Genomic DNA, 114,303 nt, shown 5'->3' on the forward strand with positions numbered 1-114,303 from the left:
AGGCCGACTGGATTGCGATTGCCGGCCCGCGCAGATTGAACTTGTAGGCGATCCTTGTCGCCAGCACGTCCGTCAGCGAGCCGACGATCTGCTGAAAGCAGCCGATCTGATAATTGGAGGTGAACTCCTCGGCTTTTGCCCGTTCGCCCAGGACATTGTTGATGAGATAAGTCGGCATCGACGCGCCGGCAAAAACGCCGATCAGACCTGGATAACGATGGGGATCGTACCCGGCCCGCTCCAGCGCTTCCCAGCAGACTTCCAGGAAGACCCGGTGCTGCGGGTCGGTAACTGCCGCCTCGCGCGGGAACATGCCGAAGAACTCGGCGTCGAACATGTCGATGTCAGGAAGCTGCGGCCGGGCCGGGACATAGTTCGCCGCAGCGCGTTCCTCGTCGGTAAAAGCGTCCTCGATTTCGTCCGGTCTCAGTTTCGAAAATGCATGCCGCCCCTCGCACACCAGCTCCCAGAGAGCCTCGACCGACGGGGCGCCCGGAAAACGACCGGACATGCCGATGATCGCAATGCCAGTCACGTCCTGGTCATTGCGATCGGAACCGCGCGCGTCGTCCGCACCATTGAAAACCGTCATGAGGCGCTCCTGCGGAAGTGGGACATGTTCTTTTTCTGGCGCGCCGCACGTTCGGCCGCCGTCATCGTGCGGGCACTGGCCGACGACTTTCCGTCAAGAAAACCAGCCAGTTCGCGAACGGTCGTATGCTTGAACAGCGCGACCACATCGATCGGTCGGGCGAGCTTTACCTCCAGCGCCGCATGCACCCGCATCAGCTGCAGCGAAGTCCCGCCGAAATCGAAGAAGTTGCGATCGAGCTCCACGGCCGGAAGACCGAGGACGCTGCACCAGAGTTCTTGCAAGACCGCCTCGGTTCGGCTGGCGACCGGTGCGTTTTCGGTGGGCAATGCATCCACCGGCATCGGCAACCTGGCACGGTCGACCTTGCCCGACTGGTGCAGCGGCAAATGATCGAGCACGATCACTGCACTCGGGATCATGTAGGCGGGAAGACTGTTGCGCAGCCTTTCCATCACACCGCGGATCAGGTCTGCATCGTCTGTCCGCGTGCCCTCGCGCGGGCACAGGTAGCCGACGATCCGCTTGTGGGACTGGTCCAGATGCTGGCAGATGACGACACCGTCGGCGAGCCGTGGATCACGCCGCAAGGCGGCTTCGATCTCGTCGAGCTCGATGCGTTTGCCGTTCAACTTAATCTGCCGGTCCCGCCGGCCGCGGAAGAGCAGGATGCCGTCGTTGCCGAGCACGGATAGATCGCCCGTCAGATAGCCGCGCACGTCGCCCTCATCGGTGCGGATCGTCACGAACCGCTCCGCCGTCAGTTCGGGACGCCGGTAGTAACCGATGGCGACCCCCTCGCCGGTCAGAACAAGCTCCCCCTCCATGCCGCGCCCGACCGGGCGATGGTCTTCATCGACAATCAATATTCCGGTGTGACTGACGGCACGGCCGATCGGCACATCCTTGCCGTCGAAGCCGGCGGGAATGTCGAAGGCGGTGGCGATAACGGTGATTTCCGTCGGGCCGTAGCCGTTGGTCAGGCGGCACTCCGGATGCGCCTTCTGAAACCGTTTGACATGTTCGGCCGAAGCGACTTCGCCGCCGAACATCAGGTGTCGCAGCGTCGGCAGTTCGCCGCAGGAGAAATCGGCGAGCAGATTGAACAGACCCGTGGTGATCAGGGAGACGGTGACGCCGTTGTCGCGGATGACGTCCCGCAGCCGGCCGATCGAGAAATTTCCGTCCGGCAAACCGGCAATGGTGCCGCCATTCGTCAACGTGCCCCAGACCTCGAAGGTGGCGATGTCGAACGCGATGGTGGCCGCGTGCAGCACGACATCGCCGCTGCCGAGCTCGACATAGTTCTGATCGAGCGCGAGCCGCGTGATGCCGCGATGCGGAATGGCGACGCCCTTCGGTCGGCCGGTCGAACCCGACGTGTACATGACGTAGGCCATGTCGCCACCGACGACAGCCACGGGTTCGAATGGCTTCGCCTGAGCGCGCGAGAGGTCGGCAACGAGGGCATGGAGGTCAGCGATCGTGCCTTTGACGCTCGGAACCTGAAGCATCGTGACAAGCGTGCAGGTATCGACAAAGACCACCTTCGGCTCGCAGTCGCCGATGACGTAGTCGAGATGGTCGACGGGAAAGGTCGTGTCCAGCGGCAGATAGGCAGCGCCCGCCTTTAGGATGGCCAGCATGGCGACGATCGTCTCAAGAGACCGCGGAACGAAGAGGCAGACGATGTCGCCCTTCGTCACGCCTCGGTCGATCAGGTAAGCGGCGAGCGCATCCGACAGAGTGTCAAGTTCGCCATAGGTGATCGAGTGATCGTCGAAGATGATTGCCGTTGCCTGCGGAGCCGCCTGAGCCTGCTGATGAACGATGGCATGAACCGAACGCTCCGGATCGTAGGACGCGGTTTCCTGCGAGCGACCTGTCGCGCGCACGGGCATCCCCCCCGAGCCGTCGCCTCCGGAAAATCGGAACTCAGCCATACTTCGCCTCCTGTTCCTCTCGCTTCACTGCCTGGCGGAAAGACCCAGACGTCCTCCCGGCAACAGACGGCCGGAGAAATTTGCTGCAATGCCGTCGTCTGCCAGAATTCCATGGTGGCGAAAAATGAACAGCTGATCATTGGGATAGCCGCATCGATACCCGGCGATCAAAAGGGTTAGCTCCCCTTAGTCCTTAGGGGGATGCGACCCGGGGAGATACGCAGACAACCCGTCAGACCCCGCAGACAGAACCGTTTGTTTTCGCTTTGTTTTCACGCGCTTCCAAAGGCAGGTGCGGCAGTGGACAGTGAGGGCCGGGCGAGGTGAAAACGATCGGCCGCGCCGAGCCCCCTGTCAGGCGGACAAGGCTCGCCGCGCCACCTCGAATTGCTCCATGTTCTCGTTCTTGAACCGGACGGAATTTGAGGAAGCATGCAGTCGCCGGCGCGATCTATGGAAGGTCGTAGGCCCTGATGTAATCGATGAACATGTGGGAGGGATCATGCGCCTGGTCCGCCGTCTTTTCGACCAGGGCGAGGTTGAGCAGCACATACATCGGCTGCCGGTGCTCGGGTCGTGTCTCCGCCTTCCATACGAGCTTCCGGTCGAAATACATCCGGATGAACTCGGAATCGATCTTCACCCCATAGGTGTGAAAGTCCTGCGGATCGGCGTCGCGAAACACCTCGATCCGACTGAACTGGGAATCGTTCTTGTCGTCGCGATGCCAGACATGGATGACCGAGGAGTAACCGTCCGGCTTGTCGCCGTAAAATTCCATCACGTCTATTTCCGCCGTCGACTTCGAGCGATCCTTGCCGATCAACCAGAAGGCGGGCCATACCCCGGGACCGACCGGCAGTTGGGCGCGCATTTCGAAATAGCCGTATTGCTGGGCAAAGCCGTTGCCCTTCGGATCCACCGAAGCGAGCAGGCCGGACTGCCAGTCTCCCTCCGGATCACGCTTTGCCTCGATCCTCAGGATGCCGTTCTCGGTCTTGAAAGGTGTGCGCTCGCCGGGATTGGCGAAGCGGGCACCTCCGAAATCCCCGGACCACGGCGTGTGGGCGATCCAGCGGGTTCCAGGCCCCCAGGCCGATACGTCCAGCTCATCAAAGTTCTCGTCGAAGGTCAGACGCATATCGTCGACTGGAAGCGCATCGCCCGTGTCCCCGCCCGTGTATCCGTCAGCCGAGGCGCCAGATGCGAGCATCAAGATCCACAGACAACCGATGACAGGCCGGACGAAGTGCCGAACTGAAGAGCGGCGGGCCAGGTAACGGCGCGGTTCGCGAACAGATGGGGTCATGGCGGGAAACTAGCGCGGCAGCCCGCCCGGGGTCCATTACCGATTCAGGCCGGCACGCTATGCGAAAGGCTTAGCCGCAGGCGTAAATACGCGGCATGCCCCCTTTGATAGGATCGTTTCATGAACTGGAAATGGTGGCATGAGCTTTGAACTGATCGGCTTCGTTACCGTACTTGTGGGGTTGGGCGTGCTCATGGCGCCCATCCATTGGGCTTTGACGTTCATGGTCGTTTCCACCACGCTCGGCTCGGCGGCGGCAATCAACCTTCCAGCCCTTGGCGGCGCGTCCATCCTTGTTCCCAATGTCTTCCTGCTGTTTTTCGGCGTCAGGATCCTGATGGCTTATGGCGAAGGTCCTGTATTGGCAGCCTTCGTACCGGCCGGCTCCGGCTTCTGGCTGATGGTGCTCACGCTTTTCGGCGTGCTGACCGCGATCCTGTCGCCTCGCCTGTTCCAGGGCGCTGTCGATGTGATGACGGTCGAACGATCGGTCGGCGCGAGAAGTTTCATAGCGCTGTCGCCGCTCAGGTCTTCATCCAACAACATAACGCAGGCCGTCTACGCCCTCGGGGGACTTGCCTGTTTCGGGTTCTGCCACGCCTATCTGCGTCGCCCGGGGGCTCCGTCGCACCTCGTCAGCGCCATCCTCATTGCTGCAGCGGTTAATCTCGCCTTCGCGGCCGCCGACATCGTCACCTACTTCTCCGGTACAGAGTATCTTCTGAGCGTGGTGCGAACGGCCAACTACGCTCTTCTGACCGCAGCGGAAAAAGGCGGACTGAAACGGATTTCCGGATCCTTCCCCGAGGCATCGGCATTTGCCGATTACACCCTGGTCCTGTTCGCCGCGACGGCGAGCCTCTGGCTCGACCGGATCCGCTCGCGGCTGACGGCAGCGTTGGCGCTTGCTTCACTCGCCGGCCTGGTGTTTTCGACGTCTGCGACAGCGCTGCTCGGGTTGGCCGTCGTCTTCCCATTTCTCTGGATACGGTCGATCATCACGGTCTTCCAACGGAAAAACCCCGGACGCCCGGTGTTTCTCGCGGCCCTTTTCCTAATCGTGCCACTCGTCCTGCTTACGGTCGTCAACCTGTTTCCCGAGATGGTGTCGACCGTCTACGACTTTCTCGATGAGATGCTCCTGTCAAAGGTCGACAGCCAGTCCGGCCGCGAGCGCGCAATGTGGAACGCAGCCGCCTATGAGGCCTTCGTCAACACTTTCGGCATGGGCGCGGGCCTGGGGAGCGCGCGCGCCTCCAGCTATCTGTTGGTTCTCCTGTCGAATGTCGGTGTTCTGGGGCTCGTCATCTTCTGCATCTTTGTCGCAACCATCCTTTGCGCTCGCGTGCCGTTGGCCGCTCAGCGGCGCGTGGAAGGTCTTGCAGCGCTAAGGGCAGCGAAAGCCGGATTTGTCGCTGCGCTCAGCACGTCTCTGGTTTCGGGCACTGTCTATGACCTGGGCCTGCTTTTCTACATCCTCGCCGGTAGCGTGTCGGCGCTGACATGCCTGCAAATCAGCGATGCGGCAGCACGCCGACCACCACTTGTCGGTGCGGCTAGCCCGCGCCGCATAGGAGGCTCCTGATGAAGGTCGTCGTCTTCAACGTCAAGTACAGCGAGAACCTCGGTGACGGTATTCTTGCGCAGTGCCTTGAGACCGCGCTCGCGCGGGGGACAAAAGGGCTGGAGGTCAAGACGATCGATCTCGCCGGCAGGACAGCGTTCGGCACCGGCGGTGGCGGGCGTCGCCGGCAATTGCTGAAGGTGCTACAGGCCCTGCCCGCGTTCGCGCGCCGGCGGGTTGTCAAGCAGGCACTCGCCCCGACACTGCGCCGATTGCAGGTCGAATGGCAAAGAGAGATCGAGGCAGCCGATGCCGTCGTTATCGGCGGGGGAAACCTGTTTCAGGACGATGACCTGAACTTCCCGCTGAAGGTGGGAGCCGCGCTCGAATGTGTCAAACGTAGCGGCAAGCCGCTCGCGATCTATGCCGTCGGCACCAGCCGGGACTGGTCGCCACAGGCAAGACAGCTCTTCGGCAGGCTCGAGGAAAGCCAACTGGTCCATGTCTCGGTTCGCGATACCATCGCCAGCCGCAACTGGTTCGGCCATTTTCCAGCCGGGCCGCACGCCCGGATACTGCCCGACCCCGGATTGCTCGTTCGGGAGATCGTTTCGAGCCACGCGCTCGAACCACTGAAGGCTGAGGACCGGGCGATCGGCATCTGTGTCACCGACCCGCTGATCCTGCGGCGTCATTCGGGCCACGGATCGCAAGGAATTCCGTTTCGGCATATCGAAGATTATCATCGATTGCTGAGCATGATGCTCGAAGCCGGATACAGGATCTGTCTCTTCACCAATGGCGCACAGGAAGACCAGGCCTTTGCGCGACGCATTCTCAGCGGAGACGGTCTCGCGGGGCAGATTGACAGCGGCAATCTCTATCTGGCCCCCCGCCCGAAAACGCCCGAGGAACTGATCCACATTATCGCATCGACGCAGGTCATCCTGGCGCATCGTCTGCACGCCTGTATCGCCGCCTATTCCCTCGGCGTACCGCAGGTCGGTCTCGGTTGGGATCCGAAAGTCGACGGCTTTTTCCAGTTCGTCGGCCGGTCAGAGTATTTTGCCGGCGATGCCGACGTCTCAGCACAACACGTCGCCTCCTTGCTCGAGGAGGCAGCCCGCAAGGGCATCGATCCCGAGACCCACGCCTCCATCCTCGATCAGGCCCGCGACGGCATCGCGTTCTTGCGAGAATGCCTGGAAATGCACCAGAACCGCGGCGCGAACCGGAAGACCCAGCCGGCGGTTGTGCCGAACGAACAAGGCTTGGCCGGCTACGCCTGGTCGAACGGCCTCTGACGGTTGCGGGCTACCTGATCCCTTGCACAAAGCAATTGGCTTCTCCAACACCTAAATTCCAAGCTTTTCAGCTCTTTACCGTTTGCCCCACCCGGCCGGATTAAGCTGATATCGATGTGGATTCCCACAATTACTAATCATCTTGGGTAATATTCCTAACCACCGGTTGTTTGCTATATACTTAAGTACAATCGAAAAGACCGAAGAGAGAGTGCGCCTTTATGGTGGGGCAACTTGGGGCATTTATAGGGTCGCAACAGCGCGGTGAACCGTCGAGTTTCGACACGAACCAACACAGATCGGAACTCAACGTTGCGCGAAAGCGGGTGTTCCCGGCCGGCTCCATTTTGTTCGAGCCAGAGGGGAGGTCATGCGTTCTGTTCTTCATCTCCGGCTGGAGTGTCAGTCGCAAGATTCTGGCGAACGGCACGCGGATCGTCGTGGAATTCATGCTGCGCGGAGACATGGTCTGGACCTTGTCTTCCGAGTTGACGCAAGAAACCATCCAGGCCCTCTCGGACGTGACCGTCTATGAATTTGCCGTGCCTCCCGGCGCCTGTGGCCCCAATCTTTCGACGAGGATCCAACAGAATTTCGTGCACGAGATGCTCAAGCGCCAAGTGCGAATGACCGAGCGGCTGGCAAACATCGCGCGCCGCGATGCGCTGGAGCGCACAGGCCATCTGCTGCTCGAACTGGCGGTGCGAGCCGGCAAACCGAGCAGATCGGGTTTTGACGGTTTCGAATGCCCCCTGACGCAGTCAGACATCGGCGATGCCGTCGGGCTATCGTCCGTACACATCAACCGCGTTTTGAAGGAGATGAGGTTGAAGGGGTTGTTATCCTTCAGGAATGGCATCGTCGAGTTTCTCGATCGCCGACGACTGGCCGAATTGGTTGATTTCGATCCCGGCTATCTTCGCACGAATCTCGACTGATTGATTGCGAGTACATTAACCTATGTTAATGCAGAGCAGAAATATATGTGATCTGATTGGAAATATATAACAACAAAATCATGAGAGGAACCCGAAGGTATATTTGCACTTATACTTGTATCTAGAATATTTTACACCTGACAAAATAAGAATAAAAAGGAGAAAATTCAATGGATATTCGTACAGCAACAATTGCGAGAAACTCCACGACGCGACCGACATCCTTCCCAAGCGCACTGGAACAATCCCTCCCCCAAGGCTTGAGCGGTTCGGACATGACGGATCAGGAAGAGGATTTCGACTACATCCTGCTCATTGACCCGCGCGCGCTCGACCGGGAATGCCTGTCGAAAAGTCTGACGGGCTACGATCCCGGACTGACGATCGTTACCGTCGGATCCTTTGACGAGTGGCGCAGCCGAAAATTGCAGACCGACCCCTCTGCCGTGCTTCTGATCGTCGGTGGCGGCAAAGTGGGCGACCTTGCAGTCTGCGAAAAAATCGAAACGCTGGTTGAGAAGTTCAAATACAGCCCGGTGATCGTGGTTGCCGAAACGGACGAACTCGGCCAGATCCTCAAAGCGCTGGAATGTGGTGCCCGTGGCTACATTCCAAGCAATGTCGGGATCAATGTTGCAGCCGAAGCGATCGCACTTGCGCGCGCCGGCGGCGTCTTCGTTCCGGCGAGCAGCATCCTGACGATGAGGGAGGCCATCAACTCGGTCGTGAATGGCGCCCGATGCTCAGACAGCCTGTTCACGCCGCGGGAAATCGAGGTTGCCGAAGCCTTGCGCCGTGGAAAGGCAAACAAGATCATCGCCTACGAGATGGATCTGTGTGAAAGCACAGTGAAGGTCCACATCAGAAACATCATGAAAAAGCTGAACGCGACCAACCGTACCGAGGTCGCCTACAAGATCCGCGAGTTCATGAAGTAGGCTGGCAACAGCAGAGGAGCCGGCAGGCGTGTTTTGACGGCTGCCCGCTGAACAAGAACGAGATCGGCTGACATGTCTCCTGTATCCGGCAATTCGGCCGGTATGGGACGACATCAGCTGTACGGCAATGCCGCCATCGCGCCTTATCCACTTCGACAGGAACGTGTCGGGGAGGCTCCGTTGCGGCACCCGCACCGGCGCATTCAGCCTGGACGTGCCTTGCCAAGGGCGCGGCCTAGGGCGTTATGCGCAAACCTCAGTCAACGGCTTCCGGCACCATTGACGAGATTGAGGATGAGCTGGTGAATGTTACCACCATCGCTGAGTTCGACACGGTCGAAGTCCCGGCTTCTCTGGCGCTGGGCTACGGACAGTTCGCCGAGCCGCCTTGTCAGTTCGGCCCTTATCTTGCGGCAGTTGGGATCTGCATCGACCGAGAGCCCCACCGATGTGCTCTCGATCGCCTTCACCAGATCCTTGATGAAGTCGCCGTGCACCAGTTCGTGGCTGCGAACGCCTGAGATAAAGGTTTCCCAGTTCTGCGCCATGGCGCCCTGCAGCGGCTTTGACGGCTTCGGCAGCGTATAGGTGATGATAAGCTTCGGCTTGGCCGAGACGAGCGTGCAGGCGTTGTTGTCTTGCGGCTCGTATTTCCGGGTCCAGGTCAGCTTGAAATCGGTGTGCGCGATGGCACGAACCATTCCGCCAACCTTTGGCCCTCGCTCGCCGATCGACGCGTAAAGTTCAGCTCCCGTCTGACCGGAAATTGCATAGGTGTGGGTCTTTTCCACCGCCTGCCATTCGGCATGCACCAGGGACGGCAACGAAAATGTGCAGACCATCATGCTGCAGAAGAGAATATCTAGCTTCACCCGAATCCCCTGGAAGGCGTCTGATTGCGGGCGACCCTACTGCATAAATTTCTGATCGGCACCGGCTAAAGGCAAAGGCGGTCGCACGTTTTCACGTTCGCGCGTCCGATCGGCGCTCCTGCGTCCGCCGCCCGCACAGTGAATTCGATGCCCCCATCACTTGCCCCTGCAATGGCGTCGGCCGACCGACGCCATTGCATTTCATCCTCCTCGTCAGCGCTATTCTGCAGCAACGGCCGGCGGATAAAGCATCACCGCTGCGGGTTCAGCAGCGTCCGCTTCAATGGTTTCCGGCTCGGTTTCCTGCCGCTTCGGCTCCCGGCCGAAGAACAGCGCATAGCCGGCCGGCAGCACCAGGATCGTCAGAACGGTGGCGACAAGGATGCCGCCCATCATCGCATAGGCCAAAGGCCCCCAGAAGACGCCGCGCGAGATCGGGATCAGCGCCAGAACCGCGGTCAGCGCCGTCAGCATGATCGGACGGAACCGGCGCACGGCCGAGCCGATGATGGCCTCGGAGCGATCCATGCCGGCCGCAATATCCTGGTCGATCTGGTCCACCAGGATGATCGAATTGCGCATGATGATGCCGAGCAGCGCGATAACCCCGAGAATGGCAACGAAGCCGAAGGGAGCGCCGCTGATCAACAGCGCTGCCGCCGCTCCGATGATACCGAGCGGGCCGGTCGCCAGAACCAGCATCGCCTTGCCGAAATGCTGGAGCTGGACCATCAGCAGCACGACGATGACCGCCAGCATGATCGGCGCCTTGGCGGCGATCGAGCCCTGGCTTTCGGCCGCGTCTTCAGCCCCGCCCTGGATGTTGATGCTGTATCCCGGGGCGAGGCTGTCGCGCAGCGACTGCATCTCGCCATACATCTTCAACGCCACGTCATTCGGCTGAACACCGTCGGGCAAGGTGCCGCGAACGGTGATTGTCGGCAGGCGATCCCTGCGCCATTCGATGCCCTGCTCAAGCACCGGCACCACCTTGGCGACCTGCGAAAGCGGAACGAAACTGCCGAAATCGGTCGGGATATAGATCGATTCCACCGACGACAGCAGCGCGCGGGTGGCATCCGGCTCGCGGGCGACGATCGAGACCGTCTCTTCGCCGTCGCGGAAATTGTCGAGAGGCACACCGGACATTGTCGCCTGGAGCATCTGCCGGACGCGCTGCGAGGTGACGCCGAGCGCGCGGGCGCGATCCTGGTCGATCACCAGCTTCATCGCCGTCACCGGCTCCAGCCAGTCATCATGCACCGCACCGAGTTGCGGGTTTTCGGCGAACTTCGCCTTCACCTGGTCCGCAATGCGGCGCACCTCCTGGCGGTCCGGTCCCATGATGCGCATCTGCACCGGCCAACCGGTCGGCGGGCCGAGGAAGAGACGATCGACCTTGGAGCGGATCGAGGGGAAATCCTCCGAAAGAATCTTGCGCAGCTTGACGATCAGCCGTTCGCGCGCCGGCTCGTCATTGGCCATGATGAGCAGCTGAGCGAAGTTCGGATTGCGCAGCTGCTGGTCGAGCGGCAGGAAGAAGCGCGGCGCGCCTTCGCCGATATAGGTCGCGATGAAGCGCTTGTCCGCATCGTCCATCATCCGCGCTTCGAGCGCCTTGGCCTCGCTCTCGACTTGCTTGATGCTGGTGCCTTCCGGCAGCCAGAGATCGACGAGGATTTCCGGGCGGGAGGATTGCGGGAAAAAGTTCTTCGGAATGAACTGGAACGCCCACAGGCTGACGAAGAAGGCGACGAGCGTCAGCGACAGGACGATGACGCGGTGATGGACCGCCCAGGACACCGTCGTGCGTAGGCGGCGATAGAAGCGGGTATCGAAGACATCGTGATGGCCGCCGGCATGGGCGCGCTGCTTCAGGATCATGTTGCCGAGCCACGGCGTGAAGTAGACGGCGACGAACCACGAAACCACGAGCGCGATGCCAACGACATAAAACAGTGAGCGCACATATTCGCCCGCGGTCGAGGCGGCAAAGCCGACCGGAATGAAGCCGGCGGTGGTGATGAGCGTGCCCGTCAGCATCGGGAAGGCCGTCGAAGAATAGGCAAAGCTGGCGGCCTCGACCTTGACGAGCCCCTCCTCCAGCTTGCGCTCCATCATTTCGACAACGATCATGGCGTCGTCGACCAGAAGCCCGAGCGCGATGATTAGCGCGCCAAGCGAAATGCGCTGCAGGTCGATGCCAAGTTCGTACATGATGGCAAAGGTTGCAGCGAGCACCAGCGGAATGGTGATGGCAATCACCAGGCCGGAGCGCCAGCCGATCGACACGAACGAGACGACGAGCACGATCACCAGCGCCTCGCCGAGCGCCTTCATGAACTCGCCGACGGCTTCGGTGACCACTTCCGGCTGGTTGGAGATCTGATCGACAACGACGCCATAGGGCAGAGACGCCTCGAAACGCTTGTACGTCTCCTCGACGGCCGCGCCCACGTCGGTGACCTTGAAGCCCTTGGCCATCACCACGCCGATCTGCACGCTGTCCTGGCCGTTGAAGCGGAACTTGCGCGAATAGGGATCCTCCAGCCCTGAGGTGACGGTGGCTATATCGCCAAGGCGGGTGACTTCCCCACCGGCCCTGAGGCTGAGGTTCCTGAGATCCTCGACCTTGTCGAGGCCGCCCTCGACGGAAATGCGCACCGAACGCGAGCCGGTATCGACCGAACCTGCCGGATCGACATTGTTCTGGCCGGCGATGGTGTTTCTGAGATCGTTGAGCGTCAGCCCACGCGCGGCCAGCACGTTCGAGGAGACGTCGATATAGATCTTCTCGGGCTGGTCGCCGAGAATGACCGCCTTTTCGACGCCGGGCGTCGTCAACAGCATGTCGCGCGCCTGGATCGCAAACTTTTTCAGTTCGGGATAGCTGTAACCGTCGCCGCTCAGCGAATTGAGCGTGATGAAGGTGTCGCCGAACTCGTCATTGAAATAGGGCCCAAGGAGCCCTTCCGGCAACTCGTTGGCGATGTCGCCGACCTTCTTGCGGACCTGATAGAACGCGTCGGCCACCTCTTGGGCATTGGTGTCGCCCTCCACCTGCAGCGTGATGATCGCGCTTCCGGCGCGGGTGTAGGAGCGGACGAAATCGAGATGCGGGGTCTCCTGCAGCTTGCGTTCGATCTTGTTGACGACCTGATCCTCCATCTCCTGGATCGAGGCGCCCGGCCAGAAAGCCTGGATCACCATGACGCGGAAGGTGAAGTCGGGGTCCTCCTTCTGGCCCATGCGCATCAGACCGAGCACACCGGTGATGATGATCAGGCCGAACAGGAACCGCGCGATGCTGGGATGGGCAATCGCCCAGCGCGAAAGATTGAAAGGCCGCTTTTCTTCGGTGGACTGGGACATCGGCATCATTCCGCGGTTGGGTTGGCTCAGCGCACGATTTCGGCGGCTGCGGTCTTGTCGGCGGCAGCAGACTGGCGGGCGACATCGCCCGAAATCGCCACTTTCAGGTTTTCGGCCATGAACTGCGTACCGGCGGCCACGACGAGGTCGCCGCGCTGCAGTCCGTCGATCACGCGCACGCCCTCACCGGTAAAGTCCGCAACGGTGATCGTCCGGCTCGTCACGGTCTGGCTGTCGCGATCGACGACCCAAACCGTCGTCCCGCCGTCCTTTTGAGCCAGAGCGCTCAGCGGCACGGCGATGTGGCGCTCGGCGTCGTCAGCTGACGCAAGGACCGTGGCGGTCATGCCGAGCAGGACGCGCGGATCGTTGGGCAGGCTGACGCGCACCGCAAAGGTTCGCGACGGCTGTTCGGCACTGCCGGCCACCTCGCGCACCTTGCCATCGAGTATCAGCCCCTGATCCGACCAGAAGCCGGCCTTGACCGCCATGCCCGGCTTGAAATTGGCAACATCGACCTCCGGGACGGCGATCAGCACTTCCTTTTCGCCATCGACGGCGACGGTGGCGACCGGCGTGCCGGAGCCGACCACCTGACCGACATCGGCGACGATGGACGCGACGATGCCGCCGCGATCGGCCACCAGTTCCGTATAGGTCACCTGGTTTTTTGCCTGCGCGAGCGCGGAAGCTGCGGCATCGCGCGTGGCAACCGCCTGGTTATGGCCGAGTGTCGCCTGGTCCAGTTGTGCCTTGGAGGCGACTTTCCTGGCAAAGAGCTGTTCGGCGCGCGCGCGGACCAATGCAGTCGTTTCGACCTGACGCTCAGCGGCCTCTAGGCTTGCGGCCGCGCTCTTGACCGATAGGTCATAGTCCGTCGCGTCAATGCGGGCGAGCGGATCGCCTGGTTTCACCCGATCGCCGACATTGACCAGCCGCTCGGTGATCTTGCCGTTGACGCGAAAGCCGAGATTCATCTCTGTGCGAGCACGCACAATACCGGAATAGCTCATCTGGCGCGATTGACCGGCATCGCCGATTTCGACCACCTTGACCGGACGCACGACCGGCTTGGCTTCCTCGGTTTCCTCGGAGCAGGCCGCAAGCACGAAGGAGATCACGGCAAGAAGGGCTATCCTTCCGCTCGATGCGAAACGGCGACGGGTTTGAACGGGCATGGGCATTTCCGCACTCCTGGGGTGGCATCAGCCAAACGGTTCACATCAGCGCCGCGCGCGGCTTTGTCAGTTCTTCAGTGCCTTGATCGCAAATTCGATCAGTTCATCCGGCGTCGCCCGATTTTCCTTCGAGAGACACTGCGCCACCATCTGGGGATGACAGAGAATGACGGTCGCAGCGCCGAAACATCTGGAGGCAGCGTCGGCGTCCTGGTCGGGGAATTCGCCCGCAAGAATGCCTTCGCGGATCACCTCGGCGACAAGGGCGTGCAGACGATCGATGTGCTTGTCGATCACATGCCAGTCGCGCTCCATGGCGATCACGACCATCTCGTGCACTTTCTGGTCATCGAGCATGACCTCGACGGTCATCTGGTGCTGAGCGCGGATATATTGCCGCAAGCGCTCGGTCGGGCTCAGCGGCAGCCGGCAAATCGCCTGGGCCTGCTCGTAGCTGGCCGCCAGCATGCGGCCGCAGATCGCCTGATGGATTTCAGCCTTCGAGGCGAAGAAACGGTAAATATTGGCTGGGGACATGCCGAGATCGCGGGCGATGTCGGCCACATTGGTCTTCGAGTAGCCGAAATGCCGAAACAGCCGCTCGGCGGCATCGAGGATCCGCGAGACATTCTCCTGACGCGTGGCGTCCAGCTGGCTTTCGAGGCCGTCATCCATGTAAGTTTGCTTCCGATTTACGACTGACGATTTTCGTATTTCGTCAGTCGTAAATCGAAAATCATCAAGCGTCAATAAAGCGCGACCGTTTTCGCCTCACGAAATGGTGTCCACCCGCCAGCCGTTCGCGTGTCGTTGACTCGACACGCTGCGGTGGTTACTGCCGAATTCCCGGGGCAGCGGCTCCACGGAATTTCAGCGCAAAGGGTTAGTATTCAATGGCTACTGGTCTCATCGCCCTGCTCGACGATATCGCGGCCATCGCCAAAATGGCGGCTGCCTCGCTCGACGACGTCGCCGCGCAGACGGCAAAGGCTGGCGCCAAGGCGGCGGGAGTGGTCATCGACGACGCAGCCGTGACGCCGCGCTACGTGGTCGGCTTGACGCCTGAACGCGAACTTCCGATCATCGGTCGCATTGCGCTCGGTTCGCTCAAGAACAAGCTCCTGTTCCTTTTGCCCGGCGCGCTGCTGCTCGGCTATTTCGCTCCCTGGGCGATCACCCCCTTGCTGATGCTGGGCGGCGTTTATCTGTGCTACGAGGGTGCCGAGAAGCTCTATGGGGTCTTCTTTCCGCACGCGGCACACGAACACGAAAATGCCGTGCTCGGGCACAAGACCGACCCGGTCGCGCTTGAGAACGAGAAGGTCGCCGGCGCCGTGCGCACCGATTTCATCCTGTCGGCCGAGATCATGGCGCTGACGCTGTCAACTGTCGCCGATGCCAGCATCTACATGCAGGGCGCCGTGCTTGCGGCAGTCGGCATCGCCATCACGCTGGCCGTCTATGGCGTCGTCGGCCTGATCGTCAAAGCCGACGATGCGGGCGTCGCGCTGGCCAAAACTTCAGTTTCGGCGCTGCGCGCCATCGGCCGCGGCCTGGTCGTCGGCATGCCGGTCTTTCTGAAGTTTCTCGCGGCAGTCGGCACTGCCGCAATGCTTTGGGTCGGGGGCAGCATTCTCGTCCATGGCCTTGCCCAGATGGGATATGCCGGCCCGGAACACACCATCCACGACATTTCCGAAGTCGTGACCCACGCGGTGGCTGTCGCCCCGGGCCTTGTCGGCTGGATCGCCACATCGGCGCAACAGGCACTGCTTGCAATCGTCGTCGGCGCCGTGACCATTGCCGTCATGGGCAACATCGTCGGCCCGATCTGGAGCCGCCTGAGACCCGCAAGCCACTGATCGCGCCGGGTGCCCGCACGTCCAAACTCTGGCCCCGAATGGGCCAGAGACGGTTAAGTTAGCCGGACGGTAGACCGTCGCTGGCACGCCAAGCCCAAATCAGCTCGTGGCGAGATGCGCCTTCGACGGATCCGGGATGACGACGATCGGGCTGCCGTCGCGGACCTGATCGTGCAGATAGACCACATCCTGGTTGAGCATGCGGATGCAGCCGGACGAGACGGCCTTGCCGATCGAGCGCGCCTCGGGACTGCCATGGATGCGGTAAAGCGTGTCCTTGCCGTCCTTGTGGATATAGAGCGCCCGCGCGCCGAGCGGGTTTTTCAGGCCAGGCCCCATGCCGCCGTTCTTGATGCTGTAGGGTTCGAGCTTCGGCTGCCGCGCCACCATTTCGTCGGGCGGCGTCCAGCGCGGCCATTTCCGTTTGTAGGCGACCACCGCCCGCCCGGACCAGGCGAAGCCCTCGCGGCCGACGCCGATGCCATAGCGCATGGCGCGCTGGCCAGGCAGCACGTGATAGAGGTACTTCGCCGGCGTATCGACGATGATCGTGCCCGGGCGCTCCTGCGTCGGGTAGTCGACCTCCTGGCGCCAGAACTTCGGATCCACCTCGGAAATATTCACCTCCGGAATGGGAAACGGCTCGTTCGGCATTGCATAATACATCGGCGGCACGGCGCCCTGTGGCAGCGGTGGCGTCTCGACCACCACTGGCTTCGGTGTCGGGCGCGCCGTTGCTGCGCAGCCGGACAAAAGCATGGCGGTTGCGCCGACGAAAAGGCTGCGGCGCGTCAGCGTGCCGCCGAGACTCATATGGGTTGTCGCTGACGGCAATGGGTTCGGCTGGTCTTTATCGGACATTCATCGACTCGAAGGGGTTGTTACGATGACCCCAAAGGAATGCGCTACCTTAAGGCTGCCTTAAGGGACGTGTTAAACAACCGCGGTCGATTGCACGTGGAGATCTTGAGTGCGGGTACTGATTGTCGAAGACGATGACATCTTGCGGGATGGGCTGAAGGTTGGGCTGGCCCTTGCCGGCTTTACCACCGATGCCGTCGCCACCCGGGAGAGCGCCGATGCGGCGCTGGCCGCCGGCAGCTTCGACGCCGTCGTGCTCGATCTCATGCTGCCGGATGGTTCCGGCACAGACGTCTTGAAAAAACTGCGCGACGCGCGCGACGATACCCCGGTGCTGTTGCTGACGGCCCGCGACACGGTCGCCGATCGCGTCAGCGGACTCGACATGGGCGCTGACGATTATCTCGGCAAACCCTTCGATCTCGATGAAGTGGCCGCACGGCTGCGCGCTCTTGCCCGCCGCTCCGTCGGCCGCTCGACTGCCCTCATCGAATGGGCGTCGATCCGGCTCGATCCCGCCCGGCAATCGGTGGAAAAGTCCGGCACGCCGGTCAGGCTTTCGCGTCGGGAATACGCGGTCCTGCAGGCGCTGATGTCGCAGCCAGGCGCGATCTTTTCCAAGACGACGCTGGAGGACAAGCTCTACGGCTGGCAGGAAGAGGTCGAAAGCAACGCCGTCGAAGTCCATATCCATCACCTGCGCAACAAGCTCGGCCCCGGCCTGATCGAAACCGTCAGGGGCATTGGCTACCGTCTCGGCGGCGACAACTGATGCGCTCGATCCGCGCCCGCCTCTTCGTCATCCTGCTCGTCACCACCGGGCTGATGTGGCTTTCGGCCACACTCTGGATCTTCTTCAGCACCCGTGCCGAGGTCGAGCAGGTGCTCGACGCACGGCTGATGGAGGCGGCGAAGATGGTGAGTTCGCTCGTGGTCAACCAGGAAATCGACCCGGACAGGCCAGCGCAGACCAAGGCGAAGATCCCGGTGCTCGACCACCCGCATTATGACCGGCAGCTTTCCTGCCAGATCTGGTCGCTGGACGGGACGCTGATCGGCAAGTCGGAAAGCGCGCCGGAGACGACGCTTTCCGCGCATGCGACCGGGCTTTCAGAGACGGTGATCAATGGCGAGACCTGGCGGGTCTATGCGGTCGAAAATGCCGAGCTTGGCGTACGCGTTCTGGTCGGGGACAACCTGCGCATCCGCGACAGGCTGGTCAACGACGTGGTCAAAGGCCTGCTCTTTCCGGCTCTTTTGATCATACCGTTGCTTGCGACACTCATCTGGCTGAGCGTCGGGCGCGGACTGGCGCCGCTTAGAAAACTGGCGGGCGATCTTGCCGCGCGCGATGCGTCGGACCTGCACCCCATCAACGAAAGCGCGACGCCCAGCGAGATCAGCCCGGTGCTTGGCGCGCTCAACGGTCTCTTCGGCCGCGTCGCCGGCGCGCGTCAGCGCGAACAGAATTTTATCGCCTTTGCCGCCCATGAACTGAGAACGCCGCTCGCCGGGCTGAAGACGCAGGCACAGGTGGCACTGGCAAGCAACGATGCCGAGATCCGCGAAAAGGCGCTTGGCCAGATTGTTGCGGGCGTCGACCGTACCGGACGCCTCGTTCGGCAACTGCTCGACATCGCCTCTGTCGAAGCGTCCGAAACGACGCCGCCCGCGGCCGAGGTCAATGCCGGCGACATGCTAGCCTCGATCCGCAGCGAGCTTCTCGGCCACGCCGGTCGCGCCGTCACTGTGGTGATCGACCTGGGCCTCTTCGAACTGCGGGCCAGGGTCAATGCGGATCTGCTCCGGCTTGCTGCCCGCAACCTGATGGAAAACGCACTGCATCATTCACCGGCCGGCGGCACGATCCGTTGCTCGCTGGAAACCGATGAGGGCAACGTGGCGATCGCGATAAATGACGATGGTCCCGGCATCCCGCCGGAAGAAATGCCCCACGTTACCGAGCGCTTCTTCCGCGGCCGCTTCAAGGCGGCAATCGGCAGCGGCCTCGGCCTCAGCATCGCCGAACTCGCGCTCGACCATGCCGGCGCGATGTTGCGATTGCAAAATCGAGCCACAGGCGGGCTATCCGCCATGATCATCCTGCCCAATCGCCTCATCGCATAAGTTGATGCGAAGCCGCGTCATCGGAGCAGCGCGGGACCACCGCCCTCGCGCGGCGCGGCCAGCCGTGCTCAGATGTCTTTATATCCACCCTCTTAACGTGTATCGAAGCCCTACGACCGCGGACGGCTTGCCGGGTTCCGGAGCGATACGGTTGCCCGGCATTCGGCTGGCCACCCGGGCGAGGCGGTGCGAAAACTCTGACTTGGCTTCGAATGACAGCATCGGCTCGCTACACGGAACTCCACGACCTTGCCGACCATGCGAGCGGGTTCGAAGCCGTCTGGGTTTCGACCAGCGATCGCAACGGGACGTATCGTGTTCTGCCTGACGGGCGTTGCGACATCGTCCTGCGGTTTGACGCCAGACTGACGCCGATCACGGCAATCACGGTCGTGGTAACCGGACCGACGACGCGGTTCTACGACGTTGCGCTCGAGCCGGGCATGGGATTTGTCGGTATTCGCATGCGCCCCGGCTTCTTCGAAAGAATTCTCGGCTTCGAGCCAAACGGCCTGGCCGACGGCAACTTGACTGGAGACGATGCGCTCGCGGCCCTGCCCGATTTCGAAACGCTTTGTGCGCCCGCCCTCGATCGTGACGAATTGGCGGTACGTCTCGCCGCGTTCGTCCGTCAGCGCAGTCTCTCCAGCGGCCTCGCCCCTGCCCCGATCAGCGCGAGCGTGATCAGCGCATTCCATGCGGCCGGCGGCCGCCTTCGCGTCGGCGAGGTGGCGGCCATGCATGGTGTCAGCGAGCGCACCGTTCAACGCGTTCTCATCAGGGCGACCGGTCTCAAACCCAAGGCTTTCGCGAGCATTCTCCAGTTTCACCGTGCCTTGCGTCTTCTGCGCGACCATCGGCTGAGCCCGGCAGAGGCGGCACTGGAGGCCGGCTATGCGGATCAGGCGCACATGAACCGCGTCTTTCGCCGCATGGGCGGCTTCTCGCCGGCCCGCCTTCCCGATGTCACCCTCGTTACGCTCGGTGAGTGATGTCCGATTTGTTCAAGATTGAACTCTGGAGAATACCTATCTGATCTTTGGCACGCCCCTTCCGTGGCGGTGCCGTGCATCGAGGGGACAGATATGACGCCAAGCTTTGGGTACTCGATTGTCTATGTTGCCGATGTGATGGCGACAGTTTCCTTCTATGAGGCCGCGTTCGGTCTCAAGCGCAAGTTCGTCCACGACGGCAAACTTTATGCCGAGATGGAGACCGGCCAGACGACCCTCGCCTTTGCCGGCGAAGCGATGGCCGAGATGAACGGTTTCGCCATCCGCGCCAACCGCAGGACCGATCTGGCGCCGGGGTTCGAGCTTGCGCTGATCTTCGCTGATCCTCATGACGCGTATCGCAAAGCCGTCGCCGCCGGCGCTAGCCCGGTGAAACCGCCGGAAGAAAAGCCCTGGGGCCAGATCGTCGGCTATGTCCGTGACATCAATGGCTGCCTGATCGAGATCGCCTCGGCCGTGCGCTCCTGAGCCGTTCCTTGACAACGCAGATGCCTCGGGGATCTCACTGAATGGAGATATCAAATGCAGCCCATGACCGCCTCGCCCTGCATCACCACCCAGCGGATCGACGAGACAAGAGACTTTTACACGAACTGCCTCGGCGCGGCGGTTGTCTTTGATTGTGGCTGGTACATCAGCCTTGAATTCGAGGGCGGGCAGTCCTTGCAGTTCATGGAGCCACAGGCGGGACAGGCTTTGTGCAGCCCTGCTGGCCTGACCTACAATTTTCGAGTTGGTGATGTCGACGCTGATTACGCTGAGATCACCGCATCGGGCGTGGAACCAAGTGCTGCGATCGAGGATCATCCGTGGGGCGACCGCGGCTTTGCCATCCAGGATCCGAACGGCATCGCCCTCTACATCTATTCCGACCGGGAGCCGGCACCGGAGTTCAAATCATTCTTCAAGGTGTGAGGCGGCCACGATGGATAAACGTATCGAAACATTCCTCGTAGACATCCGCGACCGCGGTGAGACCCAGTTCGCAATCGTTTCGCACCTGCGCGAGATCGTGCTGGCATCCGGCCCTGATATTTCGGAAGAGATCAAATATGGCGGACTGCTATTTTCCGCTGCGCGACCGTTCTGCGGCATCTTTCCCTACACCGCGCATGTCACTCTCGAATTCAGCGAAGGCGCCGCACTGCCCGACACCCATGGCGTGCTGATGGGTCAAGGCAAGGGACGCCGCCACATCAAGATGCAATCCCTGTCCGATATCGCGCAGAAGCATGTCGCCGCCTATGTCGGCATGGCGTTGGGGGCCGCCAGTTGATCGGAACGAATGCGCCTTATCAGCGGCCTGCAGCGTTCGGCATGCTGACCTTCTCGACATAATAGCGCGGGATGCCTGTGCGCTCGCGATCGCGATAAAAGTCGATGCAGAATTCCACAAAGGCCCTGAAGCGCTTCGATACGTGCCGGCGCCGCGAATAGATCAGGTTGATCGCCGTCTTCGGCGAGGACCAATCAGGCAGCACCGGCTGCAGCAGTCCTGCCTGCCGCTCCGTCTCCACGAAGAATTCCGGCAGGTAGGCGATCCCCTCTCCCGCAACGGCGAAATACTTGATCGTCCAGTAGTCGTTGGTTGTGCAGGTCGCCGTCGGCAGGAGGTCGGTTTCGGCAGCTCCTTCCCGCGTCAGATACCAGGACTGCAGCCGTGTCGGCTGGCGAAAGACGAGGCCGCGGTGGCCGGCGAGCTCGTCGGGCGTCGATGGCTGGCCGTGCCGCGCAACGTAATCAGCGCTGGCAAACAGGCCGTAGGACGAGACCGAAAGCCGCCGGCTGATATAGTCGACATCCGACGGCTCACCCCAGTGAAAGATGCCGTCGAGCGCCTGTTCGGTGACATCTGAGAACGGCTGCCGCGAACTCAGGAAGACCACATCGAGATTGACCTGCGGATATTGCTGCCGAAAGGCATAGAGCAGCTCGGATGTGATCGTCGTGCCGAACTCGCCGGTCGAGCCGACGCGCAACGTGCCCGCCACCTCCTGCCGCATCTCGGCCATCGCCGTTGCCGCATCCTCGCAATTCGACTGGATCAGCCTGGCATAGCGCAGGAATTCGGCTCCCGCGTCGGTCACGTGCAACTGATGGCCCTCGCGCACGAAGAGTTCGATGCCGAACTCGTCCTCCAGTTGGCGGATCTTGTGGCTGAGTGTCGACTTCGGCAGGCGATGCAAGCGCGAAGCCGCTGAAATCGAACGGGAATCGGCAACTTTCACGAAGCAGTCGAGAAGCGAGAGGTCCATGTTTCGTCCAAAATCTTGGATGATATGTCCGAGAAATACGCCATTTCGGCCCATTGTACAAACGAAACCAAACTGGGAAACTTCATCGACGCTAAGGGAGTGGTTTCAGTGAGCAATATCAGAGAATTCATCCGGGCAGCCTCGGGCACCGGCAACAAGGCCACATTGGCGATCCGCGGCGGCCGGCTGGTCAACGTCGTTTCGGAAGAGATCTACCAGGCCGATGTCGCGATCTATGGCGAGCGGATCATCGCCGTCGGTGACATCTCCGACTATGTAGGGCCGGACACGAAGATCATCGATGCCACCGGCAAGTACCTGGCACCCGGCATGATCGACGGCCATCTGCATGTCGAATGCTCGAAGATGTCCTTGACCAGCTTTGCCAAGGCGGTTGTGCCGCTCGGCACCACGTCGATCGTCACCGGCCTCGACCAGATCATCGTCGTCGGCGGGCCGGCCGCGGCACGCGAATTCCTCGACGAGGCCAGGGAGACGCCGCTGAAAGTGTTCTGGGGCGCTCCGTGCAAGACCCCCTACACCATGCCGCGCTCGACTGTCGGCCACTATTTCAGCCCGGCCGATCACCAGGCGACGCACCACTGGCCGGAATGCGTCGGCATCTGGGAAACGGTGCGCGAATTCATCCAGGAGGAAGACCCCGACGTGCTGGCAGCGCTCGAGCTTGCCGAAAAGAGCCGGCTACCGGTGCTCGGCTGCTGCCCGATGACGCGCGGCGCCCGCCTCAACGGCTACCAGCAGTCGGGCGTTCGCGCCGACCACGAAAGCTATTCGCCTGAGGAAATGCTGGAGAAGCTCCGGGCCGGGATGCACGTGGTCGTTCGCGAATCCTCGATCTCCCACTTCCTTTCCGACAATCTGCGCATCGTCACCGAGATGGGCGTCAAGGCGCTGCGCCGCATCAGCTTCTGCACCGACGACGTCGTTGCCAGCGATATCTTGAAGCGCGGCCATCTCGACAACATGGTCCGCATGGCGATCGCCATGGGCATCTCGCCGATGGCAGCGATCCAGATGGCGACGATCAACGGGGCCGATGCACTACGTATCGACGACAAGGTCGGCTCGATCTCGCCCGGCCGGGCCGCCGACATCCTGCTCGTCAATGATCTTCGCGAATTCCGGATCGACGCCGTCATCGCCAAGGGCGAGGAGGTCGCCCGCGACGGGCGCATGGCCATCGAACTGATGCCGCCGCCGCGCAGCGCCGAATTGCTCACCTCGATGAAGGTCGCACCGCTTGAACTCGACGATCTGAAGCTGCGCTACGACGGTGTCGGCGACACTGCCGCAGCCATGGCAATTGCCGTCACCCCGGAAAAGATCTTCGTGCGCACCCGCCGCGACGTCACCCTGCCGGTGAAAGACGGCTATGTGCTCGCCGATCCAGCACAAGACGTCCAGTATGTCACCGTGGTCGAGCGCTACGGCAAGACGAAAAATCGCCCGGTTGCCTTCACCTCCGGCTTCGGACTGCGCGAAGGCGCGATCGCCAGCTCGACCGCACCTGATGACAACAACATCATCTGCATCGGCGCCAACCCGGAAGACATGCTGGTCGCCATCAACCACCTCATTGCCAACCACGGTGGCCAGGTGGTGGTCAAGGACGGCAAGGTCCTCTCCTTCCTGCACCTGCCGATCGGCGGCATCGTATCCGACATCGAACCGTCTGACATGGCGGCGCTGGAGGACGAACTGGATGATGCGGCGCGGGCGCTCGGCTGCACCCTGCCCTGGCCGTTCATGTACATGTTCGTGCTTCAAATCACCGCGATCCCGGAATATGCCATCACCGATCTCGGGGTCGTCGACTGCGTTCAGTTGAAAGTCATCTCGCCGCTTCATGGGAACGGTGGCGAGGACGAACGCGCCGCTGCAGCGGAATAAAGCCTTGGAAGGGGTCGGCATCGCCGGCCCCTTCCTCACTTCAAAAAAAAGGGGAACACAATGAACTACCAACCCAAGGCCGTGGAGCCGGCCTCTGGCAAGGCGCAAGCCTCCCGGCTTGCCAGCCTGCTCGACCGCTACTTCCAGATCTCCAAATTCGGCTCGACGATCCGCACCGAAATCCTCGCGGGATTGACGACCTTTCTTGCGGCCTCCTACGTGATCGTCGTCAACCCGTCGATCCTGTCCCATGCCGGTATTCCATTTTCGGCGGGCGTCACGGCGACGGTGCTCGTCAGCTTCATCGGCAGTTGCGCCATGGGGCTCTATGCGAGAAGCCCGATCCTGGTGGCGCCGGGCATGGGCATCAACGCGCTCTTTGCCTACACCATGGTCGTCGGCGCCAAGGTGCCGCTCGAAATCGCGCTCGGCTGCGTTTTCTGGGCCGGCGTGCTTTTCACCGTCATGGCCTTCTTCAACCTGCGCCAGACGATCATCGAGGCTATCCCGGTCGACCTGCGCTACGGCATCGCCTGCGGCATCGGCCTGTTCATTGCGCTGATCGGCTTCGAAAACGCCAAGTTCATCGTCGCCAACCCCGACACGATCGTCGGGCTGACGACCTTCAACCCGGTTACCCTCACCTTCATCGCCGGCTTCATCCTGACCGTTGGCCTCGTGGTTCGCAAGGTTCCCGGCGCAATGATGGCCGGCATGATCCTCACCACCATCCTGTCGATCCCGATCGGCCGCTGGTGGGGCGATGGCAGCGCCTTCTGGCCGGACACACCTGACGTCCATACACTCGTCAACTGGAGCGGATTTTCCGCAGCACCCGACTTCAGCTTCGTCGGCCAGATCGATCTCGTCGGCGCCCTCAGCCTGATCTACGTGCCGTTCATCTTCGTCTTCCTGTTCACCAACTTCATCGAGGCGCTCTCGACGTTCCTCGGCCTTGCCGAAGCGGCGGACCTGAAGGATGAGCAGGGATTGCCGCGCAACATCAAGCAATCGATGCATGTCGACGCCGTCGCAGCCTTGATCTCGGCGCCGCTCGGTACCAGCCCCGCCACAGTCTACCTGGAATCGGGAGCCGGCATTGCCCAGGGCGGAAGAACCGGTCTCGTCGCCCTTGTCGCCGGGCTGCTGTTCGTGCCGTTCCTGTTCCTGTCGCCGCTCCTGTCGCTGGTTCCGGCGGTCGCAACCGCTCCAGTGCTGATCCTCACCGGTCTCTTCATGTCCGAACCGATGAGCAAGATCCGCTGGACCGACATCGACGAGGCGATCCCTGCCTTCCTCGCCATCGTGCTGATCCCGCTGACATTCTCGATCACCCTCGGCCTGTCACTGGCCATCATCGCCTATGTCCTGATCAAGCTGGTCTGCGGCCGGGCGGGTGATGTAAAGCCGGTCATGTGGTTCGTCGCCCTGCTCGCGGCAGCGCTCGTCGCCCAGACCCAGTAACGCCTCCCGGCGCCCCTTGTCTCCAGTCGTGCGAAGGGGCGCCGGCATCGTCTCCATTCGAAGGAACCTGTCATGCTTCAATCCTGGTCGAAGACCGCACCCGAGCTTGTCGACGTCGCCATGGGCCGCACACCGGCGGACCTCGTGATCCGCAACGGCAAGTGGGTCAACGTCTATTCCGGCGAGATCATTCCGCACACGGACATCGCCGTAAAAGCTGGTCGCTTTGCCTATGTCGGCGCCGACGCGAGCCATGCGATCGGCGAAGGCACCAGGGTTGTCGATGCTGGTGGCCGCTATCTCGTGCCGGGGCTTTGCGACGCGCATATGCATGTCGAAAGCGGCCTCGTCACCGTCACCGAATTTGCCCGCGCTGTCATCCCGCACGGCACGACGACGATGTTCATCGACCCGCACGAAATCGCCAACGTACTCGGCCTTGCCGGCGTCAAGCTGATGAACGACGAGGCGCAGAGCCTGCCGATCAACGTCTATGTCCAGGTGCCGAGCTGCGTGCCGAGCGCCCCGGGGCTTGAGACAGCCGGCGCCGAACTCTCGGCCAAGGACGTGGCCGAAGCCTTGAGCTGGCCCAACATCATCGGCCTCGGCGAAATGATGAACTTCCCCGGCGTCGCCTTCAACGATGCGAAAATGGTGGCAGAGATCGCGGCGACCCAGGACGCCGGGCTGACCGTCGGCGGGCACTATGCCTCGCCGCATCTCGGCCGCGAGTTTCATGCCTACGCCGCCGGCGGCCCGGCCGACGACCACGAGGGGACTACCGTCGAGGACGCGATTGCCCGCGTCCGGCAGGGCATGCGCGCCATGCTCCGGCTCGGCTCCGCCTGGTTCGACGTTGCAGCCCAGGTCAAGGCGATCACCGAGGCCGGCGTCGATCCACGCAACTTCCTGCTCTGCACTGACGACAGCCACTCCGGTACGCTCGTGCACGACGGCCACATGAACCGGGTGGTGCGCCACGCTATCGCGCAAGGGCTGAAACCGATCACCGCCATCCAGATGGCGACGCTCAACACCGCCCAGCATTTCGGCGTCGAACGCGAACTCGGCTCGATCGCGCCCGGAAGGCGCGCGGACCTGATCATCACCTCGGATCTTGCCGCCCTGCCGATCGAGATGGTGTTTGCCCGTGGCGAGCTGCTTGCGGATTCCGGAGCACTGGTGCGTGACATCCCGCCCTTCGTCTACCCGGCGAGCGCCCGCGACACCGTGCATCTCGGCAAGACGCTGCAATCAGGCGATTTCGACATCGGTCTCAACTCTACCGAAACGCGTGCGCGCGTCCGGGTCATCGGCGTCGTCGAGAACCAGGCGCCGACACGGGCGCTCGAGGCCGAGCTTTCGGCCTCTGGCGGCATCATCGAGATGGACCGCGCAAACGATGTCTGCCAGATCGCGCTTGTAGAACGCCACCGCGGTACCGGCGACGTCGTCAACGCCTTCGTCTCGGGCTTCGGCTATGACAGCGACTGCGCCGTTGCCAGCACCGTTGCACATGACAGCCACCACATGATCGTCGTCGGTACCAACAAGGATGATATGGCCAAGGCTGCCAACCGCCTGCACGAAGTCGGCGGCGGCATCGTCGTGATCAAGGGCGGCGAGGAGCTTGCCCTGGTCGAACTGCCGGTAGCAGGGCTGATGTCGGACCAGCGCGCCGAAATCGTTGCCGACAAGGCCGCAGCACTCGTCGAGGCGATGCGCGTCTGCGGCTGCCGCCTGAACAATGCCTACATGCAGCATTCGCTGCTGGCGCTCGTCGTCATTCCCGAACTGCGCATCTCCGACAAGGGCCTGATCGATGTCAGGACCTTCGAGAAGGTCGACGTCGTGATTTCGTGAGCCTAGCTGAACACTCTCGACCGCCCAAACCGGGCGGTCGAGATCTGATTTCGGCAAGCGTCAGGCGATGTACGGCAGCCTAGCCGTCCAGGATGATGCCGATTACCCGGTCGAGCACCTGGTGCAAACCGCTGGCGTAGAAGGACATCCGGTAGCCCGAGCCGACATTGCTGGTCATCGCGATCGTCAAGCCCGAAATAGGCTCGTGCTGCATGACAGTGACATAGCCGGGAATGCTGCCCTGATGGCCATAGACGAGCCGATCGGCGTAGCTGCTCTGGAACAGACCTGCCCCGGTCTCGCGCATCCGCGTGCCGGGAAAGCTGACGGCGACGCGGCCTTCGTTCATCTCCCGGAACATTTGATCCGTCAGCAGCCTGCCGCCAAACAGCGCGCGCATGAAGGCGACCATGTCGCCCGGCGTCGAGACCATGTCGCCGCAGGCATAGGCGGCGGTGAAGGGGAAGGAATCCGAGGAGTCCTGCAGGGCGTCGGAATAGGGAAGTACCCCGTCCATGCGCCACATCTCGGCGCCGGCAGCGATACCCGCCCCGGCGTCTGCCGCCGGTGGTGGGCGGTGATAGTAGCCGCGCACCATGCGCTCGGCAGGAAAGCTTTCGGTCGAGGGCGACCAGGTATTTTCGAGCCCGAGCGGCTCGAGCACCTGCTGGCGGACATAGGCGCCGAGAGACTGTCCGCTGACCGCTTCGATCAGCATGCCGGCAAGCACGTAGCCGGTGTTGTTGTAGACGGCCGGGCCACCGGGCGCCGCCTGCCCGCCGACCTGAAAGGCGAGATCGACCAGTTCCGCCGGCGTCCAGATGCGGTCCGGCGTCATCGGTATGTCGTACTCGAATTCCGGCAGCCCACCGCGATGATTGACGAGCTGACGCACGGAAATTGCGCTCGCTCCCGGCAGATCCGGAAACCAGTGCGAGATCGGCGCACTCAGATCCACGGCACCGCTTTCGGCCAGCCTCATCAGGGCGGCAACGGTGAACGTCTTGGTGCAACTGCCGATCTTGAACAGCTGCGTCGGCGAGACCGGCATGCCCCGCGCCCGATCGGACATTCCCGACGTCACGGCCACGATCTCGCTATCACCCTGCGAGAAGGCCAGGGAAACCCCGACGGCACCCTCGTTGGTGTAGCCTCCAAGCAGTCGGCTCAGATCGGCAAGCCTGGCGCTGTCACTGACTGTCATCTCGTCCATTCCACTTCCTCCGTGATATCGACGTTGGCAAAATTCTGGCGGCCGAGGGCGTCGAGCGGGATTACCGATGCGAGGAGCGCGGTGCGCGGCATCGGCCGGGCGGACTTCAGAGCAAACGCTCGTGCTCGCACTGGCGTCGACGCCGCCGCGGATGTCCCCTCACCGCATCGGCGACGTTTCTATTCTTCTGATCTGCCTGGTCATTGCCCGACCGTGGAAAGCGTCGAGGTGGGGGCCGCCTCTAGAAATCGGGTTGGCGCCAGCGCATCGAACGCAACGCCGAGTTCGGCGACATCCTCAGGCATCGTGGCATCGCGAAGCAGCGCCGAGGCGATCCGCGCAAGCGTGAGCGACACCTGAAAACCATAGCCACCCTGGCCACCGAGCCAGAAGAAGCCTGGTAGCCGCGGATCGAAACCGACGACAGGGGTGCGATCCGGTGCGAAGGTACGCAATCCGGCCCACGGCCTTTGCGGGCGACCGATGCGGAGTTCTGTCGCCTGCTCGATCCGGTCGACGGCGACAGCGACGTCGATATCCTCGGGATAGGCGTCGCAGGGCGGCGTGTCCGTTTCGTCGGCAAGTGAGCCGATCAGCTTTCCCGCATCCGGCTTGAAGTAGAAACGCTCGTGCAGATCGACGGCGAGCGGCCATCGGCGCGCGTCGAGCCCCGCGGGCGGGTCGAACATGAAGGCGGTGCGGCGCTTCGGCATGAAACCAAGGCCGGTTAGTCCTGCGCGCTCGGCGACAACATCGACCCAGGCGCCGGCGGCGTTGACGACCATGTCTGCCTCGTAGGAGCCAGCCGACGTTTCCACCTGAAAGCGGCCGGAAACACGTGCGATCGAAAGCACCTCCTCGCCGGAGACGACAGTCCCGCCAAGCGCCTTCAACGAGGCGGCCGAGGCATGCACCATCTTGCCGGTGTCGATATCAAGAGCACCGGGCTCGTAGACGCCACCGCAGGTGGTGTCGGCGCGGATCACCGGGATGAGGGCATTGACGTCCTCTGCCGAAAGCCGGCGAACGCTCGGCACCAGCGCCCGGTACTTCTGCGCCAGTTCATCGACGACCTGATCGTCAGCGCAACCGCCGAAATGCACCGCGCCACGCACATGCTCGGCAAAACCGCCATCGACGATGGCCGCCCGGCTGGCAACGGACAGCGCGCGCACGACCGCATTGCCGTAGGTCTCGGTAAACAGAGCCGCTGAGCGACCGCTCGAATGATAACCGAGATGGACCTCGCGCTCGATGAGCGTGACCGATGCCCATTGCTGGACGGCAGCGGCGACCGAAAGCCCGGCGATACCGCCGCCAATGACAATCACTTTGGGAGAAGAGGGTCCTGAGCGCATAGGTATTGGTAAAATCATTTTCCTATACGGTCAATATTTAGCGCATCGGAAAATATTCGATGCTTATTGCGAGACGGCTCGCGAGGGCGCGGCAGGCGTGCTGTGCATTTGCTCAGGCGACGAACCCCACATCCGAAAGACGTTCCTCAACGTCACCGACCGCGGCGCGACAGACAAATAGCGCTCGCCTCCCCCTCCGCGCAGAAGTTGGCCGGAGGGCTGCTGCATTCAGTCGGTGGCCGATTTGATGCGCAATCCGGCCGAAATCATCCCTTCAGCACTATTCATGCCAAAACAGGATTCACTTATATTCTCGGTAACAACATCCGAAGTGGAGAATGTCATGTCGAACGTCGGAATACTGGACGACGCCCCGGTCACGCCCGCCCGCCGTCACACGATTGCCAATCTGCCGATCAATCTCTTCGCCTCGGTTATGGGGCTGACGGGCCTCAGCCTGGCATGGCGTGAAGCCGTGAAAGTCATCGCCGTTCCCGGCATTCCCGGCGAACTCATCGGCTGGTTCGCCGCGGTCACCTTCATCACGCTTGCCATCGGCTATGCCGCGAAATGGGTTCGTCACCCCGCCGCCGTCGCCACGGAGTTCCATCATCCCGTTCAAGGAAATTTTTTCGCCACCATCGCCGTCGGACTGTTGCTGCTATCGGCTTTCTTCGAACGCTATAGTGTTACGGCCAGCCAGGTCGTCTGGATCATCGGGCTCATCCTGACCTTCACACTCGCCTATCTGGTTGCCACACGGTTTCTGATCTCACGTGAGAACGCAGAACACACGCTGCCGCCACTGCTAATCCCCGGGGTCGCCACACTCGACATCGCCGTCACTGGCAAAGCCATGCCGTTTGCCTGGGCTCATGAGATCAACCTGTTCGCCTTCGCCGTCGGCAGCGTCATCGCCGGGATCTTTATCACCCTGATCTTTGCCCGGTTACGGCACCACGAACCCCTGCCGCTGGCTTCCCGGCCATCGATGATGGTTCTCGTCGCTCCGTTTGCCGTCGGTTTTCTCGCCTATACCAATCTCACCGGCACCGTGGACATCCTTGCCAGTGTGCTCTTCTATTTCGCCTTCTTCCTCATGCTGGTGCTGTCACCGATCGTGTTTCGCAGCCACGTCCCGTTCAGTGTTGCCTGGTGGGCCATCAGCTTTCCGCTCGCCGCCTTCTCGATCGCCTTCTTCCGCTATGCTGAAGCCGCCGGAACGGAATTGCTTCGCGCCCTCGCTATCGCCATGTTCGTTTTTCTCACCGGCGCCATCGGTATTGTCTTCGTGAGGACGATGAACGAGGTTCTGTCGGGGAAACTGTTTCGGGTGCACTGATGTCGAAGGTCCATGTTGCCATTCTGGCGATGCCGGACGTCCAGTTGCTGGATGTCGTCGGGCCGTCGGATGTGTTTGCGGAAGCAAACCGCCAGAGTGGCACGGACTTCTATCGCGTGGCGTTGGTCGGGCTGGACGACAGCCCGATCCGCGGCACCTCTGGCCTCCGCCTGCTGCCGGACCGCACGATCGACGATGCACCCGATGATTTCCACACCGTGCTTGTCGCCGGTGATCCGCTGATCCAGACACGGCCCATTCCCGAAACGGTAATCGCCTGGGTGAAGGCGGCATCGGAAGGGCCGGGCCGACTTGGCTCCGTCTGCTCCGGCGCGTTTGTCCTCGGCGAGGCCGGGCTACTCGACGGGCGCCGAGCGACGACGCACTGGTCGCAGGCGGCCGAGTTTGCCCGGCGCTTTCCCGAGGTGAAGCTGGAGCCCAACCGCATCTTTACCCGCGACGGCAACATCTGGACCTCGGCAGGGGTGACAGCCGGAATCGATCTCGCCCTTGCAATCGTCGAGAAGGATCTTGGCCCTGATATCGCGCTGAAAGTGGCGCGCGAACTCGTGGTCTTCCTCAAGAGGCCCGGCGGGCAGTCGCAGTTCAGCACGCATCTGGCGACGCAGATCGCCCAACGCACACCGATCCGGTCAGCCCAGGAATATATCGCCGACAATCTGACGGCCGACCTGTCGGTGGCGGCGATGGCAAAACGCGCCGGCATGAGCGCACGCAACTTTGCCCGCCAATTCAAGCTCGAGGTCGGCATGACGCCCGGCGACTATGTGGAAGCGATGCGGCTGGAGGCCGGCAGGCGCCTGGCCGAGGAGACGAACGCGCCGATGAAGAAGATCGCTCGCGATCTCGGCTTCAACGACGATGTGGCTTTCCGCCGGGCTTTTGTCCGCAAGTTCGGCGTCTCGCCGGTCGCTTACCGCCGCTCTTTTGGCGTCTGAACCGGACCAGGAACCGTCGACGCAAATGCCACCACCCATGAGTTGGTTGACGACAGCGGAATCCGGGCGTATTGATCTAGTCATCTGATGACTTGATGAGTGTGTGATGCAGCCCGTCAACCGTACCAATCTTGCAGACAGCGCCGCTGAAAACCTGCGCGCCGAAATCGTCAGCGGCCGCTGGGGTGTGGGCGACCGCATCCCGAACGAAACAGCGCTGACCGAGCTCTTGTCCGTCAGCCGCGGCACGGTGCGCGAAGCCGTGCGCGTGCTGGTCTCGCAAGGCCTGCTCGATACCCGCCAGGGCTCCGGCACCTATGTGCGCTCGGCGGTCGATCCGGCGGGCGCGCTCGACCGCGTCAAACGCGCCGGACTGCGCGATCAATGGGAGGCGCGCGCCGCCCTCGATGTCGAGGCCGCCAGACTTGCGGCAATCCGCCATACGCCAGGCGACCTTGAGCGAATGACCCGTCTGCTTCAGGCGCGCGGTACCATCGCCGACGGCGGCTATGAAGCATTCGGCCAACGCGACATCGCGTTCCACAAATCCATCGTCGATGCCGCGGGCAACCGCGCCATCGTCGGCCTCTATGATTTCTTCACCGCATCGATCCTCGAAACCATTCACTCGACACTCAAGGGCGACGTGCCGGAACCGGACGACGAGGCCCATGCGGCTATCGTCACGGCCATCGCCACCGGCGATCCGGACCGGGCTGCCGCCGCAGTCCGCGCCTTCATGGCGCCGGTGCTGCGCGAACTCGACAGGCTTCTTTCGCAATGAACCAGACTTTTCGCGACCCCAATCCGTCGGCCCATCAGATCGCGGCCATCAATGGCCTCGAAGATCAGCTCATCGACGCTGAAGCCGATAGCGTTCCCGAACCGCAGCCGCCGGTCATGCCCCGCGGAGCGGCGCGCTTCGTGCTCGGCGCCAGCCTGGTGCTGATCGCCTTCAACCTGCGTCCGCTGTTTTCCAGCCTCTCGGTGCTTTTGCCGGAGGTGATACGCGACACCGGTCTTTCGACCTCAGGCGCCAGCCTGCTGACGACGCTGCCCGTGCTTTGCCTTGGGCTGTTTGCGCCGCTGGCGCCAAAACTGGCGCAGCGGTTTGGTGCCGAACGCACGTTGCTCGCGGCTCTGCTCCTGCTGGCGCTCGGCACGGCGCTTCGCGGTTTCGGACCGGTGCCCCTGCTCTTCCTGTCGACATTTGCGGCGGGTGCCGCCATCGCCATCGGCAACGTCCTGCTTCCCGGCCTCGTCAAGCGCGACTTTGCCGACAAGGCGGCTGTTATGACCGGGCTTTACACGATGGCGCTTTGCGCAGGCGCTGCCGGCGCCGCCGGCCTGACCCTGCCACTTGAGCACGGCGTTACCGGCTCCTGGTCGGGGGCACTTGCCATCTGGGCGCTTCCTGCCTTCATCGTTCTGTTGATCTGGACGCCGCAAGCGCTTGGCAGCAAGGCGCAGGTGAGACACAGCGGCTTCCGCGTCGTTGGCCTCTGGCGCGACCGGCTCGCCTGGCAGGTGACGCTGTTCATGGGCCTGCAATCAGCGCTCGCCTACTGCATCTTCGGCTGGCTCGCCCCCATTCTGCGGGAGCGCGGCTTCGACCCGGCAACGGCCGGCGCGATCGTCTCGGTCTCGATCATGACCCAGGTCGTCACCTGCCTGCTGGTCCCCTCGTTTGCGGTTCGCCGCAAGGACCAACGCGGCATCAATGTCGCGCTGGTCGCGGCAGCGGTCGTCGCGCTGCTCGGCATTCTCTTTGCGCCGCCGTCGACGGTGATCTTCTGGGCCATTCTGCAGGGGTTCGGCCAGGGCGGGTTGATTGCGGTCGCAATGACACTGATCGTGCTGCGCTCGCCCGATTCCCACGTTGCCGCCCATCTCTCGGGCATGGCGCAAGGGGTCGGCTATGTGCTCGCCGCTATCGGCCCGCTGCTTGTCGGGCTCATTCGTGACTGGACCGGAAGTTTCGATGCAGCCGCCGTCCTGTTCGTGGCGCTTGGCCTCGGCGCGGCGATCATGGGCTTTGGCGCCGGCCGCGCGCTGCATGTCGGCGCGCAAACGATCAGGATCGACGACTGAACATCATTGTTCAGCCGTCGTTTCTCAAACCTATTCAGGAAGCCCGCTCCATTTCCGGCAGGGCCTCAAACAGGTCTGCGACGAGGCCGTAGTCGGCGACCTGGAAGATCGGTGCCTCCTCGTCCTTGTTGATGGCGACGATGACCTTACTGTCCTTCATGCCGGCCAGATGCTGGATCGCACCGGAGATGCCGCAGGCGATGTAGAGATCGGGGGCGACCACCTTGCCGGTCTGGCCGACCTGCCAGTCGTTCGGGGCGTAACCGGCATCGACGGCGGCACGCGATGCGCCGACGGCGGCACCGAGCTTGTCGGCAACCGGAAGGATGACTTCCTGGAACTTTTCCGACGAACCGAGCGCCCGGCCACCCGAGATGATGATCTTGGCCGAGGTCAGTTCCGGACGATCCGACGACGACAGCGCATCGGCGACGAAGGTCGACAGGCCCGGATTGGCGGCAGCAGACACCGTCTCGACCGCAGCCGAGCCGCCTTCAGGGGCCGAGGCGAACGAGGCGGTGCGCACGGTGATCACCTTCTTGGCCTCTGTCGTCTGCACCGTCTGGATGGCATTGCCGGCATAGATCGGACGCTTGAAGGTGTCGGAAGAGACAACTTCGGTGATTTCCGAGACCTGGACGACGTCCAGAAGCGCTGCAACCCGCGGCAGCACGTTCTTGCCGACCGAGGTGGCGGCGGCCAGAATGGTGTCGTAGCCGCCGGCAAGCGACACAATGAGGGCTGCCAAGGGCTCGGCCAGGTTGTTGGCAAGGCTTGCATCCTCGGCCACCAGCACCTTGGCGACGCCGGAAAGCTTGGCGGCCTGGTCAGCTGCCGCCTTGGCGCCGGCACCGGCCACCAGCACATGCACGTCGCCGCCGATTTTGCTCGCTGCCGTCAGCGCCTTGGCGGTCTGGTCGGAAAGGTGGCTGCCGTCGTGATCAGCCAGAAGCAGAATAGCCATGATCTTGTCCTCTAGAAAAATGGTTCGTTCCCGAAATCCGTCAGGGCCTGCCGAAAACGGTGAGGCGTGAGAACCGGCGCGCAGCGTACTCTAGTACGTGAGCACCGGAAGCGCAGCGACACGCCGTTTGCAGGCGGACCTCACGGATTTCCGAGCACGCCGGCTTCGGTCTTGAGCTTTTCAACGAGCTCGGCCACCGACTTGACCTTGATGCCGGCCTTGCGGCCTTCCGGCTCCTCGGTCTTCAGCACCTTCAGCCGTGGCGTCGTATCGACGCCGAAATCGGCGGGCGACTTCTTGTCGAGCGGCTTCTTCTTCGCCTTCATGATGTTGGGCAGCGAGGCATAACGCGGCTCGTTGAGGCGCAGGTCGGTGGTGACCACTGCCGGCAGCTTGATGTCGATCGTCTGCAGACCGCCATCGACTTCACGTGTCACGGTTGCCTTGCCGTCGCCGATCTCGACCTTGGAGGCGAAGGTACCCTGCGCCCAGCCGAGCAAGGCCGACAGCATCTGGCCGGTCTGGTTCGAATCGTCGTCGATCGCCTGCTTGCCGACGATGATCAGGCCGGGCTGTTCGGCCTCGGCAACACCCTTGACGATCTTGGCGACTGCGAGCGGCTCGACCTGGTCCTCGGTCTCGACCAGGATCGCCCGGTCGGCACCCATGGCGAGCGCGGTGCGCAACGTCTCTTCGGCCTTGGCCGGACCCACCGACACGACCACGACCTCGTCGGCCTTGCCGGCTTCCTTCAGCCGCAGCGCCTCTTCCACCGAGATCTCGTCGAACGGGTTCATCGACATCTTCACATTGGCAAGCTCGACACCCGAGCCGTCCGCCTTCACCCGGATCTTGACGTTGTAGTCAACCACCCGCTTAACCGTCACAAGTATTTTCATGGCCAACCCTTTCCGGCAATTCTCGTTGTCTACTGATGACCGTTACATGCGCCCGCGCTTGGCTTCGGGATCGTAGGGCGATTCTTCGATGACGCGGGCCTTGCGCCGCTCGCCGAGGATCGGGACTTCCAGTTCCGTTCCCGGCACGCCAAGCTCGACCGGCAGCAACGCGAATGCCACATCGTGGCCGAGCGTATAGGCATAACCGCCCGAGGTGATGCGCCCGACCAGCTTGCCCTGGTGATAGACGCCTTCGTAGATCAGCGAGCTTGCACCGTCGGTGTCGATCGCGATGGTGAAGGAGCGACGGGCAACACCCGCTTCCTTCGCCTTTACCAGCGCATCGCGGCCGATGAAGCAGCCCTTGTCGAGGCGCACGAAACGATCAAGGCTGCTCTCCCAGGCGCTGAGCTCCGGGTTCATGTCGCGGTACATCGCCCGGTAGGACTTTTCGAGCCGTAGTGATTCCAGCGCCTGCAGGCCGATCAATCGAAGGCCATGCGCCTCGCCGGCAGCAAGCAGCGCATCGAGCAGGTGCCGCTGGTAGCAGAGCGGGTGATAGAGTTCCCAGCCAAGCTCGCCTTCGTAGTTGACGCGCAGCAGACGGACGTCGCTGGCGAGCCCCACCGTACCGGTCTGCACGCCGAACCACGGGAAAGCCTCGTTGGAAAGATCGATCTCGGTCAGCGTCTGCAGCACCTCGCGCGCCTTCGGCCCGACGATGGTGAAGCAGCCACGATCGTTGGTGACGTTGCGCAGTTGCACGCTGCCGTCCCTCGGCAGAAGCTTCGAGAGATCGTCGAAGTTCCAGCGCTCTGCCCGCGGCGTCGAGATCAGGTAGAACAAGCCGTCTTCGAGACGGGCGACGACATATTCAGCCTGCACTCCACCCTTCTGCGTCAGGTGATGACTGAGGTTGACGCGACCGGTCTTTGGCAGGCGGTTGGCGAGGATGCCGTCCAGCCAGGCTTCGGCGCCCGGTCCGCTCACTTCGAACTTGGTCATCGGCGTCATCTCGACGAGGCCGACGGCATTGCGCACGGCGTGGACTTCCTCACCAACGTATTTGCCCTTTTCGGTCCAGCGCCAGCTGTATTGGTCCTTGGCCTCGGCACCCTCGGGCGCAAACCAGTTGGGCATTTCCCAGCCGTTGAGAACGCTCCAGACGGCACCTTTTTGCGTCAGACGATCGTAGGAAGGCGCAGTCTTCTGTGGCCGGGCGGCCGGCATGTCCTGGCCGGGATAATGCTGTTCGGCATGGGTGCCCCAGGCCTCGCGCACTTTTTCCCGCGTCCAGTTCTTGTTGGCGTAGTCGCCGAAACGGCGCGGGTCCAGCTCGGAGGTATCGAGGCTGTTGCCGCCTTCGACAATGCGCTCGGAGAGGTAATAGCCGATCGCGCCGCCCCAGAGGATGCCACCTGGCACGCCCTCTGCGATCCAGACATTGTCCAATCCCCAGGCCGGTCCCACCAGCGGCAGTTCGTCGGCGGTCATCTGGAAGGGACCACGGACATTGGCCTTGATGCCGACGCGGCCGAGCGCCGGCACGAGGTCCATCGCCCGCTCCCAGTTCCAGGAAACCGAATCGAAATCCTCTTCGAGCAGGTCGGCACCAAACCACTCCGGCACGCCGTTTTCGGCAAAGAGCTTCAGGTGCTCGGTCTTCTCGTAGGGGCCGAACATCAGGCCGTCGCCCTCTTCGCGCAGATAGCCCTCGAACCCCTCGTCACGCAGGATCGGCATCTCGGGCAGGCCCTGGCGCTTGCGCTCGATTACCTCGGGAACGGCATCGGTGATCCAGTATTGATGCACGATCGGGATCGCCGGAATGTCGAGGCCGAGCATGGCGCCGGTCTGGCGCGCATAGTTGCCGGTCGCCGAAATGATGTGCTCGCAGATGATCTCGCCCTGATTGGTCTTGATCTTCCACTCGCCGCTCGGCATGCGCTCGAAACCGCGCACCTCGGTGTTGAGATAGATCTTGGCGCCGCGATCGCGGGCACCCTTGGCCATGGCCTGCGTCACGTCGGCCGGCGCGATGTGACCGTCATCGGGATGGTAGAGGGCGCCCAGCATCTCCTTGTTGTTTTCAAGCAGCGGCCAGAGATCACGGGCCTCGGCCGGCGAGATCAGTTCAGCGCGAATACCCTGAACCTCGGCGACGCTCATGTAGCTCTTGTATTCGTCGAACCGGTCGCGGGTATTGGCGATGCGCAGCTGGCCGCATTTGTGCCAGCCGACATGCTGGCCGGTTTCGGCTTCGAGGCCCTCGTAGATTTCGATGGTCTTGGCGATCATCCGGCCGATATTGATCGAACGGGCATAGGACGGGATGAGACCGGCGGCATGCCAGGTCGAGCCGGCGGTCAGCTGCGTGCGTTCGAGAAGCGCAACGTCCGTCCAGCCGCGTTTCGTCAGACCGTAGAGAATGGCTGCACCGACGCAGCCGCCGCCAATGACTACGGCCCGAGCATGAGTTTGCATGAAGAGGTTCCCTTATGTGGAATTTTCAGCAACTTACAAACGGCCGGCGTGCTTGTAATCTTGCTAAAAACTATCCGGGGGCATAACCTCAGTTTATGCATAGGCTCCGCTCGCTCGTCCCCTCCGCCAACTATCTCTTCGTCTTCGAGGCCGCCGCCCGGCGGCAAAGCTTTACGGGTGCGGCAGAGGAGCTGAATGTCAGCCAGCCTGCGGTCAGCAAGACGATCCGCCTGCTTGAAGAGGCAACGGGCCTCAAGCTCTTCCGCCGCGAACATGCGCGGCTGGAGCTGACGGCCGAGGGCAAGCGGCTCTACAAGGAAACCCAGGAAGCCTTCGATCACCTGCACATGGTGATCTCGTCGCTCAGGCAGAAGCATTCGCGCGATATCGTGCGCGTGTCGTTTTCCGCATCCTTCGTGCAATTGTGGTTACTGCCGCGGCTGAAAGCCTTCAAGGCCCAGCATCCGGATATCGCCTTGCGCATTGCCGAAAGCAGCCGCGACGACCAGGACCTGCTGGAAGAAGACATCGACCTTTCCGCCCGGCTCGGTACCGGCAAATGGCCTGGTATCCACGCCTGGCATTTCGTCACCGAAGAAGTCTGGCCGGTCTGCAGCCCCGCCTATCTGAAAGAGCACGGGCCAATCGGGACTCCGGCCGACCTGCTCAACCACACGCTCCTGCATTTCGAGGAACGGCATCGCTCACGCGTCGGCTGGCGTGAATATCTCGAGCGCAACGAGGTCTCCGCCGCCAAGCTGACGCAGGATTTCGTCTTTACCGATGCGCTGAATTCGATCGAGGCCGCCGTGCACGGCCAGGGAGTCGCGCTCGGCTGGAAGCATCTGGTGCATGATCATCTGAAGGCCGGAAAGCTCGTCTGCCCGATCCGGGCAAGCTATCTCACGGGACAGAGCATCCACATCGTCATGCCGGCCCAGCGCCCACCCAAGCGCGGCACCGAGATCTTTCGCGACTGGCTGATGGAGCAGAATGCCGACGCCGACATCTTCGGCGACGAGGTTGGTTAGAAACGCTCGCCGACGAAGTGGGCGACCTGGGCTCCGGCCTCGTAGTAGGCTTCCTTCAAACGCCGCATCGGCGGATCGCTCGGGTCGCTGAGCGGCAACGGCAGCTCCGCCTCGGCAATCTCTCCGAGGATATGCCGCGCCAGCACCCGGCCGAACACCGTGCCCGGCGCGATCCCGCGACCGTTATAGCCGGAGAAGCCGACGACATTCGGCGCAAACCGATGGAAGCGAGGCAGCGCATTGGTGGTCATGCCGATCTGGCCGTACCATTCGCACTCAAAATCGACCTTGCCCAGTTGCGGGAAAAGCCGGGCAAGCGAGCGCCGAGCCCAGGCCTTGTGCACGGCGGCACCGCCATTACGCAAGGCGCCGACGCTGCCGAACACCAGCCGGCCCGCCTTGTCCATGCGGAAGGACGAGAGGATCTCCTTCGTGTCCCACACGCCCTCGCGGTTGGGCAGAATGGTCGCAAGTAGATCTGGTGCGAGCGGCCGCGTCGCCAGATTGAAATAGGGCAGATAGACCTGTTCGGTCCGCACCCGCTCCCATGGCCCGGTGCTATAGGCATCGGTCGCGACGATGATCCAGTCCGCCGTCACGGATGCCTTGTCCGTCGCCACCTTCCAGCGACTGCCGACACGCTCCGTCGAGACGACCCGGCTCGATGTATGCAGGGTCACGCCGGCCCGTTGAGCTGCGTGTGCCAAGCCGCGAACATAGGCGAGCGGCTGCAAGGTCCCCGCCCTTTTGTCGAGCAGGGCGCCGGCATAGCCTGTGGTGCCGATCCGCGCAGCCGTCTGGGCTGCGCTTAGAAGTTCGACCGGTGCGCCGCGCTTTTGCCATTGCGCCGCCCGGTTCTCGATTTCCATCAAGCCATTTTCGCCAACAGCGCAGTGCAGCGTGCCGTTGCGCTCCAGTTCGCAGGCGATGGCGTGCTGGTCGATCAGATCCATCACCACGCGCGGCCCGTTGCCGAGCAGATCGAGAAGTCGTTCGCCGTGGACCTCGCCGAGTTCGCCTGGCAGATCGTCCGGCATCACCCACATGCCGGCATTGATCAGCCCGACATTGCGACCTGCGCCGCCAAAGCCGATCTCCGCGCCTTCGAGCAGGATGACCCTGCGGCCGGCCTCGGCCAGATGCAGGGCGGCCGAAATGCCGGTGAAACCACCGCCAACGACCACCACATCGGCGGATGCGTCCGTTTCAAGCGGGCCTGTGACCGGTGGCTGCGGGGCGGTTTTTTCCCAAAGCCCATGGGAGCGGGGGTCGTTCAGCATCGGTCCAGTCCTTCATGCGGGGTGTCGCTTCGTCTCTGCCCGCAGATTCTATCGATCATGACAATGATAATGTCGCCGTCACTGTGTAAAGACCACCGTCCTGTGGCCGTTGAGCATGACGCGGTTTTCCAGATGCATCTTCACCGCACGGGCGAGAACACGGCTCTCGATATCACGGCCGGTGGCGACGAAATCCTCGGCGCTCATTGCGTGGGTCACCCGCTCGGTCTCCTGCTCGATGATCGGCCCCTCGTCGAGATCGGGCGTGACATAGTGGGCGGTCGCTCCGATCAGCTTGACGCCGCGCGTATGCGCCTGGTGGTAAGGCTTGGCGCCTTTGAACGACGGCAGGAACGAGTGATGGATGTTGATGATCCGTCCATAAAGCCGGTTCGACAGATTGTCCGAGAGCACCTGCATATAGCGGGCGAGGATGACGAGGTCGGCTTGCGTCTCGCGCACCAGATCGGTCAGGCGCTGCTCCTGTTCCGCCTTGTTGTCCTTCGTCACTTTCCAGTGGTGATAGGGGACGCCTCCGAGTTCCGCGGTCGCAGCGCTGTCGTCATGGTTGGAAACGATGGCAACGACCTCGGCATTCAGCCAGCCGACGCGGATCTGGTAGAGCAGATGCAGCAGCGCATGGTCGAACTTGGAGACCATCACGATGATCTTCGGCCTCCGGGTGGCGTCGGTAATCGCGACCCTCATTCCGAAGCGATCGATTGCCGGTTTCAGCGCCCGCTCGACGCCGTCCCGCGCCATGCCAGCGGGTCCCGTAAAGGCGATGCGCATGAAGAAGCAATTGGTCTCGACATCGCGAAATTGGTTGCTCTCGACGATGTTGCCGCCGATCGCCGCAAGCTCGGTTGTTACCGCCGCGACAATGCCGGGCTGGTCATCACAGGCGAGCGTCAGGATGAACGAGGCAGCTGTGCCTGTTGATGTCAGGTTTGCGGGCATTACAGTCATGCCTGTTCCTTTCGTGATGGAGGTAGCTGGCGGCGGCTCACCCAAGCAGCTCAGGTCTTGGCTTTTGGCTGGCCGAAGACATAGTCGGTGACCTTGGGCAGAAAGGTCTCGCTGTGGTAGCCGCGCGGCTTGTCGCCGACTGCCACCCCGGCATTGAGGATGCCGGCCTGGTAGTCGTCGGCAAACAGCGAGTAGGGATAGACCGGCTCGATCGCGCTTGCCACCTGCAACAGCTGGCGCAATTCGGCGGGGATCGAAAAATCAAGTGCGGCCAGATTGTCGTCGAGCTGTTCGAGCCGGCTGGCGCCGATGATGGCGGCACCGACGCCGGGCTGCGTCACCACCCAGTTCAGAGCGACCTGCGCCATGCTGTGGCCGGTCTCGGCGGCGACCGCCTCCAGTGCCGCGACAATGCGCATGTTGCGCTCGGTAAAGAGGCCGAGACCGCTGCCGGATGTATCGAGCGAGAGCCGCCCCGCCGCCTGCCGGCCGGCCCGGTATTTGCCGGAGAGCAGCCCCATGGCGAGCGGGCTCCAGGCGGTGATCCCCAGGCCGAGCGTCTGGGCCAGCGGCACGAACTCGTTCTCGATGCTGCGTTCGGCCAGCGAATAGGGAAGCTGCAGGCAGATCGGCGGCGTCAAAGCGTGCGCCTCCGCCCATGTCTGGGCGCGCGCCGCATACCAGCCGGGCACGTCGGAAAGCCCGGCATAGCGGATCTTGCCGGCGCGCACGAGATCGTCAAACGTCCGCATGACCTCTTCGGCGGGCGTGATCCGGTCCCAGGTGTGCAGCAGATAGAGGTCGATGTAATCAGTCTTCAGCCGCCGCAGCGAGGCATCGACGGCGCGCATCAGGTTTTTGCGGCCGTTGCCGCCGGCATTCGGGTTGCCGGGCTCCAGGCTGTTGGAAAACTTGGTGGAAATCACCACCCGATCGCGAATGCCGGCCTCGGCGACGAATTTGCCGATCAGTTCTTCGCTGAGGCCGGCCGCATAGGAATCCGCCGTGTCGATGAAGTTGCCACCGACCTCGAGGTAGCGATTGAAGATGGCGCGCGCCGCATCTTCGTCCGATCCCCAGGAGCCTCCGATCCCTCGAATGCCGCCATTGCCGAAGGTCATAGTTCCGAGCGCGAGCCGGCTGACCCTGAGGCCCGAGCGGCCGAGAAGGTAATAGTGGTCCATGGACATGGGAATTCCTGATTTGTCTCGCGTGCTGCCCTCGGCCGCCGTCACATGCGACCGTGATAGCTCCTGCGGGCGACGCCTTGCTGGACATGGTTGATCATCGTGATGAAATCGAAGACCGGACGACCGGTCGCCGCCTGCACCGCGTGAGCATAGGGCGGAAGATCGCTGCATTCGAGCAGAATGGAGCGGACATCCGGGTTATCCTCGACGAGCTTGCGAGCGACCTCAGTGACCTCGCGCTCGATGGCAGCACTGTCGAGCGTGCCCTTTTCTTCCAGTATCGCTTCGCGGAATTCCGTCTGCCCTTCCATGCCCGCGATGGCGAGCGGAATATGCCCCGGTACGTTGCTCGCCTCGAAATGGCGCGGCGTCAGTCGGCTGGCATTGGCGGTGATGATGCCGACCCTGCCGCCGGCCGCCGCATGCATGAACGGGATCTGCATCAGGCTCGACAGGAACACCGGGATATCGACAGCCGCTGCAACCTCCTCCTGGAAATAGGCCATGAAACCGCAGGCCCCGGTGATCGCCTTGACGCCGCGGTTGCGCAACTCGACCGCCGCTTCGATGAAGACGTCGCGAAGGGCTGGATCGCGCTGATTGAGCAGCCGGTCGATCGAAGCGCCGCGCACCTCCTGGAACCGCACGGGAAAATCATAGGTGGTGGCGTTGCCGACATTGCCGGGCACGCAAGGATATGCCGCATCGAGGATGAGGATGCCGATCGACTCCCCGTACCACGATTGCGTCCTCCGCTTGACTGTGTGGACAGTCATCGTCTTGTCTCCGATATCAAAATTGTTCTCAAACCGGCATGCCCGCCGAGGGGAACGGGAGCCAGTTGCGGCTCCCGTAGCTGGTGTTACTGAACCAGGCGCGGCGCGCCGGTTTCGGCCGCCGTCCCATCGAGGCCATAGGACTTCAGGACGTTGACGATAGTGCCGTCGGCGTGCATCGCCTCGATCTGCGCATCCAGTGCGACACCGAATTCCTTGGCGTTGAAGGAATAGGGGAACGCCGCCTGCGCGGCTTCCTTGGTGGCTCTGACCCGATCGTCGGAGGCTGCGACCTTGACCTTGACGTCCTTGAGAGCGCCGCTCTTTTCAGCAACGACGCCGGTCGAATAGCCATCCACCGCCACGTCGATACGGCCGGCGAAGAGGTCCTGCTGCATGTTGACCGAGTTTGGGTAAAGCTTCAGCTTGGAACCGAGCATGGTCTTCAGGTCGGTGACCCAAAGATAGCCTTGCACCGTACCGACCTGCTTGCCTTCGAGGTCGCCGACATTGGCGAAACCATCCTTGGAATAGATCGCCATCTGGTCCGTATAGAGCGGTGCCGAAAGGTTCATGACCTTGGCGCGCTCGGCGGTGCGATACCAGTCACCGGTCGCGATATCCGCCTGTCCCGACAGCACGTACTGGATGGCGGCAGCCGGATCGACGGCAACCGCCTTCACCTTCAGGCATTCGCGCTTGGCGAATTCGGCGGCGATATCGCCGTCGATGCCCTTCATGTTGCCGGCGTCATCAAGATAGGAATGCGGAACGTATGTCGTCACGGCAACAGTGAGCGTGCCCTCTTCGATGGTGGCGAAGGTGTGCTTCGGAGTGCAGTCCTGCGCAAGCGCCACCTGGCTCGAAACGAGGACGCCGGCGATACCGGTCAGCAGAAGGCGGGTTTTGGTCGCAAATGTGGTCATGCCTGAATGCCCTTTCGTGGTTTTGGTTCAGCGTTGCGCATAGGAACCGGCGCGCTTTTCGACATGGCTGACGAGCAGGGCGGCGGGGATGGAGATCGAAGCGTAGAGAACACCGGCCGCAAGCAGCGCCGGGAAATAGCGGAACGTGTTCGACCCGATTTCGTAGGCCCGGCTGACGAGTTCCGGCAGCGCGATGGTGAAGCAGAGCGACGTGCCCTGGAAGATCAGGATCGAGAAGGCGAGCAGCGCCGGAAGCGCCACGCGCAGGCCCTGCGGCAACAAGACGTAACGCAACGCGTCCAGTCGATTGAGACCGATCGCGACGGCCGCCTCGCGCTGACCATGCGGGATCGATTGCAGGCTGGCGCGAATGATCTCGCTGGTATAGGCGCCGGTGTTCCAGGCCAGCGCAATGACGGCTGCCGTGAACGACCCGAGCGTCAGGCCCGATGTCGGCAGGCCGAAATAGATGAACTGCAGCAGCACCAGCGCCGGAGCGCCACGGCCGACCTCGACCAGGAACAGGGCGAGTGCCTTCGTCAGCCGGCTTTTGGCCAGCACGCCCAGCGCGAGCAGCAGCCCGAACGGAATGCCGATCAACAGGCTGAGCGCCGTGACCTGCAGGCTGATCGAGAGGCCCGAAAGCAGATCGGGCAGCCAGGCGGAGAGCTCTTCGTAATTCGGCAACATCAGCGCGCCACCTTTGCTTGCAGATAGCCGTCGGCGACGCGCGACAGCCAGGCGACCGGCAGGCTCAAGAGGATGTAGAACATGCCGACAAGGGCGAAGACCTCGAGGCCGCGAAACGTGAGCTGCGACAGCTGGTTGCCCTGGAACGCGAGTTCGCTGACGCCGATGGTCGAGGCGACGGCCGTCTCCTTCATCAGACCGATCAGATAGCTCGCCGCCGATGGCAGGGCGACACGGAAGGCCTGCGGCGCGACGACATCCGTCAGTGTGGACCAACGGCCGAGGTTCAGCGCCGACGACGCCTCCCACTGTCCGAAGTGAATGGAGGCCAGTGCGCCGCGGTAGATTTCCGCCATGTTGGCGGCGGCGATCAGTCCGAGCCCGGCGAGCGCCGCGTTGAACGGGCTGATCGGGAAGACGCTCATGCCGAGGCCAAAGAAGATGATGAACAGCCAGAGGATCGGCGGAATGCCGCGCACGATCTGGATGAACACCATGGCCGCTAACCGCAACGGCAGGATGCGGCTTTGCCTGGCGGCCACCAGCGGAATGCCGAGGATGGCGCCGGCCAGAAAAGCGCCGAGCGTCAGGGCAACGGTCCAGGGAAGCCCGCGCAAGATGGCGAAGATGTCGGCCGTGCTCATCGGTCGTGCACCGCCCGAAGGAAGCGCTTGGTACGCTCCTGCTGCGGATTGCGCATGACGTCCTGCGATGGTCCCTTCTCGATGATCTTTCCGTCGGCCATGATCATCACCGTGTCGGAGACATTCTCGGCAAAGCTCATCTCATGGGTGACGACGATCATCGTCATGCCGGTCTCGGCCAGTTCCCGCATGACGGCGAGCACTTCAAGGCCGAGTTCCGGGTCGAGCGCAGAGGTCGGCTCGTCGAAGAGCATGACATCGGGATCGAGCGCGAGCGCTCTTGCAATGGCGATGCGCTGCTGCTGCCCGCCGGAACAGCGGCCGGGAAACTGCTCGGCCTTGTCGGCCAGGCCGACGCGGCTCAGGAGTTGCATCGACCGGTCGTCGGCGTTTTTGCGGCTGCGCCCGAGAACGCGCTCCTGCGCCAGGCTGACGTTTCGCAGCACCGTCATGTGCGGAAACAGGTTGAAAGACTGGAACACCATGCCGACGCTGCGGCGCAAGGTGGAAAGCTCCGATCGACCGGCGGGTGCCGCGGCATTCAGCGAGATGTCGCCGATGGTGACATGGCCGCCATCCGGGGGTTCGAGGTAGTTGATGCAGCGCAGCAGCGTGCTCTTGCCGGATCCGCTCGGGCCGATGATCGCGAGCACCTCTCCCGGCATCACCTCCAGGTCGATACCGTCGAGCACAGTGTGATTGCCGTAGTGTTTGCTCAGCTTGTCCAGCTTGATGAGGGGCTTTCGCGCCTGACCCTTTTCGGAAGGCGCTCCTTTGGCGGCCAGAGCATCGTCCTCAGTCATTGTCGGTTTGCCACCCCTCATGTGCAAGACAGCGCCATCCATGACGATTTCGTCCCATTGCAGGCACGGCTCGGCTCCACGCCGGGCAAGCCGCGTCCTGTCGCTGAATTTGTTTGATGTCTGCCGTGCGCCCCAAGGCGAACGACTGTCGTTCCCGTTCTTTTGTTGTGGATCACCATAACGATTCGATGCGTGCCCGGCAGACGACAAAAATTGCAGAACCGCATAACTTGGAGTTATGATTTCAAGGGATACGTCTCGTCGCTTGCCACGGAAGCCGAACGGATGGGTGAGGTTTGAAATGTTTGCCGAATGCCTGGGGCGATAATGGCAACCCACTCATGCAACCAAAAAAGGTTAATGCCGGCGGTGGGCGCTGTTGGCAAGATAACACTATTTTAGCCATGACCGATGAGCAAAGCCATCGGATCGCTAGATATCGCTATGCTTACCGAGTCGCCCAAAAATTGCCTGCCTCGCCCGCGAGTGATAGAAAGAGCTATAAAATTGCAACCGAACAGAGAAGATGCCTGTCCTCGTACACTCGGTTCGAACCGCCGGCTCTGATCGCCGGCCGCACCACTTGCGGGCAGCATTGACGGCAACGCTTTGTACGATAGCCATGCATGAGAACAGACTGAAATTAGAGGGCGGTGCCATGCTTGCAGTCCAAGCGGTTCAGGCACAGCAATGTTCGCAAGCGGTCCAAACCAAACCGCAACGGAAAGGGAAAGGCTAGGATGTCAAGCACCGACTCGACGTTGTCTGCTGCATCTCCCGTGGACGATACCGTCCTTGGCAATACTGACGAGGTCATCTCGGTTTACGACGAGGCCCTGCATCTGGTCGCTTCCTCGGTCGCCCTTCAACGGACTTACGAGGTGGCTGGACTGGTCGATGCAACACTCTGGCATGTCTACCCCGAACTGCTTGAGCCGGCCTCGAAGGCGATGGCCGAGTCCGTTCTTGCCAACGGCGTTCCCCGCAGCATCGAAATCTTCGACGCGCCCAATCGGTCTCGGCGAACCCTGCTGGTCTTTCGCGCCGGCCAGGGCGTCGGCGTCATCGAGACAGATGGCGCATCGGTGAGGCGGGAGGTCGCGAGCCAGGGCGAGAACGAGCGCGCACTGCTGCTTCATCAGGCGACCCACGATGCCCTGACCGGTCTGCCCAACCGCCGCCAATTCAGCGACGACCTGCGAAGCGTGCTGCCGGCCGTCAATGAAAAGAAGCCGGCGTTGATGCAGATCGACCTCGACGATTTCAAGCCGATCAATGACACGCTTGGTCACGGGGCCGGAGACGCGGTGCTGCGCATGGCGGCCGAACGCATACGCGGCGTTCTGCAAGACGGCGAAGTTGCCTACCGGCTGGCGGGTGACGAATTCGCGATCATCCAGCGGGACGCCGAGCAGCCGGCCGAAGCCGAGCGGCTCGCCAATGCGGTGGTCAACGCCTTCAAGGAGCCGTTCACGGTCGATGGCATATCGGCATTTGTCGGTGCAAGCATCGGCATTGCCATCGCGCCGCCTGATGGCAATGAGGGCGAGCAGCTGATGAAGGCGGCCGACATAGCGCTCTATGCGGCCAAGAAAGAAGGCCGAGGCCGCGCCAAAACCTTCAGCCGATCGATGCTGATCGTGCTGGAACAACGGGAGATGCTGCGCCGAAGCCTGCGAACCGCGCTCAGGGAAAACCAGTTTTCCATCGAGTATCAACCGCTTGTGAAGCCTCCCTTCACCATTGTCGGCTTCGAGGCACTGGTGCGCTGGCGTCATCCGCTGGTTGGCATCATTCCGCCCAATGTCTTCGTGCCGATGGCAGAATCCGATGGCCTCATGAGCGAGATCGGCCAATGGGTGCTGGAGCAGGCCTGCCGCCAGGCGACCACATGGCCTGCGCATTTCACCGTGGCCGTCAACCTGTCTCCGGCACAGTTCCTTCACGACGGCTTCACCGACCGCGTATCACAGACGCTCGATATGGTCGGCTTGCGGGCAGATCGGCTCGAACTGGAAGTCACCGAATCGGTTCTGCTCGAGAAGACCACCAACAATCTCGACACGCTCAATACGCTGAACGTGCTCGGCATTCAGATCTCGCTCGACGATTTCGGCACCTACTATTCGTCGCTGAGTTATCTCAAGAACTTCCCGTTCGACACGATCAAGATCGATCGCTATTTCATCAAGGATCTCGAGAATGACGAGAAGAGCCAGGTGATCGTTCGCTCGATCATCGCGCTCGCGCACGGACTGGGGATGGCGGTGACGGCGGAAGGCGTCGAGACGCGGGCACAGGCCCTGTGGCTGGAACGCGAAGGCTGCGATCGCTTGCAGGGCTACTTCCTCGGCGTTCCCATGCCACCCAACGCTATCGACGGCTATTTGCGTCAATCATCGTCAATGGAAGTTTCGTAAAAAAACTGCGAGTGAGGCTGTGGGGTTGGCCGCCAGCACAAGGTGCGCCGGTCTCTCCCCAGTTTGCGTGCCTGATAAATCAGCGTAGAAAGTGCCTGTGGGCCGTGGCAAAGTTCCACAGATGGAGGACAAAGCAAGCATGGACGTCGGTAACAGTGTGCCAGCGGAAGCGGCCTTCGAGCCCTTGCTCCAGTTTGAAATGGAGATGGGGACGTTTCTTTCGGAATGGCAGCATTGCGACCATCTCTCCACCTATCTCGCCCGCATGATCAGCCACAACAGAGCTGATCCGGTCCGGCATTCGAATTTCTTCTCGTCGGCGCTCAATGAACTGCTCGAAGTGTCCTTTCGCGGCGGAACCGCCAGCGGCCAAATCGGTCTTTCGATCTACCGCCATGGACCGGTCGAGCGCGTCCAGATCACATTTCCATGTCCTGCCGAACAGGTGCCGTTCTACCGCGAAGCCGTACAGAAGATCGATCGCAGCGATGCGCATGCCCGCTATCTCGATTCCATCTCGACCGACATGGCACCCAGTCGCGAATCCATCCTGCTCGATCTCGCCATCAATTTCGACGCGAGCATCCGTATCGAGGAAAGCACATCACCCGCAGTCACGCTGATCGTCGACTTGCCGCTGGAAGGGCTCGTCAGTTGAGCGTCACAGGCCTTTCCCCCAACTTCAAGGTGGCGTTCGACGCCAATAGCCAGGTGTTTTCGCTCGCCGGCGTCGTCCGGCCGCGGTCCGTCGACGAGATCGCCGATAGCATCGCCATGCTCAAGCAGGCGATCGACGACGTTCGCGGCGTGCTTTACGTCGACGTGAAACGCCTGATCCAGATGAACAACACCGCATTCCATGCCTTCGTGCGGGTTGCCCTCGACGCCTGCCGGGCACGCGCGGACCTGCGCATGGTGATCGTGACGTCGAGCGTCGTCGGCTGGACCACGCGCATGTTCGGGCATCTCAACCAAATCGAACCGCAGATTACGGTCGAGGTCTACGATTCGACCTTCTATCCTGGGCAGAGCTTCGTCGAGGACACGAGCTTCATCCCGATCCTGAGAACACAGACGAAGATGACCTGGCGCCACGAGCGTTCGATCCTGCCTCGGCACGGCCTGCGGCCGGGCATCGCGATCGCCGACGTCTGTTGCGGCATCGGCGACTTTGCCGTTCTCGTCCAGAAGGAGTTTCAGCCGGCGCGGATCGTTGCCCTCGACCACTCCAAGGCGAGCCTCGCCTATGCTCGGGAGGTGGCGACCAACTTCGGCATCACCGATATCGAATACACCTACGGCGATGCGTCGGAAATGCTGCTGGAGGACAATCAGTTCGACTTCGTCAGCTGCCGCCACTCGCTGCAGATCTTCAACGAACCCGAGCTGCTGCTGAAGGAACTCTACCGGATCTGCAAACCGGGCGGACGCGTCTACATCACCAATGAAAAGAACTCGCACTGCCTCGGCGAACCGCGCGCCCAGAGCATCCAGTGGACCTATAACGAGGTCGCCAAACTGTTCAGCCATTTCGACATGGACGTCGAACTCGGGCCGAAAAGCCGCCGCTATCTCGCTGATGCGGGCTTCGACGACATCCTGGTGGAGTCGTTCATGGTGACGAACCTCGACGGCGATCCGCAGGACTTCGCCGATGTGATCACCGCCTGGGAAAACGTCTATGCCGGAGAAATGGCGGTGCGCCGTGGCGACACGCCCGAGTTCATCGAGCGCTTCCGGCAGGGCTTCCGTGATCATATCTTTGCCGCCCTTCATCCCAAGGGCTATGCGGGCTGGCCGATCTGGGTCGCATCGGGGCGCAAGCCGACATGAATGAACCGAGTGCATCAAGTTCCCGCCTCGGCCTGAGGTCTTTCCGCGCCAAGTTCGTGCTCGTTGTCGGCGGCGCCGTACTGTTCGATCTGCTGGTGACCGGCGGCCTTGCGCTTTGGAATGTGCAAAGACTGTCGCGGGATGCCGCAACGGAAGTCGGCCAGGGCCTGCAGAAGGCCAACCAGGACTATATGCGGTCCTACGCGGAATCGACCGCCGCCCGCGTCAACCTGCTTCTCGGCCAGGTTCACACCGACGTCGGAACACTGGCCGGCGTTCTGCAGTCGCAGATTGATCGGCCGGTGCGCAAGTTCCAGGTCGGCGAGGCTCTTGCCCGTGGCGCGCCAGGTTCCGTCACCGTCGTCTACGATGAGAAGGGCGGATGGGCGCAGAACCTGCCCGGCCCGCCCTCGGTCGTCAGCGTCTGGGGCTATCTTCTCGGGCCGGACCGTCGCCCTCTTCCGGACGTCCAGACCGAGATCGAGAACAGCGCGGTGCTCGACCTGGTTGCGCCGAGCCTGCTCGAAAGCGGCCGGTCCAAGCTGCAGATGTACTACATCGGCCCCAAGGAACGGCCTATCTTCAGGACCGCGCCCTACACGGACCAGGCGCAGACCTTCGACCGTCTTTATCCCGGCCATAACGAGGCGGAATTCTGGACGTTCTTCTTTCCCGGCATCTACGAATCCTGGGAGCGATGGACGAAGGACCCGAGCGTCAGGCCGGTGCCCAACGATGTGACGCAGACGGCGCCCTACACCGACGCGATCACCGGCAAGCTCATCGTCAGCTTCTTCCAGCCGCTGTGGTCGCGCGACCGAAAGGCAGTGGCAGGTGCTGCCGGCGCCGATATCACGCTCGACCAGCTGGCCGAGGTGGTGCAGAACGTCAAGGTCGCCGAGAGCGGCTTCGGTTTCCTGGCGATGTCCGATGGCAATGTGCTCGCCATCAACCCGGCCGGCGAAAAGACGATCGGCCTGCAGACATCGAGCGATACCAGCACGCAAGGCGTGACGGGTGCCGACCGGTCGCTTCGCAAGAGCGCCCAGGTCGCCATCGCGCAATTGCCGCTCGGGCAGGACGGGGTGATCCAGCGCGTCATGCTCGACGAGGCGGGCGAGAAGGTTCCTTATCTCGTCCTTCTGAAGCAGCTGCAGCCGGAGAACTTCTGGATGTCGGGCCCGGTGCGCAAGGAAACGATGTCGCTTGGCATCGTGGTTCCCGAACGGGAAATCTATGCGTCGCTGTTTGCCGCGCAAGCCGGCATCTCGCAGGCGACGAACCGCATCCTCGCCTACCAGATCCTGGCGCTGCTTGCTTCGTTGCTGTTCGTGACGGCGGCGGTGTTCGGCATTTCCAAGCGCGTGACCGCCGGCATCAGTGCGCTTGCCGGCGCCGCCAAGCGCATCCAGGCGAAGGACTATTCGGTCCGGGTGCCGATCTCCACTCGCGACGAAGTGGGCGAAGCCGGCACGGCCTTCAACCGGATGGCGGAGGAAATCAGTTTCCACACCGAAAACCTCGAGCATCTTGTCGAGGAGCGAACGAAGCAGATCGAGGAAGCCAACCAGCAGATCTCCGCCCTAAACACGCAGCTGCGCAGCGAAAACCTGCGGCTGGGCGCCGAGCTGGCGGTTGCCCGGCAGATCCAGATGATGGTGTTGCCGAAGGCTGGCGAGCTCGACGAGATCGCAAACCTGGAGATCGCCGCCTATATGCGGCCTGCCGACGAAGTGGGCGGGGACTACTACGATGTGCTGCGTGACGGCACGCGGCTGAAGATCGGCATCGGCGACGTCACCGGGCACGGCCTTGAGAGCGGCGTCCTGATGCTGATGGTGCAATCGGTTGCGCGCGCCTTGCAGGAAGCCGGTGATATGGATCCCAATCAGTTCCTCAACCGCCTCAACCGCGCGATCTACAAAAATATCGTGCGCACCAATACCGACAAGCATCTTTCTCTGGCGTTTCTCGACTATGATGCCGGCCGCCTGACGCTTTCGGGGCAGCACGAGGAGCTGATTGTCGTTCGCAACGCCCAGGAGGTGGAGCGCATCGACACGATGGATCTCGGCCTGCCGATCGGCTTGGAGCCCGATATCTCGCGGTTCGTCGCCACGCGCGAAGTCGCTTTTGCCCAGGGTGATATGATCATCCTGCACACGGACGGGGTAACGGAAGCCGAGAACGCGGCTGGCGAACTGTTCGGCATCCAGCGGCTCTGCGACAGTGCGCGGCAGTTTTATGGACGCAGCGCCGAAGAAGCAAAATCAGGGATACTCGAGGATCTGATGGCGCATATCGGCAAGCAGAAAATTCACGACGACATTACCCTCGTGGTCATGAGACACAGGTGAGCAGATGACGACTTTGTACGGACCGGCGGACCTGACCAGGGGCGCCAATGAAAGCGTGACGAGGCTGCGTCTTTACGACGGCCAGCTCAACCTCAGCTGGAAACATTGCGCTATCGCCTCGGATTTTGTCGCCGAGCTGATCGCCATGCGCTACCGCGGCTCGCGCAACGCCTACAAGGAAGTCCGGCACAATATCGGCTACCTGACCAACGAACTGGTCGAAAACGCGGTGAAGTTCCGCGCAGCCGGCGGCATCGTGGTCGAGGCATCGATCGACGACAGCAACTTCCACGCAAAGGTGTCGAACTTCGTCGATGGCGAGACCGCGGCACGCTTCCAGGATCTCTTGTCCGAGATCACCACCGGTGACCCGGGCGACCTTCTGATCGAGCGCATCGAAGCCAATGCAATCGGCACCGGCAAAAGCGGATCTGGACTTGGTCTTTTAACACTCATGAGCGATTATGGCGTCCGCTTCGCCTGGGTTTTCGGACCCAACGGCGGCAGTGGAGACGTCGCGCTTGAGACCTATGCCTCGATCCCCGTCCCCGATATCTCGAACTGATGAGCAGGTGAATATGGAAATCAAGGACGAGGACTACCGCGTTTGGTCCGAGGGCAACGACATCCACTTCGAGGGAACCATGCGGCTTCCCGGCACGGAAGCCTATGCCCCGATCTTCACCCTCGCCATGGGCGTGCTTGAGGCCGAGCCCGACCGCATGACGATCGACCTGGGGGAACTGCAGTTCCTGAACTCATCGGGGATCAACCTGCTCGCCAAGCTGACGATCGAGGCCCGCAACCGGCCGAACGTGCAATTGACGGTGCGTGGAACCTCCGAGATTCCGTGGCAGTCAAAGTCTTTGCCCAACCTCAAGAAGCTCCATCCCGGAATCGACCTCAGGCTGAACTGAGGCGACATCCGCGACAGCAGACGCGCGACAGAGTTCGGCAGTTTGCGCGTCATGCGCAAGAACAGGGGTTTGAAGCGCATCTGGAAGATTGCGACGCGGCGTACACGTCGCATATCCCGCGCGGCGCTATCGCGTCTTGAAACACTTCCATGATTTCGTCCCTGGACCGGAACCGGATCAGGGACGAACTTGTATGGCGGCGCGACTTTGGCCCATCTTGCCTAGGATAGCCGGGCGATCGGTTCGACACTTCCTTTCTACACACGGTCGCCTTCCCGAACCATGTTTTCCGCGTCAACCGTTGGAGCCGACCACGCGGAAGGTTTCACGCCGAACCTGCGACCGATAGAGAACGCGGCCTGCCCGCGGCAGATCACAAGATTTCGATTTTACTCCTGTTCGGGTCGCCCCTAGGCTTCTCCCGGTTCAAACCGTACCGGGAGGAAATGCCATGAAACGCAGGCTTGTACTTGTCGCGGCCGCTCTGGTCTGCTCCGCCGTCGGGGCCTACGCCCAGGACACATCGATGAGCTTCTTCGTCACCAGCGCAAATCCGGGCAAGGGCGGCGATCTTGGCGGCCTTGCCGGCGCCGACACCTACTGCAACACGCTGGCCTCGGCGAGTGGCTCCACGGGCAAGACCTGGAAGGCCTACCTCTCCACCGATACGGAAAACGCCAAGGACCGTATCGGGGCCGGCCCCTGGTACAATGCCAAGGGCGAGAAGATCGCCGACGATGTCGCTTCGCTGCACAGCGACAAGAACAACCTGACGAAGCAGACCGCGCTCAACGAGAAGGGCGAAGTGATCAACGGCCGCGGCGATAAGCCGAACCGGCACGATATCCTCACCGGCTCCAAGGCCGACGGCACGGCCGCGCCGGAGACCTGCGGCAACTGGACGCTCAGCGGAACGGACGGTGCGGCGATCGTCGGCCACAGCGATCGCACGGGTCTCAACGACAGTGCCGAGGCCAAATCGTGGAATGCATCGCACGCGACGCGCGGTGGCTGCACCCAGGAAGCCTTCAAGGGAACGGGCGGCGACGGGCTCTTTTACTGCTTCGCCGCGAATTGACGGGAACACCGCGGCCGGGCCGTCGTGGCTGCGAAGTCCACGACAGCCCTGCCATGCATCGATGATCCGCCGGCACATGTCACGAGCGGAGGCGACCACCTGCGCAACTGCGACCAGCGCCATGTCTGACGACAGCGGCCGGATCATCCCGGCTACGTTTGATGATCGCATGGTGTCCGTTGGATGCCCCTGCGCGGGCTGCCGCAGGCTGAGTCCACCATTGCGCGCCATCGAGAACTTCATTCGTCCAGTGCCTCCCACATCGGCTGAAACCGCCTTGATCATGGAATGAATGTTTGATCTATTCAAAAATCAGAACATACATTCTTCGAGCTTTACCTGTACGCTCGGATCAAGGGAGAGGACTGAGATGAAGAGATTTCTGATTTCCGCCGCCGTTTGCGCGCTCACGGCAACGACGGCGCACGCCGAGAACATCGGCATCGCCATTGCCCGTTCCGACAGCGCCTTTCTGACGATCCTGCGCAGCGGCATGGAGAGCCGCGCGGTCGAACTCGACAAGGTTACGGTGCAGGTAGAAGATGCACAGAACGACCCGAGCCGGCAGCTCGATCAGGTGCAGAACCTGATCTCCGCTGGCGTCGACGCCATCGTGGTCGTCGCGGTCGACGGCGACGGCACGCCGGCCATCACCAAGCTCGCCACCGAAGCCAAGATCCCGGTCGTCTATGCGAACCATCCGCCTGCCGATGTCGACAGCCTGCCGGAAACCGCCGCCTTCGTCGGTTCCAACGAACTCGACTCCGGGACGATCCAGACGAAGGAAGTCTGCAAGTTGCTCGGCGGCAAGGGCGACCTCTTCGTCCTGATGGGCCCCCTCAACAACCATTCCTCGCTGACCCGCACCAAGGATATCCACGACGTCATCGCCACTGACGATTGCAAGGGCATGAAGGTCATTGAAGAACAGAGCGCAAACTGGGATCGCCTCGAGGCTACCAACATCATGACCAATTGGCTGTCGGCGGGCACCAAGTTCGATGCCGTCATCGCCAACAACGACGAGATGGCAATCGGCGCCATCCAGGCGATGAAGTCCACAGGTGTCGACATGTCGAAGGTCGTCGTCGCCGGCATCGATGCGACGCCGGATGGCCTTGCCTCGATGTCGCAGGGCGATCTCGACGTGACGGTGTTCCAGAATGCCGTCGCCCAAGGAGCAGCAGCCATGGATGCGGCGGTAGCACTGGCACGCGGCGAAAAGACCGAGCGCCACATCTGGGTACCCTTTGAACTGGTGACGCCTGAGAACATGCAGGATTATGCAAAGGCCAACCAGTAAATCCGGGTTGAGCCCTGACGTCTCCACGCCAGCCGAAGGCCATGGACAGGAATGTCCGTGGCCTATCTCTCCCATGACACTGGCACCTGCCGACCCTCCTCGCCGAACGACACCGCCGCGCGGGGTGGCGAGCATCATTCCATGTCAGGTCGGGGCCGTGTCCCGGTCGTTCGCGCCAACGCGCCGATCGTCGCCGCCCAGCATCTGCATGAGCGCAAGCTCGCTGCGAACGCCGCGCTGAAAGATCTGGATGAGCGAGGCGCCGAGTTGATCCGCCTCTTCGCTCTCCGGCTCCAGTTCGTTGCTGGAGCAGGCGTGTCGGAACACGCGCTGGAGCATTTTCAATTGATCTTCGTCGATTGCCAGGTCGAGGAAATACCGATCCATCTGACTCTGATCCTCCAATATCAAAGCAGGTTGAGATGACCTTTCTGATATTGGAACAGAGAGCGCAATTTTCCAGAGGCCGAGGCATCTCTCAATTTGACAGCGAGTGCCGTAAAGATACGCCGTGAAATTGAGACCCTCGATTGAACTCAGATCGGGCTGGAGGCGGGGCCGCGCTTCCGTCGGCAGGCATCCATTCGCAGTCCGGTCCCGGCACCGTATCGGCAAGCCCGGATCGGTGTATGGATCTGGCAAGATCGAGATGCGCGTCGATTTGTGAAACTCTCACGGTTCCACTTGACATGCTCCATATATCCATTAATCTGGATATATGGATAATGAAGAAGCCATCATCGCGCTTGCCGCCCTCGCCCAGTCGACCAGGCTCGACGTCTTCAGGCTGCTGGTCAAGCACGAACCCCACGGCCTTCCCGTCGGGGAGCTCGCGCGAACGGTCGAGGTGCCGCAAAACACGATGTCTGCCCATCTCGCAACGCTCTCGCGTGCGGGATTGGTGACTGGCGAGCGCCAGAGCAGGTCGATCATCTATCGCGCCAATCTCGATGCACTGCGGGAACTGACGGTCTTCCTGGTCAAGGATTGCTGCGGTGGCAACGCCGACCTCTGCGCACCCTTGATTGCCGATCTCATGCCCTGCTGCAGCAGCGGGAGAGCAAGTCAGCCATGACAGCCAAACCCATCGACCAAGAAACGCTCTAGACGGACGCGCCATGACCAACCGCATGTTTAACGTGCTCTTCCTGTGCACGGGCAATTCCGCTCGTTCCATTCTGGCCGAGGCCATCCTAAATCAGGAGGGCAAGGGGCGATTTCGGGGCTATTCGGCCGGCAGCCGGCCAAAGGGACAGGTACACCCTCTCGCCCTTCGCGAACTGCAAACGCTCGGCTACGACGCGCAAGCGGCGACGTCAAAAAGCTGGGATGTCTTTGCGCAGCAGGACGCACCCCGGATGGACTTCATCTTCACCGTCTGCGACAGCGCCGCCGGCGAGGCCTGCCCGGTATGGATCGGCCATCCGATCACGGCACATTGGGGCATCGAAGATCCTGCAGCCGTCGAGGGAACAGAAATCGAAAAGGCACGCGCGTTCGCGCAGGCAGCCCGCTTCCTCAAGAACCGCATCACTGCGTTCGTCAACCTCCCCATGCAATCAATCGACAGAATGGCGCTTGAACACCACCTGCATCAGATTGGCATGATGGAGGGAACGACCAACACTCATGCATGGCCCGCCTGACGATGTCGCTCTTCGAACGCACGCTCACCCTCTGGGTCTTTGGCTGTATTGTCGTCGGCATCGCACTTGGCCATCTCTTTCCGGACGTCTTCCAGGCGATCGGCGCAATGGAAATCGCCAAGGTCAATATCCCGGTTGCCCTCCTGATCTGGCTGATGGTCATCCCGATGCTGCTGAAGATCGACTTCCGCTCGCTTTCGAAGGTCGGCAGCTATTGGCGCGGCATCGGCGTGACCCTGTTCATCAACTGGGCCGTGAAGCCGTTCTCCATGGCGCTGCTCGGCTGGCTGTTCATCGGCTGGTTGTTCCGCCCGCTGCTTCCGGCCGACCAGATCGACGCCTATATCGCCGGCCTGATCATCCTTGCGGCCGCGCCCTGCACGGCAATGGTCTTTGTCTGGTCCAACCTGACGAAAGGCGAGCCGCACTTCACGCTGAGCCAGGTGGCACTCAACGATGCCATCATGATCGTCGCCTTTGCACCTGTTGTCGCGCTGTTGCTCGGGTTGTCGGCAATCACCGTGCCCTGGGACACGCTGATGATCTCCGTTGCCCTCTACATCCTGATCCCTGTTGCCGCGGCCCAGATCCTGCGACGGCGGCTGACGGCCGGGGGATCGACAGCAAGGCTCGACTGGCTGCAGGGCAAGCTCCAGCCATTGTCACTGGTCGCACTGCTTTCAACGCTGATCCTGCTGTTCGGCTTCCAGGGGGAACAGATCATTGCGCAACCGACGATAATCGCGTTGCTGGCGGTGCCGATCCTCATCCAGGTCTACTTCAATTCAGGCCTTGCATACGTCCTGAACCGGGCAGTCGGGGAAAAACACTGCATTGCCGGCCCTTCGGCTCTGATCGGCGCCTCCAATTTCTTCGAACTGGCGGTTGCAGCTGCGATCTCGCTGTTCGGCTTTCATTCCGGGGCGGCGCTCGCAACGGTGGTCGGCGTCCTTATCGAGGTACCCGTCATGCTGTCGGTGGTCTGGATCGTCAACCGCAGCAAGGACTGGTACGAGGCCAGCCCTGCCGTCGTCCGAAACACCAACCCTGAAAGGGCCTGACCATGGATGTCACCATCTACCACAACCCCATGTGCGGCACGTCGCGCAACACCCTGGCAATGATCCGCCACGCCGGCATCGAACCGACCGTCGTCGAGTATCTGCACACACCTCCGTCCAGGGAAACGCTCGAGCGGCTGATCGCGGCCGCCGGTCTCTCCGTGCGAGAAGCGGTGCGCGAGAAGGGCACACCCTATGCCGAACTCGGGCTCGACGATCCGTCTTTGTCGGATGAGCAACTGATCGACGCGATGATCGCGCATCCGGCGTTGATCAATCGACCATTCGTTGTCAGCCCGATGGGCACCCGCCTCTGCCGGCCCTCCGAAGCCGTGCTCGACATTCTGCCCGACACATTCAAGGGCGCCTTTGCCAAGGAAGACGGAGAGAGGGTACTGGATGCGGAGGGAAAGCGCCTTGTCTGATCTGCCTGCAGCAAGCCTCGACCATCTCCGCCAGCCCGATATTGCGGCGCTCCGCCCGTCCCTTTCGACGCACAAGCCGCGCATCCTCATTCTCTACGGCTCGCTGCGGCCGGTCTCCTATAGCCGGCTGCTAGCCCATGAAGCCCGCCGCCTGCTCGAACATTTCGGCGCGGAGGTTCGCATCTTCGACCCGGAAGGGCTTCCGCTTCCCGATGCCGCCCCCGTCAGCCACGAAAAGGTCCAGGAACTGCGCCGTCTGTCGGAATGGTCCGAAGGCCAGATCTGGGTCAGCCCGGAGCGGCATGGCGCCATGACCGGCATCCTGAAGGCGCAGATCGACTGGATACCCCTGTCGCTCGGCTCGGTGCGGCCGACACAGGGCAAAACCCTTGCAGTCATGGAAGTCTCCGGCGGCAGCCAGTCGTTCAACGCTGTCAACCAGATGCGCATTCTCGGGCGCTGGATGCGCATGATCACCATCCCGAACCAGTCTTCGGTCGCAAAAGCCTGGCAGGAATTCGACGCCGACGGACGAATGAAACCTTCCTCCTATTACGACCGTGTCGTCGATGTCTGCGAAGAGCTTGTCAAATTCACGCTTTTGACCCGCGATGCCTCGGCCTATCTGACCGATCGCTACAGCGAGCGTAAGGAAGATGCCGACAAACTGGAGCAACGCGTCTCGCTCAAGGCGATCTGAGATCATGGGAAGAGCATGATGACCGAGATGCGCTTCCCGCTCCCGGCCCTCATAGGGCTGGGCCTGACCCAGATCATCGGCTACGGAACGCTTTTCTACAGCTTCAGCGTTCTCGTCCCGGCGATCGCCACCGATTTCGGCTGGACCGAACAATGGGTGTTTGCGACGCTGTCCGGCGCGCTTCTCGTCGGGGGTCTCTTTGCGCCGATGGCCGGCCGATGGGCGGACCGGTTCGGTGCCGGGCGCGTTCTGTGCTTCGGATCGATCGCCGCGGCCGGCGCCTTGCTCGCCACGGCGATGGCGAACGAACGCCTGACCTTCGCAATCGCGCTCGTGGCAATGCAGGTGGCATCGACCTTCGTGCTCTATAGCACGGCATTCGTCGCGATCGTCCAGTTTGGCGGTTGCAATCCGCGGCGCACGATCACCCACCTCACGCTCATCGCCGGCTTCGCCTCAACGCTGTTCTGGCCACTGACCGCGAGCCTTCACCAATCAATTTCATGGCGCGATATCTACATGCTGTTTGCGGCCATGAACCTCTTCCTTTGCTTGCCCATCCATCTGTGGCTCGCACACCTCCTCAAGGGGCCACGGCACGTCGTGGCTGTGCCGGTGGACACCCAGCCGTCCGAGCGGCCCGTCACGCCGCCCGCTCACGGGACCGCGCTTTTCACTTTGATGCTGCTCGGGTTTGCCCTTGAGGGCCTGGTTCTCTCTGCCGTTCTGATCCACATGGTGCCCTTGACGGTCGAACTCGATCTGGGGTCGTCAGGTCTCCTGGTGGCCAGCCTATTCGGCCCGGCGCAGGTGGCAAGTCGCCTCGTCAACATGCTCTTCGGCAAACAGATCACCCAGACCTCGCTTGCCGTCATCGCCGCATGCCTGTTGGTTCTCGGGCTTATCGTCCTCACCGCTACGGCGCCATGGCTGCCGGGCGCGATCACCTTCGCCATCCTCTTCGGCATGGGATCGGGCCTGATCAGCATCGTCAGCGGCACCTTGCCGCTTGAGCTTTTCGGCAAGCACAATTACGGCGCACGGCTTGGCTGGGTTACCGCCGCGAAGCAGCTGTCGTCCGCCGCGGCACCGTTTTCGCTTGCTTCGGCCCTGGCCTGGCTCGGGGTGCTGCCTTCCCTATGGATAACCGTTGCGACAGGTGCCGCCGGAATACTCACCTTTGCTGCCATCGCCGTGTTCAACCGCCGCGACCAGCATCGAGCGTCAGGGGCGGGCAAGGGCCTGATCGAGGTCTAGGCGCATCCCGGTATCAATTGGACCAGCCAATCGAAGCGGCGCGTTCACAGACGGCTGTCGCAACGGCCCGGGCTTTCGGCCGGCTGCCGTCGACTAGCACCTGACCTGAGCGGCCCCCATCAGCTGCTTCACGCTTTCCCAACCAGCAAAACCTCGCAAAATCTCCGCCGATCGCAACAAGGGAATCGACACAAGTCCGCTTGAGGGCGCATAGAAGGCGCTGGGGCCAGTCACCTGGGCTCCCTTGTTTTCGTCGCCGGTCCCGGCTGAAGCGTATGGGTCGGCGAAACCGTGATCCATTCTGAAGTGCCCCGATGATTTCATTTCCGACAGCAATCCAGCTTTCGTCTCACGTTTTGGCTGACAACCACATTCTTGATTGTAATGCGGGCCAGCAGTGACCGCATGACAGCGATCCCGACCGAGACGCAGGCCCAAGACGCCTCCTCCGCGCGCAATTCCCGTGTCGTCGCGCTGGTCGTTGCCATCGCCTTCTTCATGCAGATGCTCGACGGTACGATCGTCATTACCTCGCTGCCGCAGATGGCCGCGTCCTTCGGTGTACAACCGGTCGCCATGAGCATCGGCATCACCGTCTACATGCTGACGATGGCGGCCTTCATTCCGCTCTCCGGCTGGCTTGGCGACCGCTTTGGCGCGCGCAATGTCTTCCTGGTCGCAATCGGCATTTTCACGCTCGCCTCGCTGTTTTGCGGTCTGTCAGGCAGCCTCGGCGAGTTCATCGCGGCACGTGCCGTGCAAGGCATCGGCGGCGCCCTGATGACGCCGGTCGGCCGGATCATCGTCTTGAAGAATGCTCGCAAATCGGAGCTTGTCGGCGCGGTCGCGCTCATCACGTGGCCGGCGCTAATCGCCCCGGTCGTCGGCCCGATCCTCGGCAGCGTGATCACCACGTGGCTGAGCTGGCACTGGAACTTTCTCATCAACATACCGATCGGCCTCATCGGCCTTGCGCTTGTGCTGCGCTTCGTGCCCGATCAGCGCGAGGAAGAGGCGCGTCGTCTTGACATCAAGGGCTTCATCCTATCGTCAACCGCCCTCACTTTGGTGCTGGCCGGGCTCGAGGCCTTCGTGCACGGGACAGTCAATGCGCCTGCAATTGTCCTGTTGCTGGCAGCGGGCACGATCATCGGCATCATGGCCACGTGTCACTTCAAGGTGATCGCCGATCCGCTTCTCGATCTCTCTGCTCTGAAAATCCAGACCTTTGCGATGTCGACGTTGTCGGCCGGCACCGCCTGCCGCATCGCCATCAACGCGACGCCGTTTCTGATCCCACTGCTCTTTCAGGTCGGCTTCGGCCTCAATCCGATCGAGACCGGAATTTATGTGCTCGCCTACTTCGCAGGAAATCTGGCGATGAAAACGGCGACCACGTCGTTGCTGCGCCGTTTCGGCTTCCGCACCATCCTTGTCGGCAACGGCCTGCTCGCCTCGCTGGCGATTGGTGCCTGTGCAGCGGTATCGACAGATACGCCGCAGTTGCTGACGCTCCTGCTGCTGTTTGCCGCCGGGCTGTTCCGCTCGATGCAGTTCACGGCACTCAACACGCTCGGCTTTGCCGACATCAATGCAAGCCAACGCAGTTCAGCATCGACGCTGTCGAGCATGTTGCAGCAGGTGGCCATGCTGATGGGCGTCGCCGTTGCCGCCGCCGTTCTCAATCTGTCGCAGGCGCTTCGTGGCGCTGAAACCGCGGCGCTCACGGACTTTCGCTGGGCGTTTCTCGCGGTCGCTACGATCGGCACCCTCTCGGCCTTGCGTTTTCTGAGCCTGCCGCACGATGCAGGCGTCGAAGTTTCAGGGCACAAATTCGAGCCGCGGAAATAATCGTTCCCGAGCGGCATCGGCCGTGGCCCGGAGGTCACAACGATGCCGCCCGGATTTCTACACTCACCGCTTGTTCATGCGGCGATGCCATGGCGCGTCCTGCTGCCAGTCGCCGGGCATGATTGAGCCGCAGGCGGTCTGCTCGGCCACCCGTTTGCCGGCCTCGCGGAAGGCAGCGCCCCGATCAGTAGCCTCTGGCCGCACCCGCACCGATGCGGCTGTCGACCGCACCGTTGTAGCGGGCGCCCCCGCCTTCCGTGATTTCGGCGAGGCTTTCGCCGCCGACGAGAATGCCGGTCGCCTGGCCCCAGATGCTCCAACTCTTGTCGATCTGCACGTCATGGCCCATCGCCGAGAGAAGCTTGCGCGTATCGGGCGACAGCGCGTAGGGCTCCATGAACACCTTGTCGGGCAGCCACTGATGATGGATGCGCGGCGCATCGACCGCCTCCTGAATGTTCATGCCGTGATCGATGACGTTGAGGATCGCTTCCAGCGTGATCGTGATGATGCGTGCGCCGCCGGGACTGCCGATCACCATGAAGGGCTTGCCGTCCTTGGAGACGATGGTCGGGCTCATCGAGGACAGCGGCGTCTTGCCGGGGGCGATCGCGTTGGCCTCGCCCTGAACGAGCCCGTAGAGATTGGGAGCGCCCGGCTTGGCGGTAAAATCGTCCATCTCGTTGTTGAGCAGAATGCCGGTCCCGGGCGCGACCACGCCGGCGCCGAAGGAGCCGTTCAGCGTATAGGTGACGGCAACGGCATTGCCCTCGTCGTCGATGATCGAATAGTGGGTCGTCTCCTTGCTTTCGGCAAAGCCCTCCGGCATCAGCGCCTGCGAAACGCCGGCCTTGAACGGATCGATCTTGCCGCGGATTTCAGCGGCATAGGCCTTGTCGAGCAGCTTTGCGACCGGGTTTTCGACGAAGGCAGGATCGCCAAGCGTCGTGTTGCGGTCGACATAGGCATGGCGCATGGCCTCGATCATCGCATGCACTGTTTCGGCCGAACCGTAACCGAGATAGGACAAAGGATAGCCTTCGAGCACGTTGAGGATTTCGCAGATGATGACGCCGCCGGACGACGGCGGCGGCGAGGAGACGATGTCATAGCCGCGATAGTTGCACTTGACCGGCTCCAGTTCGCGCACGGCGTATTTCTCGAAATCCGCCTTGGCGAGGATCCCGCCCTTGTCGGCACTTGCCTTGACGATGGCGTCGGCGATCTCGCCCTTGTAGAAGGCGTCGGTGCCCTTTTCGGAAATGCTTGAAAGCGAGGCGGCAAGGTCCGCCTGAACCAGCGTTTCGCCCACGGCGAAGGGTTTTCCGTCAGGCTTCAGGAAGATCGCAGCGGCCGCCGGGTCTTTTGCCAATCGTTCGGTTTCGCCATCGAAGGAATCGATATCCCCTTGTTCCAGCCGGAAACCGTCCTTGGCGAGCGCAATGGCGGGCGCAATCAGTTCCTTGAGCGGTCGCGTACCATAGCGGCTGCGCGCGACCTCGAAGCCGAGCACCGGGCCCGGTACGCCGACCGCGAGATAGCCCTCTGTGCTGAGGCCATCGACCAGTTGGCCCTTGTCGTCGAGATACATCGCCTTGGTCGCCGCAGTCGGCGCGCGCTCGCGAAAATCGAGGAACGTGGTCTTGCCGTCCTTGAAGCGGATCGTCATGAAGCCGCCGCCGCCGATGTTGCCGGCGGTCGGATAGACCACCGCAAGCGCGTAGCCGACGGCAACGGCGGCATCCACGGCATTGCCGCCCTTTTTCAGGACCTCGACGCCGATATCCGACGCCAGGTGCTGGGCGGTCACGACCATGCCGTGCTCGGCCTTGACCGGCTCCGGCGACGCCGCCCAAACGGCCGACGGCGAAACCGAACCGAGTGCGGCGATCAGGGTGAAGGACAGGATATTCAGGCAGGAATTGCGCATGCTTTTCTCCCGCGACAGACGTTTTCTGGCAAACGGCGCCCTCGGATGAGGGCGGCGGCAAAATTCGAAGGCAACAATTGGCCGGCCCGGCCATCGGGCTGGCGTGGCCCCGGGGCAACCCGGGTCAAGGAGCGAAGCCTTGTGCGGAGTATAGCCATGCGCGGTGGTTACGGACAACAGCTGACGAACACCGAAAGGCAGCGACGAAAGCGAACGGGACCAGGATCGGCCGACGGGCATAGTCTCCGGTGGCCGGCGTCTTGCGTCCCACAACGGGCCGCGGCAAGCCGGCGCACGAGCCGAGAACGCGATCGACGCCCGGATGAGTTTTTGCCATTGCCACGAGCCGCCATGGCTGTGACAGTCCGGTTCTGAAGCCTTCCCGGACGCTTCGCCATGCGCCCAGGAAATGCGGTCTGCCGAAGGGGACGCCTATGATCGAAGGCCATTGCCATTGCAAGTCGGTTCATCTCTCCGTCCGTGTCCGACCCGACACGCTCGGCAGCTGCAACTGCTCGATGTGTTCACGCCTCGGCACGCTCTGGGGCTATTATGACGCCGAAGAGGTGTCGATAAGCGACCCTCAAGGCAAGCTCGTCGGTTACGTCCAGGGCGACGCGACGCTGACAATCTACCATTGCGGCACCTGCGGCTGCACCACCCACTGGTCGCCGATTTCTGCCGACACGACGCGCATGGGCGTCAACATGCGGCTGTTCGACCGGTCTGTCTGGGAGGACATTCCCCACCGGCTGATCGACGGCGCCAGCTGGTAGGTCCACCAGCCTCGGGGTTTCGCATCCCCATGGTCTCGCCGGCCTGCGTCTCGAATGCCCCGGGGTCTCGCAACCCTCGTCCTGTTGCCGCTCGTCCTCGGGGTTCGGCCGCACGGCGCGGCGCGCCGTCCATCGTCCGGAGCGCTTGAGGTCGGCTTGTCTCTCTGCTCGAAACAGATTATATTGAATGAACGTTCAGCAAAAATGGAGACATTGAATGAACGAAATGATCCGCGACATAACCGTCCCGAACGACTGGGATCGCCGTGGATTGCCCGGCTGGTGCTACCATAGCGACGCCCTGCTCGAACTGGAACGCGAACACATCTTCCGCCGTCACTGGCAGATCGCCTGTCATGTCTCAGACGTTCCCGAGGCGGGCGACTACATCACCATGGATGTGGTCGGCGAGCGCGCGCTGATCCTGCGCGACCAGCAGGGCACGATCCGTGGCTTTCACAACATCTGCCGCCATCGCGGCTCCCGTGTCGTTGCCGACGACAAGGGCAAGTGCCGCAACGCGCTCGTCTGTCCGTTTCACGGCTGGGTCTACAATCTCGACGGCACGCTCCGTGGGGCGGCGCGACCGCGCTCGTTTCCGCCACTCGACAAGCAGGAATTCGGCCTTGTGCCGCTCGAACTGGAAATCTGGATGGGCTTCGTCTTCATCCGTTTTCGGCCGGGGCCACAGCCCTCTGTCGCCGAGCTGATGCAGCCCTTTGCCGAGGAGTTCGGTCACTACGGCTCCGAGCGCATGCTGCCGACCGAAGGCGTGTGGACGCAGGAAAGTGCGGTCAACTGGAAATCGGTGCGCGACGTCGACAACGAGGGCTACCATGTCGCCATGGCCCATCCGGCGCTGCAGGATCTCTATGGCTCCACCTATTACGACGAACCCTTCGTCAACGGCCTTTGCCGATCCTTCGCCACCTACAACCCGCATGCGGGCCGGCGCTGGAGTGTCCGGCAATATGTCGGCATTGCGCCGGAAGCGACGCATCTGCCCGAGCGGCTGCGCAAGGCCTGGATCTATTTCGGCCTCTTCCCCAACGCCGTCATCGCGGTGACGCCTGAGACGGTGCAGTTCTACCAGGAATTTCCGCTGTCGACCGGCAGGACGCTGCTGCGCGGCGCGATCTATCGATACCCGAAGGAAACCCGCCAGCAACGGCTTGCCCGCTACCTCGCCTTCCGCATCGACCGGGATACCCAGGCCGAGGACGTGCAACTGACGATCTGGTCGAACGAATCCATGACGTCGAAGGCGTTCAACGGGTTTTATCTCTCCGATCTGGAATATGGCGTGCGCACGCATCACGATCACATTCGCGCCGTGCTGCCCGTCGTCAATCTGGACGTGGCCCCACCCGAGGACCGGATGGCTGCAGTCAACGACGAACTCTCCAAACGATAGGCGCAAAAAGAGGGGCCGGCGCAAAACCGACCCCTTCGAAAACGGCCCCGCCGGGGAATGCTGGCGGGGCCGAGGCATTTTCAGGCGCGATCAGCAGATCGGCTCAACCCTTCCACAGCCCCTCGCGCACGAGCTCGTCCATGGTGCGACGGATGCTGGCGTCGAGAATTGTCACCATGTCATCGATCTGGCGTGTGGTGATCGTCAGCGGCGGCGACATCACGCACATATTGATCAGCGGCCGCACCAGCAGGCCAAGTTCCTGGCAATGACGGTCGATGCGCTTGCCGACTTCGAGATCGAGCGTCAGCGGGTTGTTGCTGACCCGATCGGCGACGCATTCGACGCAGGCCATCAGCCCCATGCCGCGGACTTCGCCGACCAGCGGCAATGCCTCCAGGCTCTTCAACGATGTCTGGAAATAGCCCGAGATCGCCTTGACGTGGTCGAGCAGCCCATCTTCCAGAATGTCGAGATTGCGCAGGGCAACCGCGCAACCGACCGGATGGCTGGAATAGGTGAGCCCATGCGCGAACATCGCATCGGAATGGTTGGACTGCCGCAGGCTTTCCAGAAGGCGTGAGGAGATCATCACACCGCCCAGCGGGAAATAACCCGACGTCACCCCTTTGGCGAAGGTGATCATGTCGGGCTCGATCCCGAACACCGCCTTCGAGGCGAAGATCTCGCCGAGCCGGCCGAAGGCCGTCACCACCTCGTCGGCGATGAACAGGATGTCGTGCTCGCTGCAGAGCGCGCGCATGCGGCGGAGATAACCCTCCGGCGGCACGATGACGCCACCAGAGGCCATGATCGGCTCGGCGATGAAAGCGCCGATGCGATCCGCCCCCTTTGCCTCGATCAGCGCCTGGAACTCCGCAACCAGCGCATCGCAGAATTCGGCCTCGGATTGTCCGGCGGGCCGCCGGAACGGGTTGGGACAGGCAAGTTTCGCCACCTGATCTGTGGCGCTGTCCATCCAGTCGTGGTCGCGCGGACGTCCGTTCAGGGACGCAGAGAGATAGGTGGAGCCGTGATAGCCGCCCTGGCGCGAGACGATCAGCTTCTTCTCCGGCCGTCCGCGCACATTGTTGAGGAACTGCATGAAACGCAGCGCCGTCTCGACTGCCGAGGAACCGCCGGTGGTGTAAAATACATGCGAGAGATCGCCGGGCGCATGCGCGGCGAGCCGCTCTGCCAGCGCCGCCGACGGTTGATTGGTGGTGTACCAGGGCGAATTGTAGGACAGCGCCATGGCCTGATCGTGCAAGACCTCGGCGAGTTCCGTCCGGCGATGACCGACATTGACGCACCACATGCCGGCCGGACCGTCGATGAGGCGGCGGCCCTCGCCATCGACGACATAAATTCCGTCGCCGCTTTCAATCGGCCCGCGCGCTTCCGCACCTATGCTGCCGGCGACAGGCCAGGGCTGGACGAGATGCTTTTCGGCAAGCGCGGACGTTTCTCCTGCGCCGCTATCGGGCACATTTGCAAGATCGAGCTTCGCGGCCATGACAAATCCCTCCAACCGTTTCAATCATAATTCTCAAAACAACCATATGATAAAATTGAACAACACGTCATTTTATTGAATGGCTGTTCAATCAATATTGCAGAAATAGCACTTGCGTTCAATGCCGAATTGAGTTTTGCTAATTCAAGGGAACCAACCGGCGAAAAATCGCCATGGGATGGATCGAATGAAGCGTTCGCTGCATTTCCACTGTCGACTCTATCGACATGAGCCGAAGCGCGGCTGGCGCACTGCAGAGTATCAATTGCGCAAGCCGGGGTATCGCTGATGGCGGTGCTGTCGGCCACCGAGGTGGAGCAAAGGCCCACGCATCCGCCAAAGAACAAGGCTCGCTGGACGGCCAGCGAAGAAGCAAGCGGGCTGGCACTGATCTCCCCGACGCTGCTCTATGCCGTCGCCCTGTTGTTCCTGCCGATCCTGATCGTCGTCGCCTACAGCTTCTGGACCCAGGACTACCTGACGATCGACCGCACCTTCACGCTTCAGAACTATAAAACAGCGCTCGGCGAACCGATCTACCAGGATCTGCTGGTGCGCTCGCTCGTCATCTCGCTCGTCGTCAGTGTCGTGACCGTCACCCTCTCCTATCCGATCGCCTGGTTCATTTCCTTCCATGGCGGCGTCCACAAGAACCTCTGGCTGTTCCTGATCACCGTGCCCTGCTGGACCAGCTATCTGCTGCGGGTCATGTCTTGGAAGGTGATCCTGGGCTATGGCGGTGTCATGAACACCGGCCTCCTGTCGATCGGCATCATCGACAAGCCGCTGACCTCGCTGCTCTACAACTCCAACGCTGTCGTCATCACGCTCGTCCATAGCTGGGCGGCCTTCGCCATCCTGCCGATCTTCGTGTCGCTCGAGAAGGTCGACCGCTCGCTGATCGAGGCGGCGCACGATCTCGGCGACAACAAGCTGATGAGCTTCCTGCGCGTCACCCTGCCACTCTCCCTTCCCGGCGTCATCTCGGCCTTCCTGATCGTGATGATCCCGACGGTCGGCGACTACGTCACGCCCAAGCTCGTCGGCGGCAAGGATGGCGTGATGATCGCGACCGCGATCCAGGCGCAGTTCGGCAAGGGTGCCAACTGGCCGCTTGGTGCTGCTCTGTCGGTGACGACGATGGTCATCGTCTCGGCGATGGCGGGCATCGCGGTCCTTGCCCTGAAACTGCTGGTGAGGATGGCGAAATGAGCGGGCGTCACGGCATTCCTAAGTCCCGCTGGCTGCCGGCCTATGTCACGGTCTATCTGGCGTTTCTGTATTTTCCGATCCTGCTTTTACCGATCTTCTCCTTCAACAACGCGGCGACGACCACCTTCCCGCTCGCCGGCTTCACCACCAAATGGTACGCGTCGCTCTGGCACAACACCGCGCTCCTCGAAGCGGCGCGCAACAGCATGATCGTCGGCGTCTCCGTCGCCATTCTCTCCACCGTGCTCGGCATCTGCGCGGCCCGCGCCATCACCCGCTATCGCTTTCGCGGCCAGCGGGCGGCGACCGGGTTGATCATGGCGCCGCTGTTCCTGCCGGAAATCATCTTTGCCGTTTCACTGCTGATGATCATTCTGCAGCTCGGGGTCGAGCTGTCGCTGGTGACCGTCATTCTCGGCCAGGTGATCTTCTGCCTGCCCTACGCGATGTCGGTGCTGATTTCAGGTTTCGGCGGCTTCGACCGGTCGCTGGAGGAGGCATCGCTCGATCTCGGCGAGACCGCGATCGGGACGTTTCGCCGGGTGACGCTGCCGGTGGTCGCCCCGGCGCTCGTCTCGAGCCTGCTGGTCTCCTTCACCGTCTCGCTCGATGAGTTCATCCTCGCCTTCTTCCTCTCGGGCACCGAGCCGACCTTGCCGGTCTATATCTGGGGGCAGTTGCGCTTCGCCGCCAAGCTGCCCGGCGTTCTCGCCCTCGGTAGCGTGATGATCCTCATCTCGATCCTGCTTCTCACCCTTTCGGAAATCATACGCCGTCGCGCCGAACACCGGCTGAGGGCGCAGGGAGCGCTCAATGCCTGAAACACCGATGATAACGATCGAGGCAGTCAACAAGTTCTACGGCATCTACAAGGCGCTCGATGACGTCTCGCTCGATATTGCCGCCGGCGAATTCTTCTCGCTGCTTGGGCCGTCCGGCTGCGGCAAGACCACGCTGTTGCGCTCAATCGCCGGCTTCGACACACCGAGCACCGGCGATATCCGCATCGATGGGCAATCGGTGATCGGCACGCCGCCGAACCGCCGTCCGACCAACATGGTCTTCCAGAACTATGCGATCTTTCCGCATCTCGATGTCGAGGAAAACGTCGCTTACGGCCTGAAACGCTTGAAGCTTGATGCGAGCGGGGAGCGCCGGCGCGTGGGCGCCGCCCTCGACCAGGTCCGGCTCGGCCATCTCGGCAAGCGCCGGGCGCACGAGCTTTCCGGCGGTCAGCGCCAGCGCGTCGCACTTGCCCGAGCGCTCGTCATGCGCCCAAAAGTCTTGCTGCTCGATGAACCGCTTTCGGCGCTCGACAAGAAGCTGAGGGAGGAAATGCAGGTCGAGTTGCGCTCGCTGCAAAAGGCCGTCGGCATCACCTTCATCCTCGTCACGCACGATCAGTACGAGGCGCTCGCTTTGTCCGATCGGATCGCCGTGATGTTTGGCGGACGCATCGCACAGGTGGCAACACCAAAGGAAATCTACCAGCGCCCGACCACCCGTCAGATCGCCGATTTTCTCGGCGGCATGAATTTCATGAAGGCGCGGATCACCGGCGAGACTGCGACGCGGCTCTCGGTCGAAACACCGCGTTTCGGCGGCGTCACGCTCGACAAGCCGCTTGGGTTCAACGCCCGCAATGGCACGGCGACGATCGGCATCCGGCCGGAACGGCTGCGCGTGCTTTGGGATGACGCCAAGGCCGATTTCGAGCTCGCTGGCCGGGTCGTCGATCGCCACTATTTCGGCGAGATCACCCACCTGATCGTCGACGTCCCCGGCATGGAGCAGCCGCTCTCCGTCTCGGAAACCAACAATTTCGGTGCGGATGACATTCCGGTCGGCGACGCGGTTCGGCTCGCCTATGATCCGGATGCGCTCGTGGCGCTTTCGGACTGATTGGGCCGGGCAGCCGCACCTCGCAGCTGCCCCGAATTTTTCCCCTCAGTAACCTGCTTTGATTTTCTCGAACTCGGCGATCATCTTCTGGCGCAGCTCCATCGGCATCGGCGATTGGAACAGCGTGTTGTCGAGGAACTTCGAAACGTCTGCATAGCCCTTGTCGGCCAGGATCTTCGGATCGACCTGCGCCATGCCGCGCGCATTGGCATGGCCATAGCCCCAGGATTCAACCATGTAGGAGGTGATCGCCGGATCGGTGATCGAGTTGAGGAAGTCATACTGCTGGTCCTCCGGGGCCGCAGCACCCTTGAGCCGGACATAGCCGCACACCCAGGTCGACAGGCCCTCGACGGTGTCTTTCTTGATCGCAGCCGGCACGCCGTCGGCCTGCAGCGTCGTGGCGGTTTCGTTCCAGGCCCAGGCGAGATCGACCTCGCCGCTGGCGATCGCCTGGCTGAGGTCGGTGTTGTCTGTCCAGTAGAGGCGAACGTTCTTGTGCACCTCGCGCAGGAAATCCGACGCCTGTTTGAATTGCTCGTCGGTCATCGTCGTCCAGTCCTTGAGACCGATCGCAAGGCTCGCGAGCGCATAGGCGTCATCGACATTGTCGCCGATCGATACCCTGTCTTTGAACTTCGGATCGGCAAAGGCCTTCAGCGAGGAAATCTCCTCGGGCTTCACCGTGTCGGTACGATAGGTCAGCACCGTGTTGCCCCATTCGAACGGCAACAGCCAGGCCTTGCCATCAGGCGTGGTCATCAGCCCCTTCATGGCAACAATGCCTGGATCGGTGTCGTTCCAGTAGGTCAGCTTCGACGTATCCAGTGGCTCGATCAGGCCGGCCTCCCGCCACTTCGCTACGCTCTGCGAACAGGGGTGGGCGAGATCGGCCTTGAAGCCTGAGCGCAGCTTCTGGAAAGCCTCTTCCTCGTCGCCGAAGAAACTGAAATCGGGCTCGGCACCATGTTTGGCGGTATAGGCGGGGTGGAAGGCAGGGTCCTCGTAACCCGACCAGTCGAAGATCGTGAGATTGTCTGCGGCAAGCGCCGGCAGGGCAGTGCTCGAGACAAGCGAGGCGATGAACACGCCCCGCAAGATTTGCCTGCACACGTTCACCAATATCATGCCAACCTCCTCTATCCGGCCGTTCCGGCGTTGTTGTTCCCTATTTCGGCCCTTCCCGGGTGAAATGCGTGGGGAAGGCGACGAGCAGATACTCGACGGCCGCAGCATGCGCCTTCTCGCGCGTCAGTCCGTCGCCCATCATCAGCCGCAGCCACAGCCCTTCCATCGATGCGCAGAGCGCCAGCGTCATCCCCTCAGGCTCGTAGGCATAGCCGCCCTCGTCCTTGAGCGTCTGGCAGAGCGCCAGAAAGATCTCCTGGTACTTGACGTCGCGTGCGCCGCAGAGCGCCTGATAGGTCGGCCGCGACTTTGCCTCACCCCAGAAGGCACACCACGCGGCAAGCTTGCGCTTGGTGCAGATCTTTCGATCGAAATCGCAGGCAACGAGCGCCCAGAGTTGGGCCGCCGCCTTGTCGCCGGCCTTGTCCAGCGCCGCACCCCAATTGGCGGCATATTCGTCCGCCATGTATTGCAGCGTGGCGATCAGCAACTTTTCCTTGCTTTCGAAATGGAAGTTGACGATGCCGCGCGAAAGACCGGCGCCATCGGCGACATCGGCCAGCGTTGTCTCGGAATAGCCGCGCTTGGCGAGCGAATCGATCGTCGCCTCGATCAACTGCTGCCGTCTGGTTTCCTTGGACGCCTTGCGCCCGCGCTTCTCGGTGTCCGTTGCGTCCTGTGCCGCAGAGGTGAGTTTCATCCGTACCGCCGTGCTGTTCTTCTTGAGGCGCAGGTGCATATCATGCTCCGCGCGGCATCGGCTTGATGCCACGCAGATGAGTGGGACAATGCTCACCACTGTCAAGCACCTTCTGCATCGCAGTCCAGGTCCGGATGTTCTTCGCCACATAGGCTTCGCCGACGGCGGCGATGGCCTCGGCGCGCAGGGAACCTTCAAGCCTTGAAAGCTCGTTGCGGGCGACGTCCCGGTACCAGGCATTGCGGCTGAGCGAACCGACATCGTCGAAGCCGGCCGCCGTCATCGCTGCTATATAGGTCTTAGCCGAGGCCATGCCGAAGCTCAGACCTTCGGCCGCAAGATAGGCCTTCATGTTGCTGGACGGTTCGCCATCATGCGAGATCAGCCAATCGGAGGCAGCAAAGGCCCCGCCGGGCGCAAGCACACGGAAGATCTCGCGGAAGATCGCCGCCTTGTCCGGGACATGCACCAGCGCATCCTTGGAAAAGACCACATCGAAACTGCAATCTGGGAATGGCAAACGACCGGGCGCCGACTGGATGAAGGCGACATTGGTCAAACCCGAACGCGCGGCAGCAACTCGAGCCCGCTCGATTACCGGCACCTCGACATCGAAACCTGTCACCTGCGCCGGGCCATGGGTTTCGGCAATATGCAGCGTCGCCCCGCCGGCCCCGCAGCCGAAATCGAGCACGCGTTTGCCGCCAAGCTCCAGCCCTTCGAGGACGCGATCGACCTCTCCAGCACCCCCGGGAGAAAGATACCCCTCCCCCCAGAGCACCGCGAGAAAGCGGATGGCCGCATCGTCGTATTCCGCCAGCGGCTGCACCTCTCCATCGATCGACGACATCGGACCTCCGATCCGGCGTTGCACCTCGACAGAAATCCTATCGCGTTATCAGAGGATTGCAACATATTTGCTGAACACTCATTCAAAATATATGGACAACATTCTGCTTTCCATGTCATTTTTTCATCAACGACAAGGGGAGCCACATGAAAAAATACGACGTGGTGATGATCGGAGGCGGCCATAACGGGCTGGTAACGGCCTGCTATCTCCAGCGGGCGGGACTGGATGTGATCGTCCTTGAGAAGAACGCCTGGGTCGGCGGCGCCGCCACCAGCCGGGAGCTGACCCCCGGCTTTCTCTATTCGAACTGTTCTTACGTCTGCTCTTTGTTCCGGCCCGAGATCATGCGCGACCTCGAGCTGCCCAAGCACGGGCTGCAGGTCATCTCCTACGAAGGCGGCGCGGTCTTTACGCGGGATGGCGACTACCTCGCCTCCTATCGCGATCATGACTCCCACCGCCGCGAGTTCGCCCGCTTTTCCAAGCGCGATGCCGAAGCCTATGATCGCTATGCACGGGATGTGACGCGCCAATGCCGGTTCATCCAGCCGCTGCTGATGCGCACGGCACCGGATCCGTTCAGCTTCAAACCGCGCGACCTTCAGGAGATGCTCTATCTCGCAAAGAAGTTTGGTGACTTCTCTCCCGCAGAGATGGCCGCAACCTTGCGCTTCTGGACCATGTCGATCGCGGACTTCCTCGACGAGTATTTCGAGACCGACGTGGTGAAGGCCTATCTGGCGCTCTCGGGCATCATCGGAACGGCGCTTGGGCCGATGTCGCCGGGAACGGCCTATGTGCTGTTGCATCACTATATGGGCGAAGTCGACGGGTCGGTTGGCGCCTGGGGCTATGCCCGCGGCGGCATGGGCGCGGTGACGTCGGCCCTCGCCTCCTCCTTCAAGGCATCGGGCGGCACAATCCGCACCGGCGCCGATGTCGCCAAGATCATGACCCATCGCGGCAAGGCGACAGGGGCGGTGCTTGCCGACGGCGAAGAAGTCCTCGGCAAGCTTGTCGTCTCCAATGCCGACGTCAAGCGTACCTTCCTGAAGCTCGTCGACGAGAGCGCGCTGCCGGAGCGTTTCGTCCACCGTGTCCGCCACTTCAAGATGCGCGGCTCCTCGGGCAAGCTCAACATCGCCCTCGACAGCCTGCCGGAGTTTCCGGCCTTGCCATCTGGCTCCTCCTGCATTCGCGGCGACCTGCACTTCACAGACACGATCGAACGCATGGAAAAGGGCTATGACGACTGGAAGGCCGGGCGCTGGTCGGCCGATCCCTTCGTCGACATGATGATCCCGACGACGCTCGACCCGACGATGGCCCCGCCCGGCAAGCACTTCGTCTCCTGCTTCGTGCAATACTGTCCACCGAAGGTCGAAGGCAACGACTGGACCGATGCCGACCGTGACGCCTTCGCTGAGACGGTGATCAAGCAGATCTCCGACTATTCGCCCGGCTTCCGCGAACGCATCCTGCACATGGAGGTGCGCACGCCGCGCGAGATAGAGCAGGAAGTCGGCCTCACCGAAGGCAACATCTTCCAGGGCGAACTGACCTTCGACCAGTTGCTGTTCAACCGGCCGGTCCCCGGATACGCACAATATCGAAGCCCGGTCCGCGGTCTCTACATCTGCGGCTCCTCGACCCATCCCGGCGGCGGCGTCATGGGCGCCCCCGGCCGCAACGCCGCCGCCGAGATCCTGCGCGATCTCAGGCACGCTCCCTCGCACATGAGTTCGGCCCATGACGTCATTTGATGCCATTGTCATCGGCGGCGGCCACAACGGCCTGACCGCCGCCACCCTCCTTGCCCGGTCCGGGCGCAAGGTCGTGGTGATCGAAGCGGACGACGCGCTCGGCGGTGCTGCCCGCAGCTTCGAGTTTCATCCAGGCTTCGTCAGCCCTGGCCTTGCGCACATCATCAATCGCCTCGACGCAGATGTGTTGTCCGCGCTCGAAATTGATCATTCGACAACGCACGTGACCGCCCCGACCGTTGCGCTATCGCCGACGGGTGTGCACGCCGTGCTGCGTGGCGCCTATGGTGAAACGATCGACGGGGCCTCTCGGGAGGAGGCGGCGCGTTTTGCCGATTTTCGCGGCAAGCTCCTGTTCCAGGCGGGCATCTTCAAACGCTTCCTCAAGCGTCGCCCGCCCGAAGTGGGCGAGATCGCCTTCGACGATCTCAAGTCCTTCGCCACCGCCGGTCTTCATCTCCTGAGCAAGGGCCGCGAAGAGGGCCGGGATTTCCTGCGCATGCTGTTGATGAACGTCGCCGATGTCGCCGATGAATATCTGACCGACGACCGGCTGAAGGGCCTTGCCGCCTTCGATGCGACGCTCGGCATTCATCTAGGACCGCGATCGCCGACGTCGCTGCTTGGTCTCTATTATCGCCTGACCGGCGAAGTGGCTGGCGCTACCGGCGCGCAGGTCGTGGCGAAGGGCAATGGCCAATCGATCGCCGCCCTCTTCGATGCGGCGGCAACCAAGGCGGGCGTTGCGATCCGGACCGGCACGCACGTCGAGAAGATCGTCGCCGATCGCGGCCGCGCGACCGGGATCATGCTGTCGACGGGCGAAACGCTGACCGCCCCGGCCATCATCTCCGCCATCCATCCGCAGGCGACGTTCATGGCCCTGACCGATGCCGCCGAGATCGGCACCGGCTTCCGCCGCGCCATCGGCAACATCCGCACCAGGGGCAATGTCGCCAAGCTCGACCTGGCGCTCGACCGTGTCCCCGATTTCCCGGGTGTGGCGCGCGCCGATCTTGCCGGCAGGCTGGTGATCGCCCGATCGATCGATCACGTAGAGCAGGCATTCAACCCGGCGAAGTATGGCCAGTTCTCGACCGATCCGGTGATGGAGATAACGCTTCCGAGCCTGACCGATCCCACGCTTGCGCCCGACGGCGCCTGCACACTTTCGGCGCTGGTCGAGTTTGCGCCCTATGCGCTTGCGGATGGTTGGGAAAAGGGCAAGCCCGCCTTCCTGAAGATCGTGCTCGAAACGCTCGAACGCTATTGCCCGGGATTTGGCGCCAGTATCGTCGCCACGCATTTCCTGACACCTGCCGACATGGAAGAACGCTACAACCTGCCGGGCGGGCACTGGCACCACGGGGAACTCCAGGCCGACCAGCTCCTGATCAACCGCCCGGTCAATGCAGCCGCCGGCTACGCGACGCCGCTCGAAGGCCTTTACCTCGCAAGCGCTGGCTCGCATCCGGGTGGCGGCATCTCCGGCCTGCCCGGCCTGCTCGCTGCCCGCCAGATCCTTTCGGAGAAACGCGCATGATGCACCTCACCGCCTTCAACCGCGCTGAACAGGGGCACATCCTGACGCCGCGTCTCGAAACGCCTTTTCACGACCAGCTGGCCGCGCTCAGCGAGACCAACGACTGGTACAGCTGGGCGGGCTACAAGGCGCCGCATTCGATCTTCGACACCGAACTCGAATATTTCGCCATCCGCTCGACATCGGCCCTTTTCGATATTTCTCCCATGGTGAAGTACCGCATTCGCGGCAGCGATGCCGCGCGCTACCTGAACCGCCTCACGGTGCGCGATGTCGCCAAGCTCGGCGTCGGGCGGGTCCATTATACCGCCTGGTGCGACGACCACGGGCACGTGCTCGACGATGGTACGCTCTTCCGGCTGGCGACCGACGATTTCCGCCTCTGCTGCCAGGAGCGGCATTTGCCCTGGCTGCTCGACAGCGCCGGCGGGTTCTCGGTCGAAATCAGCGAGGAGACTGCAGAGATCGCCGCCGTCGCGCTGCAGGGACCGACCGCCTTTGCAGTGCTCGAAGCCGCCGGCTTTGCTGGCGTCGAGACGCTGAAGCCGTTTCAGCTGGCGGAGTTTGCGCATGCCGACGGCAGCGTAACGATCTCGCGCACCGGCTTTACCGGCGACCTCGGCTACGAGCTCTTCGCCCCGGCGAAGGCGGCGCTCAGCCTCTGGGATCGTCTCTGGACGGCGGGCAGCGGTTTCGGCCTGAAGGCGATCGGCTACGATGCGCTCAACCGCGCCCGCATCGAGGCGGGGTTCATCGTCGCCAATGCCGATTTCATCACCGCCGATGCTGCCCTTCGCGCCGACCGTGAACGTTTGCCCGACGAGATCGGCCTCGACTGGCTCGTCGATCCGCAAAAGCCCTATTTCAACGGTCGCGACGCGATCCTGAGGGCACGGACGAAAGGCACGCTGAAACATGTACTGGTCGGCCTCGAGATCGAGGGCAACATTCCCGCCGAAGGCGCCATCGTCTATCATCGCGGCAAGAAGGAAGTGGGTCTGGTGACGGCCGCCATCTGGTCTCCGCTCGCCAAGCGCAACATCGCAATCGCCACGCTTTCCCGCCCCTTCGGCGCGAGCGTCACGGACAATCTCTGGGTCGAGATCTACGCCATGCGAGAACTTCAGTATCAGAAGCTGATGAAGCGCGTCCGCGTGGTGTCACGGCCGTTCGTCAAGCTCGACCGCCGCTCGGCGACGCCCCCGGGACGTTTCTAGGGGTGTCATGATGGACGACGAAACGAGGCGTCATTGGGCGCTGATCCGAACTCCGCCCGGCATCGAATGGTCCGGACGCACGCGCTATGCGGCTGCCATGTTCTTCTACCAGCGCGGCCAGATGAATGCGGAAACGCTGGAGATCTATCGCATCTGCTCGCGGCTGGACGCCGAGGATCCCGTTTCCGTGCTTAAGAGCCATCACCTCGGGGCCGACTGGATTTCGAGGATGGAGGCGGAACCGGACCGGCCGTGAGGCGGCTGCTTGCCTGGTGCGCCAGGTATCGCGCGACAGCATCGCAGGCTGGCGGCGCAATCGGGGCGCTGGACATGTTGCTGGCCGCCGGGCAGTGATGGAGCGCCTGGCCGTGAAGGCGCCGCCGCCTTGAATCACTTGGATCAACGGACCGATCCTTGCCATGTCGCAAAAGCCGGCGTTCGGTCCACCGCCGGCACGTTCTGGGCGATGGGCCGCCTGCCCGCGCGGATTGCGCCGGGCATCGACCACGCCGCGCCTACGCCGCCGAGGCGGCCTTGCCGCCTTGAGCGTTGCGGCTCTCCTGCGCAGCGTAGCGTGCCCGCTTCTGCTCGTACATGCTGAGGTCCGCGCGCTTGACCAAGGCTTCCATGGTTTCCCCGGTCTCGCTGGTCGCAACGCCGAGCGATATGCTGAGAGGCGCGTTGGAATAGAACTGGTTGTTGATCTTCAACAATTCACTGATGGTCTCGACCATGGTCGCCACCGCCTGGCGGTCGGCGCCTGGCATCAGGATGGCAAATTCGTCGCCGCCGATGCGGGCGGCATGGTTGGGCTGCGACACCGCGCCGTTCAGCACTTCGCCGAGACGGCGCAGGAGGGCATCGCCGGCATCGTGCCCAAGCTGGTCATTCGCCGCCTTGAGACCATCAAGGTCGACGACGATGGCCGAAACCGGGCGCAACGACTTGCGCTCCAGCCGGTTCAGCTCGTCGGAGTAGAAGGCGCGGTTATGCAGCTTCGTCAGCACGTCGTGCTTGCCGAGATATTCGAGATAGGCCTCCGCCTTCTTGCGCGCGGTGATATCGGTCAACGCCACCTGGACCAGCGACCAGTCGCCTTCATGGCCGGGAAGCACGGAGAATTGCAGCAGGACGTGGCGCTCCGACCCATCGAGCGCATAGTTCACCACCTCGCGGTGATGCAGAAGATTGCCGTTCCACAGCTCGATCAGCTGCTCCTTGAAATGCTTCTCCATCTCGTTGCGGAAGATGTCGCCGAGATGCTGTAGCAGGGTGTTCCGGTCCGGTGCACAAAACAGGTCGAGCGTCGCCTGGTTGATGTCGATGACCCGGATCTCACTCATGCATTGGCGCACGAATTCCGGATGAACGTCGGTGAAGACGCGGAAATCGACGATGCCGCGTTCACGGACATCCTCGAGCAGCAGCTTGATGCGGCTGAAGTCCTCGACCCACAGCGACACGGGCGAATGCTCGAAGATACCTTCCGCATACTGTCGGTTGGCCCGTTCGTTGCGCCGGGCCTCTTCGCGCGCGGTCACGTCTTCCGTCGTCAGAAGCAGCCGCCCCAGCGTATCCTCGTATCCCGGCAGTACCGAGCCGCGCAGCTGGATGTCGAGCCGGCGTCCCGTCAGCGTGTAGTTGACGGCACTGCTGCTGAACTCGGTCTTGCCCTCCCACAATTCGGCAAGCTCGTTGACATGGCTTTCGAGCATGTCGTCGCGAAAGACTTTCGAAAGGTTCGCCTGGAGATGATCGAGATCGCGCGCTTCGAACAGTTCCAGTGTCCGGCGGTTGACCTGGAGAACACGAATTTGGCCGGAGCACGCGGCGACACGCGTCAGATCCTCTCTAAGATAGGCACGGAGATCCACCACACCCTCGGCCCGCCAGCGATCGAACTGCGCCTTGACCCCACTGAAATCCTCGATCCACATCGCGATCGGCGCCAGATCAAAAATGTTGGTGTCGGAAGAACCTGTCATTATTGTTCCATCTCGGTTGGCGGAGAGAGGGCATGCAAGGCGCGGCGCCTTTGGGCAACCTAACCCTCTTTAAGTAACGATACGTAAATCCTCAACAGCGGATCGCAATCACGGCAGGTGACACGCCAGCGCCCACGAGACGGGCGATGGGACGATCGCTTGCACGGCCGACCGCGACACACCAACTGGTGGAAATATTTGCAACCTGTGGTCAACATTATCTTGAAAGCACCAAATCGGTGCTTTACATCAGATCCATGATACAGACGACCCACACGGCAACCCTCCGCTATCGCCTGGTGCCGGACGGCGAGGCCCGGCACGCGCTGGAGGAGACATTTGCCGCCTATGCGAAGATGCTTGCGCTGCTCGATGAGCTGACGGTGGAAAAAGGCGGGGCCAATCTCGTGACCCTGCACGAGCTTGCCTACGAGACCGTCAGGGATCGGACCGGCCTGCCCGCCCGTTTCGTGACGCTGGGCCTGCGCGATTTCGCGTCGAACCGCGGGCGGCCGAGCGAGCCCCTGCGGCTGCCGCTAGACGAAAAATTGTTTGCGATCAAGGGCCCGGCCGCCCTCACCGTCGCAACGGTGCGCGGCCGCGTCGCCATCCCCTTTGATGTGGCGGGCTACTCACGCGGTACGCCCAACATTTTTTCGGCCGAGCTCGTCGCCGATGCCGGCGGCTATGAAATTCACATCGGCGTCACGCCGCACACGGATCGAACGGAGGAAGACATGATGATGAACGAAGGCATTCTTTCGCGCATGGGGCGGCTGATCGCCGGTCTTGCCAACGCCGCCGTCGACAAGGCGGAAGGCACCAACAAGGTGGCCGTCGTCGAACAAGCATTGCGCGAAATCGATGCCGCGGCCGAAGAAGCGAAAGCCGACATCGGCAAAGCGCGCGCCGAGGAGTACCGCATCCAGAGCCGACGTGAAGAAATCGCGTCCGACCTGACTATGCTCGAAGAAAAGATCCTGACGGCGGTATCCGCCGGTCGCGATGATCTCGCCAAGGCCGGTGTCGCCCGCCAGATCGATCTGGAATCGCAGGTTTCCGCTCTCGACAAGGCGCTAGCCGATGCCCGCAGCTACCTTGACGAAGGCCAGCAGGCGCTGCAGGCCGTGCTTGCAACACGCCGCGAGGCCGAAGCGAGACTTGTCGACCTGAAGCGGAGCCTGGCGCAATACCCGGATGAGCCGGCAACGGCCCGTGCACGCGCCAATCCGGCCGATGGTGCGGCCCGGGCTGCCGCCGCCGTCTCCCGCGTTACCGGCGTTCCCGCCGGCAACAATGCCACAAGCGCCGAACTCGATGAGCTCGACCGGCTGCACCGTGAACAGGCGATCGAAGCGCGGCTGGCGAAATTCAAGGCCGGAAAGGACTAACGCCGATGGAGCTTTTCTTCGCTCCTGAATGCCTGCCCTTTGCCATTGCCGCCATCATGCTTGCGGCCTTGACCGCGATCGAGATGCTGTGCCTGCTCGTCGGCTTCTCGCTCGGCGAGGTGATCGACAAGGCCGGGCTGGACGAGCACAACGCTCTGGCGGGGCTGCTCTCCTGGCTGAATGTCGGCGGCGTCCCGATCCTGATCTTCATCATGCTGCTGCTGGCTCTGTTCTCGATGACCGGGTTCGTCATCCAGAGTATCGCCCACAGCGTCTGGCTGCCGCTGCCGGCTCTGGTTGCAAGCGTGCCCGCACTGCTCTTGAGCCTGCCCACGGTCAGGGCGTCGAGCCGCGCGGTCGCGCGGATTGTGCCACGCGACGAGACCTACGTCGTCGACCTCAAGGAATTCGTCGGCCGGACCGCCGAAGTCTCAGTCGGCCCGCTCGATCAGGGCCTGCCGGGACGTGTTCGTCTCACGGACAAACACGGCAACTGGCACAACCTGCGCGCCAAAGCAGCCAAGGGTGAACCCGCCATCACCATCGGCACACAAATCCTCATCGTCGACCGCGCCAAGGATGTCTTCATCGCCATTCCCGCGCCGGCAGACCTCATCTCTACGCTAAACACCACCTCCACGGAGCAACAATGATCTTTGATCTTCTCCTGCCCGCCGGCATCGGCGTCGTCCTGATCCTCGGCATCGGCTTTGTGCTCGCATCGCTCTATACGCGATCGAGCCGCGACGAAGCCTATGTGCGCACCGGCCTCGGCGGCCAGAAGGTCGTGCTCGACGGCGGCTCAATCGTCCTGCCGATCTTCCACTCGATCGCCCGGGTCAATCTGAAGACGCTGCGTCTCGAAGTTCGCCGCGGCGAAGTTCGTCGACGGCCTGCGCTCCGTGGCTGCCACCATGAGCCTCGACGCGCTGCAGGAGCAGCGCATGGATTTCGTCAAGGCGGTGCAGGAGGCGGTTGGCGCCGACCTGCAATCGAACGGCCTCGAACTGGAATCCGTGTCGCTGACGCGGCTTGACCAGACCGACATCAAGCACTTCAACGCCAACAACTTCTTCGACGCCCATGGTCTTGCCGCGCTGACGCGCATTACCGAGGGCCGGAAGAAGGAGCGCAACGAGATCGTGCGCGACACCGAAGTCGCCATTGCACAGAAGGATCTCGAGGCCCGCCAGCAGTCGCTGGCGATCGAAAGGACCAAACGTGAAGCCGAGTTGAACCAGGAACGCGATATCGCCAACAAGTCTGCCGCGACCCGCGCCGAAACGGCGCAGCAGGAACAGGCTGCCAAGCGCGCCGAAGAAGAGGCCCGCATCGCGACCGAACAGGCAATCGCCGAGCGCGAGGCCGCCGCCAAGCAGGTGCGCGAAAGCGCCAACATCGAGGCAACCCGGACGGTCCAGCAGCGCGACACCGAAGCCAAGCGCGACCTGCAGATCGTCGCCCAGGAAAGCGCGATTGCCGTTGCCAACAAGAGCCGTGAGGAATCCGAGGCCAAGGCCAAGGCTGAAACGGCACGCGCACTGGCAATCGCCGCGGAAGAAAAGGTCGGCACGGCAAAGGCCGTCGAAATCGCCGAACGCGAACGCCAGATCGCCGTCATCGACGCCCGCAAGAACGCCGAGACGGAAGCAACGGCCGTGACCGTTGGTGCGGAGGCCGAAAAGCAGGCGGCCCTCGACCAGGCGGACGCGATCAAGACGCTTGCCACCGCCGAGGCCGAAGCTGCCATCATCAAGGCCAAGGGCGTGCTCGAGACAGGCAAGGCGGCGGCAGAGAGCGAAGCCTTGCTCAACGAGGCGCGCAACAAGCTGAGCGCCGCCATCATCGAGTTCGAGATCCTGCGCGAGCGCATCCGCATCATCCCCGAAGCCTTGGCCGAAGCCGTCAAGCCGATCGAGAAGATCTCCGACATTCGCATCTTCGACACCGGCGGCATGCTGGGTCGCGGCGGCGCTGGCGGTGCGGGCGGCACCAATGGCATCGGCATGGGCGAAGGCCTTGCCGGGCAGTTGCTCGCGTATCAGGCCAACAAGCCGATCCTCGACCGCCTGATGAAGGAAGCCGGGTTCGAAGGCGACAATGCCGTCTCTTCCCTGCTTGCCAATCTGAACGGCAAAGGGCCGGAAGAACTGGAAAGGGACTGAGCTTCGCAAACGCGCCGGCCACTTCATGGTGGCCGGCACCATCGTTTCCAGGCAATCTCGCGTCAACGCATCGCCCTGTCCCTTCTGGACCAAGCTAGCCGACAGGGACGCGGCAACCCTTGCGGCAATCGTGGTGTCGCTTATCTCATGGCGTTCACGGGTTCGGGAAAGGAAATGCCCATGGCCTTCCGCGACGATGATCTGACCTATCTCGAAAGCCACGGCATCCCGCCGCTTCCCGCGCCAGATGAGCAGGGTTTTGTCGAGAACCAGGGCGCGCGCATCTGGTATGCGAGCCACGGTTCCGGGCCGGCGGTGATCCTCTTGCACGGCGGCATGGGAAACGGCGGCAACTGGGGCTATCAGGTGCCGGCAATCGTCGACGCCGGCTACCGCGCCGTCGTCATCGACAGCCGCGGCCACGGCCGCAGTACACGGGATGCACGTGATTACAGCTACCAGCTGATGGCAGCAGACACCCGCGCCGTGATGGATCGACTGCAGATCCACAAGGCTGCGATCATCGGCTGGAGCGATGGCGCCGATACCGGCCTGATCCTCGCCCAGGAAACGCCCGAGCGTGTTGCCGGTGTTTTCTTCTTCGCCTGCAATGTCGACAACTCGGGTACCAGGCCGTTCGAGTTCACGCCTGTGATCGGCCGCATCTGGCAGCAGCACCAGAAGGATTATGCCGCACGCTCGACGACACCCGGTGATTTCGAAGCGCTCTCGGCAGCGGTGGAAGCAATGCAGCGCACGCAACCGAACCTGTCGGCAGCCGAGCTTGCGGCGATCTCCGTGCCCGTTGCCGTCGTCCTTGGCGAACATGACGAATTCATCAGGCAGGAGCACATGGCATATCTCGCCGAGACGCTGCCTGACGCAACCCTTAGCATCCTTCCCGGCCTCAGCCATTTTGCGCCGTTGCAAAGGCCCGATGTTTTCGATGATGCGGTGCTCGCCTTCTTGAGCGGCGTGCTGCGCTAACGCTGGCTGTTCGGTCGCGAGAACTCTGCCGGCCGGCTGTTGATTTCCGACCCGGTTTTCGGAAAGCACGTCCTCAAACCACCGAAACCGGTGGCCGGTGTCGGTTACGTGCGATACAACCGATGGGCGATCAGGAGGAAAAAATGCAGAAGTCCGATTACCCCAGGGGTACGGTTTCCCGTCTCAGCATCGACAGCGATGTTCTCAAAAGCAACAGGCTCGGGGACCCGACACGGCGCCACGTCGATGTCTATGTCCCCGCAAACCACGACGGTACCGGCCTGCCGCTGCTCGTCGATCTCGTCGGGTTCACGGCGGGCGGGCCCCTGCACACGGCATGGAAGCCCTTCTTCGAGAACGTGCCGGAGCGCCTCGACCGGCTGATTGCGACAGGTGAGATGCCGCCGGTGGCCGTCGCCTTTCCCGATTGTTTCACCTCGCTGGGCGGCAACCAATATGTCAACAGCTCGGTCGTCGGTCGCTGGGAAGATTTCCTCATCGATGAGATGCTTCCGGCAGTGGAGGCCCGCTTCGATTGTGGCGGCACCGGGCGCCGCGGCGTTTTCGGCAAGAGCTCGGGTGGTTACGGCGCCTTCTCGCATGCCTTCCGGCGGCCGGACATCTGGGCTGGAGCCGCAAGCCATTCGGGTGACGCAGGCTTCGATCTGATGGCGGCCGATTTCCCCATGGTTTTGCGCGCTCTCGCGCGGCATGGTCTGTCGATCGAAAACTGGTTTCGGGCCTACGAGAAGCGGCAGAAGCATGCCGACGAGGACATTCCCGTCCTGCTCGTTCTTGCCCAGGCGGCGAGCTACGACCCTGATCCCGACCTTGACGTTTTCAAGGGGCTGCGGCTTCCGGTCGATCTGGAAACCTGCGAGTTGATAAAGGATCGGTGGAAAAACTGGATGGCCTGCGATCCCGTCGAGCTGGCGAAAACCCATGGTCACAACATCGCCAAGCTCAAGGCCTTCTACATGGATTGCGGCACCGTGGATCAGTACAACCTGCTTTACGGCAATCGCCGCATCCACCGGACGCTGAAGGAACTCGGCGTCGAACATACCTATGAAGAGTTCGAGGACAACCACAATTCGGTCGATTACCGCATGGATGTCAGCCTGCCCTTCCTCGCCAAGGCGCTGCAGTAGCAAGGACCAGGGGGCACGACCGGCAGGCGTTGCCGGTCGTGATGTCTTGCCAGATGGCAATGAGGGATGCTTGATGAAGTCATCCCTCTGCTCCAATCTCAGGCCGCACGCCGGTCGTGGCGTCCCTCTTCGATCTCCTCGACGATCTTGGCAACGAAGGCGTCGAGATCGTCGGGAGAGCGGGAGGTGATGATGCCGTGGTCATTGACGACCTTGGCATCAACCCACTGTGCGCCGGCATTCTCGACATCCTTGCGGATCGAGGCATAGGAGGTTGCCTTGCGCCCTTTCAATGCGTCGGCCTCCACCAGCAGCCAGGGCGCATGGCAGATCGCCGCCACCACCTTGCCCGATTGCACGAAATCGGTGACGACCCGCATGGCGTCAGCATCCTTCCGCAGGATATCGGGATTGATCTGGCCACCGGGCAGTACAAGCGCATCGAAGTCGCGAACAAACACGTCCTTCGCCGTGAGGTCGACATCGACGGTGTCGCTCCAATCGCCCTTGTCCCAGCCCTTGATGGCACGTTTTTCCGGCGATGCTATGGTCACTGTGGCGCCGCGCTTCGACAGTTCGTCGCGCGGCACCCGCAACTCCGAACGCTCATAGCCGTCGGTTGCAAGAATGAGAATTCTGGCGGTGTCGATCGATGGCATAGCCAAGTCCTTTCCCGGTTTGTGAGCAAGCAGGGAGAACCGGCTGCAGTTGGAATGGTTCCCTCGTCACGTTTGCGCCGCCGTAAAGCGCATCATGCGCCGGTAGCCAGCAACGACGTCTTGAAGGTCCAACCGTCGACAAACGCCCTCACGGCGTCAGCAGCCAGAACACCGATCCTGCAAGAAGGATGAAAAGGGCGATAAGCCTGACGAAGCGCTGCATGCCATGCGAGGTGTCACCTCCCAGGACCGCGTTCCACAACGCTCCGCCGGAAGCATCGACGTCGGCGGTTGCCGCCAACGCGATCGGCCGGTTCACGGATGTCGCCGCACTGTAATCGTGAGGGCGCGGCTGCCGGCTCGTCGTCTCGGTTTCGTCATCGTCGATGCCGAAGCTGACAATCCGGCCATCGCCCGCATCGGCCACCTGAGCTTCGCGCGATACGCGATCTTCCTGCTCTGGTCGCCCCATGAGCACATCCAGCCACGCGCGGCGTGCCTGCGCCGCTGCGGCATGTCGGGGCCATTGAGCGGATGCTGAAAGGATCGCCGAAGAGCGGCTGGTTTTGGGGTGACGGAGTGACATCGCAGGCCTCCTTTAATTCACAATGCCCCTGAAGCGCGTTTGTTCCATCACCTTCATCGGACGCGCAAATAAAAAGGGCGCTCAACCCTTGACGAGGAGCGCCCTTTTTTGACCCGGACAGCTTCGAACGCGCGGCTGTCGCCGCTGCAGGAAGCCATCGATACGGGTAGTGATGCGTAGATAGTTGAGCGCGTCCGGATTTCAAGGCCTCTTTCCACTTCTTCCGTTGATTGTTCTGAGAACAGGCAGAAGCTGTGCACGCTCAGTCAAAACTGATTTCACAGCTGGACGCGACGGCGGCGGACGCGTCGGCGATCATGCCTCTCACCAATGAGAGGAGACATCATGCGCTTCAAGAACAAGACCGCCCTGATTACGGGTGGCGGAACCGGAATTGGTGCGGCAGTTGCGCGCCGCATCCGCGCGGACGGGGGAAATGTCGCGCTCGTCGGCCGACGGCCGGAGCCTCTGCGCGATGTGGCCGACGAGATCGGGGCAACGGTCGTCGTAGCGGATGCGGCCGACAGCACCAGCATGAAGGCTGCCGTGGCAAGGGTCGCCGAAACGTTCGGCGGATTGGACATTCTCATCGCGAATGCCGGCGGTCATGGCGTCGGGCCGACGATCGGAATGTCGGATGAAACCTGGGATCTCGCCGTCCGCCTGAACCTTAACACGGCCTTCGTCAGCGCGCGGGAATCCCTTCCGCATCTTATCGAGAGCAAAGGTAACATCGTCGTTCTCGCGTCGATCGCCGGATTGTTCGCAGGACCCGATGCGGCCGGCTACGTCACCATGAAACACGGCTGTATCGGCCTGGCAAAATCGCTGGCGCGCGACTATGGCCGCCGCGGCGTCCGCACCAACACGGTCTGCCCCGGCTGGGTCACGACCGCGATGGCCGACGAGCAGATGGAATTCATCGTCGAGAAGTTCAAGCTGAAGAGCATCGAGGAAGCCTACGCGCTTGTCACCAAGGACGTGCCGCTTGGCCGGCCGGCAACGGCCGATGACGTCGCCAATGCCGTCTGCTTCCTGGCGTCCGCGGAAGCCTCGATGATCAATGGCGCCGTCCTGACGGTGGATGGCGGTGCCGGCACCGTCGACCTGCCCACACTTGCATTTGCAGAATAGGAGGAGAAGACGACATGAACCAGAATCCGAAAGACTGGAAAACCTACGATCAGTTTGCCTATGGCATCGATACCAATCGCCTGCCGGCGAGCGACGCCCTGACCGGATCGACCCAGACGCTCGTCTTTGACGACGGCCGGAGGCTGGAGCTGACTTTTGCCAAGGGCAGCGTCGATTGGTCGGACGGCAAGGAAAACGGCACCGACAAGGTCGACGTCGTCGAGGTCGCCGCAAGCACCTATTTCGTCGAGATCATCTTCAAGAACCGTCCCAAGGAAGCCGAAACGCTGGTTCTCAATGTTGCGAGCCGACGGGCGCTGTCAATCTACTCCATCGTCCGCGAAAAGGACCAGTTCGCCGGCGAGCCGCAGGTCGCACAGATCTTCCGGACAGGCCGGATCGAAGGTGGCGAGTTGAGCGGGCCGGCACCGGTAGAGAGCCGTGACCTCGTTGGTCTGCGGGCGCATTTCACCTACAGCCCGAACCATGTCTACGAGCACACCTACCTGTCTTCGCAGCGTTATGCGTGGCAATGCCTCGTCGGCGTCCAGCGCGGCCATGGCGACGTCGACCTGACGACCACCTACAAGTTCGACGACGACCAGTACATCTTCACCTTTCGCGAGTTCAAGATCGCGGTCGCCTCCACCTTCTTCTACAATTTCAAGGACATGCGCTCGACCGGCAAGTTCCTGGGCACCACTGGCGACGGCCGGATACAAAACAGCCCCGCCGGCGCCTTCATTCGCAAGGCATCAATGACCTACTACCTGCCCGGTCAGGAACCGGTGTGAAAGGCGAGAACATGCGAACAGCCTACGACATCGTCAAGGCGCACTACGACGCCAATGACCGGCGCGACATCGACGGTATGCTCTGCGATATCGCTGCGGACTGCCGTTGGACGGAGATGGACGGGTTCCCCTGTGCCGGCACCTATGTGGGACCGGAAGCGATCCTCGAAAACGTCTTCGTGGCGCTTGGCAAGGATTTCGACGGCTACAGCTTCACGCTGGAACGGCTGCTCGATGCCGGCAATGATGTCGTCGCCGTCGGCGACTACGCCGGAACCAACAGGAAAACCGGCAAGGCCTTCCGGGCGCGGGTCGTGCATGTCTGGGGCGTCGCAGATGACAAGATCCGGCGCTTCGAGCAGTTTACCGATACGCTGAGAGTGGTTGAAGCAATGCACTAGGCGACAGGCGGCTTCGCGTTCAGCGAGGCCGCATTTCCCGTGAGAGCGGGCCTTTCCGCCATTGCGATGGCGAGTGCGCATAGCGGCTGCGAAAGGCACGCGAAAAATGCGCGCTGGATGAAAAGCCGAGGCCAAAGGCGATCTGGGATATTTCACCCGGATAGCCCCTAGCATCACGCAGACGTATTGCCGCTTCGTCCAGCCTGAGCGTCCAGATATAGTCTGCCGGCGTGATGCCCTCTGCCTCGAAAGCGCGATAGATATAGCGCGACGAACAGCCCATGCGCCGCGCGATCACGCCGACATCGAGGTCGGGTCGCGCGATGTTGTCGGCGATGAAGTCCTTTGCTCGGCGCCGCAGCAGGCCGAGCGAATGCTCGCCCGGGGCATCGCCCGACGGATCGCCGCCAACCATGGTTCGAACGAGCTCGACCATTGTCTGGCCAACGCTTGCGCGGGCCGCATCGTCCAGTTGTGCAATCTCCCGGATCGTTGAATCCATCAGCGACAGCAGGATGCGTTGCATGCCGGCATGCGCTTGCGGCGCGACGAAGGGCTCCTTCAGCCTTGCGATTGCAGCAGGCGAAAGCGCTTGGCGCGGCAACTGAAGAAGCAGTAGCCGCACGGGCGTTCTGTTGCTCAAGACATAGGGCCGGCTCGGATCGTAGATGACGACGGCCTCCGCGCCGACCGCCGCGGTGCGATCACTTTGAAGCAGAGACGAGCGGCCGTGCGTCTGGATGATCAGCTTGATTGCATCGGGATTGCTGGATCCATGGACCACACGATCGCCGATGACCGTATGGATGTCAGCCTCCAGCCGCGTCAGCCGGCAGTTGCCGAGCATTGCCGATACGAGCGTGCTCTTCTCCTCATTGCCGCCGTCAAAGTCGAGGCGAACATTGCCGAACAAAGTGCGGGCGACACCTGCAAGGTCGTGTCCTATGGCTGTTTCTAGGGGTCCTCGAGCGGAGGCTGCCATGACGTCTCCCTCACGCGGTCAGGTAGCCGCCATCGACCGGCAGGCAAGCGCCGGTCACATAGCGCGCCGCTTCGGATGCCAGAAAAACGATCGCGTCCGCCACTTCACCCGCCTCCCCCCATCGCCCGGTGGGAATACGGCTCAGGATCGGCGCAGAGACGGCTTCGTCGGCAAACAATGCCCGACTGAGCGGGGTGACGATCCAGCCCGGCGCCACGGCATTGACGCGAATGTCGGTCGCCGCATACGCCTGAGCCAGCGACTTGGTCAGCTGAACAATTGCACCTTTGCTCGCCGAGTATCCCGGCCGGTCGGCCGCCCCGAACGTCGAATACATCGATGCGATATTGACGATGGAAGATCCTGACTTCATTCGGTCGCGCGCCAAACGGCAACAATCCATGACGGAGGTGAGATTGATCGCAATCACTTCATCGAACTTGTCCTTGCGCCATTCCTGACGATCGCGACTGACGCCGGTGCAATTCACCAGGACATCGATCCGATCCAGGTTTGAGAAGAAGCCTTCGAGCGACCCAGGGCGCAGCACGTCGACCTCTCTGTTGTCGATCTGCACGTGATGCGGTCCGCCGGATGCGCCCAGCCCACAGGTGATCACGCAGGCGCCGAGTCCGGCGAAACGGAGGGCCGTGGCGGCGCCGATGCCCGAAGTGCCGCCCGGGATGACGACGGTTTGGCCGGCAAAGAGTTCGCTCGCGAAAGTCATGTCTGTTCCTTGAGATCGGTGTGTCGAGATCAGCTCGCGAGATAGGCGCCGTGCAGAATTTCGGGTTGGGCCCTCAGCGCCGCAGACGACCCGTCATAAACCAGCCGCCCGCGCTCGAGCACCAGCGCATGCGCCGCAAGATCGAGTGCCAGGTTGGCGAATTGTTCGATCAGCAACACGCCGATGCCCCCCTTCGCCGCAAGCTTCAAGGCCTCCGCGAGGCGCTTGACAACCGCAGGCGCCAGCCCGAGCGAAAGCTCGTCGACGATCATGAAACGTGGCCTGGCGATAAACGCCTGTGCCATCGCCACCATCTGCTTCTGGCCGCCGGAAAGATCGGACGCCAACTGCGTGCGACGCTCGGCGAGTTCGGGAAAGATGCCGTAGACCGCTTCGAGGCCGTCGGCCCGGGCGCTGCGCGACCCGTCCAAAGCCGCAACGAGGATATTGTCTTCCACCGTCAGCTGTCCGAGCACGCGATGCCCTTCGGGCACAAGCGCAATTCCGGCGCGCCGGATGCGATCGGGCGACAGGCCGTCGAGCGGCCTGTCGTCAAGTCGCATGGCTCCACCGGCCAGGGGCAGCACACCGGCAAGCGCCATGACGACGCTCGATTTGCCAGCGCCGTTGGCGCCAAGAAGCGTGCTGATCTCGCCTGCCCGGATCGTGAACGAGACATCGTGAATGACGCGTTTGCCGCCACGCTCGACCACAAGGCGCTCGACCTCAACGCAAGATACCTCAGCCATGTCAAAGCTCTCCCAGATAGGCACGTCGAACATCGGGATCGGCGAGCACTGTTTCAGTGGGGCCGAGAGCGAGCAGCTTCCCGTAATCGAGAACCATTGTTTCGCTGCACATGGCGCGGATCAGTTCGACATCGTGGTCGATGACCAGAACCTGCGCCGAAAACTCGGTGGGGATACGCAAGACGAGTTCACGCAACGCACCGCCCTCCTCGTCCGTCAGCCCGGCGGCGGGCTCGTCCAGCAGGATGAGGCTTGGCTTTCCGATCACGCATTTGCCAAGTTCGACCAGGCGGCGCTGGAAGAGATTGAGTGATTGCCCCAGTTTGTCCGCAACGGGACGCAGGCCGATAAAGGCTAGCGCGCGATCGACCGCCTCGGCGCGCTGCGGCGACGGAACGATGTGATCGGCGATCGCCGCAAGATTGTCGGCAACCGTCAAGTCCTCGACCACCTGCTCCGTTTGAAACGAGCGTCGCAGGCCGGCACGCACGCGCTGCAGCGGCGTCATCTCTAAAAGCCCGTTGCCGTTGAGCGCCACCGAACCCTGAACCGGCCGCACGAAGCCGGACAACACATTGAGCAGCGTTGTCTTTCCCGCCCCGTTCGGGCCGATCAGTCCGGCAACAGGGGCCGTCAGGGTCGCCGTCAATTGATTGATCGGCTTGACCCCGCCAAACTGGACGACGAGATTGTCGATCGCAATCATGGTGCCCTGCCTCCCATAATTCGGATACGCACCCGGGCGACGATCCCGGCGATCTGGCCGGCAATGCCGGCAGGTGCGGTGGCAAGCGCGTGAAACAGCGCGACGCCGAAGATACCGATGGTCACGTAGCCATCGATCCCGAGATCGGTCAGGAGCGCCGGCAATGCCCGCAGCAGCAATCCCGCAATCAGTGCGCCATACCAATTGTAAACCCCGCCGACGATCGCCAGGGCAAAGAGATTGAGGCTCTCGAACGCACCGAAGGCTCGCCCGTCGAGCTGGCCGACATTGTCCGCAAGCAGAGCGCCGGACAGGCCGGCGAGAAAGCCGCTGAGCGCAAAGGCCCATGCCTTGAAAACGAGGACGCTGACGCCACTGGAAATGGCGACGGTTTCGCCCTTGCGGATCAACGCCCAGGCGCGACCGGGTTTGGCCAGCTTGTGCCACTGCGCGATCATCAGCCCGACCGTTGCGGCGACGCAGACATAGACGAAGTAGGCGACGGCGCCCTGCGCCAGGTCGGGGCGAGGCAGCATCGCCCGGCCGGAGCCGTCGGCCCGTCCGAGGAAACCCGGCCCTCCGTCGGGAAAGCCCCAGGCGCTGATGACGATCTGGAAGGCGCCGGCCAGCATCAGCGTGACAAGCGCGAGATAGAGCCCGCGCAACCGCAACGCCGGAATGCCGAAGACCAGCCCGACGATAGAGGCGACGATGCCGCCTGCCAGAAGGCTGATTTCGAAGGGCGGGTGAAACGCATGACCGACACGCAGCGCCACCCAACCGCCAACGCCAACAAGCGCAAACTGGCAGAGGGAGACGAGACCGAGCTGGCCATAAAGGATCGCAAGCCCCACCACGGAAAGCGAGAGCGCCACAGCCGCCGTGGCCGCCGACAGCCAGAACGAATTGGCGAAAAGCACTGTCACGCCGGCAAAGACGATCATCGTTGCCGGAACCTGGAGAAGCGACATCGGCAAACGGGCGATGGACATGGAGCGGGGTACGACCTGTGCGACGTGTTCGGAAGCCATCATCTGTCCTTCAGCGCGGCCTTTGCCGTGCTCCCCAAGATCGTGACCGCGGCAAGCGCGATGATGAAAGGTGCGGCCGCGCGATAGGGCGATATCCAGCCAAGCGGCGTCAACACTGCCTCGGCGATGCCGACAAGCAGGCCGGCAAGCGCCGTTTCCCACAGCGAGCGCAGCTGACCCAGAATTGCGGCGGCGATGGCCGGGATCACCAACAGCGTCAGGAAAGTGCCCTGCAGCCGGACGAGATCCGCCAGCAGCAACCCGGCAAAGCCGGCAAAGATGCCGGTGATGATCCACGCGGCCGTCTCGGTATAGAGAATGCGAACACCAAGGATGGCGCTCAGATCGCGATCATTGGCCAAGGCGCGCATGTCCAGGCCGAGCCGCGTCCGGTTGAGCAGAAGCGTGATGACGCCGACCATCACGATCGACAGGAGAATGGCAATGATGCGGGTATAGGTCAGCCGCACGCCGAAGATCGAAACGAACATCTGATCGGTCGGAAACTGCAGGCGCCGCGGCAGTTCCCCCCAGATCACGCCCATGAGCGCGATCAGGATCAGGGCCGGCGCCAATGTCCCGACCGCGCGCACGACGATATCCCTGTGGGACAGGAGCGGCGCGAAGATGCGTCCGTAGGCAAAGCTGATGGCCGTGGACACGGCGACGGCTGCGAGGATCGCGACGACCAGCGGCATCTTCCATTCGAGCAATTGCCACGCACAATGGGCACCGAAGGCACCAAAAGCGCCGAAAGCAAAGTTGAGGACGCCGGTGGCCCGAAACAGAATGACGAGCCCGACACCGGACAGGGCATAGACGGCCCCGATACCAAGGCCGGAGATGATGAAAGGCAGAATGTTCATGTGTCGATCCTAGCGGGTCGGACAAGTCCTGCAGCAAAAAGGGCTGCAGGACGCGATCGAGGCAGAAGCTCAGTTCAGCCCTGCGGACTTCTCGTAGTCGCGGATGTCTCCAAGCTCCGGATCGGGCGACGGAGCGCAGTCGGAGACGACCTTCCATTTGCCGCCTTCGCTCACCGCCATGCGGGTCGTCGAGTTGGCATTGTGACGAGGCTGTTCGTCGCCGAAGTACCAGGGGGCGCAGAAGATATCGCTCTTGAAGCCCTTCACCTGACGAACGGCGGCAGAGACGGTCTCACGGCTGATATCGGCCGGGTCGAGCGTCATCAGCGCCTTCTCGGTGATGCGCGCCGCCAGATAGCCGGCCTGCGCGAAGGTGTCGCGCGGATCGGAGGACTGGCCGTATTCGTCCATCACCGCCAGCCAGTTGCTATTGTCGGGCGTGTCCGCTTCCAGATCGTTGAACTCCATGTTGACGTAGAACTTGCCGTCCCAACCCGCGCCAATGGTGGTGGGAACGGAAAGATCATAGGCGGAAGCAGCGCTGAAGAACGTGATCGTCTGGTTGAGCCCCTGCTCTTCGGCGGCGGTCAGAAGCGGCACGGCGACGCCCTTGGACATGCCGAGCACGATGACGTCGGGTTTGCTGCCGGCCGCCTGCAGCATGACCGACGTCGCGTCCGCCGAGCCCGGGTCCATCAGGATCGTTTCAGCGGCAAAGCCCTTCTCCTTCGCCAGCAGCATGACGCCATCGCAGGACCAGGTGCCGACATTCGGAATGTTGGGGCCGATGCACACAACCGATTTGGCTTTCAGTGCCTCGAGCGCGTAGCCCATGGCGCCGAGCATAGAAACCCGCGGGCCGGCATTGGTCGGAGCATAGTTCTCGGCAAAGAAGCACTCGCGCGGCACGCCGACACCGGCAACGACGAGAATGCCCGACTTTTTGTAGAATTCGGCATTGGCGCCGCACTCGACATAGCTCGAGTTGCCGACCATCAGCACCGCCTGCTCGTCGTTGACGAGCTTGGCAGCGAGTTGCGCCGCCGTCTCCGGATTCCACTGATCGTCCTCGACCAGATATTTCACCGGCCGCCCCTTGATCCCGCCATTGGCGTTCAGGCAATCGAAATAGGCCTTGGCCGCCTTGGTGGAATTGGAGAAATCGTCCGGCCCGGTCTTGCCGGTAATGGCGCCGATGACGATCGGCTCGCCGGTCGCCGCCTGTCCGGTATTCTCGCCGCAGGTCGCGGCAGCCTGTGCGCCCGCCGCCGAAAGCAACGTCAGGGCAAGGCCGACGGCCAGCCCCTTCAAATCTATCCTCATGGTTTCCTCCTCCAGTTCTTGTTCGTTCCTCCCCCGCTCCCAACGGGGTTGGTCATGGTGCCGACATCAGCCGGCAATTGCCTTTCCGGTCATGAAGGCTGCGGCACGAGCCGCGATCATCATGGCCGGTGCGTTGGTGTTGCCCGAAACGAGGGCCGGCATGACCGACGCGTCGCAGACGCGCAGCCCCTCGACGCCGCGCACCTTCAGATCCGGCCCGACGACGGCCATCCGGTCGTCGGCGGCACCCATGCGGGCGGTGCCTGCCGGATGGAAAACGGTCTTGGCGGTCTGGCGGATATAGTCGCGCAGGGCATCAGGATCCTTCTCCAAGCCCGGTCGCGGCAGGACCCGACGCTTGACCAGTTTTGAAAGTGCCGGCGCTTCCAGGATGCGGATCGCCGTTTCTACCCCGCGAACCAGCGTCTCGAGATCGACCGGATCCGACAGGAGATTGGCGTTGAAATCCGCTTTCTCATTCGGATCGGAACTCTTCAGGCGGATGCTGCCGCGCGAGTGCGGACGCAGGTAACAGGGGCCGATGCTGATGCCGTGGCCGGGTTCGGGCTCGCGGTCGACGAAACCGATCAGGATAGGCAGGACGTGGAACTGGACATCAGGCTGACCGGTGCCTGCTGTGTCGACGAACCCGCCGCATTCGACCACGTTAGACGCCAGAAGGCCGCGATGGGACGTCAGGTAGCGCGCCATATGCGCGACCGCCCTGAGCCCCGTGTCGTGCCCGAGTATGGACATCGGCTGCCGCGTCTCGCCTTGAACCGGCACTTCGAGATGATCCTGGTAGTTCGCGCCGACCCCTGGCAAGTCCGCAACGACGTCGATGCCGTTCGCGCTCAGGTGCTGGCCGTCGCCGATGCCCGACAGCTGCAGGATCTTCGGCGTCGCGATGGCGCCGGCGGCAAGGGCTATTTCACGCGAGGCTGAATACACCGTGCCATCGATCAGCTCGACACCAGTGGCACGCCGTCCGTCGAACAGGATGCGGGCCACCTTACGCTGTGTCAGCACGGTCAGGTTCCGACGCTTTTCCGCCTCGCGCAGAAACGCCTGCGCCGAACTCCATCGCCGCCCGCGATAGGTCGTGTTCTGATAGAAGCCGACCCCCGCCTGATCCTCGCCGTTGAAGTCGGGATTGTGGGGGATGCCGATCTCGGTCGCAGCCTGAACGAACGCCTCGCTCAAGGGGTGCCGGTGGCGCGGATTGGAAACGTGAAGGCTGCCGGTCCGCCCGTGAAATCTGCCGTTGAGGCTCTCGTTGTTTTCAAGCGAACGAAAGGCCGGCAGCACATCCTCATAGGACCAGCCGTCGCACCCCATCTGCGACCAGGTGTCGTAGTCGTTCCTGTGGCCGCGAATGTAGATCATCGCGTTGACCGAGCTGCCGCCGCCAAGCACGTTGCCCTGCGGGATGATGCTCGGGCGGCCGTTGAGCCCCTTCTGCGGATCGGAAGCATAAGGGTGGATGTCGATGCCCTTGCCCAGCACCTTGAAGAAGGTCGCGGGAATATGGATCCAGGGATCCTTGTCCCGGCGTCCGGATTCGAGCAGAAGCACCCGGTGATCAGGGTTTTCCGAAAGCCGGTTGGCCAGCACGCAACCCGATGATCCGCCGCCGATGATGATGTAGTCGAATATAGTCATGGCTCAGCTCAACACGGTCTGGATCGTGGTGAATTCCTTCAGGCCCTCGACGCCGAATTCGACGCCGATGCCGGATTGCTTGACGCCGCCGAACGGCGCGTTCGGCTGTATGGTGCCGTGCTTGTTGATCCAGACCGAACCGCATTCGAGCTGCAGCGCATAATGCCGGGCCTTTTGCGCGTCGGCAGACCAGACCGAGCCGCCAAGGCCGGCAGGATTGGTATTGGCACGCGCAATCACTTCGTCGATATCGGTGTAGCGGATGATCGGCAGCGCCGGCCCGAACTGCTCCTCGTCGACCAGCCGGACGCCGTGATCGACATCGGCGACCAGCGTGATCGGATAGAAATAACCAGGCCGCTCCAGCGGTGCGCCGCCGACGAGGATGCGACCGCCCTTGGCGCGCGCGTCGTCGACGAGTTCGCGCACCTTGTTGAACTGCATTTCGTTCTGGATCGGCCCGAGAATGCTGGTTTCGTCCAGTCCGTCGCCGACGGCGATCTTGCCGGCATAATCCGTCAGCGCCGCGCACACATCCTCATAGATGCTGTCATGCACGTAGAGGCGCTTCAGCGCCGCGCAGGTCTGGCCACTGTTGATGAAGGCGCCCCAGAACAGGCCCTCGGCGATGCGCGACGGTTCGGCGTCGGGGAGCACGATGCCCGCATCGTTGCCGCCGAGCTCGAGCGTCAGTCGCTTCAGCGTGGCGACCGCCGATGCCATCACCTTCTTGCCCGTCTCGGTCGAGCCGGTAAACGTCATCTTGGCGATACCGGGATGGGCGGAAAGCGCTGCGCCGATCTCGTTTTCGCCGGTGACCACATTGACGACGCCGGGTGGCAGCACCTCGTTCATGATCTCGACGAGACGGATGGTGGAAAGCGGGGTGAGCGGCGACGGCTTGATGACAACCGTATTGCCGGCCCGCACCGCCGGCACGATGTGCCAGCAGGCGATCATAACAGGCCAATTCCAGGGTGTGATGGAGCCGACGACGCCGATCGGCTTGCGGTGTAGCTCGACGCGGCCCTCATTGTCGTCCTGCAGGATTTCGACCGGCAGGTTCAGTTCCGCCGTGTGCCGCGTCCAGGCGAGCGCGCCGCCGATTTCGAAGCGGGAACCGAGCCCGTTGAGCGGCTTGCCCTGCTCGCGCGTCAGGATCTGCGCAAGTTCCTCGGCATGCTCGGCGATCTTCTCGGCGAGCAACCGGCAGGCATTTGCCCTGAGTTCATCCGCGGTCTGTGACCAGGTCTTGAAGCTTTCCGCAGCAGCAGCGACGGCCCGATCGAGCTCCGCCTCGCCGGCGAGCGGCATGTAGCCGACGACGTCGCCGCTCGACGGACTGCGGACTTCCGCGTGGCTGGATGTGGCGACGCGCTCGCCCGCAATGAGCAGGGTGTACTGCTTCACGATTTTCTCCTCCCGTGACCTTCGCAGGGACTATGGAGGAGCGCCGCGTTTTCTGTCTTGGGGAGAAGCGCGCCGCGTCTTGGACTGAAACGCAGCGCCCGCTTTCAAACCGCGTTGGGCGCGCCGGCGCCAAAGCGCAGGATGTCGGTCGGAGCGCAGTCGAACAAATCCTTGAAGCTGCGGTTGAAGTACGAAATGTCGTTGAAGCCGGCGGAATAGGCAACCTCGGCAATGGTCTTGGCGTTGCGCTGTTCCTTGAGCTGCTCGATCTTCTCGCGCGCGAAACGCAGGCGCTTGTCGCGAATGACCGTCGTGCAGGTGACGCCCATGCCCTGAAAGTCCTGCTGCAGCGTTCGGATGGAGATGCCGAGCCGGGTTGCCAGCCATTTGGCGCTGAGATCGCTTTCGGTCAGGTGCCGGTCGATCAGCACGTCGACCATCTGCAGACGCTTGGTGGCGCTGTCATGGAGGGAATGCAGGCTTCCGGCTTGCGTTCCCGTCGACAGGAACGCCTGACGGGTGGCGTTGAACATCAATTGGCGCAGATGCGGCGATGCCGTTTCGTTTTCGGGCGTCGACATGATCTTGGCGATCAGAGCGCGCAGCATCAGTGCCATCGGGTCGTCGGCAAAAAGCTTGCGCGCGACGTCGAAGTCGACCTTGCTTTCGGAGTACATCAATTGCCGGGGCAAATGCAGCGAGAGATGGTTGCTGAACCGGCCGCCGAAATAGAAGGTGGTCGGACGGGTGGAATCCACCAGGATGCATTCGCCGACGTCGAGCACATTCTGCTGGCCCGAATGTTCGACGCCACACACCCCTTCCAGCTGCAGGATCAGGAAAAGATGCTCATTGGCATCGCGGCGAACATCGTCCCAACCGCGATGGACATAATCGAGGTCGTTGGAGACATGGGCGAATTCCATGCCGCAGACATCGATGCGGCTCGCCTTGCCGAAGACGCTGTCGCCGCGCTTCATCGTGTGCGGATTGAAATTGCCGCAAATGCCGCGCAGGTCGTCGGCCCACTCGTCGTAGGGGATCGTCGCCCATTCGCGCTGCACCAGGCTTTGGTTCTGCAATAGTTCCAACTCTGCCTCCCAACAGTGTCAGTGCACCCGAGGGCTCGGCGGCGTGCTCTCCCAAGCACGGCAACGGCCAAACGTTACGGGCGACGCGAACCTTCGGTCAAGAAGGCGCCGCCGGGGCGTCATGCAGCCTGCCCGGCCTCGCCGAGATAAAGCGCATGAAGCCGTGCCGGATCGCGCACCAGGGCCTGACAGCCGCCATCATAGACGATCTCGCCACGCCGCAGCACATAGGCGCGATTGCCGATGGCCAATGCCAGCGTCGCGAACTGCTCGACCAGCACGACCGCCATGCCGTCATCGGCAAGCGTTCGCACGGCGCTCATCAGGCGGCTGACAATCACCGGCGCAAGGCCCGACGACATTTCGTCGATCAGAACGACCTTCGGCCGGCCGACAAGCGCGCGGGCGATGACAAGCATCTGCTGCTCGCCGCCGGAAAGCATGCCAGCGTTCACGCCTCGCCGCTGCACAAGCTCCGGGAAAAGCGCATAGGCCTCGTCAAGATTGGCCGAAGGATGCAGCGCAACTGCTAGGTTTTCCTCCACCGTCATCTCGGCAAAGACGGTGCGTCCCTGCTCCACATGGCGCAGGCCACGGCGCGCCCTTGTGCCGGCATTCGCACCGGCGATGTTTTCGCCATCGAGCAGGACCTCGCCCGCTGCCGGGATGATACCGGAGATACCTTCGAGCGTCGTCGTCTTGCCGGCGCCGTTCGAACCGAGCACGACGCTGATTTCGCCACCTCTTGCGCTCAGATCGATGCCGCGAACGATCGGAATGCCGCTGCGATTGACGACCAGTCCCTTGATGTCCAGCGATGTCACGCGACCCGCTCCTCAGGTTCGATGCCCATGTAGGCTTTCTGAACGATGGCCGAGCCGAGCGCGGCCTGCGGCGTGCCCTGCGCAATCAGCCGGCCGAAATCGAAGACGGTAATCGCCGAGCAGGCGCGGCGTACGAGATCCATGTCATGCTCGATCAGGAGCACGGCACTGCCGAACTTTTCCGGGACTGCGGCGATCCTCTCGCCGAGCTTTAGCGCCTCGGCATAGGATTGACCGGCTGCAGGTTCGTCGAGAAGAAGCACGGGCGGTCTCGCCGCCACCACGCCCGCCACGTCGATCAGCCTGCGCGTGCCGGCATCGACCGTCGCAATCACCGTTTCCGGTGACGGGCAATCGAACCATTCGAGTACCGCCTCGATCTCGCCGGGTTTGATGCCCGCCGCCGCCAGCCGCATGTATTCTCCGACCGTGAGTTCCGGCGCGATGCGCGTCGTTTGCCAGGTTCGGCGGATACCAGCCTTGGCCCGCGCCGTCGCGGAAAGGCCTTCGAGCGGACGTCCGGCGAGCTTGATCGAGCCTTCGTAACGAGGCAGGAAGCCGGCAATGGCATCGACGGTTGTCGACTTTCCCGCGCCGTTCGGGCCGATAAGGCCGACCACCGTTCGAGCGGGAACCGCAAGCGACACCTTGTCGAGGGCAATGACGTTGCCGTAGCGCACGGTCAGGCCGTTGACCTCGAGCGCGAGCCCTTGGGCGTGCACCGACGGCGCTGCCAGCGGCGGCGGCGGCTTGGCGCTTGTCTTACCCGCCCGTCGCGGGAGGAGCTTCGAACCGAGGCGCCCCCAGGTCTCGCTCATCGTCTCGCCGCTGCTCAGCGCCTGTACGGCACCGACGGCGAAGAAGACGTTGCCGACGTCCTGCGGCAGGCCGACGCGACGCAGCAGTTCCGGGAACAGGGTGATCATCAGACCGCCGGCGATGGCGCCGAGCGTGAAATGCGCGCCGACCATGGTGGCCACCGCAAACAGGACGAGCGACTGCATCATGTTGAAGTTCTCCGCGACAAGCGTGCCGAGATAACCGGCCAGAAGCCCACCGGAGATGCCGGCGATAAACGCGCTGATCGCAAAGGCACTCAGCTTTGCGTGCGCGATGCTGACGCCATGGGCGGCAGCGGCCCGCTCCGAATGGCGCACGGCAAGCCAGGAAGCGCCAAGGCGCGAGCGGTTGACGAACTCCAAAGCAACGGCGATCAGGCCGTATACGAGCATGATGAAGAGAAAATAGCCCTTGTCGCTTTCAAACGGCGCAGGCCGGGCAACTTGCGTGAACGATGTCTGCCCCGGGAAGGTGATCGTTGCGAGCACCGTGTCGAAGGCGGCGGCAAAGCCGAGCGTGACGATTGCGAGGTTTATCCCTCTCAATCTGAGGGCTGGCAGGCCGATGACGACTCCAACGGGAACGGCAGCAAGACCGCCGACGAGCACCCAGACGACGAGACCGCCCGGAAACTCCGCAACGTTGAGATAGCCGGTGACCCAGGCTCCGACGCCGGCAAAGGACATCTGGCAGAGCGAGATCATGCCGGTTCGACCCGTGACGAGACCGAGGCTTTGAAGCGCGACGCCGACGATGAAGACGGCCGTGATCAGGAAGACCCAATAATTCGGGAGCGCCAGAACGGCCAGCCCAGCGATGATCGCAAGCGCGGAGGCAGTCTTGAGCGCGGCATGCAGGCTAGCGTGCTTCATCCCAGCGGGCTCCTCTTTGCGACCACAGCAGAACCGCGAGAATGACAAGAAATGGGATGGCGCCGCGATATTGGCTGAACGTGTCGAGGCCACTTGCAACCCCTTCGATGATGCCGATCATCAGCCCGCCGATCAGAGCCGCACGAAAGCTCGTGAAGGCGCCGATCAACGCTGCCGCCAGCGCCGGAACCACGAGCAGACTGAGCGACATGAAGTCCGGCGAGCGCAGAGGCGCGATGACCATCAAGGCGAAGGACGTCACCGCACCCACCACCGCCCACACGCAAAGGGCAAGCAGCCTCACGCGGATGCCGATCAACTCGGCCGCCATCGGACGCAACGAAAGTGCCCGCAATTGCAGCCCCGTTCTGGTTCTTGCGAGAAACTGCTCGGTGACGAGCGTGAAGACGACGGCAATGGCGAGCGTCAACAACGATGCGCGCGTCACCTCCACGCCGGCGAACCGAAAAGCCGATCCGGTGACGAGTTCGGGAAAGCTGTGCGGGTGCTGGCCGCCGGTCAGCCGCAGGCCGACCGCGATGATGCCGACAAGCAGCGCCGCTGTGACGGCCGCCTTGGTCGAGGCGCTCGCGCCGGCAAACCAGGTGGTCATGACGATGCCGATCCATGTCGCAACGAGAGCGCCGGCGGCGATCCCGGCAGGCACGCCGATCGCGAGCGGATAGCCACTCTCGTAGAGCGTCACCATGACGAAGGTGCCGGCGGCGCCGATCGCTGCACCGGTGAAGTTGACGACCGCAACCAGCCTGTAGGTGAAGACCGCGCAAACGCCGAGGATGGCATAGGCGCCGCCTGCAGACAGGCCCGCTACGGCCGATGCCAGAAGTGAGTTCATCGCTAGGCTCCTTCAGTCGGGCCGGGAGGGCATGCTTGCGCCCGCAGCGCTGCTACGGGCGCTGATGGTCATTCGACCGGTGGCAGGACGTACCAGTCCGTCGTCCTGGGCACCCATTTGCCGCCGGAAAGCTGCATGACCTTCGTCGCCTGCATCGGTGCGTGCTTGGCGGCATCGCCGAAGACATAGTCGCTGCCGGCAATCGAGTATTTCATCGGTTTGCCTTCGGTCAGCTTGGCCTTGATCGTCTCGCGCGTCACCGGTCCGTCGATCGACGATATCGTGTCGACGAGCACCTTTGCTGCAAGATAGCCGCCCTGGGAGAAGGCGGTCTTTGCAAGGCCGGCCTTTTCCATAACGGCCATCCAGTCGCCATTGGCCGCATTTACCTCGGTATAGGGCTCCCATTCGGTGCCGAGATAGACCGGCTGCCTGGTATCGGGCAGCGCCTTGGCCACGCCTTCGGTGTACCCGGAGGCAAGGAAAATCCAATCGATGCCCTCGATCTTCTGGGCGTCGGCGGTGTTGATCATCTGGACGACGCCCGGTTCGACCTGGTTCGTCAGCACCGCGTCGCAGCCTGAATCCCGCGCCTTGATGAGATAGGGTGTCAGATCGCCCTGCAGCGGCAGTGTCATGTCGACCAGGTGAATGGTCTTGCCGCTCATTGCCTCCCAGCGCTTCACCGCCTGGGCATAAGCCTCCTGGGTGCCACCGAGAATGATGAAGAAAGCGCAGAGCTTTTCGTTCTTCAGTTCGTTGCTGGCGTAGTCGAGCATCGCCGTCGTCAGCGTATAGGGACCGACGTTGACGGGCGCGATCGTCGGCGCGTTGAAACACATCGGATCGACGCCGACGCCCTGCACGGACAGGACATCGTTGCGCTTGTAAGTGCCGGCATTAACGGCACATTCGAGCAGACTTGCCCCACCGCCGAGCGCCACGACGTTCCTGTTGTCGATCAGGTCGCGAGCCGCTTGCGCGGCGACCTGCGGGTCGCCCTTGTCGTCTGCCATGGTATATTCGATCGTGCAGCCGTTGATGCCACCAGCCGCATTGAGCTGGTCGAACACCGCTTTGGCGCCACTTGGACCGTCGGAAAAATCTACCGGACCTGTTATCGTCGAAACGGAACCGAGCTGGATCGGCCCGTCCTCGCATGTCGGGGCGGCAGCGGCCGACCCGCCCATCAGCGCAAGACCGCAACAGGCAGTGGCGGACGTCAGCAGGAGGGAAGTCAAGTATTTCATTCTGTTCCCCTTTTTGTCGAAATTCGGTGATGTGTCGGCCGTCTAGCGCTGGTAGACCACGCGACCCTCGAAATAGGTTGTCAGCACCTTGGTCCCGGCGATCCGGCCGGGCGGCACGTCAAAGACATTCTGGTCGATGATGATCAGATCGGCCGACTTGCCGACTTCGATCGAACCGGTTTCCGCATCCAGCCCGGATGCCTGCGCCGAATTGATAGTGTAGATGGCGATCGCCGTTTCGAGATCGATCGCCTGTTCCGGCCAAAGCGCCTCACCCGGAAAGGCACCGGATGGATTTCGCCGTGTCACGAGCCCCTCGATGCCACTCCACGGATCGGGGATCGGGCAGACCGGCCAATCGGAACCGCCGGCCAAGAGCGTGCCGGCGTCCAAGAGATCGGCAACCGGCCAGAAGCGTTCCGCACGCTCGCGGCCCATCGCCTCCTTATGGCCTTCCAGAAAGGTGGTGGGGAACCAGATCATCGGGCACAGATCGGCAACCACGCCGAGTTCGGCAAAGCGACGGATATCCTCGTCGCGGATATAGCTTGCATGCGCAATGTGATGCAGCACCGGCGTCGGCCCGTTGAAGTGACGGACCGTCTCGATGGCATCGAGCATCTGCGTCACCGAAGCATCGCCGGTGCAATGGACCTTCAGACCCATGCCGAGCTTCTCGGACCTGTCGATGTAGCGCACCAGATCCGGCTGCGAGACAAGCGTGTGGCCGCGATGGCCGGCGCCATGGGTCGCGTCGGCAACATAGGGATCGTGGAAGGCGGCCGTCCTTGCGCCCGGCACGCCATCGAGGAAGATCTTGGTGAAGTTCGGCCGGACATGCGCGCTGCGGAATTCGTCGCGCCGCTCCAGCAGTGCATCACCGGAAAGCCCGAACATGAAACTCGGCTCGACCAGCGGGATCGACGTCACCGACCAGGCCGTCAGCGCACCCTTGCCATCGAGACGCGAGAGCGCTGCCATGACAGGAAGGACGGAAGCGGCATCCTGGAAAGCCGTGATGCCATAGGCATTGTTGCTTCTGACCGCCTGCGCGACGGCCGCCTCGGCCATATCGTCGGTGAAATCCTTGGCTGCCACGTGTTCGACGATACCGGCGGCCGCTTCGATCAGAATGCCAGTCAGTGCGCCGGTCTTAGGATCGCGGCCGAAGGCTCCATCCACTGGATCGGGGCTGTCAGCACCGATGCCCGAAAGGCGCATCGCCTTGCTGTTGACCCAACGATTGTGCGCAGTCTCGTCGCGAAGCAGGACCGGATGGCCGAGGCTTGCCTTGTCGAGGCGCTCAAGCGCGTCGGCGCTATTGAGCACGGCAAGCATGTCGGCGCCCCATTGGCTGCCGAAAATCCATTGGCCCGGTGCGGCGGCTACGGCTGCCTTGCGGACATGGCCGAGGATCTCCTCCAGGGTTGCCGTGCCAGGAAACCGCTGTTCGAAAAGCTCGGCCTGTCCGCCCATGAGGATGTGGTTGTGCACATCGACAAAGCCGGGCATCGCCATGCGGCCCTCAAGGTCGACAATCTGCGTTGCAGGTCCGGCCCGCAGGCGAACCTCGTCATTGCCTCCAACCGCAACGATACGGCCATCGACGATGGCGATCGCTTCCGCCCAGCTTCGGCGCGGATCGACCGTGTAGATCCGCCCATTGATCAGAATCGTGTCCGCGGCGCGGCCATTGGAAGTCATCCTGCAGTCCCCTTTGGTTCATTATTTGAACCTTCTAGTTGAGAAGAGGATGCATCGGCTTCGGCAGGGTGTCAATATAATTCACACGTTAAATATATAGCAGTAAAGCGATCGGCAACGATCAGGGTGACGACGCCGTCTGCCCCAGTTTGAGCTGTCGCCAATCGCTGGGCGCTACGCCCGTGCGCAAGCGGAAGAAGCGCGAGAAATAGGCTGCATCGCGAAAGCCGATCTCATAGGCGATATCCTCAAGCGGCCGAATGGTGAAGAGCAGCAGACGTTTGGCTTCCAGCAGCCGGCGCTCGTTGATCAGTTCCTTCACCTGCATGCCGAACGCAGCGCCGGTGGCCTTGGCCAGCAGGTGCGGGGTGGACCCAAGAGCATCGGTATAGCGCCCCACGGTCCAGTTTTCGCGAAAATGCGCATCGATCATGCGCCGCAACTGCATTGCAAGCATCATGTCGGGAGATTGCGACGGCGACGGCGCAAACGAGGCAAGACGGGCGATCTGCGTCAGGATCGCCGATGCGAGCGACGCCATCATCGACTGGGTGCCGAAGGCGGCCGTCGCATATTCGTCCGCAATGATGTCCATCAATTGCGACAGGCGCTGCCATTGGCTGTCGCCGCTTACGCCCGCGATCATGACTGGCACGTCGATCGCCAACGCTGTCTGTGCGCGAACTGACAGCATCAACCCGTCGGCGATCGAGATGACGATGGCGTCGCTTTCCCGTGGCTCGACGGAAAAACCGTGTACGATGCCGCTTGGCACAAAGCTGACGGCCGGCGCCGAAAAGTCCAACACCTTGTCTTCGATGAAGTAAGATCCGCGCCCCCGCAGCCAATAGGTTACCTGCGCCAACTGATCATGCTTGTGCGCCTTGACCTGCCCATGATGCAGTCCACGCCGGGCCATCACCGTTTCGACGTGAAAAAACCCCGGCTCCAGCGGCTGCTCCGGCTCGCCGTAGACAAAGAAGCTTGGAATGCCGTCAACCATGGTTCACCCGAAAAAGTACAAGCCATTTTGGCATTCTGTCCATGGCAGCGGCGACAATCAATGCCTAGTCTTGACGAAACTCAAGGAGGAGAACCATGAGAGCTGAGGATTTTCGCGCCGACAAGACGCGCCCGTTTACCGGGACCGAATATCTCGAAAGCCTGCGTGACGGTCGCGAGGTCTACATCAACGGCGAGCGCATTCAGGATGTGACGACGCATCCGGCCATGCGCAACTCCGCGCGATCGCTGGCGAGGCTCTACGATGCACTGCACGATCCCACCAAGAAGGAGGCCCTGACCGCCCCGACCGACACCGGCTCCGGCGGTTACACCCACAAGTACTTCCGTGTCGCCCGCTCGTCCGCCGACCTCGTCGCCCAGCAGGGCGCCATCGCCGAATGGGCGCGCATGTCCTATGGCTGGATGGGGCGCACAGCCGACTACAAGGCGGCGCTGATGAACACGCTCGGCGCCAATGCATCGTGGTACGGCCCGTTCAAGGACAACGCGCTCGCCTGGCACAGCAGAGCCCAGGAGGCGGCGCTGTTCATGAACCACGCGATCGTCAACCCGCCGATCGACCGGCACAAGCCCGCCGACGCGGTCAAGGACGTGTTCGTCCACATCACCAAGGAAACGGACGCGGGCATCTATGTCTCCGGCGCCAAGGTGGTCGCAACCTCATCGGCCCTCACCCACTACAACTTCCTGGCGCAAAGCTCGGCGACCGTGACCGAGGATCCATCGCTCTCGGTGATGTTCATCGTCCCGATGAATGCGCCTGGTATCAAGATGTTCTGCCGCGTTTCCTACGAGCAGACGGCCAATACCGTCGGCCACCCCTTCGACTACCCCCTGTCGTCGCGCTTCGACGAGAACGATGCCATTCTCGTGCTCGACAATGTCTTCGTGCCCTGGGAAGACGTGCTTGTGCTGCGCGATGCCGCCAAGATCCTGTCGTTTCATCCGGCATCGGGCTTCATGCACGGCTACTGCTTCCAGGGCTGCACCCGCTTTGCCGTCAAGCTCGACTTCCTCGCCGGCCTGCTGGCCAAGGCGCTACGCGCCACCGGCGGCGATGCCTTCCGCGGCAACCAGGCGGCACTCGGCGAAGTCATCGCGCTCCGGCACATGTTCTGGAGCTTCTCCAACGCCATGGCCTACAATCCCATTCCCTGGGCGGACGGCGCCGTGCTGCCCAATCTGGAAGCCGCCCTCTCCTACCGGACCTTCATGTCGGAAGCCTATCCCCGGGTGGTCGACACCATTCGCCGGGTCGTCGCTTCTGGCCTCATCTACCTGCCATCCTCGGCCAAGGATTTCGGCAACGGCGAGATCGACCGCTACCTCGCGCAATATGTGCGCGGCTCCAACGACATGGGTCACATCGAACGCATCAAGATCATGAAGCTACTGTGGGACGCGACCGGCACCGAGTTTGGCGGACGGCATGCGCTCTACGAACTCAACTATGCCGGCGCGCCGGAAGAAGTACGCCTCCAGGTACTGAAAGGCGCCGAGCGCGGCGGACGGCTGAGGGAAATGGAAGCGCTCGTCGATACCTGCATGAGCGACTACGACCAGCACGGCTGGACGGGCGACACCTGGCTGCCGCCGCTGGGCGCCGAGACGCCGATCCGCAATGCGGCCGAGTGAGGCGACCGGCATGGAAACGGCTGTCTCGAAGACCGAATTCCGCAACGCGATGGCGCGGGTCTGCGCCCCCGTCAACGTCGTCACCACCAATGGACCCGCCGGACGCGGCGGGTTCACCGCCACCGCAATGTGCTCAGTGACCGACGACCCGCCGAGCCTGCTCGTATGCATGAACCGCAACTCGACGCAATGCGGCCTGTTCATCGATAACCGCCGCTTCTGTGTCAACGTGCTCAGCCACGACCATACAGAACTTGCCGGGCATTTTGCCGGCGCCACCAAGGACATGACGGAGCGCTACGCCGCCGCCGACTGGGTCGAGATGACATCGGGAAGTCTGGCCGTGAAGGATGCGATCGTCTCACTCGACTGCGAGCTCGCGGAGGCACGATTGCTTGGCACCCACCATATCCTGATCGGCCGTGTCGTCGGCATCCGGTCGCGCAGCGACGGCAATGCGCTTCTCTACTTCGACCGCAACTACGTGCACGTGCCGACACAGCTCGGAAGTTTCGGCGGGTAGGCGAGCGACCCAGTTGACCGTTGGCGTGTGCACGCGTCTCGCGGCACCTTTTGAACTCGGATCGCCTGTGATCGTTCAACACGGTCTCATCGCAGGCCGCATTGCCGCAGAGCCGTCGCAATCGACAGGCACATGCGGATTGGCGCCTTTTGCTTTTTCCCGAAACGCGTCTATTTGCCTGGCGCGGAATGAGAAAGGAAATCGGAATGGCGGTGGTTGAGCCAACCGGACGATCGACGACGGACGTTGGAGGCAGGGAATCTGATCGCCTCGCCGCCCTCGGACAACTCGATCTCCTTGAAGCACCGAGGGATCACGGCATTGAACGCGTCGTGCGGCTCATCAAGAACGTCTTTTCAATCGACATCGGGATCGTTTCCCTGATGGACGCCCACCGGCAATGGTACATGGCCTGCTCTGGGCTTTCGGCAGAGGAAATGCCGCGCGAAGACACATTCTGCCAATACGTGGTCGCTTCCGAAAAGCCCCTTATTGTGCACGACACCACGAAAGACCCGCGTTTTTCACAGCATCCGGCCGTGACAGGCGAGGAGCATATTCGGTTTTACGCCGGCGTTCCCCTGAAGACGAGGGACGGACACACAATCGGAACCGTGTGCGCGATCGATCGCACCCCACGAGCTTTTGCCGACAGCGAACTTGACGTTCTGACCGAGCTGGCAGGGGTGGCGATGGACCGGATCGAGTTGCTCCACTCAGCTGCGACGGACGGATTAACCGGCACCCTCACGCGACGCGCCTTCCGCGAAGAGGCGGACAAGCTGATTTCGCTGGCGATCCGGCATGGACACGCCCTTTCGTGCATCGTCCTTGATGTCGATCACTTCAAGCGCGTCAACGATACCTATGGACACTCTGCCGGTGACGAGGTCTTGAAGGCTGTTGCCTCCGCCTGCCAGTCCAGTCTGCGGGCAAGTGACCTGTTCGGACGGCTTGGTGGCGAGGAATTCGCCGTCATGCTGCCGCACGTTGACGCCAAAGGCGCTCTGGCTGCCGCGGAAAAGCTGCGAGGGGCGATTGCCGCCCAGGCAATCCATGGTGACTTTGGCCCACTTGCTGTCACCGCGAGTTTCGGCATTTCGGCACTGTCGACCAACACCAGGGATAGCGCGACATTACTCGCGCAGGCAGACGCAGCAATGTACCTCGCCAAATCCGCCGGCCGAAACCGCTGTGTCGAGTGGGAAGCTGGTCGTCAGGCCGGCCCCCGTCAAAGCGTCCTGAAAGCCGGTGCCATCCTTTACGATGACCGTCGCTCAAAGGTCGGTTGCACGATTAGGTCTCTTGGTCCCGATGGTGCGACGGTCACGGTTTCGAACTCCGCCGGCATTCCGCCGGAACTCGTGCTGGTCGTTGCCGGCGAGGGTTTCGAGACCAGATGCCAAGTGGTCGCACGAGATCGACAGAACCTGGAACTCGCCTTCGGGTAGCACCATATCGCCACGGCCGCGCGGGTCGATCAGAGCTGGATCCAGGCGGTCTTGATGTCCGTGTATTTGTCGAGCGCATGCAGCGACTTGTCGTGGCCGTTGCCCGATTGCTTCACGCCACCGAGTGGCACGGTGTTGTCGGCACCGCCGTAGGTGTTGACATGCACGACGCCGGCCCGGATTGAGCGCACCATGCGATGCGCCCGAGACAGGTTGGCGGTCCAGACTGCCGATGCAAGCCCATATTCGGTGCCGTTGGCGATGCGGAGCGCATCGGCCTCGTCTTCAAAGGGGATGATCGACAGGATCGGGCCGAAGACCTCTTCTCTCGCAAGCGTCATGCTCGGCTCGACGTCGAAGATCGTCGGCTGCATGTAGAAGCCGCCGGTCTCTTCGAGGATGCGTTCTCCGCCGGTCCTTAAGCGTGCGCCCTCGCCCACCGCCTGCTCGGCGAAGCCGAGGTTCTTCTCAAGCTGGATTTCGCTGGAGATAGCGCCGGCTTCCGTCGACAACAGCAGAGGATCTCCCACCTTCATGGTTGCCGCGATTGTGGCCACTTTCTCGGCGAAGGCTTCGTGGATCGACCGCTCAACCAGCAGCCGCGAGCCGGCAACGCAGACCTGGCCGGAGTTGCGGAAGATGCCATAGGCCGAAACCTTGGCCGCCTGATCGAGATCGGGCGCATCGGCAAAGACGATGTTGGGCGACTTGCCGCCGAGCTCCAGATAGACGCGCTTGAGGTTGGAGCGCGCCGAGTACTCCAGCAGCCGCCGGCCGACGCCGCCCGAGCCGGTAAAAGCGAGCACATCGATATCCGCATGGAGGCCGATCGCCTCGCCGGTAACAGTTCCCCTGCCGGTCACGACATTCAACACACCCTCCGGCAGGCCGGCTTCGGCGCAGAGTTCGGCAAGCCGCAGCAGCGTCAGCGACGCACCTTCAGCCGGCTTCAGGATCACCGAATTTCCGGCGGCAAGCGCCGGCGCGATCTTCCAGGCGCCGATCATCAGCGGAAAATTCCAGGGCACGATGGCGGCGATGACACCGACCGGCTCGCGATGGATGAGGCCGAGGACATTGCCCGCGGTCGGCGCGATCTCACCATAGACCTTGTCGATCGCTTCGGCATAGTAGCGGAAGGTGCCGGCAGCGCTGCCGGGCTCCGCCTTCAGCGCCATCGAAATCTCGGTGCCATTGTCGCGCACGCCAAGAACGGCAAGCTCGAGAGCGTTTTTCTCGATGAGTTCGGCGACGCGCAGCAGCACCTTCTTGCGCTCGGCGGGTGCGGCCCTCGACCAGGCGCCCTTCTCGAAGGCCGCGCGGGCGGCCAGGGCAGCGGCATCGACGTCGTCGATGCCGGCATCCGCGATCGTCGTCAGTCGCGTCCCATCAATCGGCGAGATGACGTCAAGCGTCCCGCCGGACGTAGCGTCGCGCCAGACGCCGCCGATGAAGAGTTTTTGCGGCGGCACCACGTCACGGCGCAACTGGTCGATTTTGTCCTGCATCTGTCCCATTCCATGTGTCAGGCGGAAGAGCGGCCGATTTTTCGGCCGCCCCTATCGGATCAGATCTCCTGACCGGCGCCAAGCCGGGCGAATTCGAGCGGGCGGCCCGATTTCAGCATCGCTGCCAGGACGAGGCCGATCACGCCGGCAATGACGACAAGTCCGGGCAGGAAGACTGCAAGCAAACCGGTGGCGCCGGCAAGATCGCCGAAGTTGATCGCAATGGC

The 114,303-nt window shown here is 62.4% G+C and carries 102 protein-coding genes and 1 pseudogene (2 of these 103 cut by a window edge); 55 read left to right on the plus strand and 48 right to left on the minus strand.

The annotated features are described in order from the left end of the window. The 3 genes from LPJGGPFB_RS28485 to LPJGGPFB_RS28495 all read right to left on the minus strand — a co-directional run. Positions 1–592 carry the start of a non-ribosomal peptide synthetase/type I polyketide synthase gene (locus LPJGGPFB_RS28485; RefSeq protein WP_173423287.1) on the minus strand. The gene continues 7,496 nt to the left of window position 1, outside the view, so 592 of the gene's 8,088 nt are visible here — the first part of the coding sequence; it begins with the start codon at positions 590–592; its stop codon lies off the left edge, out of view. After that, positions 589–2,535 (minus strand): non-ribosomal peptide synthetase, encoded by a 1,947-nt coding sequence (locus tag LPJGGPFB_RS28490; protein ID WP_173423288.1) that lies wholly within the window; start codon positions 2,533–2,535, stop codon positions 589–591. Before LPJGGPFB_RS28490 ends, LPJGGPFB_RS28485 begins: the two co-directional genes overlap by 4 nt. A 451-nt stretch (positions 2,536–2,986) precedes the next feature. Next, positions 2,987–3,748: a glycoside hydrolase family 16 protein gene (locus tag LPJGGPFB_RS28495; protein WP_173423289.1), complete on the minus strand. Its 762-nt coding sequence runs from the start codon at positions 3,746–3,748 to the stop codon at positions 2,987–2,989. 235 nt (positions 3,749–3,983) lie between these two features. Here LPJGGPFB_RS28495 and LPJGGPFB_RS28500 point away from each other — a divergent pair, with 235 nt between their 5' ends. The 4 genes from LPJGGPFB_RS28500 to LPJGGPFB_RS28515 all read left to right on the plus strand — a co-directional run bounded on the left by LPJGGPFB_RS28500 (position 3,984) and on the right by LPJGGPFB_RS28515 (position 8,588). After that, on the plus strand, positions 3,984–5,429 hold the full coding sequence (locus tag LPJGGPFB_RS28500) for a hypothetical protein (protein ID WP_173423290.1): 1,446 nt from the start codon (positions 3,984–3,986) through the stop codon (positions 5,427–5,429). Then, positions 5,429–6,712 (plus strand): polysaccharide pyruvyl transferase family protein, encoded by a 1,284-nt coding sequence (locus LPJGGPFB_RS28505; RefSeq protein WP_173423291.1) that lies wholly within the window; start codon positions 5,429–5,431, stop codon positions 6,710–6,712. Before LPJGGPFB_RS28500 ends, LPJGGPFB_RS28505 begins: the two co-directional genes overlap by 1 nt. Positions 6,713–6,933: 221 nt before the next feature. Next, positions 6,934–7,650, plus strand: a complete 717-nt coding sequence (locus tag LPJGGPFB_RS28510) for a Crp/Fnr family transcriptional regulator (protein WP_173423292.1) — start codon at positions 6,934–6,936, stop codon at positions 7,648–7,650. A 275-nt stretch (positions 7,651–7,925) separates the two neighbouring features. Continuing rightward, entirely contained in the window at positions 7,926–8,588 is a 663-nt protein-coding gene (locus tag LPJGGPFB_RS28515; RefSeq protein WP_173423293.1) for a response regulator transcription factor, read from the plus strand. A 260-nt stretch (positions 8,589–8,848) separates the two neighbouring features. Here the strand turns inward: LPJGGPFB_RS28515 and LPJGGPFB_RS28520 are convergent, their stop codons facing one another. The 4 genes from LPJGGPFB_RS28520 to LPJGGPFB_RS28535 form a co-directional block, all read right to left on the minus strand. Further along, entirely contained in the window at positions 8,849–9,433 is a 585-nt protein-coding gene (locus tag LPJGGPFB_RS28520) for a DUF922 domain-containing Zn-dependent protease (protein ID WP_173423453.1), read from the minus strand. A gap of 246 nt (positions 9,434–9,679) precedes the next feature. Beyond that, a complete protein-coding gene (locus LPJGGPFB_RS28525) occupies positions 9,680–12,832 on the minus strand; it encodes an efflux RND transporter permease subunit (protein WP_173423294.1) in 3,153 nt (1,050 codons plus the stop codon). Positions 12,833–12,858: 26 nt separating this feature from the next. Then, complete coding sequence (locus LPJGGPFB_RS28530; RefSeq protein ID WP_173423295.1) at positions 12,859–14,010, minus strand: efflux RND transporter periplasmic adaptor subunit; 1,152 nt, start codon at positions 14,008–14,010, stop codon at positions 12,859–12,861. 66 nt (positions 14,011–14,076) lie between these two features. Next, on the minus strand, positions 14,077–14,685 hold the full coding sequence (locus LPJGGPFB_RS28535) for a TetR/AcrR family transcriptional regulator (protein ID WP_173423296.1): 609 nt from the start codon (positions 14,683–14,685) through the stop codon (positions 14,077–14,079). Positions 14,686–14,903: 218 nt separating this feature from the next. Between LPJGGPFB_RS28535 and LPJGGPFB_RS28540 the strand changes: the two genes are divergently transcribed. Further along, a complete protein-coding gene (locus LPJGGPFB_RS28540) occupies positions 14,904–15,872 on the plus strand; it encodes a DUF808 domain-containing protein (protein ID WP_173423297.1) in 969 nt (322 codons plus the stop codon). Positions 15,873–15,971: 99 nt separating this feature from the next. Here LPJGGPFB_RS28540 and LPJGGPFB_RS28545 read toward each other — a convergent pair whose 3' ends face one another. After that, the gene (locus LPJGGPFB_RS28545) at positions 15,972–16,685 is read right to left on the minus strand and encodes a L,D-transpeptidase (protein ID WP_173423454.1); all 714 of its coding nucleotides are present in this window, start codon (positions 16,683–16,685) and stop codon (positions 15,972–15,974) included. 157 nt (positions 16,686–16,842) lie between these two features. On the opposite strand from LPJGGPFB_RS28545, the gene LPJGGPFB_RS28550 reads away from it, so the two are divergent. The 6 genes from LPJGGPFB_RS28550 (at position 16,843) to LPJGGPFB_RS28575 (ending at position 21,149) form a co-directional block, all read left to right on the plus strand. Next, a complete protein-coding gene (locus tag LPJGGPFB_RS28550) occupies positions 16,843–17,505 on the plus strand; it encodes a response regulator (RefSeq protein WP_173423298.1) in 663 nt (220 codons plus the stop codon). Further along, entirely contained in the window at positions 17,505–18,860 is a 1,356-nt protein-coding gene (locus LPJGGPFB_RS28555; protein ID WP_173423299.1) for an ATP-binding protein, read from the plus strand. Before LPJGGPFB_RS28550 ends, LPJGGPFB_RS28555 begins: the two co-directional genes overlap by 1 nt. Positions 18,861–19,072: 212 nt before the next feature. Next, entirely contained in the window at positions 19,073–19,852 is a 780-nt protein-coding gene (locus LPJGGPFB_RS28560; protein ID WP_173423300.1) for a helix-turn-helix domain-containing protein, read from the plus strand. Positions 19,853–19,945: 93 nt separating this feature from the next. After that, positions 19,946–20,341 (plus strand): VOC family protein, encoded by a 396-nt coding sequence (locus LPJGGPFB_RS28565; protein WP_173423301.1) that lies wholly within the window; start codon positions 19,946–19,948, stop codon positions 20,339–20,341. A 54-nt stretch (positions 20,342–20,395) separates the two neighbouring features. Beyond that, the gene (locus LPJGGPFB_RS28570; protein WP_173423302.1) at positions 20,396–20,788 is read left to right on the plus strand and encodes a VOC family protein; all 393 of its coding nucleotides are present in this window, start codon (positions 20,396–20,398) and stop codon (positions 20,786–20,788) included. A gap of 10 nt (positions 20,789–20,798) precedes the next feature. After that, positions 20,799–21,149, plus strand: coding sequence for a DUF1801 domain-containing protein (locus LPJGGPFB_RS28575; protein ID WP_173423303.1), 351 nt, complete (start codon positions 20,799–20,801; stop codon positions 21,147–21,149). A gap of 19 nt (positions 21,150–21,168) precedes the next feature. Here the strand turns inward: LPJGGPFB_RS28575 and LPJGGPFB_RS28580 are convergent, their stop codons facing one another. Next, positions 21,169–22,128 carry a LysR family transcriptional regulator gene (locus LPJGGPFB_RS28580; RefSeq protein ID WP_173423304.1) on the minus strand — a complete coding sequence of 320 codons (960 nt, stop codon included), beginning with the start codon at positions 22,126–22,128 and terminating at the stop codon, positions 21,169–21,171. A 108-nt stretch (positions 22,129–22,236) separates the two neighbouring features. Between LPJGGPFB_RS28580 and LPJGGPFB_RS28585 the strand changes: the two genes are divergently transcribed. From LPJGGPFB_RS28585 to ade, 3 genes are all read left to right on the plus strand, one after another. Next, positions 22,237–24,039, plus strand: coding sequence for an adenine deaminase C-terminal domain-containing protein (locus LPJGGPFB_RS28585; protein ID WP_173423305.1), 1,803 nt, complete (start codon positions 22,237–22,239; stop codon positions 24,037–24,039). Positions 24,040–24,099: 60 nt separating this feature from the next. Continuing rightward, positions 24,100–25,503, plus strand: a complete 1,404-nt coding sequence (locus LPJGGPFB_RS28590) for an NCS2 family permease (RefSeq protein ID WP_173423306.1) — start codon at positions 24,100–24,102, stop codon at positions 25,501–25,503. 72 nt (positions 25,504–25,575) lie between these two features. Continuing rightward, on the plus strand, positions 25,576–27,366 hold the full coding sequence (gene ade, locus LPJGGPFB_RS28595) for an adenine deaminase (RefSeq protein ID WP_173423307.1): 1,791 nt from the start codon (positions 25,576–25,578) through the stop codon (positions 27,364–27,366). Between the two features lie 79 nt (positions 27,367–27,445). Here ade and LPJGGPFB_RS28600 read toward each other — a convergent pair whose 3' ends face one another. Together LPJGGPFB_RS28600 and LPJGGPFB_RS28605 are read right to left on the minus strand one after the other, a co-directional pair. Further along, positions 27,446–28,579 (minus strand): serine hydrolase domain-containing protein, encoded by a 1,134-nt coding sequence (locus tag LPJGGPFB_RS28600; RefSeq protein ID WP_234903111.1) that lies wholly within the window; start codon positions 28,577–28,579, stop codon positions 27,446–27,448. Between the two features lie 200 nt (positions 28,580–28,779). Beyond that, a complete protein-coding gene (locus LPJGGPFB_RS28605; protein ID WP_345791091.1) occupies positions 28,780–29,910 on the minus strand; it encodes an NAD(P)/FAD-dependent oxidoreductase in 1,131 nt (376 codons plus the stop codon). A gap of 370 nt (positions 29,911–30,280) precedes the next feature. Here LPJGGPFB_RS28605 and LPJGGPFB_RS28610 point away from each other — a divergent pair, with 370 nt between their 5' ends. From LPJGGPFB_RS28610 to LPJGGPFB_RS28625, 4 genes are all read left to right on the plus strand, one after another. Then, positions 30,281–31,279: an SLAC1 anion channel family protein gene (locus LPJGGPFB_RS28610; RefSeq protein ID WP_173423309.1), complete on the plus strand. Its 999-nt coding sequence runs from the start codon at positions 30,281–30,283 to the stop codon at positions 31,277–31,279. Next, positions 31,279–32,238, plus strand: coding sequence for a GlxA family transcriptional regulator (locus tag LPJGGPFB_RS28615; RefSeq protein WP_173423310.1), 960 nt, complete (start codon positions 31,279–31,281; stop codon positions 32,236–32,238). Before LPJGGPFB_RS28610 ends, LPJGGPFB_RS28615 begins: the two co-directional genes overlap by 1 nt. 106 nt (positions 32,239–32,344) lie before the next feature. Then, positions 32,345–33,022, plus strand: coding sequence for a FadR/GntR family transcriptional regulator (locus tag LPJGGPFB_RS28620; RefSeq protein WP_173423311.1), 678 nt, complete (start codon positions 32,345–32,347; stop codon positions 33,020–33,022). After that, positions 33,019–34,329: a CynX/NimT family MFS transporter gene (locus LPJGGPFB_RS28625; protein WP_173423312.1), complete on the plus strand. Its 1,311-nt coding sequence runs from the start codon at positions 33,019–33,021 to the stop codon at positions 34,327–34,329. The genes LPJGGPFB_RS28620 and LPJGGPFB_RS28625 overlap by 4 nt, the downstream gene beginning before the upstream one ends. A 34-nt stretch (positions 34,330–34,363) precedes the next feature. Here the strand turns inward: LPJGGPFB_RS28625 and LPJGGPFB_RS28630 are convergent, their stop codons facing one another. The 3 genes from LPJGGPFB_RS28630 to LPJGGPFB_RS28640 all read right to left on the minus strand — a co-directional run bounded on the left by LPJGGPFB_RS28630 (position 34,364) and on the right by LPJGGPFB_RS28640 (position 38,676). Then, positions 34,364–35,293, minus strand: coding sequence for an electron transfer flavoprotein subunit alpha/FixB family protein (locus LPJGGPFB_RS28630; protein ID WP_173423313.1), 930 nt, complete (start codon positions 35,291–35,293; stop codon positions 34,364–34,366). Between the two features lie 140 nt (positions 35,294–35,433). After that, positions 35,434–36,192 carry an electron transfer flavoprotein subunit beta/FixA family protein gene (locus LPJGGPFB_RS28635; protein WP_173423314.1) on the minus strand — a complete coding sequence of 253 codons (759 nt, stop codon included), beginning with the start codon at positions 36,190–36,192 and terminating at the stop codon, positions 35,434–35,436. Between the two features lie 42 nt (positions 36,193–36,234). After that, complete coding sequence (locus LPJGGPFB_RS28640) at positions 36,235–38,676, minus strand: GcvT family protein (protein WP_173423315.1); 2,442 nt, start codon at positions 38,674–38,676, stop codon at positions 36,235–36,237. 95 nt (positions 38,677–38,771) lie between these two features. Here LPJGGPFB_RS28640 and LPJGGPFB_RS28645 point away from each other — a divergent pair, with 95 nt between their 5' ends. Then, positions 38,772–39,707, plus strand: coding sequence for a LysR substrate-binding domain-containing protein (locus tag LPJGGPFB_RS28645; protein WP_173423316.1), 936 nt, complete (start codon positions 38,772–38,774; stop codon positions 39,705–39,707). On the opposite strand, the gene LPJGGPFB_RS28650 is transcribed toward LPJGGPFB_RS28645, so the two are convergent. The 8 genes from LPJGGPFB_RS28650 to LPJGGPFB_RS28685 all read right to left on the minus strand — a co-directional run bounded on the left by LPJGGPFB_RS28650 (position 39,704) and on the right by LPJGGPFB_RS28685 (position 46,985). Further along, complete coding sequence (locus LPJGGPFB_RS28650) at positions 39,704–40,987, minus strand: NAD(P)/FAD-dependent oxidoreductase (RefSeq protein WP_173423317.1); 1,284 nt, start codon at positions 40,985–40,987, stop codon at positions 39,704–39,706. The genes LPJGGPFB_RS28645 and LPJGGPFB_RS28650 overlap by 4 nt on opposite strands. Before the next feature lie 78 nt (positions 40,988–41,065). Further along, the gene (gene purU / locus LPJGGPFB_RS28655; RefSeq protein ID WP_173423318.1) at positions 41,066–41,956 is read right to left on the minus strand and encodes a formyltetrahydrofolate deformylase; all 891 of its coding nucleotides are present in this window, start codon (positions 41,954–41,956) and stop codon (positions 41,066–41,068) included. Positions 41,957–42,006: 50 nt separating this feature from the next. Next, entirely contained in the window at positions 42,007–43,146 is a 1,140-nt protein-coding gene (locus LPJGGPFB_RS28660) for an aldo/keto reductase (RefSeq protein ID WP_173423319.1), read from the minus strand. Positions 43,147–43,187: 41 nt separating this feature from the next. Continuing rightward, the gene (locus LPJGGPFB_RS28665; RefSeq protein ID WP_173423320.1) at positions 43,188–43,922 is read right to left on the minus strand and encodes an aspartate/glutamate racemase family protein; all 735 of its coding nucleotides are present in this window, start codon (positions 43,920–43,922) and stop codon (positions 43,188–43,190) included. Positions 43,923–44,008: 86 nt separating this feature from the next. Continuing rightward, entirely contained in the window at positions 44,009–44,848 is an 840-nt protein-coding gene (locus LPJGGPFB_RS28670) for an ABC transporter substrate-binding protein (protein WP_173423321.1), read from the minus strand. A gap of 27 nt (positions 44,849–44,875) precedes the next feature. After that, positions 44,876–45,538, minus strand: coding sequence for an amino acid ABC transporter permease (locus LPJGGPFB_RS28675; RefSeq protein ID WP_173423322.1), 663 nt, complete (start codon positions 45,536–45,538; stop codon positions 44,876–44,878). Continuing rightward, positions 45,538–46,182, minus strand: coding sequence for an amino acid ABC transporter permease (locus LPJGGPFB_RS28680; protein ID WP_173423323.1), 645 nt, complete (start codon positions 46,180–46,182; stop codon positions 45,538–45,540). The genes LPJGGPFB_RS28675 and LPJGGPFB_RS28680 overlap by 1 nt, the downstream gene beginning before the upstream one ends. Then, positions 46,179–46,985 (minus strand): amino acid ABC transporter ATP-binding protein, encoded by an 807-nt coding sequence (locus tag LPJGGPFB_RS28685; RefSeq protein ID WP_173423324.1) that lies wholly within the window; start codon positions 46,983–46,985, stop codon positions 46,179–46,181. The genes LPJGGPFB_RS28680 and LPJGGPFB_RS28685 overlap by 4 nt, the downstream gene beginning before the upstream one ends. A gap of 740 nt (positions 46,986–47,725) precedes the next feature. On the opposite strand from LPJGGPFB_RS28685, the gene LPJGGPFB_RS28690 reads away from it, so the two are divergent. The 16 genes from LPJGGPFB_RS28690 to LPJGGPFB_RS28765 all read left to right on the plus strand — a co-directional run bounded on the left by LPJGGPFB_RS28690 (position 47,726) and on the right by LPJGGPFB_RS28765 (position 63,833). Beyond that, entirely contained in the window at positions 47,726–49,405 is a 1,680-nt protein-coding gene (locus LPJGGPFB_RS28690; RefSeq protein WP_173423325.1) for a putative bifunctional diguanylate cyclase/phosphodiesterase, read from the plus strand. A 139-nt stretch (positions 49,406–49,544) separates the two neighbouring features. Beyond that, positions 49,545–50,063, plus strand: a complete 519-nt coding sequence (locus LPJGGPFB_RS28695; protein WP_173423326.1) for a ubiquinone biosynthesis methyltransferase UbiE — start codon at positions 49,545–49,547, stop codon at positions 50,061–50,063. After that, the gene (locus LPJGGPFB_RS28700; protein WP_173423327.1) at positions 50,060–51,238 is read left to right on the plus strand and encodes a class I SAM-dependent methyltransferase; all 1,179 of its coding nucleotides are present in this window, start codon (positions 50,060–50,062) and stop codon (positions 51,236–51,238) included. Before LPJGGPFB_RS28695 ends, LPJGGPFB_RS28700 begins: the two co-directional genes overlap by 4 nt. Further along, complete coding sequence (locus tag LPJGGPFB_RS28705) at positions 51,235–53,595, plus strand: SpoIIE family protein phosphatase (protein ID WP_173423328.1); 2,361 nt, start codon at positions 51,235–51,237, stop codon at positions 53,593–53,595. Before LPJGGPFB_RS28700 ends, LPJGGPFB_RS28705 begins: the two co-directional genes overlap by 4 nt. Before the next feature lie 4 nt (positions 53,596–53,599). Next, on the plus strand, positions 53,600–54,160 hold the full coding sequence (locus LPJGGPFB_RS28710; RefSeq protein ID WP_173423329.1) for a slr1658 superfamily regulator: 561 nt from the start codon (positions 53,600–53,602) through the stop codon (positions 54,158–54,160). 13 nt (positions 54,161–54,173) lie between these two features. After that, positions 54,174–54,512 carry a slr1659 superfamily regulator gene (locus LPJGGPFB_RS28715; protein WP_077502623.1) on the plus strand — a complete coding sequence of 113 codons (339 nt, stop codon included), beginning with the start codon at positions 54,174–54,176 and terminating at the stop codon, positions 54,510–54,512. A gap of 451 nt (positions 54,513–54,963) precedes the next feature. After that, positions 54,964–55,590 (plus strand): hypothetical protein, encoded by a 627-nt coding sequence (locus LPJGGPFB_RS28720; RefSeq protein ID WP_173423330.1) that lies wholly within the window; start codon positions 54,964–54,966, stop codon positions 55,588–55,590. A 370-nt stretch (positions 55,591–55,960) separates the two neighbouring features. Continuing rightward, positions 55,961–56,893 carry a substrate-binding domain-containing protein gene (locus LPJGGPFB_RS28725; RefSeq protein ID WP_173423331.1) on the plus strand — a complete coding sequence of 311 codons (933 nt, stop codon included), beginning with the start codon at positions 55,961–55,963 and terminating at the stop codon, positions 56,891–56,893. 57 nt (positions 56,894–56,950) lie between these two features. Further along, the gene (locus LPJGGPFB_RS33810; RefSeq protein ID WP_173423332.1) at positions 56,951–57,319 is read left to right on the plus strand and encodes a hypothetical protein; all 369 of its coding nucleotides are present in this window, start codon (positions 56,951–56,953) and stop codon (positions 57,317–57,319) included. A 292-nt stretch (positions 57,320–57,611) separates the two neighbouring features. Further along, entirely contained in the window at positions 57,612–57,968 is a 357-nt protein-coding gene (locus tag LPJGGPFB_RS28735) for an ArsR/SmtB family transcription factor (protein ID WP_173423333.1), read from the plus strand. Positions 57,969–58,011: 43 nt separating this feature from the next. After that, a complete protein-coding gene (locus LPJGGPFB_RS28740; RefSeq protein WP_173423334.1) occupies positions 58,012–58,539 on the plus strand; it encodes an arsenate reductase ArsC in 528 nt (175 codons plus the stop codon). Between the two features lie 2 nt (positions 58,540–58,541). Continuing rightward, on the plus strand, positions 58,542–59,600 hold the full coding sequence (arsB, locus tag LPJGGPFB_RS28745) for an ACR3 family arsenite efflux transporter (protein ID WP_173423456.1): 1,059 nt from the start codon (positions 58,542–58,544) through the stop codon (positions 59,598–59,600). Positions 59,601–59,602: 2 nt separating this feature from the next. Beyond that, on the plus strand, positions 59,603–60,025 hold the full coding sequence (arsC, locus tag LPJGGPFB_RS28750; protein WP_173423335.1) for an arsenate reductase (glutaredoxin): 423 nt from the start codon (positions 59,603–59,605) through the stop codon (positions 60,023–60,025). Beyond that, a complete protein-coding gene (gene arsH / locus LPJGGPFB_RS28755) occupies positions 60,000–60,725 on the plus strand; it encodes an arsenical resistance protein ArsH (RefSeq protein WP_173423336.1) in 726 nt (241 codons plus the stop codon). The genes arsC and arsH overlap by 26 nt, the downstream gene beginning before the upstream one ends. 18 nt (positions 60,726–60,743) lie before the next feature. Continuing rightward, entirely contained in the window at positions 60,744–61,982 is a 1,239-nt protein-coding gene (arsK, locus tag LPJGGPFB_RS28760) for an arsenite efflux MFS transporter ArsK (RefSeq protein ID WP_173423337.1), read from the plus strand. A 405-nt stretch (positions 61,983–62,387) separates the two neighbouring features. Then, positions 62,388–63,833, plus strand: a complete 1,446-nt coding sequence (locus LPJGGPFB_RS28765; protein ID WP_173423338.1) for an MFS transporter — start codon at positions 62,388–62,390, stop codon at positions 63,831–63,833. Positions 63,834–64,017: 184 nt separating this feature from the next. On the opposite strand, the gene ggt is transcribed toward LPJGGPFB_RS28765, so the two are convergent. Further along, positions 64,018–65,763, minus strand: a complete 1,746-nt coding sequence (ggt, locus tag LPJGGPFB_RS28770) for a gamma-glutamyltransferase (protein ID WP_173423339.1) — start codon at positions 65,761–65,763, stop codon at positions 64,018–64,020. 434 nt (positions 65,764–66,197) lie between these two features. Here ggt and LPJGGPFB_RS28775 point away from each other — a divergent pair, with 434 nt between their 5' ends. Together LPJGGPFB_RS28775 and LPJGGPFB_RS28780 are read left to right on the plus strand one after the other, a co-directional pair. Then, a complete protein-coding gene (locus LPJGGPFB_RS28775) occupies positions 66,198–66,539 on the plus strand; it encodes a GFA family protein (RefSeq protein ID WP_173423340.1) in 342 nt (113 codons plus the stop codon). 217 nt (positions 66,540–66,756) lie between these two features. Then, positions 66,757–67,953, plus strand: coding sequence for an aromatic ring-hydroxylating oxygenase subunit alpha (locus LPJGGPFB_RS28780; protein WP_173423341.1), 1,197 nt, complete (start codon positions 66,757–66,759; stop codon positions 67,951–67,953). Positions 67,954–68,056: 103 nt separating this feature from the next. Here the strand turns inward: LPJGGPFB_RS28780 and LPJGGPFB_RS28785 are convergent, their stop codons facing one another. Continuing rightward, a complete protein-coding gene (locus tag LPJGGPFB_RS28785) occupies positions 68,057–69,469 on the minus strand; it encodes an aminotransferase (RefSeq protein WP_173423342.1) in 1,413 nt (470 codons plus the stop codon). A 288-nt stretch (positions 69,470–69,757) separates the two neighbouring features. On the opposite strand from LPJGGPFB_RS28785, the gene LPJGGPFB_RS28790 reads away from it, so the two are divergent. From LPJGGPFB_RS28790 to LPJGGPFB_RS28800, 3 genes are read left to right on the plus strand one after another with little or no spacing between them, the layout of a single operon-like run. Continuing rightward, positions 69,758–70,681, plus strand: a complete 924-nt coding sequence (locus tag LPJGGPFB_RS28790; protein WP_173423343.1) for an ABC transporter permease — start codon at positions 69,758–69,760, stop codon at positions 70,679–70,681. Then, a complete protein-coding gene (locus tag LPJGGPFB_RS28795) occupies positions 70,678–71,502 on the plus strand; it encodes an ABC transporter permease (protein ID WP_173423344.1) in 825 nt (274 codons plus the stop codon). The genes LPJGGPFB_RS28790 and LPJGGPFB_RS28795 overlap by 4 nt, the downstream gene beginning before the upstream one ends. Before the next feature lie 7 nt (positions 71,503–71,509). Beyond that, entirely contained in the window at positions 71,510–72,583 is a 1,074-nt protein-coding gene (locus tag LPJGGPFB_RS28800) for an ABC transporter ATP-binding protein (RefSeq protein ID WP_173423457.1), read from the plus strand. A gap of 45 nt (positions 72,584–72,628) precedes the next feature. On the opposite strand, the gene LPJGGPFB_RS28805 is transcribed toward LPJGGPFB_RS28800, so the two are convergent. Genes LPJGGPFB_RS28805 through LPJGGPFB_RS28815 form a run of 3 tightly spaced genes read right to left on the minus strand, consistent with a single transcriptional unit; the run spans position 72,629 to position 75,261 of the window. Then, complete coding sequence (locus LPJGGPFB_RS28805; RefSeq protein WP_173423345.1) at positions 72,629–73,711, minus strand: extracellular solute-binding protein; 1,083 nt, start codon at positions 73,709–73,711, stop codon at positions 72,629–72,631. A 40-nt stretch (positions 73,712–73,751) separates the two neighbouring features. Further along, complete coding sequence (locus LPJGGPFB_RS28810; protein ID WP_173423458.1) at positions 73,752–74,411, minus strand: TetR family transcriptional regulator C-terminal domain-containing protein; 660 nt, start codon at positions 74,409–74,411, stop codon at positions 73,752–73,754. A 40-nt stretch (positions 74,412–74,451) separates the two neighbouring features. Then, positions 74,452–75,261, minus strand: a complete 810-nt coding sequence (locus LPJGGPFB_RS28815) for a class I SAM-dependent methyltransferase (protein WP_173423346.1) — start codon at positions 75,259–75,261, stop codon at positions 74,452–74,454. Positions 75,262–75,407: 146 nt separating this feature from the next. On the opposite strand from LPJGGPFB_RS28815, the gene LPJGGPFB_RS28820 reads away from it, so the two are divergent. Genes LPJGGPFB_RS28820 through LPJGGPFB_RS28835 form a run of 4 tightly spaced genes read left to right on the plus strand, consistent with a single transcriptional unit; the run spans position 75,408 to position 80,043 of the window. After that, positions 75,408–77,027 (plus strand): phytoene desaturase family protein, encoded by a 1,620-nt coding sequence (locus LPJGGPFB_RS28820; RefSeq protein WP_173423347.1) that lies wholly within the window; start codon positions 75,408–75,410, stop codon positions 77,025–77,027. Next, positions 77,014–78,570 carry a phytoene desaturase family protein gene (locus tag LPJGGPFB_RS28825; RefSeq protein ID WP_173423348.1) on the plus strand — a complete coding sequence of 519 codons (1,557 nt, stop codon included), beginning with the start codon at positions 77,014–77,016 and terminating at the stop codon, positions 78,568–78,570. The genes LPJGGPFB_RS28820 and LPJGGPFB_RS28825 overlap by 14 nt, the downstream gene beginning before the upstream one ends. Then, the gene (locus LPJGGPFB_RS28830) at positions 78,567–79,787 is read left to right on the plus strand and encodes an aminomethyl transferase family protein (protein ID WP_173423349.1); all 1,221 of its coding nucleotides are present in this window, start codon (positions 78,567–78,569) and stop codon (positions 79,785–79,787) included. The genes LPJGGPFB_RS28825 and LPJGGPFB_RS28830 overlap by 4 nt, the downstream gene beginning before the upstream one ends. Before the next feature lie 10 nt (positions 79,788–79,797). Beyond that, a complete protein-coding gene (locus LPJGGPFB_RS28835; RefSeq protein WP_234903113.1) occupies positions 79,798–80,043 on the plus strand; it encodes a hypothetical protein in 246 nt (81 codons plus the stop codon). A gap of 259 nt (positions 80,044–80,302) precedes the next feature. Here LPJGGPFB_RS28835 and LPJGGPFB_RS28840 read toward each other — a convergent pair whose 3' ends face one another. Next, positions 80,303–81,772 (minus strand): sensor domain-containing diguanylate cyclase, encoded by a 1,470-nt coding sequence (locus LPJGGPFB_RS28840; protein ID WP_173423351.1) that lies wholly within the window; start codon positions 81,770–81,772, stop codon positions 80,303–80,305. Between the two features lie 257 nt (positions 81,773–82,029). On the opposite strand from LPJGGPFB_RS28840, the gene LPJGGPFB_RS28845 reads away from it, so the two are divergent. From LPJGGPFB_RS28845 to LPJGGPFB_RS28865, 5 genes and pseudogenes are all read left to right on the plus strand, one after another. Further along, positions 82,030–83,163 carry a PspA/IM30 family protein gene (locus tag LPJGGPFB_RS28845; RefSeq protein ID WP_173423352.1) on the plus strand — a complete coding sequence of 378 codons (1,134 nt, stop codon included), beginning with the start codon at positions 82,030–82,032 and terminating at the stop codon, positions 83,161–83,163. A gap of 5 nt (positions 83,164–83,168) precedes the next feature. Beyond that, complete coding sequence (locus LPJGGPFB_RS28850; RefSeq protein WP_173423353.1) at positions 83,169–83,816, plus strand: OB-fold-containig protein; 648 nt, start codon at positions 83,169–83,171, stop codon at positions 83,814–83,816. Beyond that, positions 83,813–85,328, plus strand: a pseudogene (locus LPJGGPFB_RS28855) (flotillin family protein). The gene LPJGGPFB_RS28850 and the pseudogene LPJGGPFB_RS28855 overlap by 4 nt, the downstream one beginning before the upstream one ends. 180 nt (positions 85,329–85,508) lie before the next feature. After that, entirely contained in the window at positions 85,509–86,315 is an 807-nt protein-coding gene (locus tag LPJGGPFB_RS28860; protein WP_173423354.1) for an alpha/beta fold hydrolase, read from the plus strand. Between the two features lie 143 nt (positions 86,316–86,458). Beyond that, entirely contained in the window at positions 86,459–87,466 is a 1,008-nt protein-coding gene (locus LPJGGPFB_RS28865) for an alpha/beta hydrolase (protein ID WP_173423355.1), read from the plus strand. 98 nt (positions 87,467–87,564) lie between these two features. Here the strand turns inward: LPJGGPFB_RS28865 and LPJGGPFB_RS28870 are convergent, their stop codons facing one another. Beyond that, a complete protein-coding gene (locus LPJGGPFB_RS28870; RefSeq protein ID WP_173423356.1) occupies positions 87,565–88,125 on the minus strand; it encodes a type 1 glutamine amidotransferase domain-containing protein in 561 nt (186 codons plus the stop codon). 148 nt (positions 88,126–88,273) lie between these two features. Then, on the minus strand, positions 88,274–88,711 hold the full coding sequence (locus LPJGGPFB_RS28875) for a hypothetical protein (RefSeq protein WP_173423357.1): 438 nt from the start codon (positions 88,709–88,711) through the stop codon (positions 88,274–88,276). Positions 88,712–89,056: 345 nt separating this feature from the next. Between LPJGGPFB_RS28875 and LPJGGPFB_RS28880 the strand changes: the two genes are divergently transcribed. From LPJGGPFB_RS28880 to LPJGGPFB_RS28890, 3 genes are read left to right on the plus strand one after another with little or no spacing between them, the layout of a single operon-like run. After that, entirely contained in the window at positions 89,057–89,845 is a 789-nt protein-coding gene (locus LPJGGPFB_RS28880; protein WP_173423358.1) for an SDR family NAD(P)-dependent oxidoreductase, read from the plus strand. Positions 89,846–89,859: 14 nt separating this feature from the next. Beyond that, positions 89,860–90,639, plus strand: coding sequence for a MoaF C-terminal domain-containing protein (locus LPJGGPFB_RS28885; RefSeq protein WP_173423359.1), 780 nt, complete (start codon positions 89,860–89,862; stop codon positions 90,637–90,639). Positions 90,640–90,650: 11 nt separating this feature from the next. After that, a complete protein-coding gene (locus tag LPJGGPFB_RS28890) occupies positions 90,651–91,040 on the plus strand; it encodes a nuclear transport factor 2 family protein (protein ID WP_173423360.1) in 390 nt (129 codons plus the stop codon). 19 nt (positions 91,041–91,059) lie between these two features. Here the strand turns inward: LPJGGPFB_RS28890 and LPJGGPFB_RS28895 are convergent, their stop codons facing one another. The 16 genes from LPJGGPFB_RS28895 to LPJGGPFB_RS28970 all read right to left on the minus strand — a co-directional run bounded on the left by LPJGGPFB_RS28895 (position 91,060) and on the right by LPJGGPFB_RS28970 (position 108,936). Next, complete coding sequence (locus tag LPJGGPFB_RS28895) at positions 91,060–92,022, minus strand: AraC family transcriptional regulator (protein WP_173423361.1); 963 nt, start codon at positions 92,020–92,022, stop codon at positions 91,060–91,062. A 10-nt stretch (positions 92,023–92,032) separates the two neighbouring features. Next, positions 92,033–92,749 carry an SDR family NAD(P)-dependent oxidoreductase gene (locus LPJGGPFB_RS28900; protein WP_173423362.1) on the minus strand — a complete coding sequence of 239 codons (717 nt, stop codon included), beginning with the start codon at positions 92,747–92,749 and terminating at the stop codon, positions 92,033–92,035. Between the two features lie 29 nt (positions 92,750–92,778). After that, entirely contained in the window at positions 92,779–93,498 is a 720-nt protein-coding gene (locus LPJGGPFB_RS28905) for an ABC transporter ATP-binding protein (RefSeq protein WP_173423363.1), read from the minus strand. 1 nt (position 93,499) lies between these two features. Then, on the minus strand, positions 93,500–94,204 hold the full coding sequence (locus LPJGGPFB_RS28910; protein ID WP_173423364.1) for an ABC transporter ATP-binding protein: 705 nt from the start codon (positions 94,202–94,204) through the stop codon (positions 93,500–93,502). Next, entirely contained in the window at positions 94,201–95,235 is a 1,035-nt protein-coding gene (locus LPJGGPFB_RS28915; protein WP_427858621.1) for a branched-chain amino acid ABC transporter permease, read from the minus strand. The genes LPJGGPFB_RS28910 and LPJGGPFB_RS28915 overlap by 4 nt, the downstream gene beginning before the upstream one ends. Further along, on the minus strand, positions 95,235–96,101 hold the full coding sequence (locus LPJGGPFB_RS28920; RefSeq protein WP_173423366.1) for a branched-chain amino acid ABC transporter permease: 867 nt from the start codon (positions 96,099–96,101) through the stop codon (positions 95,235–95,237). Before LPJGGPFB_RS28920 ends, LPJGGPFB_RS28915 begins: the two co-directional genes overlap by 1 nt. Before the next feature lie 69 nt (positions 96,102–96,170). After that, the gene (locus tag LPJGGPFB_RS28925) at positions 96,171–97,424 is read right to left on the minus strand and encodes an ABC transporter substrate-binding protein (RefSeq protein WP_173423367.1); all 1,254 of its coding nucleotides are present in this window, start codon (positions 97,422–97,424) and stop codon (positions 96,171–96,173) included. A gap of 66 nt (positions 97,425–97,490) precedes the next feature. Further along, entirely contained in the window at positions 97,491–99,086 is a 1,596-nt protein-coding gene (locus LPJGGPFB_RS28930) for a GMC family oxidoreductase (protein ID WP_173423368.1), read from the minus strand. Between the two features lie 3 nt (positions 99,087–99,089). Continuing rightward, entirely contained in the window at positions 99,090–100,496 is a 1,407-nt protein-coding gene (locus LPJGGPFB_RS28935; RefSeq protein WP_173423369.1) for an aldehyde dehydrogenase family protein, read from the minus strand. Between the two features lie 104 nt (positions 100,497–100,600). Next, positions 100,601–101,587, minus strand: a complete 987-nt coding sequence (locus LPJGGPFB_RS28940; protein WP_173423370.1) for a helix-turn-helix domain-containing protein — start codon at positions 101,585–101,587, stop codon at positions 100,601–100,603. Positions 101,588–101,706: 119 nt separating this feature from the next. Then, a complete protein-coding gene (locus LPJGGPFB_RS28945) occupies positions 101,707–102,411 on the minus strand; it encodes an ATP-binding cassette domain-containing protein (protein WP_173423371.1) in 705 nt (234 codons plus the stop codon). Next, complete coding sequence (locus LPJGGPFB_RS28950) at positions 102,408–104,123, minus strand: branched-chain amino acid ABC transporter ATP-binding protein/permease (RefSeq protein WP_173423372.1); 1,716 nt, start codon at positions 104,121–104,123, stop codon at positions 102,408–102,410. Before LPJGGPFB_RS28950 ends, LPJGGPFB_RS28945 begins: the two co-directional genes overlap by 4 nt. Beyond that, positions 104,110–104,979, minus strand: coding sequence for a branched-chain amino acid ABC transporter permease (locus tag LPJGGPFB_RS28955; protein WP_173423373.1), 870 nt, complete (start codon positions 104,977–104,979; stop codon positions 104,110–104,112). The genes LPJGGPFB_RS28950 and LPJGGPFB_RS28955 overlap by 14 nt, the downstream gene beginning before the upstream one ends. Before the next feature lie 68 nt (positions 104,980–105,047). Continuing rightward, complete coding sequence (locus LPJGGPFB_RS28960) at positions 105,048–106,229, minus strand: ABC transporter substrate-binding protein (protein WP_173423374.1); 1,182 nt, start codon at positions 106,227–106,229, stop codon at positions 105,048–105,050. Between the two features lie 42 nt (positions 106,230–106,271). Then, positions 106,272–107,933, minus strand: a complete 1,662-nt coding sequence (locus tag LPJGGPFB_RS28965; protein ID WP_173423375.1) for an amidohydrolase — start codon at positions 107,931–107,933, stop codon at positions 106,272–106,274. Positions 107,934–108,054: 121 nt separating this feature from the next. Further along, positions 108,055–108,936 carry a helix-turn-helix domain-containing protein gene (locus LPJGGPFB_RS28970; protein ID WP_173423376.1) on the minus strand — a complete coding sequence of 294 codons (882 nt, stop codon included), beginning with the start codon at positions 108,934–108,936 and terminating at the stop codon, positions 108,055–108,057. A 95-nt stretch (positions 108,937–109,031) separates the two neighbouring features. On the opposite strand from LPJGGPFB_RS28970, the gene LPJGGPFB_RS28975 reads away from it, so the two are divergent. The 3 genes from LPJGGPFB_RS28975 (at position 109,032) to LPJGGPFB_RS28985 (ending at position 112,568) form a co-directional block, all read left to right on the plus strand. Then, the gene (locus tag LPJGGPFB_RS28975; RefSeq protein ID WP_173423377.1) at positions 109,032–110,594 is read left to right on the plus strand and encodes a 4-hydroxyphenylacetate 3-hydroxylase N-terminal domain-containing protein; all 1,563 of its coding nucleotides are present in this window, start codon (positions 109,032–109,034) and stop codon (positions 110,592–110,594) included. 10 nt (positions 110,595–110,604) lie between these two features. After that, a complete protein-coding gene (locus LPJGGPFB_RS28980; protein WP_173423378.1) occupies positions 110,605–111,117 on the plus strand; it encodes a flavin reductase in 513 nt (170 codons plus the stop codon). 206 nt (positions 111,118–111,323) lie between these two features. Then, positions 111,324–112,568, plus strand: coding sequence for a GGDEF domain-containing protein (locus LPJGGPFB_RS28985; protein ID WP_173423379.1), 1,245 nt, complete (start codon positions 111,324–111,326; stop codon positions 112,566–112,568). 29 nt (positions 112,569–112,597) lie between these two features. Here LPJGGPFB_RS28985 and LPJGGPFB_RS28990 read toward each other — a convergent pair whose 3' ends face one another. Together LPJGGPFB_RS28990 and LPJGGPFB_RS28995 are read right to left on the minus strand one after the other, a co-directional pair. Next, the gene (locus tag LPJGGPFB_RS28990; RefSeq protein WP_173423380.1) at positions 112,598–114,076 is read right to left on the minus strand and encodes an aldehyde dehydrogenase; all 1,479 of its coding nucleotides are present in this window, start codon (positions 114,074–114,076) and stop codon (positions 112,598–112,600) included. A 59-nt stretch (positions 114,077–114,135) separates the two neighbouring features. Beyond that, on the minus strand, positions 114,136–114,303 hold the final stretch of the coding sequence (locus tag LPJGGPFB_RS28995) for an APC family permease (protein WP_173423381.1). 1,284 nt of this gene lie beyond the right edge of the window; only the last 168 of its 1,452 coding nucleotides appear in the window; the start codon falls outside the window, past its right edge; the stop codon is at positions 114,136–114,138.

Origin of the sequence: Ensifer adhaerens (assembly GCF_013283195.1) — a bacterium.
Lineage (GTDB): Bacteria > Pseudomonadota > Alphaproteobacteria > Rhizobiales > Rhizobiaceae > Ensifer > Ensifer adhaerens_G.

Coding starts and splice junctions, on each gene's coding strand:
- LPJGGPFB_RS28490 (WP_173423288.1), bottom strand. CDS start 2,535: ATGGCTGAGTTCCGATTTTCCGGAGGCGACGGCTCGGGGGGGATGCCC.
- LPJGGPFB_RS28495 (WP_173423289.1), bottom strand. CDS start 3,748: ATGCTCGCATCTGGCGCCTCGGCTGACGGATACACGGGCGGGGACACG.
- LPJGGPFB_RS28500 (WP_173423290.1), top strand. CDS start 3,984: ATGAGCTTTGAACTGATCGGCTTCGTTACCGTACTTGTGGGGTTGGGC.
- LPJGGPFB_RS28505 (WP_173423291.1), top strand. CDS start 5,429: ATGAAGGTCGTCGTCTTCAACGTCAAGTACAGCGAGAACCTCGGTGAC.
- LPJGGPFB_RS28510 (WP_173423292.1), top strand. CDS start 6,934: ATGGTGGGGCAACTTGGGGCATTTATAGGGTCGCAACAGCGCGGTGAA.
- LPJGGPFB_RS28515 (WP_173423293.1), top strand. CDS start 7,926: ATGACGGATCAGGAAGAGGATTTCGACTACATCCTGCTCATTGACCCG.
- LPJGGPFB_RS28520 (WP_173423453.1), bottom strand. CDS start 9,433: ATGATGGTCTGCACATTTTCGTTGCCGTCCCTGGTGCATGCCGAATGG.
- LPJGGPFB_RS28525 (WP_173423294.1), bottom strand. CDS start 12,832: ATGTCCCAGTCCACCGAAGAAAAGCGGCCTTTCAATCTTTCGCGCTGG.
- LPJGGPFB_RS28530 (WP_173423295.1), bottom strand. CDS start 14,010: ATGCCCGTTCAAACCCGTCGCCGTTTCGCATCGAGCGGAAGGATAGCC.
- LPJGGPFB_RS28535 (WP_173423296.1), bottom strand. CDS start 14,685: ATGGATGACGGCCTCGAAAGCCAGCTGGACGCCACGCGTCAGGAGAAT.
- LPJGGPFB_RS28540 (WP_173423297.1), top strand. CDS start 14,904: ATGGCTACTGGTCTCATCGCCCTGCTCGACGATATCGCGGCCATCGCC.
- LPJGGPFB_RS28545 (WP_173423454.1), bottom strand. CDS start 16,685: ATGAGTCTCGGCGGCACGCTGACGCGCCGCAGCCTTTTCGTCGGCGCA.
- LPJGGPFB_RS28555 (WP_173423299.1), top strand. CDS start 17,505: ATGCGCTCGATCCGCGCCCGCCTCTTCGTCATCCTGCTCGTCACCACC.
- LPJGGPFB_RS28560 (WP_173423300.1), top strand. CDS start 19,073: ATGACAGCATCGGCTCGCTACACGGAACTCCACGACCTTGCCGACCAT.
- LPJGGPFB_RS28565 (WP_173423301.1), top strand. CDS start 19,946: ATGACGCCAAGCTTTGGGTACTCGATTGTCTATGTTGCCGATGTGATG.
- LPJGGPFB_RS28570 (WP_173423302.1), top strand. CDS start 20,396: ATGCAGCCCATGACCGCCTCGCCCTGCATCACCACCCAGCGGATCGAC.
- LPJGGPFB_RS28575 (WP_173423303.1), top strand. CDS start 20,799: ATGGATAAACGTATCGAAACATTCCTCGTAGACATCCGCGACCGCGGT.
- LPJGGPFB_RS28580 (WP_173423304.1), bottom strand. CDS start 22,128: ATGGACCTCTCGCTTCTCGACTGCTTCGTGAAAGTTGCCGATTCCCGT.
- LPJGGPFB_RS28590 (WP_173423306.1), top strand. CDS start 24,100: ATGAACTACCAACCCAAGGCCGTGGAGCCGGCCTCTGGCAAGGCGCAA.
- ade (WP_173423307.1), top strand. CDS start 25,576: ATGCTTCAATCCTGGTCGAAGACCGCACCCGAGCTTGTCGACGTCGCC.
- LPJGGPFB_RS28600 (WP_234903111.1), bottom strand. CDS start 28,579: ATGGACGAGATGACAGTCAGTGACAGCGCCAGGCTTGCCGATCTGAGC.
- LPJGGPFB_RS28610 (WP_173423309.1), top strand. CDS start 30,281: ATGTCGAACGTCGGAATACTGGACGACGCCCCGGTCACGCCCGCCCGC.
- LPJGGPFB_RS28615 (WP_173423310.1), top strand. CDS start 31,279: ATGTCGAAGGTCCATGTTGCCATTCTGGCGATGCCGGACGTCCAGTTG.
- LPJGGPFB_RS28620 (WP_173423311.1), top strand. CDS start 32,345: ATGCAGCCCGTCAACCGTACCAATCTTGCAGACAGCGCCGCTGAAAAC.
- LPJGGPFB_RS28625 (WP_173423312.1), top strand. CDS start 33,019: ATGAACCAGACTTTTCGCGACCCCAATCCGTCGGCCCATCAGATCGCG.
- LPJGGPFB_RS28630 (WP_173423313.1), bottom strand. CDS start 35,293: ATGGCTATTCTGCTTCTGGCTGATCACGACGGCAGCCACCTTTCCGAC.
- LPJGGPFB_RS28635 (WP_173423314.1), bottom strand. CDS start 36,192: ATGAAAATACTTGTGACGGTTAAGCGGGTGGTTGACTACAACGTCAAG.
- LPJGGPFB_RS28640 (WP_173423315.1), bottom strand. CDS start 38,676: ATGCAAACTCATGCTCGGGCCGTAGTCATTGGCGGCGGCTGCGTCGGT.
- LPJGGPFB_RS28645 (WP_173423316.1), top strand. CDS start 38,772: ATGCATAGGCTCCGCTCGCTCGTCCCCTCCGCCAACTATCTCTTCGTC.
- LPJGGPFB_RS28650 (WP_173423317.1), bottom strand. CDS start 40,987: ATGCTGAACGACCCCCGCTCCCATGGGCTTTGGGAAAAAACCGCCCCG.
- purU (WP_173423318.1), bottom strand. CDS start 41,956: ATGACTGTAATGCCCGCAAACCTGACATCAACAGGCACAGCTGCCTCG.
- LPJGGPFB_RS28660 (WP_173423319.1), bottom strand. CDS start 43,146: ATGTCCATGGACCACTATTACCTTCTCGGCCGCTCGGGCCTCAGGGTC.
- LPJGGPFB_RS28665 (WP_173423320.1), bottom strand. CDS start 43,922: ATGACTGTCCACACAGTCAAGCGGAGGACGCAATCGTGGTACGGGGAG.
- LPJGGPFB_RS28670 (WP_173423321.1), bottom strand. CDS start 44,848: ATGACCACATTTGCGACCAAAACCCGCCTTCTGCTGACCGGTATCGCC.
- LPJGGPFB_RS28675 (WP_173423322.1), bottom strand. CDS start 45,538: ATGTTGCCGAATTACGAAGAGCTCTCCGCCTGGCTGCCCGATCTGCTT.
- LPJGGPFB_RS28680 (WP_173423323.1), bottom strand. CDS start 46,182: ATGAGCACGGCCGACATCTTCGCCATCTTGCGCGGGCTTCCCTGGACC.
- LPJGGPFB_RS28685 (WP_173423324.1), bottom strand. CDS start 46,985: ATGACTGAGGACGATGCTCTGGCCGCCAAAGGAGCGCCTTCCGAAAAG.
- LPJGGPFB_RS28690 (WP_173423325.1), top strand. CDS start 47,726: ATGTCAAGCACCGACTCGACGTTGTCTGCTGCATCTCCCGTGGACGAT.
- LPJGGPFB_RS28695 (WP_173423326.1), top strand. CDS start 49,545: ATGGACGTCGGTAACAGTGTGCCAGCGGAAGCGGCCTTCGAGCCCTTG.
- LPJGGPFB_RS28705 (WP_173423328.1), top strand. CDS start 51,235: ATGAATGAACCGAGTGCATCAAGTTCCCGCCTCGGCCTGAGGTCTTTC.
- LPJGGPFB_RS28710 (WP_173423329.1), top strand. CDS start 53,600: ATGACGACTTTGTACGGACCGGCGGACCTGACCAGGGGCGCCAATGAA.
- LPJGGPFB_RS28715 (WP_077502623.1), top strand. CDS start 54,174: ATGGAAATCAAGGACGAGGACTACCGCGTTTGGTCCGAGGGCAACGAC.
- LPJGGPFB_RS28720 (WP_173423330.1), top strand. CDS start 54,964: ATGAAACGCAGGCTTGTACTTGTCGCGGCCGCTCTGGTCTGCTCCGCC.
- LPJGGPFB_RS28725 (WP_173423331.1), top strand. CDS start 55,961: ATGAAGAGATTTCTGATTTCCGCCGCCGTTTGCGCGCTCACGGCAACG.
- LPJGGPFB_RS28735 (WP_173423333.1), top strand. CDS start 57,612: ATGGATAATGAAGAAGCCATCATCGCGCTTGCCGCCCTCGCCCAGTCG.
- LPJGGPFB_RS28740 (WP_173423334.1), top strand. CDS start 58,012: ATGACCAACCGCATGTTTAACGTGCTCTTCCTGTGCACGGGCAATTCC.
- arsB (WP_173423456.1), top strand. CDS start 58,542: ATGTCGCTCTTCGAACGCACGCTCACCCTCTGGGTCTTTGGCTGTATT.
- arsC (WP_173423335.1), top strand. CDS start 59,603: ATGGATGTCACCATCTACCACAACCCCATGTGCGGCACGTCGCGCAAC.
- arsH (WP_173423336.1), top strand. CDS start 60,000: ATGCGGAGGGAAAGCGCCTTGTCTGATCTGCCTGCAGCAAGCCTCGAC.
- arsK (WP_173423337.1), top strand. CDS start 60,744: ATGACCGAGATGCGCTTCCCGCTCCCGGCCCTCATAGGGCTGGGCCTG.
- LPJGGPFB_RS28765 (WP_173423338.1), top strand. CDS start 62,388: ATGACAGCGATCCCGACCGAGACGCAGGCCCAAGACGCCTCCTCCGCG.
- ggt (WP_173423339.1), bottom strand. CDS start 65,763: ATGCGCAATTCCTGCCTGAATATCCTGTCCTTCACCCTGATCGCCGCA.
- LPJGGPFB_RS28775 (WP_173423340.1), top strand. CDS start 66,198: ATGATCGAAGGCCATTGCCATTGCAAGTCGGTTCATCTCTCCGTCCGT.
- LPJGGPFB_RS28780 (WP_173423341.1), top strand. CDS start 66,757: ATGAACGAAATGATCCGCGACATAACCGTCCCGAACGACTGGGATCGC.
- LPJGGPFB_RS28785 (WP_173423342.1), bottom strand. CDS start 69,469: ATGGCCGCGAAGCTCGATCTTGCAAATGTGCCCGATAGCGGCGCAGGA.
- LPJGGPFB_RS28790 (WP_173423343.1), top strand. CDS start 69,758: ATGGCGGTGCTGTCGGCCACCGAGGTGGAGCAAAGGCCCACGCATCCG.
- LPJGGPFB_RS28795 (WP_173423344.1), top strand. CDS start 70,678: ATGAGCGGGCGTCACGGCATTCCTAAGTCCCGCTGGCTGCCGGCCTAT.
- LPJGGPFB_RS28800 (WP_173423457.1), top strand. CDS start 71,510: ATGATAACGATCGAGGCAGTCAACAAGTTCTACGGCATCTACAAGGCG.
- LPJGGPFB_RS28805 (WP_173423345.1), bottom strand. CDS start 73,711: ATGATATTGGTGAACGTGTGCAGGCAAATCTTGCGGGGCGTGTTCATC.
- LPJGGPFB_RS28810 (WP_173423458.1), bottom strand. CDS start 74,411: ATGAAACTCACCTCTGCGGCACAGGACGCAACGGACACCGAGAAGCGC.
- LPJGGPFB_RS28815 (WP_173423346.1), bottom strand. CDS start 75,261: ATGTCGTCGATCGATGGAGAGGTGCAGCCGCTGGCGGAATACGACGAT.
- LPJGGPFB_RS28820 (WP_173423347.1), top strand. CDS start 75,408: ATGAAAAAATACGACGTGGTGATGATCGGAGGCGGCCATAACGGGCTG.
- LPJGGPFB_RS28825 (WP_173423348.1), top strand. CDS start 77,014: ATGACGTCATTTGATGCCATTGTCATCGGCGGCGGCCACAACGGCCTG.
- LPJGGPFB_RS28830 (WP_173423349.1), top strand. CDS start 78,567: ATGATGCACCTCACCGCCTTCAACCGCGCTGAACAGGGGCACATCCTG.
- LPJGGPFB_RS28835 (WP_234903113.1), top strand. CDS start 79,798: ATGGACGACGAAACGAGGCGTCATTGGGCGCTGATCCGAACTCCGCCC.
- LPJGGPFB_RS28840 (WP_173423351.1), bottom strand. CDS start 81,772: ATGACAGGTTCTTCCGACACCAACATTTTTGATCTGGCGCCGATCGCG.
- LPJGGPFB_RS28845 (WP_173423352.1), top strand. CDS start 82,030: ATGATACAGACGACCCACACGGCAACCCTCCGCTATCGCCTGGTGCCG.
- LPJGGPFB_RS28850 (WP_173423353.1), top strand. CDS start 83,169: ATGGAGCTTTTCTTCGCTCCTGAATGCCTGCCCTTTGCCATTGCCGCC.
- LPJGGPFB_RS28860 (WP_173423354.1), top strand. CDS start 85,509: ATGGCCTTCCGCGACGATGATCTGACCTATCTCGAAAGCCACGGCATC.
- LPJGGPFB_RS28865 (WP_173423355.1), top strand. CDS start 86,459: ATGCAGAAGTCCGATTACCCCAGGGGTACGGTTTCCCGTCTCAGCATC.
- LPJGGPFB_RS28870 (WP_173423356.1), bottom strand. CDS start 88,125: ATGCCATCGATCGACACCGCCAGAATTCTCATTCTTGCAACCGACGGC.
- LPJGGPFB_RS28875 (WP_173423357.1), bottom strand. CDS start 88,711: ATGTCACTCCGTCACCCCAAAACCAGCCGCTCTTCGGCGATCCTTTCA.
- LPJGGPFB_RS28880 (WP_173423358.1), top strand. CDS start 89,057: ATGCGCTTCAAGAACAAGACCGCCCTGATTACGGGTGGCGGAACCGGA.
- LPJGGPFB_RS28885 (WP_173423359.1), top strand. CDS start 89,860: ATGAACCAGAATCCGAAAGACTGGAAAACCTACGATCAGTTTGCCTAT.
- LPJGGPFB_RS28890 (WP_173423360.1), top strand. CDS start 90,651: ATGCGAACAGCCTACGACATCGTCAAGGCGCACTACGACGCCAATGAC.
- LPJGGPFB_RS28895 (WP_173423361.1), bottom strand. CDS start 92,022: ATGGCAGCCTCCGCTCGAGGACCCCTAGAAACAGCCATAGGACACGAC.
- LPJGGPFB_RS28900 (WP_173423362.1), bottom strand. CDS start 92,749: ATGACTTTCGCGAGCGAACTCTTTGCCGGCCAAACCGTCGTCATCCCG.
- LPJGGPFB_RS28905 (WP_173423363.1), bottom strand. CDS start 93,498: ATGGCTGAGGTATCTTGCGTTGAGGTCGAGCGCCTTGTGGTCGAGCGT.
- LPJGGPFB_RS28910 (WP_173423364.1), bottom strand. CDS start 94,204: ATGATTGCGATCGACAATCTCGTCGTCCAGTTTGGCGGGGTCAAGCCG.
- LPJGGPFB_RS28915 (WP_427858621.1), bottom strand. CDS start 95,235: ATGGCTTCCGAACACGTCGCACAGGTCGTACCCCGCTCCATGTCCATC.
- LPJGGPFB_RS28920 (WP_173423366.1), bottom strand. CDS start 96,101: ATGAACATTCTGCCTTTCATCATCTCCGGCCTTGGTATCGGGGCCGTC.
- LPJGGPFB_RS28925 (WP_173423367.1), bottom strand. CDS start 97,424: ATGAGGATAGATTTGAAGGGGCTGGCCGTCGGCCTTGCCCTGACGTTG.
- LPJGGPFB_RS28930 (WP_173423368.1), bottom strand. CDS start 99,086: ATGACTATATTCGACTACATCATCATCGGCGGCGGATCATCGGGTTGC.
- LPJGGPFB_RS28950 (WP_173423372.1), bottom strand. CDS start 104,123: ATGAAGCACGCTAGCCTGCATGCCGCGCTCAAGACTGCCTCCGCGCTT.
- LPJGGPFB_RS28955 (WP_173423373.1), bottom strand. CDS start 104,979: ATGAACTCACTTCTGGCATCGGCCGTAGCGGGCCTGTCTGCAGGCGGC.
- LPJGGPFB_RS28960 (WP_173423374.1), bottom strand. CDS start 106,229: ATGAAATACTTGACTTCCCTCCTGCTGACGTCCGCCACTGCCTGTTGC.
- LPJGGPFB_RS28965 (WP_173423375.1), bottom strand. CDS start 107,933: ATGACTTCCAATGGCCGCGCCGCGGACACGATTCTGATCAATGGGCGG.
- LPJGGPFB_RS28970 (WP_173423376.1), bottom strand. CDS start 108,936: ATGGTTGACGGCATTCCAAGCTTCTTTGTCTACGGCGAGCCGGAGCAG.
- LPJGGPFB_RS28975 (WP_173423377.1), top strand. CDS start 109,032: ATGAGAGCTGAGGATTTTCGCGCCGACAAGACGCGCCCGTTTACCGGG.
- LPJGGPFB_RS28980 (WP_173423378.1), top strand. CDS start 110,605: ATGGAAACGGCTGTCTCGAAGACCGAATTCCGCAACGCGATGGCGCGG.
- LPJGGPFB_RS28985 (WP_173423379.1), top strand. CDS start 111,324: ATGGCGGTGGTTGAGCCAACCGGACGATCGACGACGGACGTTGGAGGC.
- LPJGGPFB_RS28990 (WP_173423380.1), bottom strand. CDS start 114,076: ATGCAGGACAAAATCGACCAGTTGCGCCGTGACGTGGTGCCGCCGCAA.